At 61.5% G+C, this 109,396-nt stretch carries 110 protein-coding genes, 5 tRNA genes and 1 other RNA gene (2 of these 116 only partly in view); 75 read left to right on the plus strand and 41 right to left on the minus strand.

The window, feature by feature from the left end; translation table 11 throughout:
* Window positions 1-201, minus strand: the 5' portion of a protein-coding gene (locus tag ACX2DJ_RS07050; RefSeq protein ID WP_462571756.1) for an ATP-grasp domain-containing protein. 687 nt of this gene lie to the left of the window's left edge; only the first 201 of its 888 coding nucleotides appear in the window; the start codon lies at window positions 199-201; its stop codon lies off the left edge, out of view.
* A gap of 67 nt (window positions 202-268) precedes the next feature.
* Between ACX2DJ_RS07050 and pyrC the strand changes: the two genes are divergently transcribed.
* Window positions 269-1,306 (plus strand): dihydroorotase, encoded by a 1,038-nt coding sequence (pyrC, locus tag ACX2DJ_RS07055; protein WP_462571757.1) that lies wholly within the window; start codon window positions 269-271, stop codon window positions 1,304-1,306.
* Here the strand turns inward: pyrC and rarD are convergent.
* Window positions 1,303-2,208, minus strand: coding sequence for an EamA family transporter RarD (gene rarD, locus ACX2DJ_RS07060; RefSeq protein WP_462571758.1), 906 nt, complete (start codon window positions 2,206-2,208; stop codon window positions 1,303-1,305). The two genes, pyrC and rarD, sit on opposite strands and share 4 nt — an antisense overlap.
* A gap of 192 nt (window positions 2,209-2,400) precedes the next feature.
* On the opposite strand from rarD, the gene ACX2DJ_RS07065 reads away from it, so the two are divergent.
* Complete coding sequence (locus ACX2DJ_RS07065) at window positions 2,401-2,880, plus strand: glycine zipper 2TM domain-containing protein (protein WP_462571759.1); 480 nt, start codon at window positions 2,401-2,403, stop codon at window positions 2,878-2,880.
* 126 nt (window positions 2,881-3,006) lie between these two features.
* On the opposite strand, the gene astD is transcribed toward ACX2DJ_RS07065, so the two are convergent.
* On the minus strand, window positions 3,007-4,422 hold the full coding sequence (gene astD, locus ACX2DJ_RS07070) for a succinylglutamate-semialdehyde dehydrogenase (RefSeq protein ID WP_462571760.1): 1,416 nt from the start codon (window positions 4,420-4,422) through the stop codon (window positions 3,007-3,009).
* Window positions 4,423-4,529: 107 nt separating this feature from the next.
* Complete coding sequence (locus tag ACX2DJ_RS07075) at window positions 4,530-5,942, minus strand: protein adenylyltransferase SelO family protein (RefSeq protein ID WP_462571761.1); 1,413 nt, start codon at window positions 5,940-5,942, stop codon at window positions 4,530-4,532.
* A 97-nt stretch (window positions 5,943-6,039) separates the two neighbouring features.
* Between ACX2DJ_RS07075 and ACX2DJ_RS07080 the strand changes: the two genes are divergently transcribed.
* From ACX2DJ_RS07080 to ACX2DJ_RS07095, 4 genes are all read left to right on the plus strand, one after another.
* A complete protein-coding gene (locus ACX2DJ_RS07080) occupies window positions 6,040-6,900 on the plus strand; it encodes an alpha/beta fold hydrolase (protein WP_462571763.1) in 861 nt (286 codons plus the stop codon).
* A 17-nt stretch (window positions 6,901-6,917) separates the two neighbouring features.
* Window positions 6,918-8,027, plus strand: a complete 1,110-nt coding sequence (locus tag ACX2DJ_RS07085) for a glycosyltransferase (protein WP_462571764.1) — start codon at window positions 6,918-6,920, stop codon at window positions 8,025-8,027.
* Window positions 8,028-8,161: 134 nt separating this feature from the next.
* On the plus strand, window positions 8,162-8,935 hold the full coding sequence (locus tag ACX2DJ_RS07090) for a tetratricopeptide repeat protein (RefSeq protein WP_462571765.1): 774 nt from the start codon (window positions 8,162-8,164) through the stop codon (window positions 8,933-8,935).
* A 26-nt stretch (window positions 8,936-8,961) separates the two neighbouring features.
* A complete protein-coding gene (locus ACX2DJ_RS07095; RefSeq protein ID WP_462571766.1) occupies window positions 8,962-10,290 on the plus strand; it encodes a PQQ-binding-like beta-propeller repeat protein in 1,329 nt (442 codons plus the stop codon).
* A gap of 20 nt (window positions 10,291-10,310) precedes the next feature.
* Here ACX2DJ_RS07095 and ACX2DJ_RS07100 read toward each other — a convergent pair whose 3' ends face one another.
* From ACX2DJ_RS07100 to ACX2DJ_RS07110, 3 genes are read right to left on the minus strand one after another with little or no spacing between them, the layout of a single operon-like run.
* Entirely contained in the window at window positions 10,311-10,619 is a 309-nt protein-coding gene (locus ACX2DJ_RS07100) for a putative quinol monooxygenase (protein ID WP_462571767.1), read from the minus strand.
* Between the two features lie 22 nt (window positions 10,620-10,641).
* Window positions 10,642-12,012 carry a glutamate--cysteine ligase gene (locus tag ACX2DJ_RS07105; RefSeq protein WP_462571768.1) on the minus strand — a complete coding sequence of 457 codons (1,371 nt, stop codon included), beginning with the start codon at window positions 12,010-12,012 and terminating at the stop codon, window positions 10,642-10,644.
* A 41-nt stretch (window positions 12,013-12,053) separates the two neighbouring features.
* Entirely contained in the window at window positions 12,054-12,839 is a 786-nt protein-coding gene (locus ACX2DJ_RS07110) for a 16S rRNA (uracil(1498)-N(3))-methyltransferase (RefSeq protein ID WP_462571769.1), read from the minus strand.
* Between the two features lie 46 nt (window positions 12,840-12,885).
* On the opposite strand from ACX2DJ_RS07110, the gene ACX2DJ_RS07115 reads away from it, so the two are divergent.
* The 3 genes from ACX2DJ_RS07115 to ACX2DJ_RS07125 are packed head-to-tail and all read left to right on the plus strand — an operon-like array spanning window position 12,886 to window position 14,828.
* Window positions 12,886-13,284, plus strand: coding sequence for a hypothetical protein (locus ACX2DJ_RS07115; protein ID WP_462571770.1), 399 nt, complete (start codon window positions 12,886-12,888; stop codon window positions 13,282-13,284).
* Window positions 13,269-14,171, plus strand: coding sequence for a 4-hydroxybenzoate octaprenyltransferase (gene ubiA, locus ACX2DJ_RS07120; protein ID WP_462571771.1), 903 nt, complete (start codon window positions 13,269-13,271; stop codon window positions 14,169-14,171). Before ACX2DJ_RS07115 ends, ubiA begins: the two co-directional genes overlap by 16 nt.
* A gap of 12 nt (window positions 14,172-14,183) precedes the next feature.
* A complete protein-coding gene (locus ACX2DJ_RS07125) occupies window positions 14,184-14,828 on the plus strand; it encodes an SOS response-associated peptidase (RefSeq protein ID WP_462571772.1) in 645 nt (214 codons plus the stop codon).
* Here ACX2DJ_RS07125 and ACX2DJ_RS07130 read toward each other — a convergent pair.
* A complete protein-coding gene (locus tag ACX2DJ_RS07130) occupies window positions 14,794-16,071 on the minus strand; it encodes a Xaa-Pro dipeptidase (RefSeq protein ID WP_462571773.1) in 1,278 nt (425 codons plus the stop codon). The two genes, ACX2DJ_RS07125 and ACX2DJ_RS07130, sit on opposite strands and share 35 nt — an antisense overlap.
* 97 nt (window positions 16,072-16,168) lie before the next feature.
* Window positions 16,169-16,555 carry a VOC family protein gene (locus tag ACX2DJ_RS07135; protein WP_462571774.1) on the minus strand — a complete coding sequence of 129 codons (387 nt, stop codon included), beginning with the start codon at window positions 16,553-16,555 and terminating at the stop codon, window positions 16,169-16,171.
* A 147-nt stretch (window positions 16,556-16,702) separates the two neighbouring features.
* Here ACX2DJ_RS07135 and soxR point away from each other — a divergent pair, with 147 nt between their 5' ends.
* The gene (gene soxR / locus ACX2DJ_RS07140) at window positions 16,703-17,155 is read left to right on the plus strand and encodes a redox-sensitive transcriptional activator SoxR (RefSeq protein WP_462571775.1); all 453 of its coding nucleotides are present in this window, start codon (window positions 16,703-16,705) and stop codon (window positions 17,153-17,155) included.
* Here soxR and ACX2DJ_RS07145 read toward each other — a convergent pair.
* Genes ACX2DJ_RS07145 through ACX2DJ_RS07160 form a run of 4 tightly spaced genes read right to left on the minus strand, consistent with a single transcriptional unit; the run spans window position 17,152 to window position 21,558 of the window.
* A complete protein-coding gene (locus ACX2DJ_RS07145) occupies window positions 17,152-17,679 on the minus strand; it encodes a SixA phosphatase family protein (protein ID WP_462571776.1) in 528 nt (175 codons plus the stop codon). The genes soxR and ACX2DJ_RS07145 overlap by 4 nt on opposite strands.
* 15 nt (window positions 17,680-17,694) lie before the next feature.
* Window positions 17,695-20,457: an ATP-dependent DNA helicase gene (locus ACX2DJ_RS07150; RefSeq protein ID WP_462571777.1), complete on the minus strand. Its 2,763-nt coding sequence runs from the start codon at window positions 20,455-20,457 to the stop codon at window positions 17,695-17,697.
* 48 nt (window positions 20,458-20,505) lie between these two features.
* A complete protein-coding gene (locus ACX2DJ_RS07155; protein WP_462571778.1) occupies window positions 20,506-21,273 on the minus strand; it encodes a MauE/DoxX family redox-associated membrane protein in 768 nt (255 codons plus the stop codon).
* A 12-nt stretch (window positions 21,274-21,285) separates the two neighbouring features.
* Window positions 21,286-21,558, minus strand: a complete 273-nt coding sequence (locus ACX2DJ_RS07160; RefSeq protein ID WP_462571779.1) for a metal-sensitive transcriptional regulator — start codon at window positions 21,556-21,558, stop codon at window positions 21,286-21,288.
* An 82-nt stretch (window positions 21,559-21,640) separates the two neighbouring features.
* Between ACX2DJ_RS07160 and ACX2DJ_RS07165 the strand changes: the two genes are divergently transcribed.
* The 4 genes from ACX2DJ_RS07165 to ACX2DJ_RS07180 all read left to right on the plus strand — a co-directional run bounded on the left by ACX2DJ_RS07165 (window position 21,641) and on the right by ACX2DJ_RS07180 (window position 26,640).
* Window positions 21,641-23,353, plus strand: coding sequence for a copper resistance system multicopper oxidase (locus tag ACX2DJ_RS07165; RefSeq protein WP_462571780.1), 1,713 nt, complete (start codon window positions 21,641-21,643; stop codon window positions 23,351-23,353).
* Window positions 23,353-24,273 carry a copper resistance protein B gene (locus tag ACX2DJ_RS07170; protein ID WP_462571782.1) on the plus strand — a complete coding sequence of 307 codons (921 nt, stop codon included), beginning with the start codon at window positions 23,353-23,355 and terminating at the stop codon, window positions 24,271-24,273. The genes ACX2DJ_RS07165 and ACX2DJ_RS07170 overlap by 1 nt, the downstream gene beginning before the upstream one ends.
* A gap of 185 nt (window positions 24,274-24,458) precedes the next feature.
* Window positions 24,459-24,902, plus strand: coding sequence for a hypothetical protein (locus ACX2DJ_RS07175; RefSeq protein WP_462571783.1), 444 nt, complete (start codon window positions 24,459-24,461; stop codon window positions 24,900-24,902).
* A 103-nt stretch (window positions 24,903-25,005) separates the two neighbouring features.
* Window positions 25,006-26,640, plus strand: a complete 1,635-nt coding sequence (locus ACX2DJ_RS07180; RefSeq protein ID WP_462571784.1) for a lysine--tRNA ligase — start codon at window positions 25,006-25,008, stop codon at window positions 26,638-26,640.
* A gap of 4 nt (window positions 26,641-26,644) precedes the next feature.
* Here ACX2DJ_RS07180 and ACX2DJ_RS07185 read toward each other — a convergent pair whose 3' ends face one another.
* Window positions 26,645-27,313, minus strand: a complete 669-nt coding sequence (locus ACX2DJ_RS07185; RefSeq protein WP_462571785.1) for a prolyl hydroxylase family protein — start codon at window positions 27,311-27,313, stop codon at window positions 26,645-26,647.
* Window positions 27,314-27,444: 131 nt separating this feature from the next.
* On the opposite strand from ACX2DJ_RS07185, the gene ACX2DJ_RS07190 reads away from it, so the two are divergent.
* Complete coding sequence (locus ACX2DJ_RS07190; protein ID WP_462571786.1) at window positions 27,445-27,993, plus strand: cytochrome b; 549 nt, start codon at window positions 27,445-27,447, stop codon at window positions 27,991-27,993.
* Between the two features lie 104 nt (window positions 27,994-28,097).
* Here the strand turns inward: ACX2DJ_RS07190 and ACX2DJ_RS07195 are convergent, their stop codons facing one another.
* The gene (locus tag ACX2DJ_RS07195) at window positions 28,098-29,165 is read right to left on the minus strand and encodes an RcnB family protein (protein ID WP_462571787.1); all 1,068 of its coding nucleotides are present in this window, start codon (window positions 29,163-29,165) and stop codon (window positions 28,098-28,100) included.
* 540 nt (window positions 29,166-29,705) lie between these two features.
* Here ACX2DJ_RS07195 and ACX2DJ_RS07200 point away from each other — a divergent pair.
* From ACX2DJ_RS07200 to ACX2DJ_RS07215, 4 genes are all read left to right on the plus strand, one after another.
* Window positions 29,706-30,140, plus strand: a complete 435-nt coding sequence (locus tag ACX2DJ_RS07200) for a CBS domain-containing protein (protein ID WP_462571788.1) — start codon at window positions 29,706-29,708, stop codon at window positions 30,138-30,140.
* A gap of 9 nt (window positions 30,141-30,149) precedes the next feature.
* On the plus strand, window positions 30,150-30,575 hold the full coding sequence (locus tag ACX2DJ_RS07205; protein WP_462571789.1) for a PRC-barrel domain-containing protein: 426 nt from the start codon (window positions 30,150-30,152) through the stop codon (window positions 30,573-30,575).
* A 56-nt stretch (window positions 30,576-30,631) separates the two neighbouring features.
* Complete coding sequence (locus ACX2DJ_RS07210; protein WP_462571790.1) at window positions 30,632-30,970, plus strand: antibiotic biosynthesis monooxygenase family protein; 339 nt, start codon at window positions 30,632-30,634, stop codon at window positions 30,968-30,970.
* Window positions 30,971-31,036: 66 nt separating this feature from the next.
* Complete coding sequence (locus tag ACX2DJ_RS07215) at window positions 31,037-31,336, plus strand: GIY-YIG nuclease family protein (RefSeq protein ID WP_462571791.1); 300 nt, start codon at window positions 31,037-31,039, stop codon at window positions 31,334-31,336.
* A gap of 471 nt (window positions 31,337-31,807) precedes the next feature.
* On the opposite strand, the gene ettA is transcribed toward ACX2DJ_RS07215, so the two are convergent.
* Window positions 31,808-33,481 carry an energy-dependent translational throttle protein EttA gene (gene ettA, locus ACX2DJ_RS07220; RefSeq protein ID WP_462571792.1) on the minus strand — a complete coding sequence of 558 codons (1,674 nt, stop codon included), beginning with the start codon at window positions 33,479-33,481 and terminating at the stop codon, window positions 31,808-31,810.
* 275 nt (window positions 33,482-33,756) lie between these two features.
* Here ettA and ACX2DJ_RS07225 point away from each other — a divergent pair, with 275 nt between their 5' ends.
* A complete protein-coding gene (locus ACX2DJ_RS07225; RefSeq protein ID WP_462571794.1) occupies window positions 33,757-36,045 on the plus strand; it encodes a TonB-dependent receptor in 2,289 nt (762 codons plus the stop codon).
* A gap of 55 nt (window positions 36,046-36,100) precedes the next feature.
* Here the strand turns inward: ACX2DJ_RS07225 and ACX2DJ_RS07230 are convergent, their stop codons facing one another.
* The 4 genes from ACX2DJ_RS07230 to ACX2DJ_RS07245 form a co-directional block, all read right to left on the minus strand.
* Complete coding sequence (locus tag ACX2DJ_RS07230; RefSeq protein ID WP_462571795.1) at window positions 36,101-37,450, minus strand: MATE family efflux transporter; 1,350 nt, start codon at window positions 37,448-37,450, stop codon at window positions 36,101-36,103.
* Window positions 37,451-37,480: 30 nt separating this feature from the next.
* Window positions 37,481-37,557, minus strand: a tRNA-Pro gene (locus ACX2DJ_RS07235).
* 42 nt (window positions 37,558-37,599) lie between these two features.
* Window positions 37,600-37,675, minus strand: a tRNA-Ile gene (locus ACX2DJ_RS07240).
* Between the two features lie 108 nt (window positions 37,676-37,783).
* Entirely contained in the window at window positions 37,784-39,610 is a 1,827-nt protein-coding gene (locus ACX2DJ_RS07245) for a histidine kinase dimerization/phospho-acceptor domain-containing protein (RefSeq protein WP_462571796.1), read from the minus strand.
* A 228-nt stretch (window positions 39,611-39,838) separates the two neighbouring features.
* On the opposite strand from ACX2DJ_RS07245, the gene ACX2DJ_RS07250 reads away from it, so the two are divergent.
* Window positions 39,839-40,303, plus strand: coding sequence for an Lrp/AsnC family transcriptional regulator (locus ACX2DJ_RS07250; protein ID WP_462571797.1), 465 nt, complete (start codon window positions 39,839-39,841; stop codon window positions 40,301-40,303).
* A 5-nt stretch (window positions 40,304-40,308) separates the two neighbouring features.
* Window positions 40,309-40,755 carry a GFA family protein gene (locus ACX2DJ_RS07255; protein WP_462571798.1) on the plus strand — a complete coding sequence of 149 codons (447 nt, stop codon included), beginning with the start codon at window positions 40,309-40,311 and terminating at the stop codon, window positions 40,753-40,755.
* Between the two features lie 66 nt (window positions 40,756-40,821).
* Here ACX2DJ_RS07255 and ACX2DJ_RS07260 read toward each other — a convergent pair whose 3' ends face one another.
* The 8 genes from ACX2DJ_RS07260 to ACX2DJ_RS07295 all read right to left on the minus strand — a co-directional run bounded on the left by ACX2DJ_RS07260 (window position 40,822) and on the right by ACX2DJ_RS07295 (window position 46,853).
* Entirely contained in the window at window positions 40,822-41,937 is a 1,116-nt protein-coding gene (locus ACX2DJ_RS07260; protein WP_462571799.1) for a DUF5694 domain-containing protein, read from the minus strand.
* A gap of 171 nt (window positions 41,938-42,108) precedes the next feature.
* Window positions 42,109-43,458, minus strand: coding sequence for an acetyl-CoA carboxylase biotin carboxylase subunit (accC, locus tag ACX2DJ_RS07265; RefSeq protein WP_462571800.1), 1,350 nt, complete (start codon window positions 43,456-43,458; stop codon window positions 42,109-42,111).
* Between the two features lie 3 nt (window positions 43,459-43,461).
* Complete coding sequence (gene accB / locus ACX2DJ_RS07270; protein WP_462571801.1) at window positions 43,462-43,944, minus strand: acetyl-CoA carboxylase biotin carboxyl carrier protein; 483 nt, start codon at window positions 43,942-43,944, stop codon at window positions 43,462-43,464.
* Between the two features lie 93 nt (window positions 43,945-44,037).
* On the minus strand, window positions 44,038-44,478 hold the full coding sequence (locus ACX2DJ_RS07275; protein WP_462571802.1) for a type II 3-dehydroquinate dehydratase: 441 nt from the start codon (window positions 44,476-44,478) through the stop codon (window positions 44,038-44,040).
* Between the two features lie 92 nt (window positions 44,479-44,570).
* Complete coding sequence (locus ACX2DJ_RS07280; protein WP_462571803.1) at window positions 44,571-45,047, minus strand: hypothetical protein; 477 nt, start codon at window positions 45,045-45,047, stop codon at window positions 44,571-44,573.
* A 286-nt stretch (window positions 45,048-45,333) separates the two neighbouring features.
* Entirely contained in the window at window positions 45,334-45,747 is a 414-nt protein-coding gene (locus ACX2DJ_RS07285) for a holin family protein (protein WP_462571804.1), read from the minus strand.
* Window positions 45,748-45,808: 61 nt separating this feature from the next.
* Window positions 45,809-46,699 (minus strand): HpcH/HpaI aldolase/citrate lyase family protein, encoded by an 891-nt coding sequence (locus ACX2DJ_RS07290; RefSeq protein ID WP_462571805.1) that lies wholly within the window; start codon window positions 46,697-46,699, stop codon window positions 45,809-45,811.
* 77 nt (window positions 46,700-46,776) lie between these two features.
* Window positions 46,777-46,853 (minus strand) — tRNA-Pro (locus ACX2DJ_RS07295).
* 234 nt (window positions 46,854-47,087) lie between these two features.
* Here ACX2DJ_RS07295 and yajC point away from each other — a divergent pair.
* The 3 genes from yajC to secF are packed head-to-tail and all read left to right on the plus strand — an operon-like array spanning window position 47,088 to window position 50,033.
* A complete protein-coding gene (gene yajC / locus ACX2DJ_RS07300) occupies window positions 47,088-47,408 on the plus strand; it encodes a preprotein translocase subunit YajC (RefSeq protein ID WP_462571806.1) in 321 nt (106 codons plus the stop codon).
* A 29-nt stretch (window positions 47,409-47,437) separates the two neighbouring features.
* Entirely contained in the window at window positions 47,438-49,042 is a 1,605-nt protein-coding gene (gene secD, locus ACX2DJ_RS07305) for a protein translocase subunit SecD (protein WP_462571807.1), read from the plus strand.
* Between the two features lie 13 nt (window positions 49,043-49,055).
* Window positions 49,056-50,033 (plus strand): protein translocase subunit SecF, encoded by a 978-nt coding sequence (gene secF / locus ACX2DJ_RS07310; RefSeq protein ID WP_462571808.1) that lies wholly within the window; start codon window positions 49,056-49,058, stop codon window positions 50,031-50,033.
* 3 nt (window positions 50,034-50,036) lie between these two features.
* On the opposite strand, the gene ACX2DJ_RS07315 is transcribed toward secF, so the two are convergent.
* Window positions 50,037-50,609, minus strand: a complete 573-nt coding sequence (locus tag ACX2DJ_RS07315; protein ID WP_462571809.1) for a helix-turn-helix domain-containing protein — start codon at window positions 50,607-50,609, stop codon at window positions 50,037-50,039.
* A gap of 103 nt (window positions 50,610-50,712) precedes the next feature.
* On the opposite strand from ACX2DJ_RS07315, the gene ACX2DJ_RS07320 reads away from it, so the two are divergent.
* The gene (locus ACX2DJ_RS07320; RefSeq protein WP_462571810.1) at window positions 50,713-51,186 is read left to right on the plus strand and encodes a DUF6456 domain-containing protein; all 474 of its coding nucleotides are present in this window, start codon (window positions 50,713-50,715) and stop codon (window positions 51,184-51,186) included.
* A 48-nt stretch (window positions 51,187-51,234) separates the two neighbouring features.
* Here ACX2DJ_RS07320 and ACX2DJ_RS07325 read toward each other — a convergent pair whose 3' ends face one another.
* Both ACX2DJ_RS07325 and ACX2DJ_RS07330 read right to left on the minus strand, forming a co-directional pair.
* Window positions 51,235-53,055, minus strand: coding sequence for an ABC-F family ATP-binding cassette domain-containing protein (locus tag ACX2DJ_RS07325; RefSeq protein WP_462571811.1), 1,821 nt, complete (start codon window positions 53,053-53,055; stop codon window positions 51,235-51,237).
* Between the two features lie 48 nt (window positions 53,056-53,103).
* The gene (locus ACX2DJ_RS07330; RefSeq protein ID WP_462571812.1) at window positions 53,104-54,684 is read right to left on the minus strand and encodes an amidohydrolase family protein; all 1,581 of its coding nucleotides are present in this window, start codon (window positions 54,682-54,684) and stop codon (window positions 53,104-53,106) included.
* Window positions 54,685-54,797: 113 nt separating this feature from the next.
* Between ACX2DJ_RS07330 and ACX2DJ_RS07335 the strand changes: the two genes are divergently transcribed.
* From ACX2DJ_RS07335 to ACX2DJ_RS07350, 4 genes are all read left to right on the plus strand, one after another.
* Window positions 54,798-55,529, plus strand: coding sequence for an SIMPL domain-containing protein (locus ACX2DJ_RS07335; protein ID WP_462571813.1), 732 nt, complete (start codon window positions 54,798-54,800; stop codon window positions 55,527-55,529).
* A 69-nt stretch (window positions 55,530-55,598) separates the two neighbouring features.
* The gene (locus tag ACX2DJ_RS07340; RefSeq protein ID WP_462571814.1) at window positions 55,599-55,907 is read left to right on the plus strand and encodes a PepSY domain-containing protein; all 309 of its coding nucleotides are present in this window, start codon (window positions 55,599-55,601) and stop codon (window positions 55,905-55,907) included.
* Between the two features lie 103 nt (window positions 55,908-56,010).
* Window positions 56,011-56,688, plus strand: coding sequence for a response regulator transcription factor (locus tag ACX2DJ_RS07345; protein ID WP_462571815.1), 678 nt, complete (start codon window positions 56,011-56,013; stop codon window positions 56,686-56,688).
* 121 nt (window positions 56,689-56,809) lie between these two features.
* On the plus strand, window positions 56,810-58,135 hold the full coding sequence (locus ACX2DJ_RS07350; protein WP_462572567.1) for a sensor histidine kinase: 1,326 nt from the start codon (window positions 56,810-56,812) through the stop codon (window positions 58,133-58,135).
* 2 nt (window positions 58,136-58,137) lie between these two features.
* Here ACX2DJ_RS07350 and ACX2DJ_RS07355 read toward each other — a convergent pair whose 3' ends face one another.
* Together ACX2DJ_RS07355 and ACX2DJ_RS07360 are read right to left on the minus strand one after the other, a co-directional pair.
* Complete coding sequence (locus tag ACX2DJ_RS07355) at window positions 58,138-58,524, minus strand: PilZ domain-containing protein (RefSeq protein WP_462571816.1); 387 nt, start codon at window positions 58,522-58,524, stop codon at window positions 58,138-58,140.
* 100 nt (window positions 58,525-58,624) lie between these two features.
* The gene (locus tag ACX2DJ_RS07360) at window positions 58,625-58,963 is read right to left on the minus strand and encodes a chorismate mutase (RefSeq protein ID WP_462571817.1); all 339 of its coding nucleotides are present in this window, start codon (window positions 58,961-58,963) and stop codon (window positions 58,625-58,627) included.
* 65 nt (window positions 58,964-59,028) lie between these two features.
* Between ACX2DJ_RS07360 and ACX2DJ_RS07365 the strand changes: the two genes are divergently transcribed.
* The 11 genes from ACX2DJ_RS07365 to ACX2DJ_RS07415 all read left to right on the plus strand — a co-directional run bounded on the left by ACX2DJ_RS07365 (window position 59,029) and on the right by ACX2DJ_RS07415 (window position 71,168).
* The gene (locus ACX2DJ_RS07365) at window positions 59,029-60,039 is read left to right on the plus strand and encodes a polyprenyl synthetase family protein (RefSeq protein WP_462571818.1); all 1,011 of its coding nucleotides are present in this window, start codon (window positions 59,029-59,031) and stop codon (window positions 60,037-60,039) included.
* A 29-nt stretch (window positions 60,040-60,068) separates the two neighbouring features.
* A complete protein-coding gene (locus ACX2DJ_RS07370; RefSeq protein ID WP_462571819.1) occupies window positions 60,069-61,085 on the plus strand; it encodes an aldo/keto reductase in 1,017 nt (338 codons plus the stop codon).
* Window positions 61,086-61,104: 19 nt separating this feature from the next.
* Window positions 61,105-63,534, plus strand: a complete 2,430-nt coding sequence (hrpB, locus tag ACX2DJ_RS07375; protein WP_462571820.1) for an ATP-dependent helicase HrpB — start codon at window positions 61,105-61,107, stop codon at window positions 63,532-63,534.
* A 118-nt stretch (window positions 63,535-63,652) separates the two neighbouring features.
* Window positions 63,653-63,931, plus strand: a complete 279-nt coding sequence (locus ACX2DJ_RS07380) for an ETC complex I subunit (protein WP_462571821.1) — start codon at window positions 63,653-63,655, stop codon at window positions 63,929-63,931.
* 144 nt (window positions 63,932-64,075) lie between these two features.
* Window positions 64,076-64,170: signal recognition particle sRNA small type (gene ffs / locus ACX2DJ_RS07385), an RNA gene on the plus strand.
* Between the two features lie 106 nt (window positions 64,171-64,276).
* Window positions 64,277-66,088: a DNA polymerase III subunit gamma/tau gene (locus tag ACX2DJ_RS07390; RefSeq protein ID WP_462571822.1), complete on the plus strand. Its 1,812-nt coding sequence runs from the start codon at window positions 64,277-64,279 to the stop codon at window positions 66,086-66,088.
* 6 nt (window positions 66,089-66,094) lie between these two features.
* Complete coding sequence (locus ACX2DJ_RS07395; protein ID WP_462571823.1) at window positions 66,095-66,436, plus strand: YbaB/EbfC family nucleoid-associated protein; 342 nt, start codon at window positions 66,095-66,097, stop codon at window positions 66,434-66,436.
* 49 nt (window positions 66,437-66,485) lie between these two features.
* Window positions 66,486-67,280, plus strand: a complete 795-nt coding sequence (locus ACX2DJ_RS07400; protein ID WP_462571824.1) for a class II aldolase/adducin family protein — start codon at window positions 66,486-66,488, stop codon at window positions 67,278-67,280.
* Window positions 67,281-67,343: 63 nt separating this feature from the next.
* On the plus strand, window positions 67,344-68,096 hold the full coding sequence (locus ACX2DJ_RS07405; RefSeq protein ID WP_462571825.1) for a hypothetical protein: 753 nt from the start codon (window positions 67,344-67,346) through the stop codon (window positions 68,094-68,096).
* Window positions 68,097-68,225: 129 nt separating this feature from the next.
* The gene (lon, locus tag ACX2DJ_RS07410; RefSeq protein WP_462571826.1) at window positions 68,226-70,622 is read left to right on the plus strand and encodes an endopeptidase La; all 2,397 of its coding nucleotides are present in this window, start codon (window positions 68,226-68,228) and stop codon (window positions 70,620-70,622) included.
* 273 nt (window positions 70,623-70,895) lie between these two features.
* Window positions 70,896-71,168 carry an HU family DNA-binding protein gene (locus tag ACX2DJ_RS07415; protein ID WP_462571827.1) on the plus strand — a complete coding sequence of 91 codons (273 nt, stop codon included), beginning with the start codon at window positions 70,896-70,898 and terminating at the stop codon, window positions 71,166-71,168.
* A gap of 103 nt (window positions 71,169-71,271) precedes the next feature.
* Here the strand turns inward: ACX2DJ_RS07415 and ACX2DJ_RS07420 are convergent, their stop codons facing one another.
* Together ACX2DJ_RS07420 and rlmB are read right to left on the minus strand one after the other, a co-directional pair.
* Complete coding sequence (locus ACX2DJ_RS07420) at window positions 71,272-72,138, minus strand: hypothetical protein (RefSeq protein WP_462571828.1); 867 nt, start codon at window positions 72,136-72,138, stop codon at window positions 71,272-71,274.
* Between the two features lie 21 nt (window positions 72,139-72,159).
* Entirely contained in the window at window positions 72,160-72,954 is a 795-nt protein-coding gene (gene rlmB / locus ACX2DJ_RS07425; protein ID WP_462571829.1) for a 23S rRNA (guanosine(2251)-2'-O)-methyltransferase RlmB, read from the minus strand.
* A gap of 138 nt (window positions 72,955-73,092) precedes the next feature.
* On the opposite strand from rlmB, the gene ACX2DJ_RS07430 reads away from it, so the two are divergent.
* From ACX2DJ_RS07430 to tsf, 6 genes are all read left to right on the plus strand, one after another.
* Window positions 73,093-73,178 (plus strand) — tRNA-Tyr (locus tag ACX2DJ_RS07430).
* A 95-nt stretch (window positions 73,179-73,273) separates the two neighbouring features.
* Complete coding sequence (locus ACX2DJ_RS07435; RefSeq protein WP_462571830.1) at window positions 73,274-74,404, plus strand: beta-ketoacyl-ACP synthase III; 1,131 nt, start codon at window positions 73,274-73,276, stop codon at window positions 74,402-74,404.
* 55 nt (window positions 74,405-74,459) lie between these two features.
* A complete protein-coding gene (locus ACX2DJ_RS07440) occupies window positions 74,460-75,212 on the plus strand; it encodes a phosphatidylserine decarboxylase (protein WP_462571831.1) in 753 nt (250 codons plus the stop codon).
* Window positions 75,209-76,039 (plus strand): CDP-diacylglycerol--serine O-phosphatidyltransferase, encoded by an 831-nt coding sequence (pssA, locus tag ACX2DJ_RS07445; protein ID WP_462571832.1) that lies wholly within the window; start codon window positions 75,209-75,211, stop codon window positions 76,037-76,039. Before ACX2DJ_RS07440 ends, pssA begins: the two co-directional genes overlap by 4 nt.
* Before the next feature lie 531 nt (window positions 76,040-76,570).
* Complete coding sequence (rpsB, locus tag ACX2DJ_RS07450) at window positions 76,571-77,320, plus strand: 30S ribosomal protein S2 (RefSeq protein ID WP_462571833.1); 750 nt, start codon at window positions 76,571-76,573, stop codon at window positions 77,318-77,320.
* A 101-nt stretch (window positions 77,321-77,421) separates the two neighbouring features.
* The gene (tsf, locus tag ACX2DJ_RS07455) at window positions 77,422-78,348 is read left to right on the plus strand and encodes a translation elongation factor Ts (RefSeq protein WP_462571834.1); all 927 of its coding nucleotides are present in this window, start codon (window positions 77,422-77,424) and stop codon (window positions 78,346-78,348) included.
* Window positions 78,349-78,474: 126 nt separating this feature from the next.
* Here tsf and ACX2DJ_RS07460 read toward each other — a convergent pair whose 3' ends face one another.
* The gene (locus ACX2DJ_RS07460; RefSeq protein ID WP_462571835.1) at window positions 78,475-79,122 is read right to left on the minus strand and encodes a glutathione S-transferase family protein; all 648 of its coding nucleotides are present in this window, start codon (window positions 79,120-79,122) and stop codon (window positions 78,475-78,477) included.
* Window positions 79,123-79,208: 86 nt separating this feature from the next.
* Between ACX2DJ_RS07460 and ACX2DJ_RS07465 the strand changes: the two genes are divergently transcribed.
* The 12 genes from ACX2DJ_RS07465 to rpmE all read left to right on the plus strand — a co-directional run bounded on the left by ACX2DJ_RS07465 (window position 79,209) and on the right by rpmE (window position 90,053).
* Window positions 79,209-79,637, plus strand: a complete 429-nt coding sequence (locus ACX2DJ_RS07465; protein WP_462571836.1) for a MarR family winged helix-turn-helix transcriptional regulator — start codon at window positions 79,209-79,211, stop codon at window positions 79,635-79,637.
* A 77-nt stretch (window positions 79,638-79,714) separates the two neighbouring features.
* The gene (locus ACX2DJ_RS07470) at window positions 79,715-80,656 is read left to right on the plus strand and encodes an alpha/beta hydrolase (RefSeq protein ID WP_462571837.1); all 942 of its coding nucleotides are present in this window, start codon (window positions 79,715-79,717) and stop codon (window positions 80,654-80,656) included.
* An 89-nt stretch (window positions 80,657-80,745) separates the two neighbouring features.
* Window positions 80,746-81,468, plus strand: a complete 723-nt coding sequence (gene pyrH, locus ACX2DJ_RS07475; protein ID WP_462571838.1) for a UMP kinase — start codon at window positions 80,746-80,748, stop codon at window positions 81,466-81,468.
* Window positions 81,469-81,471: 3 nt separating this feature from the next.
* On the plus strand, window positions 81,472-82,029 hold the full coding sequence (frr, locus tag ACX2DJ_RS07480) for a ribosome recycling factor (protein ID WP_462571839.1): 558 nt from the start codon (window positions 81,472-81,474) through the stop codon (window positions 82,027-82,029).
* Between the two features lie 25 nt (window positions 82,030-82,054).
* Entirely contained in the window at window positions 82,055-82,750 is a 696-nt protein-coding gene (gene uppS, locus ACX2DJ_RS07485; protein ID WP_462571840.1) for a polyprenyl diphosphate synthase, read from the plus strand.
* Window positions 82,710-83,417: a phosphatidate cytidylyltransferase gene (locus ACX2DJ_RS07490; protein ID WP_462571841.1), complete on the plus strand. Its 708-nt coding sequence runs from the start codon at window positions 82,710-82,712 to the stop codon at window positions 83,415-83,417. Before uppS ends, ACX2DJ_RS07490 begins: the two co-directional genes overlap by 41 nt.
* The gene (gene dxr / locus ACX2DJ_RS07495) at window positions 83,414-84,568 is read left to right on the plus strand and encodes a 1-deoxy-D-xylulose-5-phosphate reductoisomerase (protein WP_462571842.1); all 1,155 of its coding nucleotides are present in this window, start codon (window positions 83,414-83,416) and stop codon (window positions 84,566-84,568) included. Before ACX2DJ_RS07490 ends, dxr begins: the two co-directional genes overlap by 4 nt.
* Window positions 84,569-84,592: 24 nt before the next feature.
* Window positions 84,593-85,669: an RIP metalloprotease RseP gene (gene rseP, locus ACX2DJ_RS07500; RefSeq protein ID WP_462571843.1), complete on the plus strand. Its 1,077-nt coding sequence runs from the start codon at window positions 84,593-84,595 to the stop codon at window positions 85,667-85,669.
* A 155-nt stretch (window positions 85,670-85,824) separates the two neighbouring features.
* Window positions 85,825-88,527: an outer membrane protein assembly factor BamA gene (bamA, locus tag ACX2DJ_RS07505; RefSeq protein ID WP_462571844.1), complete on the plus strand. Its 2,703-nt coding sequence runs from the start codon at window positions 85,825-85,827 to the stop codon at window positions 88,525-88,527.
* Complete coding sequence (locus tag ACX2DJ_RS07510; RefSeq protein ID WP_462571845.1) at window positions 88,527-89,228, plus strand: OmpH family outer membrane protein; 702 nt, start codon at window positions 88,527-88,529, stop codon at window positions 89,226-89,228. Before bamA ends, ACX2DJ_RS07510 begins: the two co-directional genes overlap by 1 nt.
* Window positions 89,229-89,258: 30 nt before the next feature.
* Window positions 89,259-89,723 carry a 3-hydroxyacyl-ACP dehydratase FabZ gene (gene fabZ / locus ACX2DJ_RS07515; RefSeq protein ID WP_462571846.1) on the plus strand — a complete coding sequence of 155 codons (465 nt, stop codon included), beginning with the start codon at window positions 89,259-89,261 and terminating at the stop codon, window positions 89,721-89,723.
* Between the two features lie 105 nt (window positions 89,724-89,828).
* The gene (rpmE, locus tag ACX2DJ_RS07520) at window positions 89,829-90,053 is read left to right on the plus strand and encodes a 50S ribosomal protein L31 (RefSeq protein WP_462571847.1); all 225 of its coding nucleotides are present in this window, start codon (window positions 89,829-89,831) and stop codon (window positions 90,051-90,053) included.
* 72 nt (window positions 90,054-90,125) lie between these two features.
* Here rpmE and ACX2DJ_RS07525 read toward each other — a convergent pair whose 3' ends face one another.
* Both ACX2DJ_RS07525 and ACX2DJ_RS07530 read right to left on the minus strand, forming a co-directional pair.
* The gene (locus ACX2DJ_RS07525; protein ID WP_462571848.1) at window positions 90,126-90,440 is read right to left on the minus strand and encodes a TraR/DksA family transcriptional regulator; all 315 of its coding nucleotides are present in this window, start codon (window positions 90,438-90,440) and stop codon (window positions 90,126-90,128) included.
* A gap of 2 nt (window positions 90,441-90,442) precedes the next feature.
* Window positions 90,443-91,075 (minus strand): prolyl hydroxylase family protein, encoded by a 633-nt coding sequence (locus ACX2DJ_RS07530; RefSeq protein ID WP_462571850.1) that lies wholly within the window; start codon window positions 91,073-91,075, stop codon window positions 90,443-90,445.
* 204 nt (window positions 91,076-91,279) lie between these two features.
* Between ACX2DJ_RS07530 and ACX2DJ_RS07535 the strand changes: the two genes are divergently transcribed.
* The 10 genes from ACX2DJ_RS07535 (at window position 91,280) to ACX2DJ_RS07580 (ending at window position 99,581) form a co-directional block, all read left to right on the plus strand.
* Window positions 91,280-91,356: transfer RNA gene (locus tag ACX2DJ_RS07535), tRNA-His, on the plus strand.
* Between the two features lie 61 nt (window positions 91,357-91,417).
* A complete protein-coding gene (locus ACX2DJ_RS07540; protein WP_462571851.1) occupies window positions 91,418-92,449 on the plus strand; it encodes a Leu/Phe/Val dehydrogenase in 1,032 nt (343 codons plus the stop codon).
* 96 nt (window positions 92,450-92,545) lie between these two features.
* The gene (gene ccmC, locus ACX2DJ_RS07545) at window positions 92,546-93,268 is read left to right on the plus strand and encodes a heme ABC transporter permease CcmC (protein WP_462571852.1); all 723 of its coding nucleotides are present in this window, start codon (window positions 92,546-92,548) and stop codon (window positions 93,266-93,268) included.
* A complete protein-coding gene (gene ccmD, locus ACX2DJ_RS07550) occupies window positions 93,268-93,408 on the plus strand; it encodes a heme exporter protein CcmD (RefSeq protein WP_462571853.1) in 141 nt (46 codons plus the stop codon). Before ccmC ends, ccmD begins: the two co-directional genes overlap by 1 nt.
* The gene (ccmE, locus tag ACX2DJ_RS07555) at window positions 93,405-93,875 is read left to right on the plus strand and encodes a cytochrome c maturation protein CcmE (protein WP_462571854.1); all 471 of its coding nucleotides are present in this window, start codon (window positions 93,405-93,407) and stop codon (window positions 93,873-93,875) included. Before ccmD ends, ccmE begins: the two co-directional genes overlap by 4 nt.
* Complete coding sequence (locus ACX2DJ_RS07560) at window positions 93,872-95,860, plus strand: heme lyase CcmF/NrfE family subunit (protein WP_462571855.1); 1,989 nt, start codon at window positions 93,872-93,874, stop codon at window positions 95,858-95,860. Before ccmE ends, ACX2DJ_RS07560 begins: the two co-directional genes overlap by 4 nt.
* Window positions 95,860-96,387, plus strand: coding sequence for a DsbE family thiol:disulfide interchange protein (locus tag ACX2DJ_RS07565; RefSeq protein ID WP_462571856.1), 528 nt, complete (start codon window positions 95,860-95,862; stop codon window positions 96,385-96,387). The genes ACX2DJ_RS07560 and ACX2DJ_RS07565 overlap by 1 nt, the downstream gene beginning before the upstream one ends.
* A 26-nt stretch (window positions 96,388-96,413) precedes the next feature.
* Window positions 96,414-96,827, plus strand: coding sequence for a cytochrome c-type biogenesis protein (locus ACX2DJ_RS07570; RefSeq protein ID WP_462572568.1), 414 nt, complete (start codon window positions 96,414-96,416; stop codon window positions 96,825-96,827).
* Window positions 96,827-97,519, plus strand: a complete 693-nt coding sequence (locus tag ACX2DJ_RS07575; RefSeq protein WP_462571857.1) for a tetratricopeptide repeat protein — start codon at window positions 96,827-96,829, stop codon at window positions 97,517-97,519. The genes ACX2DJ_RS07570 and ACX2DJ_RS07575 overlap by 1 nt, the downstream gene beginning before the upstream one ends.
* A 136-nt stretch (window positions 97,520-97,655) precedes the next feature.
* The gene (locus tag ACX2DJ_RS07580) at window positions 97,656-99,581 is read left to right on the plus strand and encodes a potassium transporter Kup (RefSeq protein ID WP_462571858.1); all 1,926 of its coding nucleotides are present in this window, start codon (window positions 97,656-97,658) and stop codon (window positions 99,579-99,581) included.
* Between the two features lie 90 nt (window positions 99,582-99,671).
* Here ACX2DJ_RS07580 and ACX2DJ_RS07585 read toward each other — a convergent pair whose 3' ends face one another.
* Together ACX2DJ_RS07585 and ACX2DJ_RS07590 are read right to left on the minus strand one after the other, a co-directional pair.
* Window positions 99,672-100,304 (minus strand): glutathione S-transferase family protein, encoded by a 633-nt coding sequence (locus ACX2DJ_RS07585; RefSeq protein WP_462571859.1) that lies wholly within the window; start codon window positions 100,302-100,304, stop codon window positions 99,672-99,674.
* Between the two features lie 52 nt (window positions 100,305-100,356).
* Window positions 100,357-102,522 carry a primosomal protein N' gene (locus ACX2DJ_RS07590; protein WP_462571860.1) on the minus strand — a complete coding sequence of 722 codons (2,166 nt, stop codon included), beginning with the start codon at window positions 102,520-102,522 and terminating at the stop codon, window positions 100,357-100,359.
* Window positions 102,523-102,581: 59 nt separating this feature from the next.
* On the opposite strand from ACX2DJ_RS07590, the gene ACX2DJ_RS07595 reads away from it, so the two are divergent.
* The 6 genes from ACX2DJ_RS07595 (at window position 102,582) to ACX2DJ_RS07620 (ending at window position 109,326) form a co-directional block, all read left to right on the plus strand.
* Window positions 102,582-103,277, plus strand: coding sequence for a DUF4197 domain-containing protein (locus ACX2DJ_RS07595; RefSeq protein ID WP_462571861.1), 696 nt, complete (start codon window positions 102,582-102,584; stop codon window positions 103,275-103,277).
* Between the two features lie 84 nt (window positions 103,278-103,361).
* Window positions 103,362-104,015: a fructose-6-phosphate aldolase gene (gene fsa, locus ACX2DJ_RS07600; RefSeq protein WP_462571862.1), complete on the plus strand. Its 654-nt coding sequence runs from the start codon at window positions 103,362-103,364 to the stop codon at window positions 104,013-104,015.
* A 103-nt stretch (window positions 104,016-104,118) separates the two neighbouring features.
* Window positions 104,119-105,948 carry a cobaltochelatase subunit CobT gene (gene cobT, locus ACX2DJ_RS07605; RefSeq protein WP_462571863.1) on the plus strand — a complete coding sequence of 610 codons (1,830 nt, stop codon included), beginning with the start codon at window positions 104,119-104,121 and terminating at the stop codon, window positions 105,946-105,948.
* Window positions 105,945-106,619: a nitroreductase gene (locus tag ACX2DJ_RS07610; RefSeq protein ID WP_462571864.1), complete on the plus strand. Its 675-nt coding sequence runs from the start codon at window positions 105,945-105,947 to the stop codon at window positions 106,617-106,619. The genes cobT and ACX2DJ_RS07610 overlap by 4 nt, the downstream gene beginning before the upstream one ends.
* 155 nt (window positions 106,620-106,774) lie before the next feature.
* Complete coding sequence (cysS, locus tag ACX2DJ_RS07615) at window positions 106,775-108,244, plus strand: cysteine--tRNA ligase (RefSeq protein WP_462571865.1); 1,470 nt, start codon at window positions 106,775-106,777, stop codon at window positions 108,242-108,244.
* 143 nt (window positions 108,245-108,387) lie between these two features.
* Window positions 108,388-109,326 carry a D-2-hydroxyacid dehydrogenase gene (locus ACX2DJ_RS07620; protein ID WP_462571866.1) on the plus strand — a complete coding sequence of 313 codons (939 nt, stop codon included), beginning with the start codon at window positions 108,388-108,390 and terminating at the stop codon, window positions 109,324-109,326.
* A gap of 4 nt (window positions 109,327-109,330) precedes the next feature.
* Here ACX2DJ_RS07620 and ACX2DJ_RS07625 read toward each other — a convergent pair whose 3' ends face one another.
* Window positions 109,331-109,396, minus strand: the 3' portion of a protein-coding gene (locus tag ACX2DJ_RS07625) for a hypothetical protein (RefSeq protein WP_462571867.1). The gene runs 309 nt beyond the window's last position; the window shows 66 of its 375 coding nt (coding positions 310-375); its start codon lies off the right edge, out of view — the gene reads right to left on this strand; the stop codon is at window positions 109,331-109,333.

A 109,396-nucleotide genomic window follows, 5' to 3' on the forward strand; every position in this document is an offset into this window, starting at 1 on the left:
CCACGGCGTGCCAATCAGGACCAGATTACATCCGGCAAATGCCTCGACCGGCGCACGCCAGTCTATCTCACTCAGCGTACCGCCGCGCGCTTCGAGCGCCGGACGAATCGCATTGATCTGAACATCATGTTCGAAGGCATCCGCTCGCCGGGTGGGCGAGCCGGGCATGGTACCGGGGCAGGTGAGGAATCCGATTTGCATGGCGCGGCCTCTAGGGCCTGCGATCGGCACTGGAAAGAGGGCGCATGCGGGACTAGAGCGAGCCGTGATGACCGACAAGCTGACGATCCGCCGCCCTGATGACTGGCACCTGCATTTTCGCGACGGCGATATGATGCGCGACGTGGTGCCCTATACCGCGCGGCAGTTTGCCCGCGCGATCGTGATGCCTAACCTCACCCCGCCGATAACCGATACTGCCAGCGCCGCAGCCTACCGCGAGCGGATCATCAGCGCAGTGCCCGAAGGTGTGCAGTTCACGCCGCTGATGACCTGCTATCTCACCGACAATACCGATGCGGACGATCTGGCGCGCGGCGCAGCGCAGGGCGTATTCACTGCGGCAAAGCTCTATCCGGCTGGCGCCACGACCAATTCGGACAACGGCGTGACCGATGTCGGCAAGCTCGATCCGGTACTTGCGCGGATGGAAGCCGAGGGGATCGTGCTTTGCGTCCACGGTGAAGTGACCGATGACTTAATCGACGTGTTCGACCGTGAGGCTGTGTTCATCGAGCGGCATTTGCGCCGTATCACGCGTGATTTTCCGGGGCTGAAACTGGTGTTCGAGCACATCACCACCAGCGATGCGGTGGAATTCGTGCTCGCCGCCGGGGAAAATGTGGGCGCCACCATCACCCCGCAGCATTTGCACATTAACCGCAATGCCATGCTTGTTGGCGGAATCCAGCCGCACAATTACTGTCTGCCGGTGGCAAAGCGCGAAGTGCACAGGCTGGCGTTGCGAAAGGCGGCTACCAGCGGCAATCCGAAATTCTTCCTTGGCACGGACAGCGCCCCGCATGCCCGCCACGCCAAGGAAGCCGCCTGCGGATGCGCGGGAATATTCAACGCGCCCTATGCACTCGAAAGCTATCTGGCGGTGTTTGACGAAGAGGGCGCGCTGGAGCGGTTTGAAGGCTTCGCCTCCTTGCATGGCCCAGCGTTCTACGGACTGCCGGTGAACGAGGATTCAATCACGCTCGAACGCGCCGAGGCGACCGTCCCTGAGACACTGCAGGCCGCCGGGCACGAAATAGTGCCTTTCCACGCCGGGCAGACACTCGGCTGGCGGATCGCTGGCTAAATCGCGACCGGCTTTCGTCCGCGCCGCTGCACCATGTCCCACACGAAGATCGCGATCGCGCTCCAGATCAGCGCGAAGCTGGCCATTTGTGCGGGCAGCAATGGCTTGTCGAACACGGTCAAGCCCAGGATGAAGACGATCGACGGGGCCAGGAACTGGATGAAGCCAAGGGTGGAATAATCCATCCGCCTTGCGGCCACTGCGAACAGCAGCAAGGGAACTGCCGTCACCACGCCGCCAAGCATGATCGCCAGGCTAAGCCACAATTCGCCGCCGAAGGAGGAGCCTGAGGGGCCTTGCGCAAACCACAAGGCGATCCCGCCTGCCAGGGGCAGCAGGATCGCGCTTTCGATCGTCAAGCCCGGCAGCGATCCGACCTCCACCTGCTTGCGCAAGAGTCCGTAGGTGCCAAAACTGAGGGCCAGGGTCAGGCTGATCCACAGCGTGGTGAGTGCGCCCGCCAGCAGCACGGCTACACCCGCTCCTGCCAGGGAGACAGCAATCCATTGCCGCCGCGATAGCCGCTCTTTCAGAAGAAGCGTGCCCAACAGCACATTGACCAGCGGGTTGATGTAATACCCCAGGCTGGCGGCATAGATCTCGCCAGACTGGATGGCCCAGACATAAACGAACCAGTTCACCGCGATAAGGATCGAACTGGCCGCCAGCACCAGCATGGCACGCCGGTTGGAAATTGCGGCCCTGAGATCGGGGATCTGCCTGCGCACCAGCACGATCACCAGGCAGATCGGCAAGGTCCAGATGATTCGCCATCCGACAAACTCGGCCGGGGGCACTGTGCTCACCAAAACAAGATACAGCGGCAGGAAGCCCCAGATCGTATAAGCGGCAATAGCTGCAGGCAGCCCCGATGGCTGGCTTGGCTGGTCTGGATTGGTCATTCTCAAGCGCCCTAGGGGCCGCCTGTGTTCCGGGCAAGCCACCTTTCGTCCGTCAGATTGCAACGCTTCGTCGCATGAACGATTTCCTGCAGATCGAGTTGCGAGCCGTTCATGTTGGTAGCCTTAAACCTGAACAAACCGAATCGAGCGGTGCCCGCAAAAGGGTTTAAGGATGAGCGAAGGAGCAGGAAGATGAGTGTCGCATTCACCAAACACACTGTAATTGCGGCCGCTGGCGCCGCGCTGTTTTTGTCCACGCCAGCGTCTGCGGCTGAACTGCCGCGCGAAGCAAGCATGCAGCATCACGAATTTGCTGCCGAGCTTCCGTTGGGCGACCTCACTGCGAAGCATGACCGCAAATACAAACGCCGCGATCGCCATGATTACGATGACGACCGCTATTACGGCGATCGCTATCGCGGTGACCAGAGCTACAGCCGCTATGGCGAGCCGGTCCATCGCAACACGCGGGTCTGGCGCGGAGGCGATGGGCGCTATTACTGCCGCAAGGAAAATGGCACCACCGGCCTGCTGATCGGTGCCGGAGTTGGCGGCCTGATCGGCAATGAAGTGGCTGGGCGCGGAGACAAGGGAGTTGGCATACTGCTGGGCGCGGTCGGCGGGGCAATCCTGGGCCGCGAGATTGACCGCAGCAATTCGCGCTGCCGCTGATTAACAACGATAATCAATAACTTAGACTTCTTTCAAAGGCAGTCTGGGCACGGCTCCCACCAAGCCGTGGAAAGCGCTCCTGTGCCAGTTGGTGCAGGGGCGCTTTCTTCCGTGCGCCCTTGATCATCAGCGGTTTCTCAGCCCCACACCGATATTCGCGCGCGGTTGCTCCACCTCTGTGCTGGCGACGGGATAGGCGCAGTAATCCGCCGCATAATAGGCCGCCGGGCGATGGTTGCCCGACAGGCCCACACCGCCAAATGGCGCGGCTGATGAGGCGCCGTTTGTGGGGCGGTTCCAGTTGATGATCCCAGCGCGAACATTGGCCCAGAAGCGATCGAAATCATGCGGCGTTCCACCGATCAACGATGCCGAGAGGCCAAAACGCGTATTGTTCGCTTCGGCGATTGCGGCGTCGAAATCCTTCACCCGGATCACTTGCAGCAATGGCCCGAACAGTTCGACATCGGGCCGTTCGGCCATGTCGGTGGTGTCAATGATACCGGGTGTGAGGAACGGCAGATTCTCGTCGGTCCGGCGCATGTTGAGGAGCGTTTTGCCGCCATGACTGATCAGGTGAACAAAGCTGTTCAGCAATGCTTCGGCGGTGGGATTGTCGATCACCGGGCCCATGAATGGGGCGGGTTCGGCAAAGGGTTCGCCGATGATCAACCGCCGGGTGAGCATGAGCAATTCCTGCATCAGCGGTTCGAACAGGTGATCGAGCACGATCAGCCGCCGCGCAGCGGTGCAACGCTGGCCAGCAGTGGTGAAGGCAGATTGGACGATCAATACCGCAGCATCGCTCAGCAGAGGCGTATCGATCACTACAATCGGGTTGTTTCCGCCCATTTCAAGCGCCACGATCTTGGCTGGATTGGTCGCCAGCGTGCGATTGATCGCAACGCCGGCCTGCACCGACCCGGTGAACAGCACGCCGTCGATACCCTTATGCGCGACCAGCGCCTTGCCTTCTTCGATCCCGCCGATGGCCAGTTGCACCGCACCTTCCGGGATGCCCGCGAGGTGAAAACACTTGACCAGGAATTCGCCCACCGCCGGGGTTTTCTCGCTGGGCTTGAACACGATCGTATTGCCCGCGATCAAGGCTGGAACGATATGGCCGTTGGGCAGGTGGGCAGGGAAGTTATACGGCCCCAGAACCACCATCACGCCGTGCGGCTTGTGGCGCACCGCAGCCGTGCCCTGCAGCGCACTGTCGAGCTTTTTCTTTCCGGTACGTTCAGCATAGGCGTTGACGGAAATCTCCACCTTGTTGACGACTGCATCTACTTCGGTGCGCGCTTCCCATAAGGGCTTGCCGGCTTCGCGGGCGATCAACTCGGCAAACTCGTCACCCGCCTTGCGGACTTCGTTTGCAAATCGGCGCAGCAGTTCGATCCTGTTGGCAAGCGGGCGCGATGCCCATTCGGGCCAGGCGTGCCGTGCTGCCTGCACACAGGCGTCAATATCGCTCGCCTCGGCCCGCCACAATTCTTTGCCGGTTGCCGGTTCGCAGGAGATGTAGGTCTGCACGTTCACGATTGTACCTGATCGCCCCTTTCGCGCATGGCGGTTAGTCTGGTAAGCTCAAAATGGGAAGCAAATTGCGGCAATTGTTCACTGAACCTTGCGTGACTGCTGCGCATCTATCGCCCTCCCGAGCCGAGATGGCCTGCCGGCCGGGGCGCGGTGCCGTGCGCTTCGCCCATGCGGCGGATCGCGGCGATCTTGTCATTCAAGGGAGCCCAATCGTCGCGCTCGTCGATAGCTGACCACAGTGCTTCGACTTCGTCGATCAGCAGGGTTTGCGGGCCATCTTCATGCCAATAGCCATGCTCGCTCGCGACCGGCTGATAGGTTTGGAAAATCTCGCCCAGTTCGCCCTCTGCGCCGCGTCCACCGCGATGCGCGTGGAAGAACACATCGGGTTGCACCTTGCTTTCGCGCAGTGCCTTTTCGCAAGCGGCCACCATGGCGGTATCGTGGTCTGCGCCGCGCGGCTTAATCCCCAGCCGCCAGCACCATCGCCGTGCGACGGCCTCCATATAGAGCGGCCCAAAGCGGTTGAGTGCCGCAATCAATGGCTCGCTTTCTGCCAGCAGCCGCAGTGCTACTGCCAATTGGCCGCAATTCCAGTGCAGCGCTTCGGGCTGCCGGCCAAAGGCATAGAGCCCCTGTTGGTCGAAATAGGCAGCGGTAAAGCCCGGATCCCAGCCGGGCAGCCAGCGCCACGGCCCATAGTCGAAGCTTTCGCCCGAAATGTTCATATTGTCAGTGTTGAGCACACCGTGGACGAAGCCTGCCACCATCCAGCTGGCGGCAAGATCGGCCAGGCGCTCGACCACCTGATGCAGCAGTATCACTGCCGGTTCGCTGCGCCCCGGCGCATCTTCAGGCGGCTGCGGCCCGGGAAATTTCGCCAGACAATACTCGACCAACGCTTCCATATGCGCACGCTCTTCCAATGCCAGCAGCCGCTGGAATGTCCCGATACGGATATGGCCGTGGCTGAGCCGCACCATGACTGCCGAACGGGTGGGCGAGGGCTCGTCATTGCGCCACAATTCCTCGCCAGTCTCGATGATCGAGAAGGTTTTCGACGTGTCTACGCCCAGCGCCTCGAGCATTTCCGTGGCAAGAATCTCGCGCATGCCGCCCTTGAGCGTCAGCCGCCCGTCTCCAGCGCGGCTATAGGGCGTCTGCCCTGAGCCCTTGGTGCCAAGGTCGAGCAGGCGGCCTGCACCATCAATGAGCTGCGCGAACAGGAAGCCGCGTCCATCGCCAATCTCCGGGTTGTACACGCGAAACTGGTGGCCATGATATTTGAGTGCGAGTGGCTGCTGCAGATTGCCGGGCAATGGCTCGAAACGAGCGAAATGCTGCACCCACTCTGCATCACTTAGAGTGCCAAGCCCCACGCCCTCGGCCCAGCGTTGATTGCGGAATCGCACCCGGCAATCCGGGAAATCAGCCGGTGCTACCGGCGCGCCAAGCCAGTCGGAAACTGCCTCGATTGCGGGTTCGGGGCGATAGGGGGCAGCAGATGGCGCACTGGGCATAGGGCCTTTGTGGAGGCTATGTGCGTCAGCCGCAAGTGTGGCTTCCGCGCGATGGCGCTTGATTTCCGGCGCAAATTGCCCAAGGCCTCGCACAATCATGACGGCATCTTTTTCTCACGAATACTGGACCAGCCCGGACGGGCTCAAACTGCATTATCGCGATTATGCCGGTCCGGCTGACAAACCCCCGGTGCTGTGCCTGCACGGGCTGACCCGCAACGCGCGCGACTTTGCCCCGTTGGCCAACCACCTTGCCGGCAAATGGCGCTTGATCGTGCCTGAAATGCGCGGGCGCGGGATGAGCGAATATGCCAAGGACGTGTCGACCTATTCGCCGATCACCTATGTCGCCGATGTCGAAGCCTTGCTGAGCGGATTGGGCATCCGGCGTTTCGTGTCGATTGGTACATCGATGGGCGGGCTGATGACCATGCTGATGGCAGCAGGCGACGCGAGTCGTTTCGCAGGCGTGGTATTGAACGATATCGGGCCTGAGCTTGGCCCTGCAGGTTTGGAGCGGATCGCAGGCTATGTCGGCCATGGCCGCAGCTTTCCTACCTGGATGCATGCCGCGCGGGCATTGCAGGAAATGCAAGGCGAATGGTTTCCTGACTACGCGATTGAGACGTGGCTCGAAATGGCAAAGCGCACCATGGTGCTGGGCCAGAATGGCCGCATAGCCTTTGACTATGACATGGCGATCGCCGAGCCGTTCAACGAGCCCGGAGGTGCCGCGCCGCCTGATTTGTGGCCCGCGTTCGAAGCGCTTTCGGATGTGCCGGTGCTGGTCCTGCGAGGGGAATTGTCGGACTTGCTTTCAGACGATACGGTTGCGGCGATGAAGGCGCGCCACCCCTTGATGCGCTCGGTTACCGTGCCGCGTGTCGGCCACGCGCCGATGCTGGACGAGCCTGTTTCGCTTGCGGCGATCGACGAGCTTCTGGCTCAGGTCGAATGAGTTCAGGAACGGGCGGCTTGCCGCGTATTCTGCATATCCATCCGGATTCTCCGAATGGTTCCTTGGCACGGATATGCCTGGAAACAGTGGCCGGTCTGGGCGGTGCGTTTGCACATGATTTTGCTGGAGGACGGATCGGTTCCGGTGCGCTCGCAACGCTAGGTGTCGGCGGAAACAGCCGCAGGTTGGGCGGGGTTTCTGCCATCAGCGGATATATCGGCCCGGGCGGCATGGTCCGCCTGGCGCGCGCTATGGCCGGATATGATTTGGTGCTCACTTATGGTTGGGGCGCAATCAATGCGGCGATGGCGCATAAAGTGTTCGGACGAAGTTTTTCGCTGCCGCCATTGATCCATCACGAAACGGGATTGGGCGAAGCAGGCGATGACGAATTCTCGCCATGGAGAAACCTTTACCGGCGCGTTGCGCTGGGCAGCGCGCAAGGCGTGGTGGTCGAGACCAGCGAAATGGCACGCCTTGCGGCACAGGCCTGGCAGGTGCCGCAGTCGCGGCTGCACATCATCCCGCGCGCGGTTGAAATATCCGCTGATGGCAGGAAGCCCGCACCGGACGCCTTGCCCGGCCTGATCAAGCGCAAGGGCGAGTGCTGGGCAGGAACGATCATCGCAGACGACGAGATTCGAGGGGCAATTCCCCTGATCGAACAAATCGTCGACCTGCCTGCCAATTGGCACCTGATTGTTTTTGGCGAGCGATCCGCCCTCACTGGAATCAAGGAGAGTGCCGATCGGCTGGAGCTGAGCCACCGCGTGCATCTTCCCGGCATGGCAGGCGACCGCACCACAGCGCTGGCTTTGCTCGACATATATGTAGATTGCAGCGCCAACTATGCATTTCCCGCGGCAGCAATTGAAGCGATGGCAGCGGGATTGCCGGTGGTATCGCGCCTCGGGAGCCCTGCTGCAGGTATGGTCTCGCAACCGAATCGAAACCTTATCGAAGGTTCGGACGATGCCGCTGCATTTCTCGTCCTGGCGGAAGAGGCACAGGTACGTCAGGAGATCGGCAAGGCCAACCAGCTTGAAGTGGCGGCAAATTTTGGCGCTGCCAATGCATTGACTCAGTATCATGCGCTCTATTCCGGCGCGCTCACAGGCGATAGTTGAGCCATGCAAGGCTGTGCATTGCTTCACCCGGGGTTCAACTGGCGAAGAACACAGACTATGCGGCATTGCGGATGGCGCGCCGCGTCCCTACAAGCGCGCCGAAACGAGCAAACAGTCGAGGAAAGAGCCAGCCAGTGGCGCTGATACCAGGTAGCAAAAAGAACCCCGAAGAGAAAAAGGCGGCTGAGGACGATGTCCTGCTGCGCGAGATCGATGATGCCGTGCGCGAGGACCAGTATCTTGAGTTCGCGCGCAAATACGGCCGTCCGCTGCTTGGGGTGGTGATCGCGGCCCTGTTGGCCTTTGGCGGTTATCTGTTCTGGGATTCGCGCCAGGAAGCGGCACTGGAAGCGCAGTCGGAGCGGCTGGTCGCGGCGCTCGACCAGGCTGATGCAGGCAATTTTGACAGCGCCGATAAAACTGCGGCGACGCTTGCGGATGAAAGCACGGGCGGTGCGCGGGCGGCGGCGCTGCTGCTGCGCGCGGGGATCGCAATGGATCAGGGGCGCACCGACGATGCGGCTGCGCTCTATGCCCAGGTCGTTGCCAATAAAGACACTCCACCGGCGCTGCGCGATCTGGCCTCGATCCGCGAAATGGCGGCGAGTTTCGACACGCGCGATCCGGCAGAGGTGATAGGGCGGCTCGAACCCTTGGCTGTGCCCGGCAATCCCTGGTTCGGAAGCGCAGGCGAGCTGGTGGCCATGGCTTATCTCGAACAGGGCAAAAACGAACGCGCTGGACTGCTCTTTGGCGAAATTGCGCGATCCAAGGATGTGCCTGACACCTTGCGTTCGCGCGCACGGCAAATGGCGGGCCTGCTGGGGGTCGACGCGATCGAGGATGCCGACACCTATATGGAAGAACAACGGCTGACCGATGGCGGCGCAAACGCCGCTGTCAGGTGAACCTTGTTACTGGGATCAATGGAATAATGATGACACGTAATTTGATACGCTCGATCTTCGCGGTGGCGCTGGCAGGCACGGCCGTGGCGGGATGTTCCGGCGGAGACAAGAAGACCACGCCGACTCTGGGTGAGCGCATTCCGGTGCTGTCGCGGATCGAAAGCGGCGCCAGCGTTGATCCGTCTCTCGCCGGTGTCAGCGTGGTGCTGCCCCCGGAGCAGGTCAATCCCGACTGGGCGCAGGTTGGTGGATCAGCGAGCAAATCCTACGGGCATCTGTCTCTGGCTGAAAACCCTGCACGGGTGTGGACCGCATCAATCGCCGGATCCAGCACGAGTCGCCGGTTGGCGGCCGCTCCGGTGGTGGGCGGCGGCAAGCTGGTAGCGGTCGGCACCGATGGCATGGTGCATGCATTTGATGCCAAGACCGGCCGCCAGCTGTGGCGTTACCGGATGGAAGTGGCAAACAACCTTGCAGCCATGGCATTCGGCGGCGGTGCCAGCATCGACAGCGGACGCGTCTATGCCACTAATGGTGTGGGCGAAGTGGTTGCGCTGGATGCTGAAACCGGCAGCCAGATCTGGAAGGTCCAGCCTGCCGGTCCGCTACGCGGATCGCCCACGATCGCTTTTGGCCAGGTGTTCGTGATGACGCAGGATAACCAGATATTCTCGCTCGACGCGGCCAATGGTGATCTGGTGTGGCAGGAAGGCGGTTCAGCGACGCAGGCAGGTGTGTTTGGCGTGGCAGCACCGGCAGCCGGTCAGGGCTCGATTATTGCGGGCTATTCATCGGGCGAATTGAGCGCTTACCGTTATGAAAACGGCCGCACGCTGTGGGCAGATGCGCTGGCGCGCACTTCGATTTCTACCGAGGTTGGCGCATTGAGCGACATCGATGCCGACCCGATCATTGATGATGGCCGCGTTTATGCACTTGGGCAGGGTGGGCGAATGGCAGCCTATGAACTGCTTACCGGTCAGCGTATCTGGGAACTCAACCTTTCGGGCATTTCCACGCCTGCGATTGCCGGTGAGTGGATCTTCACGCTAACCGATGACGCACGCCTGCTGGCGATTGCGCGCTCAACAGGGCGGGTCCGCTGGATGACGCAGCTTCAACGCTATCGCAACGAAAAGAACCGCAAGGATCCGATCTACTGGACCGGCCCGGTTCTGGCTAGCAACCAGCTGTGGGTCGCGAGTTCGCGCGGTATGCTCTACAGAGTAAGCACCGCCGAAGGTTCGGCGTTTCAATATGCCGATCTCAAGCAGCCGGTCAGCCTGCCGCCGATTGTGGCAGACAACATGCTCTATATTCTGGATGATAGCGGCCGGATCACCGCTTATCGTTGATCAGGCGCGGGGCGGCACGTTCAAAGTGGCTGCCCTTCGTCGGTTTCATAACGTCGCAGGGAGCGCGAAACCGGCGGGTTGGCGGCCATTACCTGCTGGAATGCCGCCATATGCGGCGAATCGAAGTGCGCCATCAACGCTTGCTGATCACGCCACCGCTCAAACACTATCAGTGTATCCGGATCGGCCAGATCCTGCGCAAAAGTGTAATCGAGGCAGCCATCCTCCGCGCGCGAAGCTTGCACCATCTGCACAATAGCAGCGATCACATCAGGTGAGCTGGCAACCGCGCCGGGTGCCAATTGGATTGTGCCGTTAATCTGGATCATGCCGCTTTTCCGCTCAACTTCCCTAGAAACTGTATTTGTAAACCTGCGAGATGTCCTCGCCCCATTCGCCATGATACATGTCAAGCAGGCGTTGCGCCGGCACCTTGCCGCTGTCCACGATCTCATCAAGCGGCTCAAGAAAGCCGGTTTCATTGTCGCCGCTGGAATTGAGCCGCGCACGCGCGTTCAGCCCCTGGCGCGAAATGGCTAGCACCTCTTTGGCAAGATCACGCAGCTTGCCGCCGCCCGGAAGGTTTGCGTCAAGCGCCAGGCGCGGTACCTCACTGCGAAGTTGCTCGCGTTCTTCCATCGACCAGCGCTTGACCAGGTCCCACGCGGCATCGAGCGCACCCTCATCGTAAAGCAGGCCAACCCAGAACGCGGGCAGCGCGCAAATCCGGTTCCACGGACCGCCATCCGCCCCGCGCATCTCGAGGAAGCTTTTGAGGCGGACTTCCGGAAATGCAGTGGAAAGATGGTCGATCCAGTCGCTCTGGCGCGGCAACTCGCCCGGCAGCACCGACAGCTCCCCCTTCAGGAAATCACGGAAGCTCAGCCCGGCTGCGTCGATATATTTGCCGTCGCGGAAGACGAAATACATCGGCACGTCGAGCATGTAGTCGACATATCTTTCATATCCGAAGCTGTCTTCGAACACGAAGGGCAGCATTCCGGTGCGATGCGGATCGGTGTCTGACCAGATATGGCTGCGATAAGACAAAAAGCCGTTGGGTTTGCCTTCGGTGAAGGGTGAATTGGCGAACAGCGCGGTCGCCAGGGGCTGCAGTGCCAGACCCGTGCGGAATTTCTTCACCATGTCGGCTTCGCTCGAATAGTCGAGATTGACCTGTATCGTGCAGGTGCGCAGCATCATGTCGAGGCCGAGATTGCCGACGCGCGGCATGTGCCGCAGCATGATTTCATAACGCCCCTTGGGCATTATGGGCAGTTCTTCCCGCGTCTTGTCGGGCCACATGCCCAGGCCCAGAAAGCCGACCCCGCAGGCTTCGCCGATCTCCTTGACCTGAGCCAGATGACGGCCGGTTTCGGCACAGGTCTGGTGCAGATTTTCGAGCGGCGCACCAGAAAGTTCGAGCTGGCCTGCAGGCTCGAGGCTGACGTTGCCATCATCGCCCTTCATCGCGATGACCTTACCGTTCTCTTCGATCGGCTCCCAACCGAAGCGCTCCAAATTCAGCAGCATGTCGCGGATGCCGCAGGGCTCATCATATGACGGGGCATGGAAATCGCTGCGCTTGTAGACCAGCTTTTCGTGCTCGGTGCCGATGCGCCAGGCAGATTTCGGCTTTTCGCCCAATTGCATCGGCTCGACCAACTGATCGCGCGACTCGATGATGGGCTCTTCTGCCCCGGATGCTTCCCGTGTGCTCATTTCGGTTGCTCTAGAAAACGGACTGGCACTGCGCCAGCAAATTATTCGCGACCAGTCATCGCATTTTCGCGCCAGTCCCCGACGGTCCCCATCCACAGCGCGGTGCCCGCGATAGCGGCGGTTTCGCCGCGCAGGATACGCGGGCCCAGCGTAATCGCGCGCGCCTGATGCAAGCTGCGGATCGCCTCACGTTCTGCCTGATCAAAACCGCCTTCCGGGCCGATCAGCAGCGCTGCGGGGCCGGAATGTGCGGCGAAGCCTGCAATGGCCGGCTCGCCGCCAAGCTCGTCGGCGAAGAACAATGCGCGATCTTGGGGCCATGCTGCCGGCAGCGCGTCAAGTTTCACTGGTTCGAAAATCTCTGGCAGGGCCGTGCGCGCGCATTGCTCGGCAGCCTCGGTCACAATACTGCGCGCGCGGTCGAGGTTGAGCTTGTCCGCCACGCAGCGCCGCGTGATCACCGGCTGGATTCGCGCCACGCCCAGCTCTGTTGCCTTTTCCAGCACCATGTCGAAGCGGTCTTTCTTCAGCAGTGCAGCGCAAAGCCAGAAATCCGGCACTTCCTCGCGCGGGTGGAGCCGCTCGATCACTTCCAGCGCAACGGAGCGTTTCGCTACTTCGTGTGCACGGGCGGCCCATTCGCCGGTCACATTGTCGCACAGGATCACCGTGTCGCCGGTCCCGATCCGCATGACCTTGCCAAGATAATGCGCCTGATTTCCCTCGATCGAAAGGTGCCGTCCTTGGCCCAGTTCCGTGTCGACGAACAGGCGCGGCGCACTGCGCGGGGGCCATTCCGGTTTCCTTGGGCGAGGAGTTGCAGGCATATCTGCGCGTTAGACGAGCGCGCGCGAGGCCGCTAGAGCTAGCGTGATGTCGGCTCGAACTGCTCAATATCTGATTGCGTCCGTATTCCTCTTGCTGGGGGCATGGGCGCTTTTGTTTCCGCGTTCAGTAATCGAACTGGCGGTGACGCCAGAATATCGCGACACTTCCTTTCTCGCACTGTTTGCCCTGGCATGTTTCGGCGCGCAGGCTTGCATCTTCGGACTCATGTCGCTCGTGGTGCGCTATACCAGCCGCGGGTTCCTTACCTTCGCGATCATCCTCGTTCCGTTCTTCGTGTTCGACTGGTATTTTCACAGCGTTGTGCCGGTGCTCAATTCGATCGGCATGCTCGACCTCGTTGGCAATGTGGTGATGTTCGGACTAGCGATTTATGGCTGGAAACAGGCAAAGGCTGAAGAAGCAGGTGCATGGACGAACAGATAGTCCCGGATAGCGAACATCGCGGAATCATTGCGCGCCTGCCGCAAATGCCCAGGGATCTTGCGCAACTGGCACGGTTCGACCGGCCGATCGGCTGGTGGCTGCTGTTCTGGCCGTGCCTGTGGGGCGTGTGGCTGGCCGGTGCAGGGCTGCAATGGCAGCTCGCGGCTTGGCTATTGCTGGGCAGCATTGCCATGCGGGGGGCAGGCTGCGTCTACAACGACATCGTAGATGCCGATCTTGATCGCAAGGTGGCCCGCACCGCGCTGCGTCCGGTTGCGAGTGGGCGGGTCAGCCGGAAACTGGCGTGGGGCTGGTTGCTCGCGCTGTGCCTGATCGGTCTCCTCGTGCTCCTGCAATTGCGGCTCGAAGCGCAAGCAGTGGCGCTTTCCAGCCTGGCGCTGGTCGCGGCCTATCCGTTCATGAAGCGAATTACCTGGTGGCCGCAGGCGTGGCTGGGGCTGGTGTTCAGCTGGGGGCTGCCAGTGGGCTGGGTGGCGCTGCGCGGTGACAATTGGGATGCACTCGCGGCGGTTTATGCCGGAACAATATTTTGGATCATCGGCTATGACACGATCTACGCCCTGCAAGACCGCGAGGATGACGCGCTGGTCGGGATCCGCTCATCCGCCTTGCGCCTGGGCGACCGGGTACGCAGCGGGACAACCATGTTCTACGTGCTCGCCGTGGCGCTTTGGGGGCTGGGCTTCTGGCTCTACCGGCCTGACTGGATAGCGCTGCTGACCTTGCTGCCGGTGGCGGTCCATCTGGCTTGGCAGGTGGCGACGCTTGACAGCGGGGATGGCGGCAATGCGCTCGAGCGTTTCCGCTCGAACCGGCTGGCGGGCGCGCTGATGGCGGCGGCGTGTTTCGTGGTCGGCAATGCCTGAGGGCTGGGCCAGATGTGCAATCTCTATCGTATGACCAAGGCTCCGAGCGAAGTGGCGCACTGGTTCGATGCGGCGGAAATGCCCAGCGGCGCGAATTTTGGAGCGGAAGTCTATCCCGGCTATCCTGGACTGGTCGTGGCCGATGGGCAGCTAAGGCAGATGAGCTGGGGCTTCCCGCTGCAGATGAAAGGCAAGAGCGGCCAGCCGCTGAAGCCCAAGCCGGTCAACAATACCCGCACCGACAAGCTCGACAGCTTCTTCTGGCGCCATTCGTTTGAGCAGCGCCGCTGCCTCATCCCGATCACCGCCTGGGCCGAGGCCGAAGGCCCCAAGGGGGGCAAGACGCGCAGCTGGCTCTCGCTGCCGGGCGATGAATTGTTCGCCTGTGCGGGCATCTGGCGGAATAGCGACGAATGGGGCGATTGCTACTCGATGGTGATGACCGACGCGGCTGGCATGGCGGCTGAAGTGCACACCCGCATGCCGGTGATCGTTTCGTGCGAGGATTATGGTGTGTGGGTGGGTAGCGATATTGAGGCGGCACGCGCGCTCTGCCGCCCGTGGCAGGGCGGCCTTGCGCTGGAACGTACCGCCCAGCCCTGGGCGGGCGGCGCGGCGGCGGTTAGTCCGCCTTCACCAACCGACCGCCCTTCATAACGACATCGATATCGGCCAGCTCGCCGACATCGGCCAGCGGATCTCCATCAACCGCGATAAAATCGGCCCAGGCACCTGGCTTGACCACACCCACTTGGCCCACCTGGCCAAGCGCTTCGGCGGCATTCACAGTTGCCGCGCGGATCGCCTCGATCGGTGTCATCCCGTATTCCACCATCACGCGGAACTGCCCCCCGATCAGTTCATGCGGCATCACGCCTGCGTCACTGGCGAAGACCATCTTCACCCCGGCCTTGTGCGCCTTGCGGAAATTGTCACGCTGGATCTGCGCGATCTCGCGGTCCTTGCGCAGATTCTCCTCAAGCACGCCGTTCGCCTCACCGGCAGCCTGGGTGTAATCGGTATTGAAGATGTCCATACTGAAATAGGTGCCGCGCTGCGCCGCCAGCTTGATCCCTTCATCATCGACCAGGCTGGCATGTTCGATCGTGTCGATCCCGGCGCGTATCGCGTGCTTGATACCTTCAGCCCCATGCGCATGGGCGGCAGTCTTGAGACCCCAGAAATGCGCCTCTTCAGCGATGGCGCGAAGCTCTTCTTCATGCAGCTGTGCCTGCCCCGGCTCGGTATTGCGCGAGAATACCCCGCCGGTTGCGCAGACCTTGATCACTTCGGCGCCATATTTGCGTTGTTCGCGCACGCGCACGCGAAATTCTTGCGGGCTGTCTGCCACGCCGGGGCTCCTGGCTCCGAAGCTGGGTGGGAGGAAAGTTTCGTCGCAATGCCCGCCGGTGGCGCCGAGCGCATAGTTCCCATTGACAATGCGCGGTCCGGGAATCCAGCCTTCCTCGATTGCCTGGTCAATGCCGGCGACATTGTAATCGTCGTCGCCAAGGTTGCGAACCGTGGTGAAGCCGGCATGAAGCATCCGGCGTGCATTCTCCACGCCCAGAACCGCGGCAAAGCGGTCAGTGAATTGCAGGCTCGAATAGCCGCCATATTCCGGCCTGCCGTCCAGATGCACATGCATGTCGATCAGGCCGGGCAGGATCGTGTGACCGGAAAGGGCGATCACCTCTGAGCCTTCTGGAGCAGTCCCGCCCGATTGGACACTTACGACCTTTCCATCTTCGACCGCGATCAATGGCGCTTCGATATAGCGCCCGCTTTCCACATCCAGCAGGCGATCGCCCGTGACATAGGTGGTTTCAGCTACGGCAGGTGTCGCGGCCAGGCTCAACAGCGAGACGGCGACGGCGGTCGAAAACTTGAATGCGTACAAGGCTTGGATACTCCCGTTGGTTCCTTTGCGCCCTGTTTGGCAGCAAGTTGGCGATTTGCAAATGGCCGGAACATCGGTTGGCGCAGGATCGGCTCGTTCATGGGGTTTGGTCTGCATAGCTGACCACTTCGAATTCAATACCGTCCCAGTCGATGAAATAGAAAGTCGACGGGCCGGGATTATAGGCCCCGTGATTGAACGGCTCGAGGCCAGCTTCCAAAACGGTCTTCTCTGCGGCGGCCAAGTCATCAACCTGTAGCCCGACATGGCTGAGCGGCTGGCCCTTGGCAAATTCGCCGGTGACCTGGTCATTGGTGTAAAGCGCCAGATAGGCGGTGTCGCTGCCGACATGGATGGTGCGGCCATTGTTCATTGATGGCCCCTCCCACCGAATGTGCCAGCCGCACAGGTCCATCAGCAAAGCGGCCGAGCGGGCAGGGTTGGTGACGGTCACATTGACGTGTTCAAGTTTGGCTATGGACATTGAATTCTCCTGAATTTGCTAAGCTGGCAATGCCCGTTTCCACCAGGCGCGAAAGGAGCGCTGGCGGGTACGAATCATCGCATTTGCCGATCGTGCAATCTCAAGCTAAGTTGAGGTCAAGTTATTTTCTCACGAGGGGTTCGGGCCATGCCGCGCAAGCTGAGCAAGAATGATTTTCTTCCCATTGGCGATCTTGCGCGCCGCACCGGCCTGTCGGTTTCCGCAATTCGCTTCTATGAGGAAAAGGGCCTGGTTGAGCCGATCCGCACTAGCGGCAACCAGCGGCGCTTCCTGCGCAGCGACATCCGCCGGTTGAGCTTCATCCTGATTGCGCAGCAACTGGGGCTGGCGCTATCGGAGATCGAAACAGAGCTGGCAAAGCTGCCGCATGGCCGCACGCCAACCGCAGGCGACTGGCAAGCCATCAGCCATTCGATCCGCGGGCAACTCGACCGCAAGATTGCGCAGCTCGAGCGGACCCGCGCCAAGCTAGACGGTTGCATCGGCTGCGGGTGCCTAAGCCTCAGCCATTGCCAGCTCTACAACAAGGACGACCACCTGAGTGCTGAAGGGCCGGGCCCAAGGCATGTGCTGGATTAGACCTCAGGCCCGAGCTCCGGATCAAGATCGCGTGGCCGGGCGAAATAGACCAGCTTACCGCAGCCCGGCTTGAGCTGTGACCAGTCATCGATATCGAGTTCGAACACGGCATAGGATGCGGTCGGAAACTTGCGCGCGGCTTCGAAAAACAGCTCGTTTTCATTGGCGTGAGTGACGAGCTCGAACAGAACCTCCTGCAAGCCGGGATTGTGGCCGGAAACCAGCACTGTGCCCGCATCGCCAGCATGGTCGGCGATCGTTTCCAGGATCGTGTCGGAGCTCGCAAGATAAAGCCGCTGATCATATTCCACCTCAGCGCCCGGCATGGCGGATACAAGTGTCTCCTTGTTTCGCACCGCAGGGCTGGCGACGATTACGTCCCATTTGATGCCGTGCTTGCGAATGTGATCGCCCATCAGCGCGGCTCCCCTGCGCCCGCGATCATTGAGCCCGCGATCGAAATCGCGCTTTGCCATGTCATCCCAGTCGGATTTGGCGTGCCGGAAAAGACCAAGGATCTTCATGACAGCAATCTCACGTCAGGATGCGTCCTTTCCAGCCGGTTCGGCGATTCCGGCTTGTGCAGTGTGATAGCCCGAAACACCAGCTTCAACTCGTTGTAAAGCTTCCTCAAGCGTCAAGCGGATGACAGGCGTTCCTTCCGGGAAAGCGGTCAGCAGGCGGCTGGGGAAGGCGGGTGAGAGCACAATGAAATGCCCTGCATCTCCCTTGCTGCGGATCAGCCTGCCGAACGCCTGCGCCAGCCGCGCACGGATGATCCGGTCATCATAGGCGCTGCCGCCGCCCGCCAACCGCCGCGCCTTGTGCAATATGTCAGGGCGGGGCCAGGGCACTTGCTCCATTACCACGCAGCGCAGCGAATGGCCGGGCACATCCACCCCGTCACGCAAGGCATCGGTGCCCAGCAGTGAGGCGCGCGGATCATCGCGGAAAATATCCACCAGCGTGCCGGTGTCGATCGGGTCGACATGCTGCGCGTATAGGGGCAGCCCGCCGCGAGCGAGACGATCGGCAATGCGGCCATGCACCGCACGCATCCGGCGGATCGCAGTGAACAGGCCCAGCACGCCGCCCTGAGAGGCTTCGATCAATCGGGCATATGCACCGGCAAGCGCGGGCAGATCGCCCTTCTTGATGTCAGTAATGATAAGCACTTCGGACCGGCTGGCATAATCGAACGGGCTTTCGGCAGCCGTTGTGAGAGGCGGCGCATCGAGATAGGCCGCACCTGACCGTGCCATTGCGCTATCCCACTCGGGCCCGGTCGCACCGCGGTCAGTCAACGTGGCGCTGGTCAGCATCACACCATGAGACGGTTCCAGCACAGCCTTGGCAAAGGGCTTCATCGGATCGAGCCAATGGCGGTGGATCCCGACATCGAATTCGCGCGCATCCGAGCGTTCAACTGCAAGCCAATCGACGTATTCAGGATCTGCTGGCCCCGCCAGGCGATCAAGCAGTGCCTCCCAAGCTGCCAGCGTATCGATCCGCCAGGCGAGCGAATGGCGCGCGCCCTCGATCCGTGCTCGCCCCTGGGTGTCGAGCCAATCGGGAGCATCCTCCAGCACTGCCTCCAGCCTGGTCGTGAGTTTAATCAGCGGGCCCCTGATTGCTGCGAGGGCTTCCTCTGCCTTGCCAGCGGCCTCGATAAGATCGCCGGGGAGCGAGGCGGCTTCCGTTTCGATGCCATAGCCTGCTTCCTGCCCGCCGGATTCGTCGCGCGCGTAGGTGGCAGCACGCACCGCCGCGAGCAGCGCCTCGATCGGTCCTGAGGGCGCGCCTTCATTGAGCCGCTGCAGCCAGCCATCGCCCGGCAGGGCATGTGCGGCCTCGACAGCGGCTTCCACCGCTCTGCCGCCTGCTTCGTCATAGCTGGCAACATCGGCGAGGCGGGCGGCCAGCCCCCGCCGCCGACCCCGGTTCTTGCGTTCAGGGCCGATAATCCATCGCCTCAGCTCGATCGTTTCCTGCCCGGTCAGCGCGGCGGCAAAAGTCGAATCCGCCGCTTCGAACACGTGGTGCCCCTCATCGAAGATAATGCGTGTCGGGCGCTGGGCATGATCCCGACCCCCTCCGAATCCGGCGCGCGCAGCATTGACCATCACCAGTGCATGGTTGGCGATGACAAGATCTGCCTGCGCAGAGCTGCGCGCGGCGCGCTCAATGAAGCATTTGCGGTAATGCGGGCAGCCGGCATAGACGCACTCGCCGCGCTGGTCAGTCAGCGCAGCGATCCCGCGCTTGCGGAACAGTGTGCCAAGCCAGCCGGGCAGATCGCCGCCGACCATGTCCCCATCCTGGCTGAACGCGGCCCAGCGTGCCACCAACTGGGCCAGGATCGCCGCGCGCCCGCTAAAGCCACCTTGCAGGGCATCTTCCAGATTGAGCAGGCACAGGTAATTCTCGCGCCCCTTGCGCACTACCACCGGCTTTGACCCGTCGGCACGCTGCGCGGGCCAGGCGCGGCGGCTTTCCTGCCGCAGCTGGCGTTGAAGGTTCTTGGTGTAGGTTGAAACCCACACCGTGCCGCCCGAACCCTCTGCCCACAGCGATGCCGGGGCAAGATAGCCGAGCGTCTTGCCGATTCCCGTGCCTGCCTGCGCCAGCAAAAGATGCGGACTGCCGCGCCTGTCACGCGGAGCAAAAACCTGTGCCACATCACGGGCGTAGGCTTGTTGGCCCGCGCGCTTCTCGGCCGCTTCGCCGGTCAGAGTATCAAGTCTTGCGCTCACGGCATCGCTGGCCAGTTCGATCTGGCGCGGGGCAGGGCGTTCGGGCGCGTCCTCCCATTCGGGGCGCCTGGAGAACAGCCATTTCTCGGCGCGCTCTGGCCGCGCGATATGCGCGGCCAATACCTGCGCCCATGGCCAGCGCAGTTTGACCAGGTTTTGCAGCGCGCTCCACGCGCCCTCGCGCTCAGGCCAGTGCTCGCTTGCGCAAGCTGCGATCAACGCGCCCGCCGCCAGCTGAAGGAAGGCCGGGACATGCTCGTCGCCATCCGGCTCGCCCAGATCCAGTGCCTCGGCCAGCCCGCGCGGGGTTGGCACACAGAACCGCGCTGGATGGACGAAGGCGAAAAGTTCAAGCAGGTCGAGCCCGGAAAGGTCGGGATATCCCAGCCGATTGGCAACCAGCGGCGCATTGAGCAGCAGCAGCGGGGTATCCGCCGCCGCCATGATGGCATCGCCCTTGGATACGGTTTGCGTCGCACCGCTGGCCGTCTTCAGCCATGTGCCGGAATGGCTCGCGTGCAGCGCGGGTAGGGGGAGCGGAGAAGACACCGCGCCAACGATAGAACGCGGGGCGAATGGCTGGCAAGGTGGCTGAGGCTACATTGCCCCCATCGGCGCGCCTTCTATCCACTTTGTCAGCATCCACACCGCCATGCCGATCATGAACAGGTTCTCGGTCAGCGAGACGAAGCCCAGCGGCACGTTGGAATCCCCGCCGACACAGGCGCATTTCAGCTCGCGCTTGTCGATATAGACCTCCTTGAACACGCTCACCGCGCCAATCGTGCCGATGAACAGCGCCACCGGGATCGAAAGCCAATCGAGCGCCTGTGCGGTCATCAACACGCCCGCCAACCCTTCGGCGAACGGGTAGATATAGGCATAGGGCACCCAGCGCCGCGCGAGCAGATCGTAATTGAGGAACATGGTCGAAAAACTCTCGACATCGCGCAGCTTGAGATAGGCCAGCCCGCACATCGAGAAGCTGACGAACCATTCAGCCGCCAGGATGGAGAGCGGGCGGCCCGTGGTGACATAGGCTGCCGCCAGCGCCATCGCCGCCATCATCGCAAACAGCACGATCACCGGGCGATAGGTCGTCTCGCCCTTTTTGAGCACATGGCGACCAAAATGCTCGCGCAGGTCGGTATATCCGCCGATCCGCTCACCCGCGATCCACGCCTGCGGGGTGGTCGAAACACCGTGCTCGTCCTTGAATGCATCGGTTTCAGGGCGAGTGGTCAGGTGGTGGTCGTCCACCTGATAGCCTTGGTTTTCGAGCAGCCACTTGGCCTTGAGCCCAGAGGGGCACAGGTGATCGGGCATCACCATGCGATAGAGTGTAGCGGTCTTGGCAGAGGTCATCGGTTTGTCGCCTTATTTGCGCGATCGGTTCATCAGGTCGACCAGCTCTTCGAACTTCTGGCGCTGTTCGGCTTCGTCGCCGCTGGCAATTGCCTCAGCGACGCAGCACGCGGCGTGATCCTTGAGGATCTGGCTTTCGACCTGCACCAGCGCAGACTTGATCGCCTGGATCTGATGCAGGATGTCGATGCAATATCGATCATTCTCGATCATGTTGGCGACGCCGCGCACCTGTCCGGCGATGCGGTTCAGCCGGTTGATCTTTGCACTGTTTGCATTGGCCATTACACAAGCACCTATTGAAATACCCTATGGGGGTATATATGTGGGCTGGAACTAAACGGTTCAAGGCAGCGTATAAGATTTTATGGCAATCCATCTAAACCGCCGGAATTTCATTGGATCAACCGCCGCGCTGGCCGCCGCGGCGGGTTTGCCCATGCCCGCCTGGGCAAAAGGCGTGTCGTTGTCGCATGCAAGGCGCGGCTTTGGCGAAGTTTCGGGCGAGGATATCCGCCTGACTATTGCCGAACATCACTTTACGACCGGTCGCCGCGCGGGGCATGCAATTGCCGTTAACGGCAGTGTGCCGGGGCCGCTGATCCGCCTTCGCGAAGGCCAGGACGTGCGGCTTCATGTGACCAATAGTCTTGAGGAAGACAGCTCGATCCACTGGCACGGGCTGCTCTTGCCGTTCCAGTTTGACGGGGTGCCGGGGGTGAGCTTTCCGGGCATCGCGCCGGGTGAGACCTTCACCTATGAATTCCCGATCCGCCAACATGGCACCTACTGGTGGCACAGCCATTCAGGGCTGCAGGAGCAAGCGGGGCATTACGGTCCGCTGGTGATCGAAAGCGGGGAGCCCGATCCGCGTTATGACCGCGATTATGTGGTGTTGCTGAGCGAGTTCACCCCGATCCATCCTCATGAAATCATGCGCAAACTGAAGGTTGGCGAGCACTATTTCAACCGCCAGATGCTGACCGCGACAGAAGGGAACCTAAGCGGGGCAGAACGCCGCATGTGGGGCCAGATGCGGATGAACCCGCGCGACATCGCCGATGTTTCGGGCAGCACCTACACTTATCTTATCAACGGGCATGGGCCAGCTGACAATCTGGCACTTGAATTCAGGCCGGGCGAACGGGTGCGGCTGCGGATCATCAATGGCAGTGCGATGACCTTCTTCAATGTCCGCATTCCAGGCGTGCCGATGACGGTGATCGCGGCTGACGGGGTGGACGTGGCCGAAGTGGAGGTGGACGAATTCCAGATCGGAACCGCTGAAACCTACGATGTCATTGTCAGCCCGCCCGATGGCAGCCATGCATTGGTGGCCGAAGCGATGGACCGCAGCGGCATGGGCGTTGCCAGCCTGACCTCGCGCGCTCCCGGTTCTGGGGCCAATATCGCCACCCCGCCGCCGCTGCGCGAGGTTCCCACCTTGACCATGGTCGATATGGGCATGGGTAGCATGGATCATTCCGCGCATGGTGGCGGGCATACGATGGACAACTCCATGCGCGATACCTCGCTGCTGCCCGATGACGTGAAGGTCGGCCCCGGTATCGACATGGTTGCGCCGATGCCGGCCGACCGAATGGACTTTCCCGGCCTGGGCCTCGACACAGTAAAGCACCGTGTGCTGCGTTACACCGATCTCAAGGCCGCGCGGATGAACCCGCATCGCGAGATCGAGCGCGAGCTGGAAATCCACCTCACCGGCAATATGGAACGGTATATGTGGTCGTTCGACGGCAAGAGCTTTTCCGCCGTCACCGACGATCCGATCCGCTTCGGCTATGACGAGCGGGTGCGGGTGAAGCTGGTCAACAACACGATGATGGCGCACCCGATCCATTTGCACGGCCATTTCTTCGAACTGGTCAACGGCGCGGACCATATGCACCAGCCGCTCAAGCACACTGTGGTGGTGCAACCGGGCGGCAGTGCCACTTTTGACCTTACCGCCAACGAACCGGGCGACTGGGCCTTCCACTGCCATCTGCTCTATCACATGCATGCAGGCATGATGCAGGTGGTGACGGTGCGGCCCTTTCCGCACGGGGAGCACCATTGATGCGCGCGCTCCTGCTTGCCGGTGCGGCGCTGGTCGCCTCCCCTGCCGCCGCGCAGGACCATTCCGCGCATGATCACTCCGCCACCCCAGCGGCGCAGGAAGCCGCCCCGCCGGAAGACCATTCGCAGCACACCATGCCGATGGACGACAAGTCAGCCCCCGGCGCTGCGCCCGAAAACGCCGTGCCGCCGCGCGCGCTCGAAGGACCGCTTCATGCCGCCGACTCGATCTGGGGTGAGGGTGCCATGGCCGCCGCACGCGATGCCGAACGCCGCATGCATGGCGCGATGAGTACCGGCACGCTGCTGGTTGAACGGCTCGAGGCGCGCCTTCCTGTCGAAGGTGGCGAAGAAGGCTATCTGTGGGACGCGCAGGGCTGGTACGGCAACGATATAGACAAGTTCGTGCTCAAGTCAGAGGGAGAGGGAGCATTCGGTGGCTCGGTGGAAGATGCCGAAATACAGGCGTTGTGGGGCCATGCGATCGGCCCTTACTTCGACCTGCAAGCGGGTGTGCGGCTTGATCTGGAACCGGAAACCCGCAGCCATCTGGCGCTGGGAGTGCAGGGCCTTGCCCCCTACATGTTTCATGTCGATCTGGCGGCCTTCCTGTCCGATCGCGGCGATGTGACCGCGCGGCTGGAAGGCGAATATGACCAGAAAATCACCCAGCGGCTGATCCTGCAACCGCGCGTTGAGCTGGAACTGGCCGCACAGGATATTCCCGAACGCGGGATCGGTGCGGGAATCACCAAGATCGAGCCGGGGCTGCGCCTGCGTTATGAGATCGTGCGCGAGTTCGCCCCCTACGTTGGCGTGGAATACGAGGCAAAGCTGGGTGAGACGGCGGACATTGCCCGCGCCGAAGGCGAGGATCCCAGCGGCTTCAAGTTCCTGATCGGGGTGCGCGCCTGGTTTTAGGGTCAGAACCCCGGGCGCTGGGCGCCGAGTAGCGCGCTTGACTCATTATTGTTAACGTGGAATCTCCCGCAGATTGTAACAGGGTTGCCAAGCATAAGCTTGTTCACACGCGTTCAAGGCGCGTGCGGGTGGGGGCAATATGCAATGTCTGCTTCGGGCCGCATAACCGACAGGAGACAATGATAATGAGTAATATCCTACGTATCGGCGCGCTCGCAATCTGCCTTGCCATTCCGGGCATCGCCCATGCCGGCACCGCAACCTACACCACTACAGGCGGTCCTGAAAAAACGGTCGGGACAGACCAGTACCAGGGCAGCTATCAGGACGGCACCTCAGTGGTGACCTTTTCCGATGGCTCCAAGGTCAGCGAGAAGTGGACCTGCATCGGCGTGTCGCAGCCGCCCAATGCCAAGGTGTTCGACTTTCACTTCGCCTGCAATTCCAGCTCGGATGCAGGCAGCTATTCGATGATCTTTGGCTGCAACAATGTTCCCGGCGGAAATGGAATGCAGGGCTGCGTCGGTGGCCTCAACGGCAAGACCGGCCGCTATGCCGGAAAGAACGGCGCGACCACCTGGTCGGGCACCGGCGGCACCGGAACCGGCACAATGCAATGGACCGATTGAGCTGAACAGCGCATGGAGGGGTCGGTCTGCCGACCGACCCCTTCCTTCGCGCCTGCAACATGGCGCTTGCAACGCGGCGCGGCATGCGCAAGAGGCAGCGCGCATGAGCATGAACGATCTGATCGCCGCCGCACGCGTAAACAAGGCCTGGCCGTTTCAAGAGGCCCAGCGGCTGCTCAAACGCTATCCCGATGGCACCAGACCTGATGGCTCGCCGGTGCTGTTCGAAACCGGTTATGGCCCGTCAGGCCTGCCGCATATCGGCACCTTTCAGGAAGTGCTGCGCACCACGCTGGTGCGCCGCGCATTCGAAGCGATGATCGGTGCAAAGCCCGAGGACGGCAAGACGCGGCTGGTGGCCTTCAGCGACGACATGGATGGGCTGCGCAAAGTGCCCGACAATATCCCGCAACAGAAGATGGTGGCCGCGCATCTCGGCATGCCCTTGAGCCGCATCCCCGATCCGTTCGAGAAGGGGCACGAGAGCTTTGCCGCGCACAACAACGCCATGCTGCGCGCCTTCCTTGACCGGTTCGGCTTCGAATATGAATTCGTCGCATCGAACGACATGTATAATTCGGGCCGTTTCGATCCAGCGCTGAAGCAGGTGCTGCGCTGCAATCAGGCGATTCTCGACATCATGCTGCCAACCCTGCGTGAGGAACGGCGGCAAAGCTATTCGCCGGTGCTGCCAATTTCACCCAGCACGGGCCGTGTATTGCAGGTGCCGGTTGAAGTGGTCGATCCTGAAGCCGGGCTGATCCGTTTTGCCGATGAAGATGGCAGCATGGTCGAACAGAGCGCGCTGGGCGGCATGTCCAAGCTGCAATGGAAGGTCGACTGGGCGATGCGCTGGTATGCGCTGGGCGTCGATTACGAGATGTATGGCAAGGACCTGACCGATAGCGGCGTTCAATCGGGCCGCATCGTCAATGTGCTGGGCGGCCGCAAACCAGAAGGCCTGATCTACGAGCTGTTTCTTGACGAAAAGGGCGAGAAGATATCCAAGTCGAAGGGCAATGGCCTGACGATCGAACAATGGCTGACCTATGGCAGCGAAGAAAGCCTGGGTTTCTATATCTTTCCCAATCCCAAGAGTGCCAAGAGCTTGCACCCCGGCGTGATTCCGCGCGCGGTTGACGATTACTGGCAGTTCCGCGCTGCGCTGGGCGAGCAGGAGCTCGACAAGCAACTTGGCAACCCGGTGTGGCACCTGCTGCGCGCCAATGGCGGGTTTGAAGCTGACGAAGCGCCGGGCGCAGGCGATACCTTGCCGGTTACCTATGGCTTGCTGCTCAATCTGGTTGGCGTGCTGGGAGCCGAAGCCGATCGCGATTCCGTGTGGTCATATCTTGCCAATTACGTCGAAGATGCAGATCCGGCCAGGCACCCGGAGCTGGATGTTCTGGTAGGCACGGCGCTTGCCTATAATCGCGATTTCGTCGCGCCAACGCTCATCAAGCGTGCTCCGACCGAGAATGAACGCGACGCCCTGAAAGCGCTCGATTGCGCACTGCAGGTGATGGCGTCCGACATGCCCGCTGAAGAGATCCAGACCATCATCTATGAAATCGGCAAGCGTGAGGAGTTTGGCTTCGGGAATCTGCGCGAATGGTTCAAGTGCCTGTATGAGATCCTGCTCGGCAGCGAACAGGGCCCGCGCATGGGCAGCTTCATCGCGCTCTACGGGATCGAGAATTCGCGCAAGCTGATCGCTGAGGCGCTGGAGCGCAGCTAACGCCTCACGTCCATTTGCGCGTGCGATACCACTTGGTGATCACGTATTTGCTGCCTTTGATCACCGGCGTGCCGGCATGCATCGTATCTTCATTGGGCGTGCCGTCGGGCAGGGCGTTGTTCCATACCAGCAGCACACCCGGCTTGGGCTCGAACTTGATACCGACATGGGTGAAATGCGTTTCGCCGCCTTCTTCCACCTCGTTGAGGAACGCCATCGCGGTCCAGCAGCGCTGCCCGCCGCGCTTGCGCTCGTACTGCCAGTACTTCTCGCTGGTGTAGAACCAGTCATTATGCGGCTGGAACTGTTGGCCAACCAGATAGCGCTGGCCCTGGATTGCCTCGCCGCATTCGGGGTTCATGCCCAGGAGATCGTCGATCCGGCGTGAGATACCCATCACGAAGGGGTCATACGGGTCGAGGTCGCCCGAATATGAGGTGCGAAAGCCGCTGGCATAGTCCTGCTCGTGCAGCGTGGAAGGCTTGGCGGTGAGATCGATCATCAGGCACAACCGCTCGCATTCTGCCGCGGTGAGGAAATCGCCGAATGCGAAAATCTCCGCCAGCTCGGTATCGATCCTGTAGGCGCGCGGATCGGCTTCGATACGTTTGCGCACCTGCTCGCCGACCCGCCGCAGTGCGTCTTTATCCGGTATGACCTCAGCTTTTGCCATGGTCAGCCTGTTAGCAAAGGCGGCTGGCGGTGCAAGCCATACAGGGCCACTCGCGACCGGCTTGTCGGTTATGGCGAACACGCTACTATGCGGCTTTTCCTTGGAACCGAGAGGTGCGCTCAATGACGGACATGACTTCAAGACGTTACAGCCCAATGGCGATGACGCTGCACTGGCTGGTGTTTCTCGCGGTGATTGCCAATTGGCGGATCGCGGAAGCAGCCGAACACGCCGCAACCGACGAAGCCAGAAGCGCGATCATGGGCAATCATTTTGCCATTGGCGTGCTCATCCTGCTGATGATCCTGCTGCGCTTTGCCTGGCGATTTGTACAAAAGCCGCCCGAACTTTCGAGCGCGCTGGCCGGATGGGAACGCATTCTCGCCAAGGTGACGCATGGGCTGTTCTATGTCCTGCTGATCGTGATGCCCCTGGCGGGCTGGCTGGCGATGTCGAAATATGGCGTGCCGATCAACGTCTTCGGCATCTTCTCGGTGCCGCCGCTGCCGGTTGCGCCCGATCCCGACGGTGCCAAGGCGATTTTCGAATTGCATGCCACTGCGGGTATTTCGCTGTTAATCCTGGTGGCGCTCCACATCATCGGAACGCTCAAGCACACGCTGGTGGACAAGGACGGGAACATCTTTCGCATGCTGCCGTTCGGCGAGCCCAAGGCCTGACCCATTCTGCTTTGTAGAATCAAAACCCCGCCAGTCGCGCTGACTGGCGGGGTTTTTGCTGGCCGGACCAATGAGGGGGAGATCCGGCCAGCGTGACGGTGGGTTTACCAGAAGAAATCGTGGATCACGTCGACCACTTCGCCGCTGTAGATATCGACCAGCAGGGCGTCATCGTAATAGCGCACCCAGCGATAGGGGCCGTAGGCTTCCGGCAGGCGATATTGCCAGGGATCATTGATCCAGTACCTTGAGCCGAAGAACAGGTGGTCGAGGTAGAAGCCGATGCTCACACGGCTGTAATAATGGCTGCGATAGGGCGCGTAATAGCGGCCCAGCCGGTATATGCTGCGGTGCGAGTGGCGATAATTGTACCAGTTGTAGCGGTGGTTGCTGCGCCAGCGCTTGCGATCCCAGCGGTGATAGTCGCCGCGGTATTTGCCGCGATCGTAATAACGCCGCTCGTGATAGACGTGGCGGCTTCCGTCGCGATATCCGTCGCGGTCGCGATAGCGATCACGGTCACCGTCGCGATAGCCGTCCCGTTGGCGATAGGTCGAGTTGCGGCTGCCGTCACGAACGCCTTCGCGGCGCACGTCACGATAGCTGCGGTTGCGGTTCGCGTCCGAATAGCTCTGGTTGCGGCGGGTATCGGCCCCGCGCTGCTCAGACCGGTCGCTGCGGTTCCATTCACGGGTCGAGCGAGTTTCGGCAACGTCCGCGCGCCGGTCGCTGCGGTTCCATTCACGGGTCGAGCGAGTGTCGGCTATTTCCGCACGGCGGTCGCTGCGGTTCCATTCGCGCCCGCGGCGCTCGTCACCGCGCTGCCCGGTCCGCTGTTCGACTCGTTGTTCGGGGCGCCGTTCGATCCGGCGATCCTGCCCCGGGTCGCGGGCGACCTCGCGAGCAATACGCGGTTCGGCGCGATCGCTGCGGCTGATGCGGGCGTCACGCTGTTCGCTGCGCCGCTCGACGCGCTGCGGGCGCTGCTGCTGGCGTGTATCCTTGCGGGCTTCGCCGCGCGAATCGCGGCGGTTCTCGCGCGCTTGCGAACGTTCGGGGCGGTTATCGACCCCCCCGGCCTGCGCTTGGGCAGCGCTGGGCATGGCCGCAAAGGCAAGCACGGCTGCAAGGGCGGTGAAGGCGCTTCCCTTCAAAAGTCTGGCATTGGTCATGGTCGGTTCCTGTACACGCCGCTCCACCACTAACGGCCATGAGTAATGGGTTGGTGGTAGACCCCCGTCACTGACTTCAAACTGAACCGGTTGCGTAGCCTTCTGTTAATGTTTGTTAGCATTTGAATGAACAAGACCGCTCGGCTCATCGCGCGTGGGGCACGCTTGGAACGCATGGAACAGGGTTGAAAAGATAAATTCCGCATCGCAGTGAGCGTGGCTCCGCTGTGTTACAGCGCAGGTTCCCTGCGGGCTTGAGGGCGAAGTTTCGGCGGGCCATCCATCAGTAATAGATCAGCGCCGCATGGTAGGAAATGCCGGCCTGTCTCGATCGCCCTCGCAGCGGGGCCTGGAAGCCTGAAACTGCCGATCCGGCATCGCAACAAAGTTGCAGCCTCACGCATGAGAATCGGGCTTCACCCGCATGTTCCAACCCGCATGTTGGTGCGATCTTTCGAATCGAGGCCGCTGCGGCAAATGCTGGAACAACCAACTCTCCCTTTCCGTTGTGCCACTGTTAAAGAACCAGAGGAGAGTAAGATGCAGATTCACACATGTATGAGTTCGGACGTGCAAACCGTTTCGACCGATACACCGCTACAGGCCGTTGCTCAAAGCATGGCGGCCCATGACCTTGGTTCTATTCCGGTGGCCGAGAATGACAGATTGATCGGCATGATTACTGACCGGGATATCGCCGTGCGAGGAATCGGCGGGGGTCTAGGACCAGATGCGAATGCTTCCGAGGTGATGACCCGCGAGGTCCTCTATTGCCGGGCGCAAGACGACGTTGACCAGGTTTTACAGAACATGGGCGAGAACCAGGTTCGCCGTCTGCCGGTGGTAGATGACGACAAGCGATTGGTGGGCATCGTTTCCATTGGCGATCTTGTGAAGGCCCGCCCGGCACAAGGCGGTCAATCATTCGCCAAGGTCACGCAGCCGTCCGAACTTCATTCGCAGGTTTTGGCCTAGGAGCGGACAATGAACAGCATGTCGGAAAAATACGAGTTCGGCGAAGGATCAATTGCGGAAATTCCGCGTGAAAGTGAGCCCGTTGATGCCGGGCAGAGCGACCATGGACTGATCGCTTCCAATCGGGTCGAAGGGACGAAAGTCTTTCGCCCGAATGGAGATCGCATTGGCGAGGTCGACCATTTCATGGTCAACAAGCGGAGTGGAAGAGTTGAATACGCCGTGATGAGTTTTGGCGGCTTTCTGGGGCTGGGCGAAGAACTGCGCCCACTTCCCTGGAAAGCCCTTGAATACAATCAGGATTTCGGTGGGTATGTGGTATCTGCCGAAGATGACAAGTTCAAGAACAGTCCTTTCATCAAGGGCGGCACGGCCCCGGAATGGGATAGCGCCTATGCCAGCGCGCTCTACCGTTATTGGGGTGTGCCTTTTTGAGGGTGATGCAGGCCAATGCACAGTAGCCTTGCCGGTTTTGTGCCACGAAGCCGCCGATGACTTTTGTCGCGGCATATTGGTGGAAAGTCCGGCCCGGATGCGAACAGCAATTTCGCGAGGCATGGCGGCGCGGAACCGAATTGATCCAGCAGAAATACGGATCAAAGGGTTCGCGATTGCACCTTGATGACCAGGGGCGCTTTATCGGCGTGGCTGACTGGCCTGACAGAGCCACCTGGCAAAAGGCCTATGATGCCAAGATGGTCTATGATGACGCCGAAGTGCGCGCTGCCTTCGTCGACGCCCTTGCGGATTGGGGCGAAGAGCCATTGCTGCTGATGGAGGTCACCGATGACATGCTTGATTCCACCAGCCTTGCATCAAGGGGCTCCTGACAAGGGGAGCGCAGCGCGGAAGGCTTCGGCTTGACCCCGTATCCAGCTTTCCTCCATCCCGTCGATATGGACAGGGAAGCGCACGGCGGTTGGGTTTACATAATGGCAGACCGCTTTCGCGGCGCGATGTATGTGGGTGTGACGGCGGATTTGCCATTGCGCATTTCGCAGCACCGTGAGGGAACGGGTTCGGATTTCTGCGCGCGTTATGGCCTTGGCCGTCTTGTCTGGGCCGACCGGCTGGACACCATCTACGATGCGCTTGCCTTCGAGAAACGGCTCAAGCGTTGGCGGCGCGAATGTAAATTTGAACTGGTCGAGAAAGCCAATCCAGACTGGGACGATCTGTTCGATCACCTGGTTTGAGGTTTAGTTCCGACGTCATGCCGGACTTGATCCGGCATCCCGCTTTTCTTTTACCTGTCGCTATCCATCAAGAAGCGGGACCCCGGATCATCCTGAGCTTGTCGAAGGGCCGGGGTGACGGTGCTATTTGGTGCGATGTTATGCCGGCCTTCGAGTTGGGTTCTCCTGCTTTTCAACGTCATTCTGTCCCCCGAGCCGGGATCACACTTACTTCTTACGACGTACTGTTCCTCAAGAAGCGGGACCCCGGATCAAGTCCGGGGTGACGGATTGGGGGGTGGAGTCGACTACCAACTTCGTCATGCCGGGCTTGAACCGGCATCCCGCTTCACTTCTTTCCGACTGAAAAGGCATCGGGACCCTGGACATCCAGAGCATGTCGAAGGAGCAGAGTGACATTGGAGCTCATTGCCAGACTGGCTACCCGCCTGCACGGGAATGACGACGTGTAAAGCCGTACCCCGGTTCACCTCACCGCGTTAGCTTCTTGTACGCCAGCCTGGTCGGCCGGTCCGCCGCGTCGCCCAGCCTGCGCCGCTTGTCTTCCTCATAAGCCGCGAAGTTGCCTTCGAACCATTCGACATGGCTGTTGCCCTCGAACGCCAGGATATGCGTGGCGAGGCGATCGAGGAAGAAGCGGTCGTGGCTGATCACCACTGCACAGCCGGCGAAATTCTCGATCGCGTCTTCCAGCGCGGCGAGGGTTTCAACGTCAAGGTCGTTGGTCGGCTCGTCGAGCAGCAGCACATTGCCGCCTTCTTTCAGCATCTTGGCCATGTGCACGCGGTTGCGCTCACCGCCTGACAGCTTGCCGACATTCTTCTGCTGGTCGGCGCCCTTGAAGTTGAACGCACCGACATAGGCGCGGGTCGACATCTCCTGCTTGTTGACGGTCATGTAATCGTGCCCGCCGGAGATTTCCTGCCAGACATTATTGGCGGAGTTCAGATGGTCGCGGCTCTGATCGACATAGCCCAGATGCACCGTCTGGCCGATCTCGACCGTGCCGCTATCGGGCTGTTCCTTGCCGGTGATGATCTTGAACAGGGTTGATTTACCCGCGCCGTTCGGCCCGATCACGCCCACGATGCCGCCCGGCGGCAGGGTGAAGCTGAGGTCTTCGAACAGCAGCTTGTCGCCATAGGCCTTGGAGATGTTCTTCACCTCGATAACCTTGCCGCCCAGCCGCTCGGGCACCTGGATCACGATCTGGGCCTTGCCGAGTGCGCGGTTATCCTGCGCGTTCTGCAGTTCCTCGAACTTGCGGATACGCGCCTTGCTTTTGGTCTGGCGCGCGGCGGGGGTCTGCCGGATCCACTCAAGCTCGCGTTGCAGCGCCTTCTGCTTGCCCGATTCCTCGCGGCTTTCCTGCTCCAGCCGCTTGGCCTTCTTTTCCAGATAGGTCGAGTAATTGCCTTCGTAGGGGTAGTAGCTGCCGCGGTCCAATTCGAGGATCCAGCCCACCACATTATCGAGGAAATAGCGGTCGTGGGTGATCATCAGCACGGCGCCGGCATATTCCTTCAGGTGGTTTTCGAGCCACTGTACGCTTTCGGCGTCGAGGTGGTTGGTCGGCTCGTCCAGCAGCAGGATCGAAGGCTTCTGGATCAGCAGGCGGGTGAGCGCCACGCGGCGCTTTTCACCGCCGGAAAGGCTTTCCACGCCCATGTCGCCGGGCGGGCAGCGCAGCGCCTCCATCGCGATTTCGAGCTGGTTGTCGAGCGTCCAGCCATCGACCGCGTCAATCTTGGCCTGCAGCTCGCTCATTTCTTCGCCCAGCTTTTCGAAATCGGCATCGGGATCGGCCATTTCGGCGCTGATCGCATTGAAGCGTTCAACCAGATCGGCGGTTTCGCGCGCACCGTCCCTCACGTTTTCGAGCACGGTCTTGGCCGGATCGAGCTCCGGCTCCTGCTCGAGATAGCCCACGGTAATGTTCTCGCCCGGCCACGCTTCGCCGGTGAAATCCTTGTCGATCCCGGCCATGATCTTGATCAGGGTGGATTTGCCCGCGCCGTTTGGCCCGACGATGCCGATCTTCGCACCCTGATAGAACTGCAAGTTGATATTGCTGAGCACCGGTTTCGGGGCACCGGGGAAGGTTTTGGTCATGTTCTTCATGACATAGGCGTATTGCGCGGCCATCTGGGTCGTCCTTCAAGGAAATTCGCGTGAACGGGATTTGACCGCGCAGATAGGGATTGCGCGGAACAAGGGCAAGCTGGACTTGGCAGTGCCCAATATCGTAGCAATTTTGCCACGATTCCCGCCGCATTTGCGCCCGAGGCGGAGATCAAATTGACCTTGCGCATATATCACGCAAGAGGGCGTTCATCGTTAGATTGGGTCTCAACACCCGGATTGGTCGCGCGCTTTTTCCCAGGCAGCAGGCCGATCCCGCAAGACAGGGCACACACCACATGCGTTCTTCCCGCCTTCTCGGCACCGCCGCAAGCGCCGCGATTGCCACCACTCTGTTCACCGCCGCCCCCGTGGCCGCGCAGGATGCCGAAACCGCAAGCCAGGCCGACAATGGCGTTGGCGTGATTATCGTGACCGCGCAGCGGCGCGAGGAAAACCTGCAGGAAATTCCTGTTTCGGTTGGCACGCTGGGCGGTGAAGCGCTGCAGGTCGCGACCAGCGCCGGCGCCGATATTCGCGCGCTGTCAGGCCGCGTGCCCAGCCTCAACATCGAAAGCTCGTTCGGGCGCACCTTCCCGCGTTTCTACATTCGCGGCCTGGGCAATACCGATTTTGACCTCAACGCCTCGCAGCCGGTCAGCCTGGTCTATGATGACGTGGTGCTGGAAAACCCGGTGCTGAAAGGCTTCCCGGTGTTCGATCTTGACCGGGTCGAGGTGCTGCGCGGCCCGCAGGGCACGCTGTTCGGCCGCAATACGCCGGCCGGGATCGTCAAGTTCGATACGGTCAAGCCGGGGCAGGGCGATAATTATCTGCGCGGCAGCTATGGCAGCTTGGATACGATCAACCTTGAAGGTGCGGCTGGCGGCCAGCTGAGCGACACCGTGGCGGTGCGCGTTTCGGGCCTCTACCAGGGCCGCAGCGACTGGGTCGACAATCTCGACGAGCCGGGCAAGAACAACCTTGAGGGGTTTGACGAGTTTGCCTTGCGTGCGCAGGTGCAGTTTGAGCCGACCGAAGATTTCTCGCTGCGCCTGATCGGCCAGTATCGCGATCTGGACGGCACCGCGCGCGTGTTCCGCGCCAATGCCTTTGCCCCCGGCAGCAACAAGCTGATCGGGCTTGATGGGCCGGGCAGCAAGTTTGATCGCAAGGAAGTGCGTGCCGATGGCCTCAACTTCCAGGATCTGAAGAGCTACAATCTGGGCGCCGTGCTGGATTATGATCTGGGCCCGGTCACGATCACTTCGGTCACCAGCTACTGGAATGCAGAACTGTTCAGCCGCGGCGATATCGACGGCGGCTTCGGTTGCAGCTTCTGTGGGGCTGGCTTCACCGACAACAGCAACCCGGGATTCATCCCCTTTGCTGCGCAAAGCCAGGACAATGTGCCCAGCCTTGACCAGTTCACGCAGGAACTGCGCTTCGCCTCGAACGATGGCGGCCCGCTGGGCTACCAGGCAGGCGTGTTCTACTTCAACGAGAAGCTGGACATCGAAAGCTTCGATTTCGGCACGCCAACCGACACCACGCCGGCTGCAGTCGCGCTGCAGCGCCAGGTGAGCGAGGCCTGGGCGGTGTTCGGATCGGTATTCTACGAATTCGACAACGGCCTGCGCCTGCAGGGCGGCATCCGCTATAATGACGACCAGCGCGATTTCGCCGCCAGCCGCCCGATCGATACGCGGCCCGGCTTCCTGGGCTTTGGCGGTCCGGTGCCGGAGCAGACCGCGAATGTCGATGACGAAGTCCTTACCTGGGATATTGCCGCCAGCATGCCCGCATCCGAGGACGTCAATCTCTATGCCCGCGTCGCGCGTGGCTATCGCGCGCCTTCGGTGCAAGGTCGCCTCGTCTTCGGCCGGGAACTTTCAGTTGCCGATAGCGAAACCACGATGAGCTATGAAGCGGGCGTGAAGACCATCCTTGCCGGTGGCAAGATCCGCTTCAACCTGGGCGGTTATTACTTCAACACCGAAGATCTGCAGCTCACCGCCGTGGGCGGGGCCAACAATTTCACCACGCTGCTCAATGCCGATGAGGTGGAAGGATATGGCTTCGAGGCCGAGCTGCAGGCACGCCCGACCGATGGTATCGAATTCGCTGCGGGGCTTTCCTATAACGACACGCAGATCAACGATCCCGATGCCTTCGTGGCGGGCTGCGGTGCGCCTTGCACCGTGCTCGATCCGGAACGCACGCCGGGCAGCAACATTTTCTCGATCGATGGCAACCGGTTGCCGCAGGCTCCGCGCTGGACCGCGAACTGGTCGCTTGGCCTGACCGAGGAAATCCCCGGCACCAGCGGAGAGATTTACCTCTTCACTGACTGGGCATACCGCTCGAAGGTGCAGTTCTTCCTTTATGAATCGGTCGAGTTCAGCGACGATTCGATGCTCGAAGGGGGCTTGCGCATCGGCTATCGCACCGATCGCTATGATATTGCCCTGTTCGGCCGCAACATCACCAATGATGTTTCGGCGGTATCGGGGATCGACTTCAACAACCTCACTGCGATGGTCAATGAACCGCGCATCTGGGGTGTCGAGGCCGGCATCACCTTCTGATCCGGCTTTGATCGGAGATATGGGGCCGCGCGCTTTCGAGTGTGCGGCCCTTTCTCTATCCGGTGAAGCTGCGGCGCATCAGCCCCGGCATTAGCGCCGCCTGCAGCCCGGCGCGCAGCAGCAGGAACAGCACGAAACTGCCCCATAGCGCGTGATTGCCGAGCGGCCAGCTGAACCACAGCGTCAGCGCGAATACCGCCGCCGCACCCGCCATCGATAGCAGCATGGCGCGGGTCCAGCTGGCGCCCACGAACACCCCGTCGAACACGAAGCTGGCAACGCCTGCAAAGGGGATCACCGCCAGCCAGATTGCCTGCGACTGTGCAATGCGCTCCACCCCCGGCGTTGCCGCAAAACTGGCCAGAATCGGATCCGCGAAGAGTGCGAAGAAAATGGCGACCAGCGCCGCCGCGCCGAGCCCGCGCCATAATATCGCACTGACATAGCTCGCAAACCCCGCGCGATCATTCGCGCCCGCACGTTCGCCATTGAGCACCTGTGCGGCATTCTCAAACCCGTCGAGCAGCAGCGCGGTCAAGATGAACAGCTGGTAGATGATGCCGTTCGCGGCCAGCACTTCGGGGCCGCGCTCGGCGGAAAGGCGCGTGATTGCCGCCAGCGCCACGGTGAGCACCAAAGTGCGCAGGAACAGGTCGCGATTGACCGACAGGAACGGGCGCAGCGCCTGCCAGCGCAGCACCGCGCGGTCCGTCAGCGCGGCGAGCAGCGCGCCGCCTGCCGTGCCGCGCCACACCAGCACGGCAAGAATCGCCAGCTTGGCATATTCGGCGATAAAGCTTGACCACCCGATCCCCGCAATGCCCCAGTCGAGCCGCAGCGCAAGAAACAAGCCGAGCGCGACATTGAGCGCGTTGTAAATTACCTCGATCGCCAGCACCATGCCCATCTGGCGGCGCCCGACGAGGAAGCCGATCAGTGCAAGGTTGAGCATTACGCCGGGCGCGGTCCAGTAACGGATTTCCGCATAGACCTGCGCCGCTGCAAGCACGCGGCCATCGGCCCCCAGCGCGCCAAGCATCAAGGGCATCAGCAGCGGCTTGAGCAAGAGCAGCGCCAGCGCGATTGCCAGCCCGATCGCTATACCGCGCGCCAGCAATTGCGCCTGCGCCGCCTCGCCGCCCTGTTCGCCAGCGCGGGTGCCGGCCTGCGCCACCATCCCGGTGGTGCCGGTCTTGAGAAAGTTCATCACCGTGAACAGCACGGCGAAAAGCCGGGCGCCAACATCGACCGCACCCTGCGTCGCGGCATCTTCCAGCCGCCCGACAATCCACATGTCACCGATCCCGATCAGCGCGGTGGCGACATTGGTGAGCATGGCAGGAATCGCGATCACCCAGATCGCACGAGTATCGAGAGGGAATGCTTTGGCGCGGGCTTGCGTCACGCGATTGCTGTTCCCCTCGCTAATCGAAACTGGTCGGGGAGACTGGATTCGAACCAGCGACCCCCTGTACCCAAAACAGGTGCGCTACCAGGCTGCGCCACTCCCCGACCGATTTCAACGCATCACTGCGGGCTTTACCCCGCCGCCGCTGGTGGGCCCGGCAGGATTCGAACCCGCGACCTAGCCGTTATGAGCGGCCAGCTCTAACCACTGAGCTACAGGCCCGTACAGCGGAGCGCGATGCGCGATGGCCCCTACAATGCAACATCGCGCGAAACAAGCGCGCTTATGCGCTTGTGCGCAAATCGGCCTTGCGCAAGGCGAAAGGCGGCGTCAGCCCGCCTCGCTGTGCGGCGGGCAGGGCTCTTCTTCATCGCCGCCATTTTCACCGATATCTTCGCCGCCCAGCGTAACCCCTGCCAGCGGCAGCGACAGGCACACCCGGTCTTCCACCTGCACCAGATTGCCGCCCGCTCCGCGCGCCTCGGCCCGCGCCAGCCGCATGCTGAAACCGGCGCCGAACAGCCCCGCGCTGAGCCCGCTGGCGTTGGGGCGGATTTCGGCAGTGAAAATATCGTCTTCGGCGATCAATTGTGCCGGAATCTGGCACCACAGCCGGGCTTCGTCATCGTCGGTTTCAAGCTCGGCGGCCAGCTCTTCGCCTGCGGTAACCGCGCCTGCCAGCGTGGCCAGTATGCGCCAGGCCAGCGCCTCGGCTTCCTCAGGGTCGATTTCAACCCAGATGCCGCGCGCGCCGCCCTGGGCCAGATCGATCCCGGCCATGCGCGGGGCAAGCACCTGGGACAGCTGATCGCTCATGCGCCGCGCCAGGGCACTGAAATCGGTCTTGCCGCCGGCAATCGAAGTGATGCCGCTCTCGAGTTTGGCCAGCCGGTCGAGCTCGTCGAAACCCGCCAGGATATTTGCTGCATCGCCTGCGATCGTTGCCGCGAGCGCGCGATAGGCATTGGGCACCGGGCCATAAAGCTGCTGGTGAATCAACTCGGCGAAACCTTGCACCGCGTTTACCGGCGTGCGCAATTCGTGCAGCAGCTGGCGCAAGCGGTCTGCCTCGCTTGATGCGCCTGCACCGTGCCCGCCCGGTGAGAACGGGCGGCGGAAGCGCCCGACATAGCCGTGGAAGCGGCCGCCGGTGCGCGAGAAGCGCGGGTGCGCATCGACCACCCATTCGCCGCGGATCGCCTGCGCGCCTTCCAGCGTGCGCAGCTGCGCCTCGATCGGTTGTTGCTGGGCAAAAGCGCTGGCGATCGGGTTGCGCGCGCCGCCGTTTTCGTTGGCGCTGCGTTCGAACAGCCGCTGGCCGACCACCATTGGCGCGGCCACCGGATCGGCCCATTCGATCCGCCCCTCCGCATCGCAGGCAAAACCGAAGCCGCCGATCGCGTGTTCAGCCCGCGATGATTGCTCGCCCAGCGGCAGGCGCGGGGAAAGGTCGCTGGCGGGCGGTTCGGCGCTGCGGTCACGACGGAACTGGGCAATGCGTTCGACCAGCGCGGCAATTTCGTTCTTCTCGCCCGCGCTGCCGGGGATTGGCGCTGCGGGGCGCATACGGCGGACCGCCGGTTCATCGCGCTTGCCAGCACTTTGTACCGGCTCGGGCTCTTCGCGTTCGGGGATTGGCGGGGCTTCGAAGTCGTCCGCGATCTGCTGTGCATCCGTCAACTCAAGTGCATCGCCAACTGCGGGCACATCGTCTTGCGGCTGGGGCAGGCCGCGATCGTGGATGCCCAGTTGATCGAGCAACTGCTCGGCGCGCGGCGGCAGGTCGCGCCGCAGCCGAAGGAAGCCGCGCGCGCGGATTGGCAGGCGCGGGATCAGCGCGGTCCAGTCATCTTCGGTCAGCTCTGCCCGCGCCAATGCTGCGGAGATCACTTCGGGCTCATCCTCGGCCAGATGCGCGGCAAGCTGCGGATTGCGAAAGCGCCAGCCTGGCTCGCGGATCATCCGTGCGCGTTCACCCGCCGGGATCTGTTCACCCAGCGCGCCCAGCCGCAACCACGCCGCCGCAATCAGGCTGTCGTCGCGGCCATATTTGCGATTGCCCAGCAGATCGAGCAGCTGCCTGAACTGTGTGCGCGCGCCCCGCTCGCTGGTGGCGCGATGGCGCAACACAGTGGCAAGGCGGTCATCGAAAAACATCACTTCTCCAGGCAGGCGCGAATCGCGCAGGCAAAGCAGGTGCGCACAATGCACGCCGAACTTGTCCTATCAGCAAGAACACTGGTTTGGGCAAAGCCATTCTCGATGCGTTGCAAAGCGGGACAATTGCTGGCAGGAACAATAATATTATCCCAGAACGCCCGAAAAGGGCGCAAGTGTTGCATTCCGGCCCAAATCAGGGCGGATTTCGAGTCAAGGACGCAAGAAATGGCCAATCTGGATGAGATCGATCGTCGATTGCTGTCGGAATTGCAGCGCGAAGGGCGCGTGACCAATGTCGAACTGGCGCAGCGCGTGGGGTTGACCGCGCCGCCTTGCCTGCGCCGCGTTCGCGGGCTTGAGGAAGATGGGGTGATCAAGGGCTATCACGCCGATCTCGATGCCTCGAAGCTGGGCTTTGCGATCACCGTTTTCGCCATGGTCAGCCTCAAGAGCCAGGCCGAAAGCGCGCTGCGCGAATTTGAAGAGCATATGAAAGAGCTGCCCGAAGTGCGCGAATGCCATATGCTCAATGGCGAGATCGATTTCATCCTCAAGGTCGTGAGCAAGGACTTGCAGAGCTTCCAGGAGTTCCTCACCAGCAAGCTTACGCCTGCGCCCAATGTGGAAAGCGTGAAGACTTCGCTGACGATCCGCACCGCCAAGCATGAGCCGGGCGTGCCGCTGGAGTAAGGGAGATGGCTGAAGCTGCGTCCGAGCCAGGCGAAATCAACGGGCATTGCCTGTGCGGGGCAGTGCAGATCACGCTCAGAAATCCGAAGCCGCAGGTTGAAGTTTGCCAATGCGCCATGTGTCGGCGCTGGGGCGGGGCGTTCTATTCGGCACTGAGCGGCGAGAGCTTTGCCATTACCGGCGATGACAGCATCGGCACCTACCGTTCGAGCGATTGGGCCGAGCGGGCCTTCTGCAAGCATTGCGGCAGCAGCCTGTGGTACAAGTTCCTGCCGACCGGCAACCGCAGCTTCCTGGCGGGGCTGTTCTCAGCGGCTGACAACTATCCCGTCGAGCGCGAGATCTTCGCCGACGAGGCCGCGGCATGGACCGAGCTGCCGGGCGAGCACGCCCGGTTGAGCAGTGCGGAGACCATCGCCGAAGCGAAGGATGCGGGCTACGATCTGGGATGAAGTGGTGAAGCGGATCTAGATTCCCGCCTTCGCGGGAATGACGGGCATTGGCCCGCTAGCTGACGCTCACTCTTCCCGCTTCGCCAGCACCTCCGCCGTGTCCACCACTTGCACGTCGGTCATCATCCGCAGGTAGGCGTCAAACCAGGGCTTGTGCGCCGATCCCACAATCACCAGCACGCGCCCGCCAGGGTGGCGGGCAGCGACTTCGCGGATGTTGGCAACCATGCGAAGGTTGCGCACTTCCCACAGAGCGACGCGATGGCGGCCAACCTGGTCGGGGCTGGGGCGGTTCAGCATGTTCAGCCATTGCCCATCGGCATCCAGCTGACCAGAGGCCGGGCTGTTCAGTAAGCGATAAGTGGCCAGGGTTTCGGCGGGTGTGTTGAGGTGGTCGGAAGCTTCGGCCAACGCCTTGAAGCGCGGATCGGCCAGCAACTCCGCCAGCCAGGGTTCGGCCATGAAGGCTTCCATTGGCTTGTTTATCGCCGGATCCTGCTCATCGCTCTGATCATCGGTGGGGTTCACGCGTTCCAGGCCCAACCGCACTGCCAATCGGACGGCGATCAGATGATTTTCATTGCGGCGGGCGGCATAGGTGTCGAGCTCGCGGCCCAGAAGCGACGAGATACTGGCATCGGCAATGCGATCGGCCGGTGCCAGTCGCCACCATTGCACCAGCGCCGAATTCGGATCGCCGGCTGCAACGAACAGTGCTGCCAGCCGCCGCCGCTGTGCCGGTGTAGGCGCGTCCGGCCAGGCAGCTAACGTGCGCCGCACCTCGGCCTCGGCCTGCGGCATGTCCATTGCCAGCGTGGTGCGGCTGATACCGGCTAATATCATAGCTCTGCCACCATAGGTTCGCGCCACGTCGGGGTAAGATTCCCGATATGCCCACATGGAGTGGATGCCGACCCCGGTCAGCGCCTCGATGGCAATGGCATCAGGTTCGAAACCAGCCAGGCGATCGAGCAGCGGTTCCAGCACCGACGGGTCCCAGCCATCGGGCGTTCCGCTGAGATGCGGGGTGCCCAGCACCATGATCTGTGTTGGCTCACCCACATGGGCCTGCTGGTAGGTGCGCGGATCGAAAGGGGCCGCGGGGTCTTGCGAAGCGGCCAGCGGAGCTGCCGCCAGACCGGCAATGAGCAGGATCAAGGTCGAGATTGGAGCTTTTGACATGTTTCCCTTTCGCACCGGGCGCGGCGATTCACTGTATTACTGTTGTATAACAGCAACCTTCAGCTAGTCAATCGCGGGCGCGATGCCACCAGGGACCGTCGCCTTGAATGTCTGCTATGCGCAATGCCAAACGTGCTGGCGAGCGTCTGCAAGTGGGTCGTCAGCTGACGCTCACCCCTCCCGCTTCGCCAGCCATTCCTCCAGCCACTTGATGCTGTAATCGCCGTTAAGCACATCGTCCTGCCGGACCAGCTCCTGGTGCAGCGGGATATTGGTCTTGACCCCTTCGATCACCATTTCTTCGAGCGCGCGGCGTAGGCGCATGATGCAGCCTTCGCGGGTGCGGCCATAGACGATCAGCTTGGCGATCATGCTGTCGTAATAGGGCGGCACCGAATAGCCCGCATAGAGCCCCGAATCGACCCGCACATGCAGCCCGCCCGCGGCATGGTAGTAATTCACCCTGCCCGGCGAGGGGGCGAAGGTGAACGGGTCTTCCGCATTGATGCGGCATTCGATCGCATGGCCGCGAAACTCGAGATCTTCCTGCTTGACCGACAGCGGGCGCCCTTCGGCGATGCGGATCTGTTCGCGCACCAGATCCACTCCGGTGATCGCTTCGGTAACGGGATGTTCAACCTGCAGGCGGGTGTTCATCTCGATGAAGTAGAACTCGCCATTTTCCCACAGGAACTCGATCGTGCCCGCGCCGCGATAGCTCATATCGCGCATTGCCTGCGCGCAGATTTCGCCCATGCGGTGGCGATCTTCTGAAGTGATGACGGGCGAGGGCGCTTCCTCCAGCACCTTTTGATGGCGCCGCTGGAGCGAGCAGTCGCGCTCGCCCAGATGGATCGCATTGCCCTTGCCGTCGCCGAACACCTGGAATTCGATATGGCGCGGATTGCCGAGATATTTCTCGATATAGACGGTGGCATCGCCAAAGGCCGCCTTGGCCTCGCTCCCCGCCTGCTGCATCAGCGTTTCAAGCTGGTCTTCCGCCTGGCACACCTTCATCCCGCGCCCGCCGCCGCCCGAAGCGGCCTTGATGATGACGGGATAACCGATGTCCCTGGCGATCTTGCGCGCCTCGTCATAGTCCGACACCGCGCCTTCCGATCCCGGCACCAGCGGCAGGCCGAGCGCGCCAGCGGTTTGCTTGGCGGCAACCTTGTCACCCATGGTGCGGATATGTTCGGGTTTGGGGCCGATCCAGGCGATATCGTGCGCCTCGACGATCTCGGCGAACTTGGCATTTTCGGACAGGAATCCATAGCCGGGATGGATCGCGTCGCAATGTGCGCATTCTGCCGCCGAAATGATGTTGGCGATGTTGAGATAGCTGTCGGCTGCCGCTGGCGGGCCGATGCACACCGCCTGATCCGCCAGCCGCACATGCATGGCATCGGCATCGGCGGTGGAATGCACCGCCACCGTCTCGATCCCCATTTCATGCGCCGCCCGATGGATCCGCAGCGCGATTTCGCCGCGATTGGCGATAAGAATGCGTGAAATACCCATGCGTTAGCCGATGATGACGAGCGGCTGGCCAAACTCGACCGGCTGCGCGTTCTCGATCAGGATCGCATTGATCGTGCCCGATGCGTCAGCGGTGATCGGGTTCATCACCTTCATCGCCTCGACGATCAGCAAGGTGTCACCCTGCTTCACGCTGTCGCCAACTTTCACGAAATTGTCCGCGCCTGGTTCGGGCGAGAGATAGGCGGTGCCCACCATCGGTGACTTGACCGCGCCGGCATGATCGGCAGCCGGTGCTTCCTCGGCTGCGGGTGCTGCGCCAGAAGGAGCAGGGGCGAGGGCAGCAGCCGCTACCGGAGCCGCTGTTACCATTGTACCGCCGCGTGCGACGCGGATCTTGCGGTCATTATCCTCGACCTCGATCTCGGTAAGTCCCGTTTCATTGAGCAGTTCCGCCAGTTCGCGAACCAGCTTGGTATCGACATTCATGCCGGAATTGCGCCCGGCATCGGTCTTGCGTTCGGCCATTGTTGCCCCTCAAACTTCAGTTGCTGGCGTGACTATTCGCGCGAATTGTGGCTGGCAAGAGGCGCCGTGGCAATTTTCGCATATGTCGGCGCCTCAGATTTCGCCGCTGGCGACCGCTTCAAGCGCGATCAGATAGCTTTTTGCCCCGTGGCCTTGCACGCATTTGGCGGCGGCCATGCCGACATAGGAGATGTGGCGAAACGGCTCGCGCGTCATCGGATCGGACAGGTGCACTTCCACCACCGGCGTGCGGATCGCCTTGATCGCATCCAGCAGGGCGATCGAAGTGTGGGTGTAGGCCGCCGCATTGAGCAGCACCGCGCGCGCGCCCTCCGCCTGCGCTTCGTGCAGCCAATCGACCAGCATGCCTTCGTGATTGGTCTGGCGCATGTCGATGGCAAGCCCGAGCTCGCGGGCGCGATCTTCCAGCATGCCGGCAATATCGTCGAGCGTGTCACTGCCGTAAATCTCCGGCTCGCGCGTACCGAGCAGGTTGAGATTGGGGCCGTTGAGGACGTAGATGAGGTTGGTCATGAGCGTTGCTTAGCGGGAAGGGCTAAGGCGGGGAAGAGGGTGGCTAGTATCGACCCGATGCGGTCTTTAGGCCGTGCAAGAACAGACAGAGCCTACAGGTCGAAAATCACAACCCATCTGCCTTTCCCACTCCGGAATCCATTATCACTCAAGTAGCGAATGATCGCCCTCATGTGTCGAGCACCATAGATAACACCAATGCTCTTGCCTGTAGCGCCTGACAAGGCGATCTCTTCTTCAATTACTGAAATCAGGCGCTCATCGCGAGCGTCACCTATACTCTTGCTAAATGCTTCAAAGTCCGGGCTCCATCTTAAGATCTCATCAGAACTTGGCAGGTCGTCAAAAGCTCGACCTCTTGCCAAGCTCTTACGCGAAGCGAATAGCCGCTGCCAAATTCCATAAAGGGGAGCCAACACAAAGAATGCAGCCCTCAAATACAGTTTCACATTCTTCCATTCGCGATGAAATTCTTCAGGTTGCAAGTCAGCATGAACCAGTCGCGCGTCTTTCACCAATTCTGGGGTCAGTCGCGGCTGCTCGACCAAACCAAGTTTGTCTAAGCTCATCCATCTATAGGATCGCGTTAGATTTCGCCCCACCGACGACCTGATCCCTTCAAATAGGATCACATCGCAGCACGACGCTTCAGTAAAGGTCTCATCGTAAAAGCGCTGCTCACCCACATGGACCATTGGGAAGAGCTCGATTGTGATCTCTGGATTTTGCCTTTTGAAACTCAGCCTAGCACTTCGCAAACCAAACATAGAGGAATCAAGTATCTGCACCGGATTCTTATAACGTTCAGATCAAGTTAGACAACAACCGCTCTTCACCCATTTGTAGGCATCGCGATTACCGGTCCACCCCTTTCACCTTCCCCCATTGGCGCGCGGCGGTGTAGCCGAGGTAGCCGGTGCCGAACAGCGCGAACAGCGGCTCGGGCAAACCGCCCAGATAGGCGTTCATGCCGCTGGCGATATCGCGCGCGGCAGCGGGATTGAAGGCCGCGAGCACGCCCATCGGCAGCGCCCACAATATCATCGCATACATCACGTAGAGGAAGCTGGGGCGGGCGCGGCTGGTCCAGGGGTCGGCGGAATTGGCCTCGGCCACGATCGCCTGCAGCCGCGCCTCGATCAGTTGCATTTCCTGCGTGCCTTCCAGCCGCAGCAGCTCAAGCTTGGCCTTGGCGCGGGCTTCCTTGTCGGGAATGATCTTGTCGATGATCGAGGCGAGCGGGCCGATCAGCGAATCGAGTAAGGCCATTTCATTTGCTCCTGTGATGTGATTTGCAGGAGAAATAACCAAATCGGTTCGTGTAGGAAAATCAGGCGCTTTCGCCTGCCTCCGCCAGCAGCCTTTGCGCCAGCGCCAGGTGCGGCCGATCGAGCATCTGCCCGTTCAGCCCCACCGTGCCCGCGCCGGGATTGTCGGCAAAGGCCTGCACTATGGCCCGGGCATGCGCGATCTCATCCGCACTGGGGGTGAAGGCTTCGTTTATCACATCGACCTGCGCGGGGTGGATCGCCAGCATCCCGCGATAGCCCTGGCTGCGCACCATCAGCGCGCGCTCGCGCAAGGCCTCCAGGTCGCGAAACTCGGGCATCACCGTTTCGATCGGCGCCACGCCTGCCGCCACCGCGCCCAGCAGGCACAGGCTGCGCGCCAATTCGAACACCGGCATATAGGAACCGTCGGGCCGGTGCTGGACCCGCGCGCCGAGCGCAGAGGAGAGGTCTTCCGCGCCCCAGCTCATCGCCACCAGCCGCGGTGCGCCGCCGTAGCTGCCGCAATGGAACATTGCCCTGGGTGTTTCTGTGACCAGCGCCGCAACATGGGTTGAGCCTATCGCCACACCATGCGCATCCTCATGCTCGCTGAGCCGCATGTCTAGCATTTCGATATCGCCGCGCCCTTCGGCCTTGGGCAGGAACAGCCCGCCGGGTGCCGCACCCATGATCGCTTCGAGATCATGCGTGGTTTCCCCGCTCGGAAGCGGATTGATCCGCACCCAGATGCGGTGCCTGTCATCGCGGCCCTTGAGAAATTCCGCCACTGCCTTGCGTGCGGCGGGCTTGTTTTCAGGCGTGACCGAATCCTCAAGGTCAAGCAGCACGATATCGGCGGCGCTGTCGCTCGCCTTGGCCATCTTGCGCTCGGAATCGCCCGGCGCGAACAGCCAGCTGCGCATGCGTGGAAGGGGTGGGCGCTCGCTCATGCACATATCTCCTCGGCCACGCGGGTTAGGGCGCGGGCAAGCGAGGTGCAACAGCAAGTTGTAAGGGGGTATTCCACTGGTCGGGATGACTGGATTCGAACCAGCGACCCCCACACCCCCAGTGTGGTGCGCTACCAGGCTGCGCTACATCCCGTAACCAGTGGAGGGCGGGCCTATAGGGCGGTGCATCATGGCTGGCAAGCCGGGAACGGCGGTGTAGACGCACTGACACAGTTTATTTCCTGAGATGGCCCAAAAAATTGCGGCGCGCTTGCAATGCTGCTAACCGCGCCCACTTAGCGAAGCGGAAAGGCATGGGGGCACAGGGAAACCAGTGCCGGATGCTGCCCCGCAATGGTTCAATTCTCAGTCTGACAGGCTTCACACAATGCTTGAACTCCTTGCCGCCGCAGCCGGCGCCGATGCACCGCCCGGATGGATCCAGTGGTTGCCGATCGTGGGCATGATCGCGATCTTCTGGTTCCTCATTATCCGCCCGCAAATGAAGCGGCAAAAGGAACACCAACAGAAGATCTCACGACTCAAGAAGGGTGACCAGGTTGTCACCGCTGGCGGCCTGGTAGGCAAAGTGGCCAAGGTGGATGACACCTATGCCGAGATCGACCTGGCGCAGGGCGTGCGGGTGAAGGCGGTCAAGAGCACGATCGGCGATATCATCCCGCCCGGCGGCAGCGCCGCAAACGACTAACGCGAACAGACGGACGGATTCAAAAGCCGATGCTCGATTTCCCGACCTGGAAGAAGGCCTGGCTGTGGGGGCTGACACTGCTTGCGGCCGCCGCCGCATTGCCTTCGCTGGTTTCGACAGCCAATCTCGATTGGCCGGACTTCCTGCCCGATCCCGAGATCAATCTCGGCCTCGATCTTGCCGGGGGCAGCCACATCTTGCTGGAAGCCAAACCCGAGCAGGTCGCAGCGCAGCGGCTCGAAAACATGGAAGAATCGGTCCGCAGTCTTATGCGCGGAACGACTCCGGAGCAGCGCATTCGCATCGGCGATGTCTCGACCGCCGATGGCCGCCTCAGCTTTATCCTGGACGATCCCGCCGATCTTGATCGGGCGCGTGAGATCATGCTGCCGGTGATGAGCGGCAGCGGGCTGGTGCGCGAATGGAACCTGTCGGTGGTCGATGGCCAGCGCATGATTCTGACGCCGACCGAGGACGGGCTTGAAACCGCAGTAACCCAGGCGATGGACAGCGCCACCGAAGTTGTGCGCAAGCGTATCGATGCGCTGGGCACGCGCGAGCCGACTATCATCCGTCAGGGCGATACCCGCATCGTGGTGCAGGTGCCCGGCCTACAGGATCCTGACCAGCTCAAGGAGCTGCTGGGCCAGACTGCCAAGCTGGAGTTCAAGCTGGTCGACCAGAGCGCCTTGCCCAGCGATGTCGCGCAAGGGATTGCCCCGCTCGGTTCGGAAATCTTCCCTTATGCCGAAGGCACGCCGTTCGAGGGTACCTCGCTGGCTGTGCGCCGATTGGGCGGCATTCGCGGAGACAGCTTGACCAACGCGCAGCAAGGCTTCGATCCGCAAACTAACGAGGCGGTGGTCAACATCCAGTTCAACCAGCAGGGCGGTGCGCGATTTGCACGGCTGACAAACGAAAATGTCAATCGTCCCTTCGCCATCATTCTGGATGGCAAGGTCCTTTCGGCCCCCAATATCAACGAACCGATTCTGGGTGGCAGCGCGCAGATTTCAGGCAGTTTCACGGTTGAAAGCGCGAACAATTTGGCGATCTCGCTGCGATCGGGTGCGCTGCCAGTTGACCTGACGGTTATTGAAGAGCGCACCGTAGGGCCTGACCTCGGGGCGGATTCGATCAAGCGCGGCCTGCTCGCGATGATGATCGGCTCGGCCGCAGTGATCGCGTTGATGATCTTGAGCTATGGCCGTTTCGGCATCTACGCCACGATCGCGCTGGTCTTCAACGTGCTGATGATCCTGGGCATCATGGCCGGGCTCAACACCACACTGACCTTGCCCGGCATCGCCGGCTTCGTGCTAACCATCGGTGCGGCGGTGGATGCCAACGTGCTTATCAACGAACGTATCCGCGAAGAGCGAAAACGCGGGCGGCGCGTGGTGGCGGCTGTCGAAAACGGCTACAAGGAAGCAAGCCGCGCGATCTATGATGCCAATGTGACCAACTTCATCGCCGGTATATTGTTGTTCCTGTTCGGCTCTGGCCCGGTGCGCGGTTTTGCCGTGGTGCTGGTGATCGGGCTGTTCACCAGCGTGTTTACCGCCGTGACGCTGACCCGCATGTGGGTTGCCGGATGGCTGCGCAAGGCGCGGCCCAGCGATATCAATCTGTAAGGGGATCGGACCGATGCGACTTCTCAAGCTCGTCCCCGACGACACCAATATCAAGTTCCTCAAATGGCGCGTTCCGTTCTTCGTCGTTAGCCTGCTGCTGATCGCGGCAAGCTGGGCCCTGGTGGTGACCAAGGGCATCAATTACGGGGTTGATTTCGCTGGCGGCCAGGAGGTGCGGCTGACCTTCGTGGAGCGCGAAGAAGCGCCGATCCCGCAATTGCGCGTGCTTGTGGAGGAGCTTGGCTATGGCTCGCCAGTGGTGCAGGAATTCGGCGCGCCGAACCAGGTTTCGATCCGGGTGCGACTGCCCGCAGAGGCGGAGAACACGCCGGGGGCGGCTACCGAGATAGGCAACAGGGTAATCTCCACCATCGAGGCCGAATATCCCAATGTGCGGCGCGACGGGAACGATACCGTTTCGGGCAAGGTCGCAGGCGAATTCCGCAATGACGCCGTGCTTGCACTGGTGGCGGCGATGCTGGCGGTGGCGCTTTACATCTGGCTGAGGTTCGAATGGCAGTTCGGCGTGGGCGGATTGTTCGCCCTGTTCCATGATGTTTCGCTGGCGTTGGGCATGTTCGCGCTGTTCCAGCTCGAATTCAGCTTGCAGATCGTTGCCGCGATCCTGGCGATCATTGGCTACTCGCTCAATGACACGATCGTGGTTTACGACCGCATCCGCGAGAATCTGAAGAAATATCGCAAGATGGAGCTGCCGGAACTGCTCGACCTGTCGGTTAATGAAACGCTGGCGCGTACGGTGATGACCAGCCTGACCCTGCTGGTCGCGCTGGTGCCGTTGTTGTTGTTTGGCCCGGCCAGCCTGTTCGGTCTGACCGCTGCGATTACACTGGGCATCTTCGTCGGCACCTACAGCTCTGTCTACATGGCGGCGCCGCTGCTGGTGTGGCTGGGCGTGACTTCGGACAGCTTCGTGCCGCAGGAAAGCGCAGCTGACCGGCAGGAAAGGAAAGCGCGCGGCGAAGTCTAGCCGTTACAGTTTGCGCACCAGCATTTCTGCAACGGCAATCCAGGCCGGATTGTCGACCACTTGCTGCTTCTGGCCGCTTCCGGGCGGCAGAATGCCAACCAGTTCGCCCTGCCGGTCAATCAGGCGCCCGAAGGCAAAGCGCCCGCCGGGGCGGGGCACCAGCACGTCGCGATTGATCGCGTGCGCCGCGTCCTGAGGCGCTAGCTGGCGCAACCATAGCAGGTCGCCCGGCCTGAACTCGCCGACACTTTCCGCCACGCTCAATACGGTGAGCGCACCTTCGCCGGCAATGTCGCTGGGCAGCAAGGCTTCGCGCGGCTTGGTCAATGCTTCCGGGCCGGCCGCGCGCAAGCTGGCCACCACCATTGGTGCGGGTGTTTCTTCTGAGCGCACCAGCATTTCAGGATCGATGTCGAGCGCTGCCGCAATCCGGTCCATCCATTTGAGCGACAGGCTGCGCATGCCGGTCTCAAGCCGACCGATGGTTTGCGGCGTTGTTGGCGGGGTGCAGGCTTCGGCCAGCTCGGCCAGGGTAAGCCCCTTGCTCTTGCGGATGTCGCGGATGCGATTGATCACCGGAACTCTCTTTCGGTAGCTAACCTTATTGGTGATTTATCTTTCCTACATGAACCGCCGCGTTGCAAGCCCCGCGCCCGAAACATCAACAGGAGACAAGGCAATGCGGCGGCAATTGGTGGAACGCGAGCTGACTGAAGAAGGGCCTGTCCGTGGTTCGCGCGCGCGCGGAAAGCGCCGCACGGTTACGGTAAATTTGGCCGAGTCACCCTTGAGCTGGCTGCATGCGCGCGGGCATCTGGATGATCGGCTGTTCGACGCGGGCGAGCGGCTGCGCGCCGATTACGAGCGCGCCCAATTGGGTGCCAGCATCACCATGCGCTGGGACCCGGTGCGAGTGAAGTCGACCGGCGATCAGGGCCTCAATGCAAGCGAGCGGCAAATTGCGGCCAAGCAGCGTTTCGACGCGGCGCTCAGGGAAGCGGGCGCTGGCCTTCAGGACATTCTCTGGCGCGTGGTCTGCGCGGGTGAGGGCCTGCCCGATGCCGAAAGGCAGCTCGGCTGGCCCGCGCGCAGCGGCAAACTGGTGCTAAAACTGGCGCTCGATCGGGTGGCGGATTTCTACCGGATCGGATGAGGAGAAAATAATGTCAGGACGGTGTTCCATGTGTTCCATCCTGCAGGATCATCCCTCGACCATCTCCGCCAGTTCAAGCCAGCGTTCTTCCGCCGCATCCTTTTCGGCGCGGGCATTCTCGATGCCCTGGCTGATGGTGGCGAATTTCTGCGGGTCGGCGGCGTAAAGGTCTGGATCGGACAGGATTGCTTCGCCCTTGGCGATGGCGGCTTCCAGCTCTTCGATCCGTGCGGGCAGCAATTGGTAATCGCGCTGATCCTTATAGGAAAGCTTGCCCGATTTCGTTGGGGGTGGAGGTGTCGTTGGCGCAGGTTTGCTGCCGTTTGCAGCGGGCTTGGGGCTGGCGGCATTTGGTTCGCGCCGCTTTTTCTCCCAATCTTCATATCCGCCCGCGACCACATCGACCTTGCCCGAACCATCAAGGCCGAGCGTGATGGTGACGGTGCGATCAAGGAAATCGCGGTCATGGCTCACGATCAGCACCGTGCCGTCGAAATCGGCGATCACTTCCTGCAACAGGTCGAGCGTTTCGAGGTCGAGATCGTTGGTCGGCTCGTCAAGCACCAGCAAATTGGCCGTGCGGGCAAATTCGCGTGCCAGCAGCAGGCGCGATCGCTCGCCGCCAGACAATATGCCAACCTTGGTGTCGACGATCTTGGGATCGAACAGGAAGTCCTTGAGGTATGCCTGCACGTGCTTGCGATTGCCGCGCACATCGATCCAGTCGCCGCCCTCGGCCAGCACCTGGCGCACGGTGCGGTCAGGCTCCATCAGGCTGCGCTGCTGGTCGATCATCACGCCGGACAACTTCTTCGATATCTCAATAGTGCCGCTGTCAGGCTGCATTTCGCCGGTAAGCAGTTTGAGCAGCGTGGTCTTGCCCGCCCCATTCGCGCCGACGATGCCGATCCGGTCGCCGCGCTGGATGCGCAGCGAAAAGTCGCGGATCACGCGGTTCTCGCCGAAGGACTTGCTGACCCTGTCGACCACGATCACCGATTTGGACTTGAACTCCTCGTCGCTCGCCAGCTTGAGTTTTGCGGTGCCGGCGCTGCTGATCATTGCGGCACGGGCGGCGCGCATTTGCCACAGCTTTTCCAGTCGCCCCTGGTTGCGCTTGCGCCGTGCAGTTACGCCGCGCTCAAGCCAATGCGCCTCGATCTTCAGCTTTGCGTCGAGCTTCTCCGCCGCGCGCGCTTCTTCGGCATAGACCTGTTCTTCCCACGCCTCATAGCCGCCAAAGCCCACTTCCTTGCGCCGGATAATCCCGCGATCGAGCCACAGCGTGGCGCGGGTCAGCCGCTTGAGGAAGGTGCGATCATGGCTGATGACAACGAAAGCGCCCTTGTAGCGGGTGAGCCAGTCTTCCAGCCAGTCGATCGCGCTGAGATCGAGATGGTTGGTTGGCTCGTCCATCAGCAGCAGGTCAGGATCCTGCGCCAGCGCACGGGCAATCGCCGCCCGGCGCCGTTCGCCTCCGCTGGCAGTGGCGGCAGGGGTGGCCATATCGATGCCAAGCTGGCCGGCAATCGATTCCACTTCATGTGTCTCGGGCGGATGATCGCCGCCCAGCGCAAAGTCCATCAACGTAGTGTATTCGGAAAAGTCTGGCTCTTGCTCGAGGAATACGATCCGCAGGCCCGGCTTGACCTTGCGCTGCCCCCGGTCGGCCTCGATCCGGTTGTCGATGAGACGGAACAGCGTGGTCTTGCCCGCTCCGTTGCGCCCGATCAGCGCCAGCCGGTCGCGCGGGCCGATATGGAGATCGATCGGATCGCGCCCGGTTTCATTGGCCGGCCCGCCCAGCAGCCAGCGGCCGCCTTGCTGCAGGCCAAGGCCTTCCCAGGAAAGGATCGGTGGTTGCGCCATAGAGCGCGCCCGTTAGGCGAGGGCGCGCCGCGCGGCAAGCCGAACCCGCTACTTCGCAGCGATAGCGTTGTGCTTCAGCTTTTCCGCCTCAACCATTCTTGCCACGCTTTCGAGCAGGGCCGGTGCATCGAACACGATGCCGTCCTTGATCGTCCAGCGCACCCCGCCCACGGTTTCAAGCCGGTTGGTCACGCGGTTGAGGCGGGTATGCCCGGTGCCGTAAAGCACTTTGAGGTTCGCCAGCGGGTTTTCCGGCACGATCACCAGGTCAGCCAGTTTGCCTTCCTTGATCGATCCGAAGGGTGGCTCGCTGCCCAGAGGATCGTAGATCTCGCGGGCGCCATTGATGGTAGCCGCCTGAATCACCTCAAGCGGGGTAAGGCCAGCTTCGCGCAGCATTTCCAGCTCACCGATATAGGCAAAGCCCCAGGTCTGGTAGATATAGCCGGGATCGGAACCCGCGGTGATCCGCCCGCCGCGATCCTTGAACTCGCGCGTCAGATCGAACCACTTGCGATAAAATTCCCGCCAGGCCGCTTCGTCTTCGCTGGTCCAGTCATGGTAATAGCTGCCGTGATTGGTGAGGCTGGGCGCATAGAACTGCATCAGCGATGGAAGAGTATATTTTTCGTGCCATTCAAGGTTGCGCGCCCGCATCACGTCGCGGCTGGCGGAGTATATGTTGAACGTGGGGCTCAGCGTTACACCGCTGTCGATCATGAACTGGATGTATTCGTTCCATTCTTCGCTGCCCGGTTCGCCCGCCTGATCGGCCAGTTTCGCCACCCAGGCAAACCGCGATTGTTCGTCCAGGTAATTGTAATCGGAGGGGTATTGCGGGATTGCACTGCCATCGAGCAGGCTTTCGAAATGGCCGTAGAAATGGGTTACCCCGTCAAGCCCAAGTTCAATCGCCTTGCGTGCATTGACTTCGGCAACGCCCCGTTGGCCCAGGTGGGCAACCGTGCCCAGCTGCTGCTTTTCCGCCTCATCAAGGATCGCGCCCAGGATGTACGGCGGTTCATTGTTGAAGAACTTGACCCCGTCATACCCGCGCGCCTTGATCCAGCGCACCCATTCACGCCCCTTCTGCGGGCTGTCGATCGCGCCATTGGGCCAGACATCACCCGGCACGGCATAGGCAAACAGCCGCGGCGCGGTGATGGTGTTGGCGGCACTGCGCCGTTTCTGGTCAATCGAGGGATCGTTCGCGCCCCAACCGAAGCCCACCCCGCGCACGCTGGTGACGCCGTGCGCCAGCCACAGCTTGAAGCCATAGGAGGGCTGCGGAGCCTTGGAGGGATCGCCATTGTGGCCGTGCACATCCACAAAGCCGGGCATCACATACATGCCGCTGGCATCAATTACCCGGTCGGCTGCCACGCGCGCGCCGCCACCGCGCACGATCTGCGCGATGCGATTGCCCGTGACCACGATGTCGACCGGCCCCTCAGGCGGCGCACCGGTGCCGTCAATCATGGTTGCGCCCTGGATCAGCAAGGTCTGATAGGGCCCTTCACCCTCGCTGGCCGGGCGATCGGGCACGCGTTCCATCTGTCCCTGCGCACTCAGCGGCTGGGCCGCGCCGAACAATATCGCGGCCAGCCCGATCGTGAAATTCTTCAGCATCTTGCGCTCTCCCTGTGAGATTGCACCTAGCGCGCGCTTTGTCGCTTGCAAACAGGGGTATTCAGCGCATGGTAACATCATTTCCTACAGCAGGGGCTTCAGGAGGTATCCGAATGAAATATCCATTTATGGCCGCAGCCTTGGCGATCTCGGCCGTCGCAGTCCAACCGGTGGCCCATGCGGGCGAAGTGCAGATGACAGCCACCGGCCCGGTAATCGAGCTGAGCATCTATGAGTCGGTCGAGCTTGAACCCGATATCGCCACCATCAGCGCGGGCGTAACCAGCGAGGCTTTGACTGCTGTCGAGGCCTTGCGCGCCAATTCTGCCGAGATGCGGCGCGTGGTTGAGCGGATCAAGTCGCTCGGCATTGAGGCAAAGGACATCCAGACCAGCGGGATCAGTCTCAGTCCGCGCTACGACTATGACCGGGAAGGCCAAAAGCAGATCTTTCGCGGCTATCAGGTTTCGAACCGCGTTTCAGTGAAATTGCGAAAGATCGAACAGACAGGTGAGGTGCTCGATGCGCTGGTGGTAGCCGGTGCCACCGACATCGGCGGGCCGAGCTTCTCGGTCGATGATGACAGCGCCGCGCAGGAAACTGCCCGCAAGCGGGCGATGGAGCGGGCGCGCCAGCGTGCTGAGGCCTATGCTGCCATGGCTGGCTATGACGGTCTTCGCTTGCTCGAGATAAACGAAGCGCTGATGGGCAGTGGGCCGGTACCCATGGCCGACAAGCGGGTGATGGTGGCCCAAGAGAGCGCGGCCCCGCCGGTCGAGCCGGGGATGATCACCACCGGAGTGTCGCTATTGGTGAAATACGAAATGGTCAGGAACGGCCAGTGATTTCTGAACGCCGGGCGCGCGGCATATTCACACCTTGTTCAATGCTGCGCGCCTAGGCACGGTGCCATTATGAAGCGGATTGCCCTCATTCTTGCGCCTCTCGCATTGGCACTCACCGGCACCACCGGTGCGCTTGCGAACGAAGGCCAGGCTCGCAGCGATCAGGGCGAGGCGCGCAAGGAAATGCGGGCCGGCAATGTCCTGTCGCTGCGCGAGATCGAGCGCCGCGTGCTGCCCCAGATGCGCGGCAGCGAGTATCTCGGGCCATCCTATGATTCGACCGCGCTCGCCTATCGCCTCAAATTCATCAAGGACGGGCGCGTGACCTTTGTTGATGTCGATGCGCGCACCGGGCGCATCATCAATCGATCGCGCTGATCGGCCAAATTTGCGCGGGAGGAGAACCCCCTCAGCCGCTTGACGCCATTGGCACAAAGGCCCAACAGATTGCGCCATTGGATACAGGAACAGCAGGGAATTTATGCGCATCCTCATCGTCGAAGACGAACCGACCCTGGGCCAGCAGCTCAAGTCGACGCTTGAGCAGACCGGCTATGCGGTGGACCTTTCCACCGATGGCGAGGACGGCCATTTTATGGGCAGCACCGAAGATTATGACGCTGTCATTCTTGACCTGGGCCTGCCTGAAATTGACGGGCTGACGGTGCTGGGCATGTGGCGCAAGGAAGGGCGCGGCTTTCCCGTTCTGGTGCTGACTGCGCGCGACAGCTGGTCAGACAAGGTGGCCGGGCTTGACGCAGGGGCGGATGATTATCTCGCCAAGCCGTTCCAGACGGAAGAGTTGATCGCGCGGCTGCGCGCGCTCATCCGCCGTGCTTCAGGCAATACCTCTGCCGAACTGACTGCGGGTGACGTGCGGCTCGACACGCGTTCGGGCCGCGTCACGTTAAATGGCGAACCGGTCAAGCTGACGGCGCAGGAATACAAGCTGCTGTCCTATCTCATGCACCACAAGGGCAAGGTGGTGAGCCGCACCGAATTGATCGAGCATATTTATGACCAGGATTTCGATCGCGATTCGAACACTATTGAAGTGTTCGTGACGCGCATCCGCAAGAAACTCGGCGCAGAAGTGATTACGACGATACGTGGCCTCGGATACAGCCTCGACGACCCCGCTGACCAGCCACGGGGCTGATCCGGATGTAGCGCAGGAGGGAACAGTGCCCCCCGCGCCGCAGCCGGTTATCCGGCCAGCTCCGGCTGACATTCCGCAAGCAGTGCCGCTTGTCGCGGGCCAAGGCAGCCTGGCCAGGCGCATGGCGCTGATCGCGGCGGGGTGGATTGCGGTTTTGTTGCTGCTTGGCGGCGTTGCGCTCGATCGCACGCTCACCAGCCTCGTCTCGCGCAATTTTGACGAACAGCTCGAATACATGCTGACCGCGATGATCGCCTCGGCGGAAATCGGGCCTGATGGCGAGGTGTTCTTCTACCGCACGCTGGGCGACCAGCGCTTCCTTGAACCCAACAGCGGGCTTTACTGGCAGATCACCGGCGACGGGTTCGAGCCATGGCCCTCGCGCAGCCTGTGGGATCGCACGCTCAGCCTGCGCGGCGACCACATCGACAACGAAGCGCACTTTTACGATTCAAACCAGTTTGCGGGTGAACCGCTGCGAATGGCTGAGCGTACTGTGATCCTGCCAGGCAGCGAAACACGCTGGTCCTTCGCGGTGGCTTCCGCGACGGAAGATCTGGACGATCAGATCGCCAGAATCCGTGCAATACTGGCATGGAGTTTCGCGGTGCTCGGACTCGGCCTTTTCCTGATGGCACTGTTCCAGATACGCTATGGCCTGTCGCCCTTGCGGCGCGTGCGCGCGGCGATTCAGAAATTGCGAACCACCGGGGCGAACCGGATTTCCGAACCACTTCCCGAGGAGGTGCAACCACTGGTGCAGGAATTGAACGAGTTGCTCGAACATTCCGAGCGCCAGGCCGAGGAAGCGCGCACCCATGCCGGCAATCTTGCGCATGCACTCAAGACCCCGCTGACCGTAGTCAACAATGCCGCGACCGCACATGCGCCCGACCTCGCCGAAACGGTGATCCGCGAAGCGCGCACCATGCGCCGCCATGTTGATCACCATCTGGCGCGGGCGAGGGCAGTGGGGCGACGCGCGATCGGGCGTGCGCGCACGCCGGTATGCGAAAGCGCCGAGGCGGTTCGCCGCGCGGTCGAGCGGCTCTACCCGGAAGTTCGCGTCGACATTGCCGGCAATCGCCAGGCGCTGGTGGCAATCGAGCGACAGGACCTTGACGAAATTCTGGGCAATCTGATCGAGAATGCGGCCAAGTATGGCGGCGGCAGCGTGTTCGTGACGGTCGATGAAGATCCTGACGCGCCTGTATGCTCGATCTGGGTGGAAGATGATGGCAAGGGCATTCCACCGGAAAAGCGCGAGGAAATCTTTGTGCGCGGTGCCCGGCTTGACACCGGCAAACCCGGCACAGGGCTGGGGCTTGCGATCGTGCGCGACGTGGCAGAGATCTATGGCGGTTCGGTTGAGCTTGACGATAGCGAGGATCTGGGCGGTTTGCTGGTGAAGCTGTCATTGCCGCGGGCAGCAGGCGCCGGGGGATGATGCTAACTCAAATCTCCGCGAACCCACGCGCGTGCCGTGCGCAGCATTTCCTGTTGTGACATTGAATCGTAATTATCATGCAATTGGCGCAGTGCATGCAAGGTTTCAGCCGGGACGGGTTCTTCGAAAGTAACGCCGATCCTGACGCCATGTGCCCATACGCGATCGAAAAAGGCGTCAAGCGGCGGGCATTGCAGAATGCCGCTCTGGCTGATCGGTCGTGTTTTCTGAATGACTATCCTGGCGCCGGTCTGCGATATATTTTCCAGGATACAAGGAAGCGCCCCGTCGACAAGGACCAGGCGAGCCGGCATGTAAAGCCTTAGGCGCGCAGCAGCACGTCTTCCCGTATGCGTGTGCGCCGCCAAATCTGGCAGCTTCTTTTCCACGCTCAGCGCATTAAAGGAAAACGACCGCAAAAGACAGAAGGCAGTGCCCGGGCAATCCCTTATACCCGATCCGCAACCGATTCAGTTCGGCCGGTTGGCATCAATTCTGCCGGGATTGCGCCTTTTCGTGGTGGCGGATCACCTCATCAATGATGAAACGCAGGAATTTCTCGCTGAACTCTGGATCGAGATTGGCCTCTTCGGATAGCTTGCGCAGCCGCGCGATCTGCCTTTCCTCGCGCGCCGGGTCTGCCGGGGGCAGGGTCACCTTCGCCTTGTATTCACCCACTGCCTGGGTGATGCGGAATCGTTCAGCCAGCATATGGATCAGCGCGGCATCGATATTGTCGATGCTCTTGCGGAAACTGGCAAGAACCGGATCGGGGGCGCTGCCGGAAGCGGCATCGCCATCACTGGAGTAGGGTGGCTGGCTCGACATAGGTCGCCATTGCTAGCAGCAAATCCACGCTTGCCAAGCAGGCTTGCGAGCGCCATGGCCGCAGCATGAGTGCCGAGGTCGTCCCTCTCCCCCGCAAGCAGCCTTCGCTGGAACCGATGCTGTCGCTGACGGCAGGCGGCATGAACGCGGTCAATTCCGTGATCCTTGAGAGGATGCAGAGCGAGATTCCATTGATACCGGCGCTGGCAGGACATCTGATTTCCGGCGGCGGCAAACGGTTGAGGCCGATGCTGACGCTCGCGGGTGCGGCGCTGGTTGGCTACGAGGGCACGCGTCACCACAAGCTCGCCGCCGCGGTCGAGTTCATCCATACAGCAACGCTGCTGCATGACGATGTGGTGGACGGCAGCGAGCTCAGGCGGGGCAAGGCGGCAGCCAATATCATTTTCGGCAATCCGGCCACGGTGCTGGTGGGCGATTTCCTGTTCAGCCGCGCTTTCGAACTGATGACCGAGGACGGATCGCTGCGCGTGCTCAAGATTCTGAGCCATGCCAGCGCCGTGATCGCCGAGGGCGAAGTGTCGCAATTGTCTGCGCAACGGCAGATTGAAACCAGCGAAGAGCGCTATCTCCAGATCATCGGCGCCAAGACCGCCGCGCTGTTCGCGGCTGCCAGCCAGATCAGTGCGGTAGTGGCCGAATGCGGTCACGAGCAGGAGCGCGCGCTCGAGGATTACGGCCGCAATCTGGGCGTGGCATTCCAGCTGGTCGACGATGCACTCGATTATGATGCGGACGCGGCACAAATGGGCAAGGACCAGGGTGACGATTTCCGTGAAGGCAAGATGACGCTGCCGGTTATCCTGGCCTATGCTCGCGGAGGCGAGCCGGAGCGCAAGTTCTGGAAAGACGCGATCCTGGGCCACCGCTCATCCGATGCGGACCTGGGCCATGCCATCGAGCTGATGGCACGGCACAATGCAGTTGCAGATACGCGCGAACGTGCCCGCCATTTTGCCCAGCGCGCCATAGACGCGATTTCGATTTTCCCGGACAGCAAGGCGCGTCAGGCGTTGGCCGAAGCGGCACAGTTCGCGGTCGCGCGGGGTTATTAGGGCCCGCCACTTTTCCCTGGAGATTGAATATGCAGCATCGCCGCTTGGGCTCATCAGCAATCGTCGTGTCGGACATCTGCATGGGCACCATGACCTTTGGCAGCCAGACCGACGAGGCCGAGGCGCTGCGGATTCTCGACGCCTGTTTCGATGCCGGGATCGATTTCTACGATACAGCAGAAGGTTATCCGGTGCCGCCTGACACCAAATGGGTGGGGCGGACAGAAGACATCGTCGGCAAATGGCTCAAGACCAAGCCGCGCGATGCCATCATCCTGGCGACCAAGGTTTCCGGCCCCAGCCATGTTTGGTTTCGCAGCCCCAAACGTGCGGGAATGACCGCGCTCGACCGGCGCAATATCATGGTCGCGGTGGAGGAGAGCCTGAAGCGGCTCGGCACGGACTATATTGACCTCTACCAGACCCACTGGCCCGATCACGACACACCTTATGACGAGACGATGGAAGTGCTCGACGAGCTTGTGCGTGCGGGCAAGGTCCGTATCACCGGCTGCTCGAACGAGACAAGCTGGGGCCTGATGAAGTCCATTGCCGCGGCCGAGCGGTTGGGAACTGCGCGTTACCAGACGATCCAGAACAATTTCAGCCTCAACAACCGGCGGTTCGAAGACGAGCTGAAGCAGGTCTGCCGCAAGGAAGGGGTCAGCCTGATACCCTATTCGCCAATCGCCGGCGGGGTGCTCTCGGGCAAGTACAATGGCGGCGCGCGGCCCGAGGGTGCGCGGTTCAGCCGCTATCTTGGCATGGAAGGGCGGCAGGCGGAAATGGGCCGGCGCTTCGTCAACGAACGTTCGCTCGAATCGACGGCGCGCTATGCGCAAATCGCCGAGGAGGCCGGGCTCGATCCGGTGACCATGGCGGTTGCATGGTCGAAGCAACACGATTTTGTCGCTTCCACGATTGTCGGCGTGTCTTGTTTCGACCAGCTCGATCCGATCCTGGCCGCCGCCGATATCGTGCTGGGTGAGGATACGCTCAAGGCGATCAACAAGGTCTCGCGAGAAATCCCTTACCCGATGGGATAGGATGCGGCATGGCAAGGCCATGAGCGAGCTTCCGATCAACGCCGTGATGCCGCAGGTGCTCGGCGCGCTGGCCGATGGCGGCGCAGCGGTGCTGGTTGCGCCGCCCGGTGCGGGCAAGACCACGGCGGTGGCCCCCGCATTGCTCGATCAGCCGTGGCGCAGCGGCCAGATCATCCTCACCAGCCCGCGCAGGGTTGCCGCGCGTGCCGCAGCCGAACGCATGGCAGAAATGCTGGGCGAAAAGCCCGGAGAGACCGTAGGCTACTTGACCCGGCTCGACAGCAAGACTTCTGCCAGAACCCGCATTCTCGTGGTGACCGAAGCGATCTTCGTTAATCGGATCGTCGAGGACCCGGAATTGTCCGGCATCAGCGCAGTGCTGTTCGACGAGGCGCATGAACGCCACCTCGACAGCGATCTGGGGCTTGCGCTTGCACTCGAGAGCCGGGCGGTTCTGCGTGAAGACCTGCGCGTGCTGGTGATGAGCGCAACGATTGACGGGGCGCGCTTCGCGCAGCTGCTGGGCGAGGACACGCAGGTGGTCGAAAGCGAGGGCCGGGCCTATCCGCTCGAAATTCGCTGGCTCGGCGCATCGCCCGATGCGCGGATTGAAGATGCGATGGCCCGTGCGGTGATGCAGGCCTGGCGCGAGGAAGAAGGCGACATCCTGGCCTTCCTGCCCGGCGTGGGCGAGATCGAGCGCACCCGCGAACGACTGGAGGCGAAGCTGCCCGGCGTCCCGGTGCTGCCACTGCATGGACAGGTCGAGCCCGCAGCGCAGCGTGCGGCGATCCGGCGCGATCCTGAAGGCCGCCGCCGGATCGTGCTGGCGACGGCGATTGCGGAAACCTCGCTCACGCTCGACGGTGTATCGGTGGTGGTTGATAGCGGACTCGCGCGCCACGCGGAATATGACAAGGCGGCGGGAACCACGCATCTGGTGACCTATCGCGCCAGCCAGGCGGCGGCGGCGCAAAGGGCCGGGCGCGCGGCGCGGCAGGGGCCGGGGGTCGCCTATCGCCTGTGGGATGAGCACGGCCACGCCGGACGGCCTGCATTCGACCTTCCTGAAATCGAGACCGCTGATCTGGCTCCGCTGGTGCTGACGCTGGCGAAATGGGGCACCGCCGTTCCAGCCTCGCTGCCCTGGATTGACCCGCCGCCCGAGGCTGCGGTGTCGGCGGGGCGCGCGCAGTTGATGCAGCTTGGTGCGCTTGATAGCGATGGCCGGATCACGCCGCAGGGGGAGCGGATTGCGTCCTTGCCGATGGACCCTGTGTCTGCCGCTGCGGTGCTGCTGGGGGCGGAGGCTGGCCAGGCCGGGCAGGTGGCGAAACTGGTGCTGTTGCTCCAGGAGCGCGGGCTGGGTGGACGCGAAGAGGACTTGCTGCGGCGGATGCAGCGCAGGAATGGCGAGCGTGGAAGCCGCACTGGCCCATCGCGCAAGCTGGCGGCGCGATGGGCCAGTGCGGCGGAAAAACTAGTCCCTGCGAAGGATCGTACAGCCGCCAATCCCGCGATCTTCTTCGCCTTGGCTCGGCCCGACTTCGTGGCCAAACGCCGTGACGCATCGGGCGAGCAATGGCTTTCGGCAGGGGGCAGGGGGTTCCAGCTTGACGCGGCATCTCCGCTGGCACGCGCCGAATGGCTGGTGATTGGCGACGCGCAGGGCCAGGCCAAGGGCGCGCGGATCACCGCCGCCGCCGAATTGAGCGCGCAGGAGATCGAGCAACACCTTGCTGGCAGGATCGAGAGACGCTCGATAATCCGCTGGAACAAGGACGAAAATCGGATCGAGGCACGGCTCGAAAGGCGGCTCGGCGCGATCACGCTGGCAAGCGGCCCGGACCCCGATCCCGATCCGGAAGCGATTGTGGATAAGCTTGTGGACATAGCGGTGGAGAAGCTGGGGGAACTGCTCCCGGCGGGCCTGCTGGCGCGCGGTGATTTTGCAGGCATCCGGGCGCTTGATCTCGAAATTCTGCGACCCAATGCCCCGGTCTGGCTGCGCCCCTTGCTGGACGGGCGGCGCGACCTCGACCTGCCGCGCGGCAGGATCATTGACGCCGTTCTGGGCCAGCTCGACTGGGATGACCGCCAGCGGCTCGATCGTGCGGCGCCGCGCGAATTTAGGTCGCCAGCCGGTACGCACCATCCAATCGACTATGCGGGCGAGGATGCGCCCAGTGCAGAGGTGCGAGTGCAGGCGCTGTTCGGGCTAGACCGGCACCCGATGGTGGGGGATATGCCGCTGTTGCTCAAGCTTACCAGCCCGGCAGGCCGCCCGATCCAGTCGACCCGCGATCTGCCGGGTTTCTGGCGCGGCAGCTGGGCAGATGTGAAAAAGGACATGAAGGGTCGCTATCCCAAACATCGCTGGCCGGATGAGCCATGGGCGGAAAAACCCAGCCTCAAGACCAAAAACGCCTTCAATCGCAGCGAGAGTTGAATTAGGGGGTCTCGGGTACGACGTAGTCGGACCGCAAGCGCGACTGCGCGTCGGCCGGTTAGGCCGGAGCCAAGGCGGACGGATGTCCGCCGCCCGGCGATTGAGGGACACGACAGAAATGAGCGCGAGAATCTATCAGAGACCGAAGAACGCCATGCAGTCAGGCAAGGCGCGCACGCAGGAATGGGTGCTCGAATTCGAGCAATCCGAAGCGCGGCGCCCCGATCCGCTGATGGGCTGGACCGGCAGCGGCGATACGCAGGCGCAGGTTTCGCTGACCTTTCCGAGCAAGGATGCGGCCAGGGCTTATGCCGAGAAATACGGCATCGCGGCGCGTGTCCATGCGACGCCGCCCAAGGCGCTGAAACTGCAAGCCTACGCTGATAATTTCCGGTAAAGGCCCGTCATTGCGAGGAGCCCGATAGGGCGACGCGGCAATCCATTACGGGCCATGGATTGGTTGGCCTTTGGCCGACTTCGTCTCGCTGCGCTCGCAATGACGAGTGACTTGAAATCCGCCTCACATCCGGCCATATGCGCCCTGGGAGTCGGTCGGACGTTCGCGTCCGCTCACCGGGTCAGGTCCGGAAGGAAGCAGCCCAGGTGGATGGCAGCGGGTCGGCCGGCTCCTTTAGCTTTTTGCGCCGGTGCCGTTCTTCAGCAAGAACGTCCGGCTCCTTTTCCATGCATTTATGCAGTCCGATGGCATGACAATGCTGCGCCAAGCGCGTAGCAAGCAGGCATGGGTGATTCACCGGATAATTCGGATACCCCGCCCTGGGATCAGGAGCAGGAGGACGAGAAGGCGAGCGCCGCCGAACTCGAGGCAGCTGGCCAGTCGGCCATGTTTGGCGATCCCGCTCCGGCTTCGGCGCCAGAGCCGGGTGTAGTAACTGCGGCAGAATCCGAGCCGGCCGCACCTTCCGTGAGCCAGCCCTATCGTGTGCTGGCGCGCAAATACCGCCCGCAGACATTCAGCGAGCTGATCGGGCAGGATGCGATGGTGCGCACGCTGGCCAATGCGATCGAGCGTGACCGGCTGGCACATGCCTTCCTGATGACCGGCGTGCGCGGGGTGGGCAAGACCTCGACCGCGCGGCTGATTGCCAAGGCATTGAACTGCGTCGGGCCAGACGGGCAGGGCGGACCCACGATCGATCCTTGTGGCAAGTGCGAGCCGTGCATCGCCATTGCTGAAGGGCGCCATATCGATGTGATCGAGATGGATGCTGCCAGCCACACCGGCGTGGACGATGTGCGCGAGATCATCGAGGCGGTGCGCTATTCGGCGGTTTCGGCGCGTTACAAGATTTACATCATCGACGAAGTCCACATGCTCAGCCGCAATGCCTTCAACGCCTTGCTCAAGACGCTGGAAGAGCCGCCCGCGCATGTGAAATTCCTTTTTGCCACCACAGAGGTGGAGAAGCTGCCGGTCACGGTGCTGAGCCGCACCCAGCGTTTCGACCTGCGCCGGATCCCGTCCGAACTGCTGCAACAGCATTTCGCCCTGATTTGCGACAAGGAAGGGGTCGAAGCAGAGGCAGAGGCGTTACACATCATCGCCAATGCTGCCGAAGGATCGGTGCGTGACGGCCTTTCGATCCTCGACCAAGCGATAGCCCATGCCGATATGGGGGACGGGGGCAAGGTTACTGCGGCGCGGGTGCGCGACATGCTTGGCCTGGCCGACAAGAGCGCTCAGCGGCGCTTGCTTGGGCACCTGCTCGGCGGCGATGCCAAGGCGCTGCTCGATGCGGTGGAGGAACAATATGCGCTGGGGGTTGAGCCCATCGCCCTCATGCGCGGTTTGATGGATCTGATCCACCGCATCACCTTGGCGCAGGTCTCGGGGGCGGAACCCGATGCCCCGTCATCCGAGGAGCGGGCGGCGCTGGGTGAATTTGCGCAGCGCCTGTCAGCACCGCAGCTTCACCGCCTGTGGCAATTGCTGCTGAAGGGTCATGAGGAAGTGCGCCAGGCGCCCGATCCGCTGGTTTCGGCGCAAATGGCGCTGCTGCGGGTGATGCACGCAGCCGACATGCCCGATCCGGGCAAATTGGCGAAGCAGATCGAAGCATTGGTCGAACGCGGCGTTGCCCCCGCTGCAAGCATTTCGGAATCGCAACCGGCCGGCTCTGCTCCCGGTGAGGGGGCGCATTCGGAGGCGGCGGATTGGGCCGGGCTTGTGCAGCAGGTTGAAGACAGCGGGCAATTGCGTTTGGCGCAGCTCATGCGTGACTGGATGCGCGTGGTCGAGCTTGGGGCAGGGCGGCTTGTTTACCAGATCGCCGAGGGACTGGCCGAAGATCCCGGCCCCGAACTGCGCGATTGCCTGTTCCGGCTGACCGGCCAGCGCTGGCAGGTTGAGCGCGGCGAAGGCGAGGCATCCCCCACCTTGCGCGAGCAGGAACAGGCCGCAAAACTTGCCCGTGAAGAACAAATTCGGGAACATCCGCTGGTCAAGGCCGCTTTTGAAGCGTTCCCCGATGCGGAACTGCTGAGTGAGGGCGAGAATATCGCCCGGGCCGGTGGAAGCAAATGGAGTAGGTAACCCCCAATGAAATCGATGGAAGAGATGATCCAGGCCGCGCAAAAGGCAGCCGAAACGATCCAGACCCAGATGAACGAAATGCAGGCCAAGCTCGATTCGATTGAGGTCGAAGGGCAGGCTGGCGGCGGGCTGGCGAAAGTAAGGGCCAGCGCCAAGGGCCGTATTCTGGGCGTGACGATCGACGAAAGCCTGATGAAGCCGGAAGAGAAGCAAATGGTCGAGGATCTGGTCACCGCAGCCTTCAACGATGCGCGCGACAAGGCGGATCGCGTATCGAACGAGGAAATGCAGAAGATTCAGGGCGGGATGGGCCTGCCGCCGGGATTCAATTTGCCAGGCATGGGCTGAGCGCGACTGTGCTATAAACCTGGCGAACAGAGATCGGGGAGTTGATACGATGGCAACTTTGATGAATGACAATGGTTCTGGTTCGGATGCGGATATCCGCGCGCAGGTCAGCGACGAGGAATGGCAGGTTCGGGTTGATCTTGCCGCTGCCTATCGCCTGGTTGCGCTGTATGGCTGGGATGATCTGATCTTCACCCATCTTTCGGCCCGTGTGCCGGGGCCGGAACACCACTTCCTGATCAATCCCTATGACATGATGTTTGAGGAAATCACCGCGTCCTCGCTAGTCAAGATCGATGTCGAGGGGCAGCCGGTTATCCCCACCTCGCATCCGGTCAATCCGGCCGGTTTTACGATCCATTCCGCCCTGCACATGAATTGTGAGGATGCGCATGCGGTGATGCATCTTCATACTCCCGCCGGGCAGGCAGTCAGCGCCATGGCCGACGGGCTGATGGAGCATACGCAGACCAGCATGATCGCGCGCTCCGACATCGCCTATCACGAGTATGAAGGCATCGCGACCGATCTTGAAGAACGCGAACGACTGGTTGAGGACATGGGGGACAAGCACGTCATGATCCTGCGTAACCATGGCACGCTGGCAATCGGCAAGACCGTGGGCGAATGTTTCTTGCGGCTCTATTTCCTTGAGCGGGCCTGTGATGCGCAGGTCAAGATGCTCGCTGCCGGGCGTGACGGGCTGCACAATCCGCCGCAGGGAACGCCGGAAAAGGTCAAGGCGCAGACGCCGCCTGCCGGAATTGGAATGGTTGCCAATGCGCTTGCCTGGCCAGCGCTGCTCCGCAAGCTGGATCGGGTGGATCCCGGCTTCCGCGACTAGGGCTTGGGCGGGCAAGCGAATCCTGGTCCGGCCTTTGTCATAAGGGCCGAAGAACTGACCGCCGTGAACTATATCGCGGCCAGCCACCCACGGCCGCAATCGGTGGAATGGATCAACCGCGGCACCAACCAGCTCCTGCGGCCGACCACCACCGACATGCTGCTGCGGACGTTGTTCCAGCCTACGGATTCGCCCAGTGTTCAGCGGCTGCATGAAACGGCGGGATTGCGGATCGTGTTCCGTTCCGAGAGCGACCGGGTGCGGTTCGCCAGCGAATTCGAGGCTGCGCTGCGACGCGAACAGGCGGCGCGCGAACATGTTGTCACCGCCATTTTCGACGACCGCGAACGGGCCGAGGCAGCGATTGCCGATTTGTGTGCGGGCGGGTTTCCGCGGCAGTCGATCTCGCTGCTGTGCCGGGCGAGCCACTTCAGCGACCCTGAAGCCAAGTGGCCCGAAGGGCACCGCACACTGGACATTACCGGGGTTATCGCTGGCAGCGGTGTCGCAGGCGCGCTGCTGGGGCTGGCTGTCCTGCTCGTGCCAGGCGTGGGAGCAGTGGCGGCGGCCGGTGCGATCACGGGCTCTGCGATCAGCTCGATCGCTTCGATCAGCGGCATAATCGGCGCGACCGGAGGGGCAATCGCCAAGATGCTGACCGATCATGATGTCGACGGGGTGTCCGCCGCCTTCTATGACCGCCAGATCCAGCGCGGGAAAGTGTTCGTTTCGGTCGATGTCATGCACCCGGATGCCGACAGGGCGCGCGCGCGCGAAATCCTCGATGCACACGGTGGGCGCACTCCGCCCGGCTGACCGGGCAGCGGCAGGAATTGCGCCGGGTACGCCCCATCCACAGTTGCAGTGCTGCGCCCCATTGCGAGCCGCGACCCGGCTACCCATATTCACGGCAAAGGCAGGCCCCAATGGCTGCCACGGACATATATGACTCAAGAATACCCTCTTCTTCCGCTGCGCGACATCGTTGTGTTTCCCGGCATGGTCGTGCCGCTGTTTGTCGGACGGGACAAATCGGTCGCCGCCCTCGAAGCCGCAATGGAGGCCAGCAAGGACATCTTCCTGCTTGCCCAGCTTGATCCGGGATGCGACGATCCCGAAACCGATGATCTGTATGACATTGGTGTTGTTGCGCAGGTGCTCCAGCTGCTGAAGCTGCCTGATGGAACGGTTCGTGTGCTGGTCGAAGGCACGGCCCGTGCCCGCGTCCACGCTCTGCGTGCCGGGCAGGACCATGTAGTGGCAGACGTCTCGATGCTTGAGAGCGAGACGGTTTCAGGCAGCGAAGTTACCGCCCTGATGCGCCAGGTGGCAGAACAATTCGGCGAATATGCCAAACTCAACAAGAATCTGGGTGACGATGTCGCAAGCGATATTGGCGATATCGACGATGCAGGTGAACTGGCCGATACCATTTCTGCCGGGATCAGCGCCAAGGTGTCAGACAAGCAGGCGCTGCTGACGGAAACGAACCCGCTCAAGCGGCTCGAAATGGTCATGTCCTTCATGGAGGGCGAACTTTCGGTGCTGCAGGTCGAACGCAAGATCCGCGGCCGGGTGAAGCGCCAGATGGAGAAAACCCAGCGCGAATATTACCTCAACGAACAGCTCAAGGCGATTCAGAACGAACTGGGCGGGGGTAATGGCGAGGACGTTGATGAGCTGAGCGAACTCACCGAAAAGATCGAAAAGGCCAAGCTTTCAAAGGAAGCGCGGACGAAAGCCAAGGCCGAACTCAAGAAGCTCAAAAGCATGCAGCCGATGAGCGCCGAAGCAACCGTGATCCGCAATTATCTAGATGTGCTGCTTGGCTTGCCGTGGGGCAAGAAAAGCCGCCTGAAGAAAGATATCGGCAAGGCGCAGGAAATTCTCGATGCCGATCACTATGGCCTGGAAAAGGTCAAGGAACGGATCATCGAATATCTTGCGGTGCAGGCGCGCACCAACAGGCTCAAAGGCCCCATCCTGTGCCTGGTGGGCCCACCGGGCGTAGGCAAAACCTCGCTTGGCCAGTCGATCGCCCGCGCAACGGGGCGCAAGTTCGTGCGCCAGTCATTGGGCGGGGTGCGCGACGAAGCCGAAATTCGCGGCCATCGCCGCACCTATATTGGATCGATGCCGGGCAAGATCGTGAGCAACCTCAAGAAGGTTGGCACCTCGAACCCGCTGTTTCTGCTCGATGAAATCGACAAGCTGGGGCAGGATTTCCGCGGCGATCCCGCTTCGGCGCTGCTTGAAGTGCTCGATCCAGAACAGAACAGCGCGTTCCAGGACCATTATCTCGAGCTTGATCTTGACCTGTCCGACGTGATGTTCGTCACTACGGCGAACAGCCTCAACCTGCCGCAGCCGCTGCTTGACCGGATGGAGATCATCCGGCTCGAAGGCTATACCGAAGACGAGAAGGTCGAAATCGCCAAGCGTCACCTGATCGCCAAGCAGATCGAAGCCCACGGGCTCAAGAAGGGCGAATTCGAGCTGACCGAGGAAGGCCTGCGGGATCTGATCCGCTATTACACGCGCGAGGCCGGGGTGCGCACGCTGGAACGCGAGATTGCGCGGCTGGCGCGCAAGAGCCTGCGAAAGATCCTGGAGAAGGAAGCGACCAGCGTCACCATCACGCCGGAAAACCTTGGCGACTTTGCCGGGGTGCGCAAGTTCAAGCACGGCGTTTCCGAAGAGGAGGCGCAAGTTGGCGCGGTAACCGGGCTGGCCTGGACTTCGGTGGGCGGCGAGTTGCTGACCATCGAAAGTGTGACCACGCCGGGCAAGGGTGAGATCAAGTCAACCGGCAAGCTGGGCGAGGTCATGAGCGAAAGCATCGCGGCTGCATTCAGCTTCGTAAAGGCGCGCGCTCCTGCCTATGGCATTAAGCCCTCGCTGTTCCAGCGCCGAAACATCCACATCCACCTGCCTGAAGGCGCGGTGCCCAAGGATGGGCCGAGCGCGGGCATCGGCATGGTGACATCGATAGTGTCTGCTCTCACCGGCATCGCCGTGCGCCCCGACATTGCGATGACCGGCGAGGTAACATTGCGCGGAAGGGTGCTGGCGATTGGCGGGCTCAAGGAAAAGCTGCTCGCGGCATTGCGCGGCGGAATCAAGACGGTGCTCATCCCGGAAGAGAATGTGAAGGATCTGGCCGAGATTCCCGACAATGTGAAGGAAGGGCTGGAGATTATTCCGGTCAGCCATGTCGATGCAGTGCTGGAACTGGCGCTGACCGAGCCGCTCGAAGCGATCGAATGGAGCGAGGCTGACGATCTTGCCAGCCAGCCCGCGCCAAGCGGTATCAGCGGCGAAGGACACCCCACAGCGCATTGATCAGGGGCTGGATGCCAGACGGCATTCGATGGTGCGGTGCAGCGACTCGGCGTCGCCTGCACTCGCATCGCCGCGATCTGACAAGGTTAATTTGCAGGTGTTCGCGAGCCGTTCCCAACGGTTCATCGAAATTGGCCGTGAATTCTCCAGAAACGACGCATTTCTGCGCGATTTGCCTTTGACAGCCCCGCCAAAAACGTCTCAATTTGTGCGCTTTCGAAGTGGCCTTGAGCCTGTCAAAAATCCACAGTCGAGTTCCGGGGGATTTCCATAATGAATAAGAATGATCTGATCAGCGCGGTTGCCGATGCCAGCGGCCTGTCCAAGAGCGATGCTTCGAGCGCGATAGAGGGCGTGTTCGATACCATTACTTCGGCCCTGTCTGGCGGTGATGAAGTCCGGCTGGTCGGCTTTGGCACTTTTTCTGTCGCGAAGCGCAAGGCTTCGACCGGGCGCAACCCGCGCACCGGCGAGCCGATGACGATCAAGGCATCCAATCAGCCAAAGTTCAAGGCTGGCAAGGGCCTGAAGGACGCGGTCAATTGATCTGGCGGCGCAGCTTGCGGTAAAGGCCGCTGCGCCGATTTTTGAAGAATGCCCCGCAGGTTAGCCTGGCGGGGTTTTCTTTTGCCTGCCCGGCGCGCGGCGCTCAGTTGCCGAGCTTGATCAATGCGGTTGGAGCGGCCAGGCTGCGCTGGTCGACTTTCCATACCAATCGCGAAGCGTCCACGCCGCGGGCTGGGCCCTCATCGGTATTATTGGCCAGGATCTGGCCGTTGGTGACGATGGTGAAGGTACCATCCATAGTCGGCAGATTGGGCAGCTCGTCGGTCTTTCCCTTCGATCCGCCCATGGCCACCAGCCCGGCCATGCCGCCCATCATCGAACTCATCGGGTTGGCTTCGCCCTGTGCCGAAAATGCCGGGGCGATCACTCGCACCACATTGTCATCGCGCAGGACCACCTCGACGAACAGATTGGCCGGGGGGAATCCCTCTATCACCGGGAACATCATGTCGTGAGTCAGCTGGCCCGATACCGAATAGCTGACGTCGAACACTCCGTCGCCCTTGTGCTCGACCCGGCTCCAGCCCCTGTGGCGTAACAGCAGCGTGCGCAGTTCCTCAGCCGCTTCGGGATCGGTCGGATCGATCCCGCCCATCAGCTGCGCCATCTGCTGCGCCTCCTTTTGTGCCTTGGCCGCACGCTCCCCGGCTTGCGCTTCCCATTCCGCGCGCTGTTCCTCGATTTCGCTGAGTGTGCATTCGCGCTGTTCGAATTCGTCATCGAAGCAAGCATCTGCTTCAAACTCTTTGTTGACCGCATCCATCTGCGCCAGCTTGCTGAGGCCAAGAAAAAATATCTCGCCTTCATAGCTGAAACTGAACGAGCCATTCCGATCAAGCGCCAGTTCGGACGTGAACTTGCCGGGAGTGACGAAGCATCCCGTGAGCATCAGCGCAAACGCCGCCAGTATTGCGGCGGCAGCTGAGCACATTGGGCTGGGGACATTCATGGGCGGTTCCTTTCGGGCGTGTCAGCTTGATCGCGTTGCCACTGCATAAAGCGCAATTGCGGCGGCATTGGAAACATTGAGGCTTTCGACAGCGCGAGTGATCGGCAGCCTGGCGAGCGCATCGCAATGCGCCTCGATATTTTGCCTCATGCCGGCACCCTCCGCGCCCAGCACCAGCGCCACCGGGCCGGCAGGCAGCGCTTCTGCAAGTGTTGCCTCGGCATGTCCCGTCAGGCCGATGCGCCAGTATCCGGCTTCGGCAATTTCCTCCAGTGCGCGGGCCAGGTTCACCACGCGCACCCAGGGAACCACTTCCAGCGCACCCGAAGCCGATTTGGCAACCACGCCCGATTCGGGCGGTGCATGCCGGTCCTGCGTCACGATCGCCGCCGCGCCGAAGGCCGCGGCAGAACGCAGGATGGCGCCGACATTGTGCGGATCGGTAACCTGGTCAAGGATCACCAGAGGACGCGCGGCCTCGCGGTCCATTACTTCATCCAGGAAGACATCCTCCAGCGGCCCGCATTCGAGCACCAGGCCTTGATGTGGGGCGTCCTTCGCCACCAACCGGGCAAGGTCATGCACATCGGCATATTCAATCGGGAAATCGGGCGGCAGCTCGCCGTCGAGAGTGTCGATCCCCTCGCGCGTTGCCCAGAGCTTGCGATGCTGGCGCTCAGGATTCTTGAGCGCGGCTTCGACCGCGTGGCGTCCCCACAGGCGTACATTCCCGGTGCTGGCGCGGCCCGAACCGCGCCCGCCCTTCATTCTTCCCGCCCGTCCTCTGAGCGCGCGTTTGCGCTCGCCCTTGGCCATTGCCGATCTCCATAAAGTGCTGCCTATCCGCTCCCCTGCCAGCAGCACCATTGACAGGCAAGCGCCGCTTCGCCAAAGGGGCGCCTCTCGGCAAGCGGGGCCACACATCTGGCCCTTATTTTTCCGCAAGAATGGTGTGGACAGGTGGCCGAGTGGTTAAAGGCAGCAGACTGTAAATCTGCCCGCGCAAGCGTACGCTGGTTCGAATCCAGCCCTGTCCACCACTCTTCGCGAATGTGAGATACACGCCGCTGCCATGGCGGTGGCTCGAGCATTCGCGGCTTGCCGATTGGACCGCGCAGGATTAACCATCCACGCCATGCAGATGTCGTACCGCCCCGTCATTTCCTCGACTGGCCTGTTCACGCCAGAGGATGTCATCACCAATGAAGAGCTGGTTGCCAGCTTCAATGCCTATGTCGATCGTTTTAACGCCAAACACGCAGATGCGATCGCGGCGGGCGAGATAGAGGCTCTGGCGCCCAGTTCGGTTGAATTCATCGAAAAGGCCAGCGGAATCAAGGCGCGCCATGTGGTCGCGAAAGAACCGGTGCTCGATCCGAAAATCATGGCGCCGCGCTGGAGAGAACGCGGCAATGATGAGCTATCGATCATGGCCGAGATCGGCGTGAATGCTGCACGGCAGGCGCTTGAACGGGCGGGGCGGGATGCGAAAGATGTCGATGCCGTGCTGTGCGCAGCCTCGAATATGCAGCGGCCATATCCGGCAATGGCGATAGAGATTCAAGACGCGCTGGGAATCGATGGCTTCGGTTTCGACATGAATGTGGCCTGCTCCTCGGCGACCTTCGGGATCCAGACAGCGGCGGACTATATTCGCGCAGGCAATGCGAAAAGCGTGCTGGTGGTGAGCCCGGAAATCACCTCTGGCCATCTCAACTGGCGTGATCGCGACAGCCATTTTATCTTCGGTGACGTGGCAACGGCTGTGCTGGTTGAAGATGCTGCGATCGCGCCGGCACAACATTGGGACATTCTTGGCACAAGGCTGAAAACCGTATTCTCCAACAACATCCGCAACAATTTCGGCTTCCTCAACCGGGCGCACCCTGAAAGCGAAGGCGCGCCAGACAAGCTCTTCGTTCAGGAAGGGCGCAAGGTGTTCAAGGAAGTGGTGCCGATGGTGGCGCAGATGATTGTCGAAGAGGCGCAGCGGCTCGAAATCGATCTGCATGCGCTGCGGAGGTTGTGGCTGCACCAGGCCAATGCCGGGATGAACCGGCTGATTTCACACCGGGTTCTGGGGCATGAGGCGAGCGAAGATGAAAGCCCCACCGTGCTTGATACCTATGGCAATACCTCCAGCGCTGGCTCGATCATCGCTTTCCACAAGCATAGCGATGACATGAGGCCGGGCGACACGGGGCTGATCTGCAGCTTTGGCGCAGGCTATTCTGCGGGGACGGTATTCGTGCGCAAGGCGGCCTGAGCGGGAGGCAAAGGCTTCGCTTGCAGCGTCAGGCAGCAGGCCCTAGATGCGGGGCATGGCTGGAGAAATTCTAGATAACAAGGGTCGCGGCGATGTCAGCTGGAGCTGGCCGGCGATCCACCCTGAAGGGCGCAAGTTCGGATTGATCGCGGTGGGGTTGAGCCTCATCCCGCTGATTCTGCTCGATTGGGAAATCATCGGTTGGCCAATGCTGCTGCTTTCTGCGGGGGTGTTCGCTTTCTTCCGCGATCCCGAACGGGTGGTGCCGCAGGGCGACAATGTGATTGTCGCGCCAGCGGACGGGCTCGTTTCGATGATCACTGAAGTCGAGCCGCCGGCAGAGCTGCGGGTAGAGGATGGCTCGGGCGCGCCGGGCCTGCCGGATGGGCCGGTGACGCGCATTTCCATCTTCATGAGCGTGTTTGATGTGCACATCAACCGCGCCCCGATTGGCGGAACGGTCGAGCGGCTTGTCTATATACCCGGCAAATTCATGAATGCCGATCTCGACAAGGCGAGTGAAGAGAACGAACGGCAGCACTTGCTTATCCAGCGGCAAGACGGATTGAAAATCGGCTTCACGCAGATCGCCGGGCTGGTGGCGCGGCGGATAGTGCCCTTCGTGAAGCCTGGCGACATCGTGGCGAGCGGCCAGCGCGTCGGGCTGATCCGTTTTGGTAGCCGGGTTGACGTCTATCTGCCGCTGGGCACCTCACCGAAGGTGCTGATGGGGCAGAAGGTAATTGCGGGCGAGACCGTCCTGGCCGAACTCGGTACTCAGAAGCTGCTTGAAGGTATTTCGCAGTGATTGACGAGCCGCGCGAAGACAGCGTGGCTGCTGGATCGGCGCGCGTTGGCCCCAAGGCCACCGAAGATGAAGTTCCCGTCGGCACGACCAGAGGCGGACTTTCGCTGCGCGCGCTGCTGCCCAATGCGATCACTGCTGCCGCGCTGGCTGCAGGGCTTACCGGAATCCGCTTCGCAATGGCGGGCCAATGGAACATGGCGGTTTATGCCATAATCCTGGCAGGGTTGCTTGACGGGATCGACGGGCGCATTGCGCGGCTTCTCAAGGCGCAATCGCGTTTCGGGGCCGAACTCGACAGCCTGGCTGACTCGCTCTCTTTCGGTGTCGCGCCCGCGTTGATCCTTTACCTCTGGTCGATTCAGGATCTGCCGCGTCTTGGCTGGTTTGCTTCGCTCGCCTTCGCGATTTGCGCGGCGCTGCGGCTGGCGCGTTTCAACGCCCAGATCGATACTGATGACCAGCCGCACAAATCTGCCGGTTTCCTTACCGGGGTGCCTGCCCCGGTCGGGGCCGGGCTGGCTTTCCTGCCGTTCTATCTCTGGAGCGCGACCGACATAGTCGAATTTCGCAACCCGGTGTTCGTATCGATCTGGCTGGCGGCGGTCGGGGTGATGATGATTTCGAACGTTGCCACATTCAGCTGGAAATCGATCCGTCCGCGGCGCAGCATCCGGCTGGAAGTCATTGCCGTTTTTGCCCTGGCATTCGGTGCCTTGTTGCAAGAACCGTGGTGGACACTGGCGGGGATCTGCGTGATCTATCTTGCGCTGATGCCGTGGGCCCTGATCAAATACGCCAGAGTCAGACGGCAACGGCAAGCGCGTTAGCGCGCGCCGGGCGGCCCCGGGCGCATGGTGCAACACCACCACGGCAGAATCGTTGAGCGGGGTGGGCGCCGTTTGCTCGCGGGCGAGTTCGCGCCTGATTGCTGCCCAGGCATGGCGCAGCTTGACCGCGCTATCGGCGAGCGATGTCAGCGCGGCAATCCCGCATGTCGCAAAAAGGGCGGTTAACGCAAAGCTCAGCATGGTCGTGTCTCCTCGGTGTCCTGCCTTCACCTGACCTCAAAGTGGAGCTGTGACTGCAGCGGTGTACCATGTTTGTTCTCTGCGTGAAGTTCTCTATTTGTTCCGACGTGTCAAGCCTGAAAATCGGGCGAAGTACGAATTTTGGCGAATCAGGCTGGATTTTTGGCGATAGGGCGGCTAGGGCGCGCGACGTTCGCTAGGAGAAAGGCAATGGGCCTTCCTGCAGGCGGGCAAATCCACATGGTGAGCACACATACCGGTGCCTGACGCGGGAAACGCCGCAAAACAGGTTCCAGCTCTCCAGAGGCATAACCGGAAAGGAATTTGATTATGGCGGCTCCTACCGTCACCATGCAGCAATTGATCGAGGCCGGGGCGCACTTCGGCCATCAGACCCACCGCTGGAACCCGCGGATGAAGCCGTATATCTTCGGCGCCCGCAACGGTGTTCACATCATCGACCTGTCGCAGACCGTGCCGCTGTTCGCGCGCGCGCTGGACTTCGTTGAGCAAACCGTCCGTGCGGGCGGCAAGGTGCTGTTCGTGGGCACCAAGCGCCAGGCGCAAGAGGCGATCGCGCAGGCTGCGCGTACTTCAGGCCAGCACTTCGTCAACCACCGCTGGCTGGGCGGCATGCTCACCAACTGGAAGACGATTTCCGGATCGATCAAGCGTTTGAAGACGCTGGAAGAGCAGCTTTCGGGCGACACCAGCGGCTTTACCAAGAAGGAAGTCCTCCAGCTTACCCGCGAACGTGACAAGCTTGAGCTGTCGCTCGGCGGCATCCGCGACATGGGCGGCATTCCCGACGTGATGTTCGTGATCGATGCCAACAAGGAAGATCTTGCGATCAAGGAAGCCGCTGTGCTCGGCATTCCGGTGATCGCAGTGCTCGATACCAATGTCGACCCCAACGGCATCGCATTCCCGATCCCCGGCAATGACGATGCTGCCCGCGCTGTGCGCCTCTATTGCGATGCCGTTGCCGGTGCCGCGATCGCGGGCCGTGGCGGTGCCGTGGCGGATTCGGGTGCCGATTTCGGCGCCATGGAACAGCCGCCGGTTGAAGCCGACGCCTGATTTGCGGCGATGGGCCGCAATCGGCCTGTCACAATCCAGACCTAGCGCACCGGTCCAACTCCCCCCGGGCCGGTGCCCAAACATTTGAGAAGGAAATCACCATGGCTGCATTCACTGCCGCTGATGTGAAGGCCCTGCGCGAGAAGACCGGCGCGGGCATGATGGACGCCAAGAAGGCGCTTGAGGAAGCAAACGGCGATATCGAGGCCGCGATTGATGGCTTGCGCGCCAAGGGGCTTGCCACTGCGCAGAAGAAATCGAGCCGCACCGCCGCCGAAGGGCTGGTTGGCGTGGCCGTTGCGGGCACCAGGGGCGTGGCTGTCGAAGTCAATTCTGAAACCGATTTCGTCGCCAAGAACGAACAGTTCCAGGATTTCGTGCGCAAGACCACTGCAGTCGCGCTTGCGCTTGATGCGGACGATGCCGAAGCACTCAAGGCATCAGCCTATCCCGATGGCGGCACCGTTGGCGAGAAGCTGACCGGTAATATCGCCACCATTGGCGAGAACCAGCAGGTCCGGCGCATGAAGAGCGTGGCCGTGTTGCAGGGCGTGGTCGTGCCTTACATGCACAATGCCGCTGGCGAAGGCCTGGGCAAGATCGGCGTGCTGGTTGCGCTCGAAAGCGCGGCTTCGGCCGATGTGCTCGAACCGCTGGGCAAGCAGCTGGCTATGCACATCGCAGCCGCATTCCCGATGGCGCTTGATGCAGATAGCCTTGACGCGGAGGTGATCGAGCGTGAGCGCAAGATCGCGGCGGAAAAGGCAGCCGAAAGCGGCAAGCCTGCCGAAGTTCAGGAAAAGATGGTTGAAGGTGCGGTGAAGAAGTTCGCCAAGGAAAACGCGCTGCTCAGCCAGGTTTTCGTAATGGACAACAAGACCCTGATTGCGGATGTGGTTGCCAAGGCCGGCAAGGACGCTGGCACGGAGATCGTGCTCAAGGATTACGTCCGCTTCCAGCTTGGCGAAGGCATCGAGAAGGAAGAAAGCGATTTCGCCGCCGAAGTGGCTGCTGCCGTCGCTGGCTAACTACCACTTTCCATTGCCGACAATTTAGCAGCCGCTTGTACCAGGGTGCAGGCGGCTGCTCTGTTTTTGCATCCTCAACGAATAGTCTGGTCCAAGTTACGGCCATGGGCTTGATGAGTCCTGACCCTAGGCAAAGAATTGTGAAATGTATGAGCCGCGGCGGTGCAAGAACGACCGTAACATTTCGGGATATTGATCTGAGACGGCAGCCCGCACAGACGGCCGCAGCATGATAAGCTTTCGCCACGCAGCGAAACGCGGAAGTCCGTCTGCAAGTTCAAGCGGCAGACTTTGTTCCATTACATCGAAATATCGTATCACTGTGGCCCACACGCCGTCGATGAGCCGGAAGCTTTCGCCTTCGAAATATGGTCCCTCGATTTCGACCTCAAGCCGCTCAAGTTTGGTGCTGATTTCCCGTCGCTTCGCCTCGAATGCGACTTCGTCTGCCGCATTGTAGAGACCTGCGATCGCATTCAATGTGCTTGATCCGAACTCGATCCAGCTGCGTTGGCGGGCCCTTTCCTGCGGATCGGTCGGGTGAATGTGGCGCGCTCTGGTTTCATAGAGATATTCGGCAATCACCTGACTCTCGAACAGAACTGTTCCGCCCAAGTCGAGCACGGGTGTCTTGCCAAGCGGTGAGATTTCCTGAAACCATTCCGGCTTGTTGGATAAGTCGATGTCCACGCGTTCAAACGGCACACCTGCTTCCAGCATCACAATAACCGCACGCTGGACATAAGGACATAGATTGTGGCTGATCAGGCGCATGTTGTGACCTCATTGTATTTACATGCAGATGCATATAAATACAATCCTTGGGGGAACAAGGGGCCGGGCACTGGCAGAGGGCAGGCATGAACAATTTCGATGCTGTTTCAGTTTGGCCAGCAATCGTGCGGGCCTATCAGGGCATTCGCGCCGAAGCGGAGCGGGCACTGAAGCCGCACGGGATTGCCTCACTTGAGGAATATGACGTTCTGCTCGAACTTAGGCGTGCAGCGCGGCCATTGACCCACTGGGAAATCGAGGAGCGCACCTTGCTCAGGCAATACCAGCTTTCCCGGCTAGTCGATCGGCTCGTACGCAAGGGGTTGGCCGAGCGTACCGTGTCCAACGATGATGGCAGGGCCAGGCTGATTACGCTGACCGCCAAGGGCCGCAAGGTTCAGAAATCTGCCGGCGACGCTTACATCGCAGTCCTGGAGCGAAAGATTGCCCAGCGGATCGGGCAAGATCAAGCCAACGCAGTCAAGTCACTGCTGGTCAGGATTACTGCCGATTGAGCCCCTGTCATCACTTGTTTGCCCTGCAACTGGCGGCTAAGCGGCGCCACAACAGATCACATCCGGATCGGGGATTCATGCCTTTTTACAAAATGATATTGGTTGGGGCGGCGATGCTTGCGGCCTGTTCCGCGGCCCCGGCATCGCAGGCGGATGGCGGCTCTCTCGCCAGCGTGCCTAGCCAGCGCGGCGATGGGCAAGCCTACGAAATTCTCGGAACACAGGTATTCGACGTTCCCGATCCGGCCAGCGGCATTCCTTACCAGGTGTTTGTCAGCCTGCCGGCCAGTTATGGTGAGGATTCTTCGCGGACCTATCCCACAGTCTACGTCACCGATGCCGATTACGGCTTCCCCATGCTGCGCCTGATCGGACGAAGGATGAACGGCGAAGGCCCGCGGGTGGAGGAATTCATCCTGGTCGGCCTGTCCTATGGCAAAGGTCAGGGCGGCATGGAGAGCCGCCGCCGCGACTATACTCCAACGCCCAACGGACCGGTCGGTGCCCCGGCTGATGCCCGGCATGGCGAGTCGCTGCGCTATCGCGACTATCTGCGCGATACAGTGCTGCCCTTCATTGACGGGAAATTGCGGACGCGCCCGGATCGCAGGATATATGTCGGGCATTCCTATGGCGGTTTGCTGGGCGCACAGATCCTGATGACGGATCCTGCCATGTTCAGCGGATACGTTCTGGGAAGTCCTTCATTCTGGTATGACAAGCGACACCTGTTGCGGGAGACGCCGCAGCTTCTCGCGCAGCGCGACAATCTGTCCGCGGCAGTCTATCTTTACGTCGGAGAGTTTGAGGCGGTGCGCGCGGGCGACCGCCGCTATAATCGGGAGGCCGACATGGTGGCCGACAATCGCCGCTTCGCAGAACTGCTTGAGGCCAAGGCTTACCCCGGGCTCAAACTGAAGTCTGAAGTGCTGGCGGGCGAGGATCATCTTTCGGTGGCGCCGCGCGGCTTTACGCAGGGGCTGCTCCACTTGCTTCCGGCAGCTAATCCCGCAGACTAGCGCCGCCTTTCTCTTTGCGCCAGAGGGTGCTTGCCGCTAAGGAACCTCGCAGTTCCCAACCACAACCAGCCGACGGATTCTCATCGCTCATGCCGATACAGCAATACAAGCGCATCCTTCTGAAGCTTTCGGGCGAAGTACTGATGGGCGAGCAGGAGTACGGCATCGATCCCGCCTATGTCGCCCGGCTCGCCGAAGAGGTGAAGGCGGCGAAGGAAACAGGCCTTGAAGTTTGCCTGGTGATCGGCGGCGGTAATATCTTCCGCGGAATCAGTGCTGCAGCCAAGGGGCTCGATCGTACAACCGGCGATTACATGGGCATGCTGGCCACGGTCATGAACGCGCTGGCGATGCAGAACGCGCTTGAGCAGCTGGGCGTGCAGACGCGGGTTCAATCCGCGATCCCGATGTCGAGCGTGTGCGAGCCCTATATCCGCCGCCGCGCGGAGCGGCATTTGCAAAAGGGCCGCATCGTGATTTTTGCTGCGGGCACCGGCAATCCCTTCTTCACCACAGATACCGGCGCTGCGCTGCGAGCGGCGGAAATGAACTGCGATGCCTTGCTCAAGGGCACCAGCGTTGACGGGGTTTATGACAGCGATCCCAAGCACAACCCCGGTGCGAAGCGGTTCGACACCATCAGCTATGATCAGGTGCTGTCCGACAATCTCAAGGTGATGGACGCCACCGCCGTTGCGCTGTGCCGCGAAAATTCCATTCCGATCGTCGTCTTCTCGATCCGCGAAAAGGGCAATGTCGCCCGCGTGCTGAGCGGAAGCGGCGTACAGACAATTGTGCAAGAGGAAGCCTAAGCCATGCCGCAATATGACAAGCCCGATATCGAACGCCGGATGAAAGGTGCCGTGGAATCGCTCAAGAGCGACCTTGGTGGCCTGCGCACCGGCCGCGCCAACACCACCCTGCTCGATCCGGTGGTGTGCGAAGTTTATGGCGCGATGATGCCGCTGGGCCAGGTGGCGACCGTCTCCGCCCCCGAACCGCGCATGCTGAGCGTGCAGGTGTGGGACAAGTCGAACGTGATCGCGGTGGAGAAAGGCATTGCCCATGCCAACCTTGGTCTCAACCCGATCATCGACGGGCAGACGATCCGCCTCCCCATTCCCGATCTTACCGAGGAGCGCCGCAAGGAATTGGCCAAGCTGGCCGGGCAATATGCCGAAAAGGCCAAGATCGCGATCCGCAACGTGCGGCGCGATGCCAATGAAGCGCTCAAGACGGATGAGAAGAAGAAGGAAATCTCCGAAGACGATCGCAAACGCAGCGAGGATGACGTCCAGAAACTGACCGATAAATATGTTGCGGAGACGGATGAGGCCGCGGCCAAGAAGGAACAGGAAATCCTGACCCAGTGAGCGGCAGGATGTCCGGAGGGAATTAATGGGCGAGAAGCCCTCACACGAAATCGGGCGTGCGCGTCACGTCGCCATCATCATGGATGGCAATGGCCGCTGGGCGAAAAGGCGCGGCCTGCCGCGTTCGATCGGGCACCAACGCGGCGTGGAGGCCGTGCGCGAACTGGTGCGCAGCCTGGCCAATACCGGGCTCGACTGCCTGACCCTTTATGCCTTCAGCAGCGAAAACTGGAAGCGGTCAGACGACGAGGTCGGCGATCTGATGAATTTGATGCGCAAGTTCATCAAATCTGACCTGCCCGAATTCATTGCCAATGATGTCCGCTTGAAGATTATCGGCGATTGGCAGGCACTTGCGCCGGATATTGTGGAAATGCTCGAGGATGCGCTGGACAAGACCAGCAAGGGCTCGCGGGTGCTGGCGGTGGCGCTGAACTATGGCTCGCAACAGGAAATTGCGCGCGCTGCGGCCAAGGCGGCAGCGATCGGCGAGGTGAACGAACGGTCCATTGCCGCGCATCTCGATACCGCCGATTTGCCGCCGCTCGACCTGCTGATCCGCACCAGCGGCGAGATCCGCCTGTCGAATTTCCTGCTGTGGCAATCGGCCTATGCCGAGATGCTTTTTATCGATACGCTGTGGCCCGATTTCACGCCTGAAATGTTGAGCCACGCGCTTGATGATTTCGCGCAGCGGGAGCGACGTTTTGGCGGGCGCTGAGGCCACGAAAAAGAGCTCCGACCTCCCGGTGCGGGTTGCTTCTGCGGCGGTCATGCTTGCGGTGGCGGGCACGGCGCTGTGGCTGGGCGGGCTGTGGTTCGATCTCTTTGCGCTGGTTGTGGCGCTGCTGTGCGTCAGCGAATTTGGCAGACTGGCCTTGCAGGCATTCGTGGGGCGCATGGCAAAGATCGCCGCATTGCTGCTGGGCGGGGCCTATATCGCGGCTGCGGCCTATTCGCTTATCATCCTGCCGGTGGAAGTGGTTCTGGGTGTGATCGCGGTGGTGGTGGCAACCGACACCGGCGCCTATTTCAGCGGTCGCACAATCGGCGGCCCGAAGATCGCCCCGAAAATCAGCCCGTCCAAGACATGGGCGGGGCTGGGCGGCGGCATGCTGGCTGCAGGGCTGGTTTCGCTCGCCTTTTTCTATTCCAATGTGGGTGAGCGTGCTTTTTCGCCCATGGGTCTGGTTGCGCTTTGCATCGGGGCGGGTTTGGCGGTTGTCGCGCAATCGGGCGACTTCTTCGAGAGTTGGCTAAAGCGCAAGGCAGGGGTGAAGGACTCCTCGAACCTCATTCCCGGCCACGGCGGCGTTTTTGACCGGGTGGACGGGCTGCTTCCGGTGGCCATCGTCACCTTGTTTCTGTGGTTTGGCGCGCACCCATGACCCGCACTCTCACCATCCTCGGCGCAACCGGCTCTGTGGGCGAGCAGACGCTTGATCTTGTCCGCCGCAATCGCGAGGCGTGGCGTGTGGAGGCACTGACCGCCAACGGAAATGTCACCGACCTTGCAAGGCTGGCCCGCGAATTCGGTGCGAAACTGGCCATTTGCGGCGATGAGGGCTGTTTGCCCGAACTGCGCGAGGCATTGGCCGGGAGCGGTATCGAAACCGCTGGCGGAGCGCAGGCTCTGTGCGAAGCGGCGGCACGACCCGTCGATATCACCGTGGCGGCGATCATGGGATGTGCCGGGCTTGCCCCGGTGATGGCCGCGATCGAGCAGGGCGGCACCTTGGCGCTCGCCAACAAGGAAGCGCTGGTTTCCGCCGGAGACGTCATGACGGCTGCGCTCGCGCGGCACGGGGCAACGCTGCTGCCGGTCGATAGCGAGCACAATGCGATATTCCAGTGCCTGGCGGGCAACCGGATCGAAGATGTTGCGCGCATCACGCTAACGGCGAGCGGTGGGCCATTTCGCACCTGGTCGTTCGAACAGCTCGAAGCGGCAACGCCCAAGCAGGCGGTGGCTCACCCCAATTGGGACATGGGCGCCAAGATCAGCGTCGATTCGGCAACGATGATGAACAAGGGGCTCGAATTCATCGAGGCGCATCATCTGTTCCCTGTCGGGCTGGACCGTTTGCGGATCGTGGTTCACCCGCAGAGCGTTATCCATTCGATGGTCGAATATCGCGATGGCTCGACACTGGCGCAGCTCGGCCCGTCCGACATGCGCGTGCCGATCGCCTCATGCCTTGCCTGGCCGCAGCGGATGGATACGCCGCTGGCCCCGCTCGATTTGCCGACGATTGGCGAGCTGAGCTTTTTCGTACCCGATGAAGCGCGCTTTCCCGCCACGCGGCTGGCCCGCGAAGCGATCGAAGCGGGGGGAGGGGCGCCTGCAACGCTCAATGCAGCCAACGAAGTGGCGGTGGCGGCCTTCCTTGCCGGTCAGATTGGGTTCACCCGCATTACTGCAGTGGTGGAAGACACACTTCACCGCTATAGCGCTCCGGCGCCGCAATGCCTTGATGACGTTCTTGGTGTCGATCGCGAGGCAAGGGTGCGTGCGAGTGAACTGCTGGAGATAGCCTAATTGCTTGAATCACCACCTTTCTGGATGTGGGTCCTGGGTTTCCTGCTGGTGCTGGGCCCGCTGGTAACTGTTCATGAACTGGGGCATTACCTCGTCGGCCGCTGGTTCGGTGTGAAGGCCGATGCCTTTTCAATCGGCTTCGGCAGGGAATTGACGGGCTGGACCGACAGGCGCGGCACGCGCTGGCGATTGGCACTGATTCCGCTGGGCGGATATGTCCAGTTCAAAGGCGATATGAATCCGGCCAGCGTGCCCGATCCGCGTGCGCCCACAGATAGCGATACTTTTCAGTGCAAGCCGCTTTGGCAGCGTGCGCTGATCGTGTTTGCCGGCCCGGCAACCAATCTGCTGCTGGCGGTGGCAATCTTCGCGTCCTTCAATCTGGCGTATGGCAAGATTGAAACCCACAGCGAGATAGGTGGCTTTGCAGAGATTTCCGCTGCGCGTGACGCGGGGCTCCGCCAAGGCGATCTGATAACCCGGATCGATGGCAAGGCGATCAGCGATTTTTCCGATATCGGCGCGCTGGTGATGATGTATCCCGGGCGCGAAGTGCAACTCACCTATCGGCGCGACGGGGCGGAAAATACTGTGCCCGTGGTGATTGACGAAAGCGTGGAAAGCGATCGGTTCGGTAATGAATCGCGCATCGGGCGGCTGGGTGTCTATTCACAGCAGCCCGATATTATTCCGGTGGGGCCGGTGGAATCGGTTGCACTTGCTTTCGAGCAGAGCTTCGGACTGATGGAAATGATGGTCACCGGCGTCAAGCAGATCGTGCTTGGCGATCGTTCGATCAAGGAATTGGGCGGCCCGATCAAGATCGCCAAATATTCTGGCGAACAGATGAGCCTGGGGCCGCTGGCCATGGTCAGCTTTGCTGCGCTGATTTCGCTTAATTTGGCATTCATTAACCTGCTGCCAATCCCTGCGCTCGACGGTGGGCACCTGGCTTTCTATGCGGCAGAAGCTGTCCGCCGGAAGCCGGTGGGTCCACGCGGCCAGGAATGGGCATACCGTACCGGCATGGCTCTTGTGCTTGTGTTGATGGTGGTGGTTACGGTGAACGACATCGTCTCGCTCCCGTTTTTCGGGAGTTAGTCGGGGAAAGGGCACCGCACGTCGGCAATTGGCGGGACGCCCCGCTTGATTGCCAACCCCGCATCGGGCAGAGGCGGCGGGGATTGCGCCGTCCGTGTCTGTGGCCGGGTGGCGGGGTTTGGAAGAGTTGAGAATTTGACGGGAAACTTGCGAATATGAGTGGACGTATCAAGGCTGATGCCGGCGCAAGTATCCTCGCCGGGCGATGGGCCGCAGCACTGCTGGGCACGACAATGCTTGCAGGGCTGCCCTTGTCAGCGTTGGCGCAGGAAGCGCCGCAGGACGAGGCTGAGGAAACGCAGCCTGTCGAAGCGCCGGACCAGGCGCAAGCCGGCAACACGATCCGATCGATTACCGTAGTCGGGTCTGAGCGTCTCGAACCGCAGACGATCCTTAGCTATGTGCGTCTGCGCGTGGGGCAGGAATATACCTCCGTGGCTGCCGACGCTGCGCTGAAGGATCTCGGCGCGACCGAACTGTTTTCGAACTTCTCGATCCGCAATGATGGCGGCAATGTCGTGATTGAGGTGACGGAAAACCCGGTCATCAACCGCATCATCCTCGAAGGCAACAAGCGGATCAAGAACGACAAGATCCTGCCGGAGATCAAGCTTTCGCCGCGGCAGATCTTCACTCGTTCCAAAGTTCGCGCAGACGTGTCGCGTATTGTGGAGTTGTACAAGCGCCAGGGCCGGTTCGCCGCGACGGTTGAGCCGAAGATGGTGCAATTGCCGCAAAACCGCGTCGATATCGTTTTCGAGATCAGCGAAGGCCCCAAGTCCAAGGTTCGCCAGATCAACATTATCGGCAACGAGAAGTTTTCTGACGGTGCGTTGCGCAGCGAGATGGTGACCAAGCAGTCTCGCTGGCACCGCTTCTTCAGCTCGAACACCAGCTATGACCCGGATCGTTTGGCGTTCGACCAGCAGAAGCTGCGCCAGTTCTACCTTACCGAAGGCTATGCCGACTTCCGCGTGGTTTCGGCTGTGGCCGAGCTAACGCCGGACAAGGAAGATTTCATCATCACTTACGTGGTGGAAGAGGGTGACCGGTACAAATTCGGTGATGTCAAGGTGGAGAGCCAGCTGCGCGACTTCGATGGCGATCTGATGACCCAGCGGCTGCCAATGGCCAAAGGCGACTGGTACGACGCGAAGCTGGTTGAAGATACTGTCGAGCAGATCACCGAATTGGCGGGGACCTTCGGCTATGCCTTTGCCGATGCCCAACCGCGGTTTGATCGCAGCCGTGAAGACCTGACCATGGATGTCAACTTCGTGATCCGGGAGGCGCCGCGCGTTTATGTCGAGCGTGTGGACGTCAACGGCAACACGCTGACGCAGGACAAGGTCGTGCGGCGTGAATTCCGCATTGCGGAAGGCGATGCGTTCAACTCGCTGCAGGTCAAGCGCACCACAGCCCGCATCAACTCGCTGGGATTTTTCCAGGAGAATTTCGAGGTCAGCCAGGTTCAGGGCAGCCAGCCTGACCGGATCGTGCTCGAAGCAAACGTTCAAGAGCAGCCGACCGGCGAATTGCAGCTTTCGGCAGGTTTCTCTTCGCTTGAACAGTTCATTCTTGCCGCGTCGATTCGCCAGCGCAATTTCCGTGGGCGCGGCCAGACTGTCGGTCTCAGCGTGAATTGGTCGCGTTTCAGCCGGTCAGCTTCGGTCAGCTTCACCGAACCCTATCTGTTCGATCGCAATATCTCGACCGGCGTGGATATTTTCCGGCAGGATTTCAACAGCTTCAACTTTGCCAGCCGGGATCGCAACCGGACTTTCGAGCAATCGACCACCGGCTTTACCGTGCGTGCGGGCGTTCCGATGACGGAATTCGTGTCTTTCATCGCCAGCTACACGCTCAAGGTTGACGACATCACCCTTGATCCGAACGTGTTCTTCGCCGATTTCGACGGGGATGGCATCCGCACCTGCGAGCCTTTGCTGGCGGGCCGTTTCCTGTGCGATGCGATCGGTAATCGGACCAGTTCGATCCTGGGTGCAACGGTTGTCCACAATTCGCTCGACAGCCGCCTGCGGCCAACCCGCGGGAGCAATGTTTCGTTCACTACCGAATTGGCCGGGCTTGGCGGCGATGTAAAATACGTCCGTGTGCGCGGCAAGGCATCCCAATTCTGGCCAGTCATGGGCGGTTTCATTTTTTCGCTTTCGGCCGAGGGCGGCGCGATCAATGCCCTGAGCGGTTCGCGCGGGCCAGGGGTCGACAAGGTCTTGCTGACCGATCGTTTCCAGCTTGGCGAACCGCAGATCCGCGGGTTTGATATTCGCGGCGTTGGGCCACGCGTGCTGCGCCAGCAGTATGTTGACGATGCTGACGGAAATCCGGTGCTGATCACTGACCGGGACCGGGTTGTGGATGATGCGCTGGGTGGCCGCGCCTATTATCTGGGCCGCGCCGAGCTTGAAATTCCGCTGGGTTCGGGCGCACGCGAGCTGGGGCTGCGCCCATCGATCTTCCTTGATGCCGGCGCTCTGTTTGGGGTGACGCGGCCGATCCTGCAGGATAATCCCAACGGCGTTCAGTTTCGCGATGCAGATGGCAATTTGCTGTACCTCGAACTGACCACCGGGTCTGATGGAGTCCAGAGGGTCATCACCACCACCAACCCCATTGCGGCTGACGGCGTGACGGCCAATGCACCGTCGATCATCCAGGGCAGCCGCTTTCGCGAAATCTTTCTTGGTGATAGCGCCCAGCCGCGCATTTCGGTTGGCATAGGGGTCAACTGGAATTCACCCTTCGGTCCATTCCGGATCGATCTCGCCAGAGTGCTGAAGCAACAGCCGGGCGATGACACCAAAAGCTTCACATTTAACGTAGGAACTCAATTCTGATGAAATCTCTCAAAAACCTGCTCGCCACTGCGAGCATCGCCATCGCGGCTGTCGCCGCGACCCCTGCCGCCGCTCAGGTTCAGGGCAAAATTGCTACGGTTGATATCCCGGCAGTGGTTATCAGCACCAATGCTTTTGGCACGGCGTATCAGCAGGTCGGCACCACCTACAAGGCGCAGATTGATACGATTCAGGCGCGCCAGCAGGAAAGCCAGACCTTGCTCAAGCAGCTCGATACCAACAGTGACAACCAGCTCGATGAAGCGGAGCAGGAAGCTGCCCAGAACACCCCTCAGGCTAAGCGGCTGCAGGCGATAGAGCAGGAAGTCGGCCAGCTGAGCAACCAGGTTGAAGCAGCGCGCGTCTATGCCGTCGAGCAGATTCTCGCTCAGTATGGCCCGGCGTTGCAACAGGTAGTCCAGCAGCAGCAGCTGCAGCTCGTGCTTACACCCGAAGCGGTGATTTACGCGCCGCCGCAAGCCAGCATCACCCAGCAGGTGAGCACTGCACTCAACACTCTGGTGCCGTCGGTTGCAATCGTGCCGCCGCAGGGCTGGCAGCCCAACCGCAATGCCGTTGGCCTGTATCAGCAGATCCAGCAGCGATTGGTCGCTGCACAGGCGATGCAGGCGCAGCAGCAAGCCGCCCAGCAGCGGGCCGGACAGCAACCCCCGGCAACACAGGCGCCCAGCGGGCGCTAAGCGGTCAGCGATGAAGAGGCGGGCAGGGCAATGAGCGATGGCGACGGCGCAAGCGCGTATGACATTCACAAAATCCTCAAGGCCCTGCCGCATCGCTACCCCTTGCTGCTGGTTGACCGGGTGCGCTCCCTCGAACTGGGTGAGCGTATCCATGCGGTGAAGGCGGTTTCCTTCAACGAGGAATTCTTCCAGGGGCATTTTCCCGGCGCCCCGATCATGCCGGGCGTTTTGCAGATCGAGGCGCTGGCGCAGGCCGCGGCGATTCTGGGCATTGAAACGCTCGAACTTGCGGGAACCGGCAAGCTGGTGTTCTTCATGGGGATCGAGGGGGCCAAATTCCGTTCGCCGGTGACGCCGGGCTGCCTGCTCGATCTTGAGGTGGAATTCATCCAGAAGCGCAGCCGGGTCTACAAGTTCAAGGGGCGGGCGAGCGTGGAAGGCAAGACCACTACGGAATGCGAATTCACCGCGATGATCGCCGATCCGCCAGCCTAGCGTTCAAAAAACTTGCAATCGCGCAGCCTGCCCGCTAACCGCGCGCCTTTCCGAGAACACAGCACCGCCGGTCGGAACCGGCGCAAGCTATAAAGGATATTCGAGATGAAAGCCGAAGGGCACCCCGATTACCACACGATCACGGTCAAGATGACCGATGGCACAGAGTTCCAGACCCGCTCCACCTGGGGCAGCGAAGGTGACACTTTGACGCTCGAGATCGATCCCACCAGCCATCCGGCATGGACCGGCGGGCGTCAGCAGCTGCAGGAAGGTGGCCGTGTGGCGGCGTTCAACAAGCGCTTTGGCGGGCTTTCGCTCAAGAAATAGACGTCACTTTCGACGTCGGCAGAAGAAAGGGCGGTCCGATTGGGCCGCCTTTTTCGTGTCAGGATTGCCGGGTCACGCGCAGCTGATGCAGCGCGTTGCAATAGGGCGTGCTTCGAGCCGCTCGCGGCTGATCTCCTCGCCGCAGATCGCGCAGGTTCCATAGGTTCCGTTCTCGATCCGCAGCAGCGCCAGGCGAATCTGGTGGATTTCATCACGCAACACCGTGTCCACGCCTTCGAGTGCCTCGTCATCGGCCAGATCGACCGCCTGCTCTTCCCAGTCGGCATCAAGCGGATGACGCAGATCGTCCTCGATCACTTCGGCGCGCTGAAGCAGATCGTCCAGCCGGGCGCGAAGCTTCTCGGCGATGTCCTTGTAGTCACTCATTATCAAGCCCACTCCTTTTCACGGTACCACTTGGTTATCACATATTTCAGGCCATGGCGCACTTTCATCCCGTGATGAAGCGTATTCGGATTGACGCTGCCGTCCAGGCGGCGGTTATTCCAGCACAACAGCTTGCCGGCTTCGGGCTGAATAGTTTTGCCAATGGCCTTGAACCTTGTCGCGCCGCCAGATTCCACGTCATTGAGATAGATCATGAAAGTCCAGGTGCGTTGGCCCGCGATCGCGCAGAATTTCCGGAAGTCGGCCCCGTCGGGGGCAAAATAATCGGTGTGCGGCTTGAATTCCTGCCCCACCGCATAACGTTGCCCCTGGACCGGTTCGCCATAGGCCGGATCGATCCCCGACAGTTCGGCCAGAAGAACTTCAAGCCGCTGGACCACGGCCTCGCGGGCTTCGAGATCGCAGGTTTCGCTGGTGCGAAAATAATGGTCGCCATTGTCGTCCGCGATAGTGCTGGGGCGGCGGTTGGTTTCGATCAGATCGATCAGTTCGCGGCGCATATCTGCTGGCAGAAATTCGCGGCACTGAAACAGCTCAAGTTTGGCGCTGGGCACGCGCTGCATTTTTTCCCGCATCAGCAATCGCTCAGCGGAAGAATCGCCCGGGCTTGTCATTGCACTAGAATAGGCGGCCAGCGTGTGCGCGCAATGCACGAAATAATCTTGCGCGATCAGCCCCTGAGCGAAGTTTTCACTTCCCAAACCGGCCCGGCTATGCAACAGGCTCGCGCCCGTTGCAGCTGGCCTTGACCATGCTGCGGCAAAGCGTATCAGCCCCGCTTGCGCGGCTCGACTTGCAAAAGCGGGACGGGGCATGTGGCGATCGTAGCTCAGATGGTTAGAGCGCCGGTTTGTGGTACCGGAGGTCGGGGGTTCGAGACCCCTCGATCGCCCCATCTTCCCCCGTCAGCACAGTCAGACGACCGCCGAATCAGGCATGGTCAAAGGACATGTGGCATGACGGTATTCTGGAACGAACCCGATTTTGACGATCACGAGCAGGTGCTGTTCGTGCGCGACGCGGCATCCGGCCTTACCGCGATCATTGCTATCCACTCTTCACACCTCGGCCCGGCCGCGGGCGGCACACGCTTTTGGCACTATGCCGATCGGGCCGACGCGATTCGTGATGCCCTGCGCCTTAGCCGCGGGATGAGCTACAAGAACGCCATGGCGGGCCTGCCGGCCGGAGGCGGCAAGGCTGTGATCCTTGCTGACGAGAATCGCACCAAGACACCCGAAATACTCGCTGCTTTTGCGCGTGCGGTCGAAGGATTGGGCGGCCAGTATGTTACCGCGCAGGACGTCAATATCACCCAGGACGACATGCTCGAGATTGCGAAGCATACTTCGCATGTTGGCGGCATGCCGGACCAGGGGGGCGATCCCGGGCCCTATACTGCGCGAGGCATCTATCTGGGCGTCAAGGCAGCGGCCAGGCGGACGCTGGGCGCTGGCGATCTCAAGGGCGTGCGCATTGCCGTGCAGGGTGTGGGCAGCGTGGGCGGCGGGTTGGCCCGTCATCTCGCCAAAGCAGGTGCAGACCTGATTCTGGGCGACATGAATGCCGATAAAGCAGCAGCCCTTGCCGACGAACTGGGCGCACAGGCTGTCAGCGCTGAAGAAATCCTGACCGTTGAAGCAGACATCGTCAGCCCCAATGCACTTGGTGCGGTTCTGACCGAGGAATCGATCGCCAGACTGAGAACCAAAGTGGTTGCCGGCGGCGCCAACAATCAGCTTGCGACCGGCAGTGAAGGCAAATTCCTGCGCGATCGCGGCATTCTTTACGCGCCGGACTATGTCATCAATGCCGGGGGCATCATTACTGTATTGCGGCATATTGACGGGGCAGACGAGGATACCATCAATGCGCGGATCGACCGCATTCCAGACCGGCTCGAAGCGATCTGGCAGGAAAGCGAAAACACCGGCGAAACTCCCGATGTGGTCGCAGACAAGATGGCGCAGCGCCTGATCGGACGCTAGGGTCCTGACCCTGGGCGCAAAGCGAGTTGCGTATAATGCAGTCTTGCGGGCGATGGAGAGCGCTGCGATAGGCCCCGCAAGAGGTTTTGATAATCTATGCATGGCTTTGCCAATCCCACGCGTTTCCTCAAGCTTGCACGATGGCTGACCCCGCTGCTGCTGGTGTCAGGACTTGTGCTGGTTGCCGGCAGTTTGTGGTGGGGGCTGTTCAAGGTCCCGCCAGACCGGCTGATGGGCGACACCGTGCGCATCCTGTTCATCCACGTGCCCACCGCATGGCTGGGGATGGGCGGTTGGAGCGCGATAGCAATTGCCAGTCTCGTTTACCTGGTCTGGAAGCATCCACTGGCGGCGATTGCCGCGCGCGCGGCGGCGGTGCCGGGCATGGTCTTTACCGCCATCTGCCTGGCGACGGGGTCGATCTGGGGGCGCCCCACCTGGGGCACCTGGTGGGAATGGGACGGGCGGCTCACCAGCATGCTGGTGCTGCTGTTCCTCTATTTCGGCTATATCGCTTTGTCGCAGGCAGTTGAGCGGGAAGGTGTTTCACCGCGTATCGCCGCAATCTTCGGGCTTGTCGGCGCGGTCAATATCCCGATCATCAACCGTTCGGTGGTGTGGTGGAACTCGCTCCACCAGCCGCCCAGCATCACCATGGGCAAGAGCGCAATCGACCCTGCTTTCCTCAATCCGCTGCTGGTCGCGGTGTTGGGCTTTTCGCTGCTGTTCGGCGGGGTAGTGCTGGCGCGGATGCGGGCCTTGCTCGCCGACGTGCAGGCCGAGGCGCGCCTGCGCCGCATGGCACTGGAGGCGGCGTGATGCGCGAAGGACTGGACCAGTGGGATTTCGTGGTGGCGGCATATGCCGTGGGCCTGATCGGTTTGGCAGTGCTGGTTGCTTGGGCATGGTGGGATATGCGACGCGCCGAAGCGCGCCGTGATGAGGTGAAACGAAAATGAATGCGTTCAAGCCCAAGCATCAGCGACTGGTTCTGGTCAGCCTGGCGCTGGTGGCCATCATCGCGGCGGGCCTGCTGGCGGCGTGGGCGCTGCGGACTCAGGCGGACTATTTTTACCTGCCAAACGAAATGGTGGAGGAACCACCCGAAGTTGGCCGGGCGGTGCGGCTCGGCGGCATGGTGGCCAAAGGATCGGTTCAAACCATGGCCGATGGCGTGACCGTGGCTTTCATGGTGACCGACCAGACCGAGGTGCGCATGCCGGTGCGCTATAGCGGCATCTTGCCTGACTTGTTCGTAGAGGGTTCGGGCGTGGTTGCCGAAGGCAGCCTGGGCGCAGATGGGGTGTTTGTGGCGGACAATTTGCTCGCCAAACATGACGAAAATTACGTACCGCGCGAATTGCAGGAAATGGATCAGCACCGGGCCGCGAAGATGGCCGAGGAAACGACGATTGGACTCGAATGAGCGCTGAACTCGGCCTTGCCGCGCTGTGGATGGCCGCTGCGCTTGCATTCCTTCAGCTGGCCGGAGGCGCGCTGGCGCAGCGTGACCCTGAAGCGCCGCTTGCCGCGCTGGTGCGCCCGGCTGCGATGCTGCAGGGCCTGCTCGCCCTGTTCAGTTTTGCGATGCTGCTGTGGGTGTTTGCGACAACCGACCTTTCGGTGAAGCTCGTGGCGTCGAATTCGCATTCGATGAAGCCGATGATCTTCAAGCTTTCGGGTGCCTGGGGCAATCACGAAGGCTCGATGCTGCTGTGGGTCACGGTGATGGCGCTGGCCGGGGCGTTGATCGGCTGGCTTGAGAAACGCTTGCCGGAAAAAACCATGCAGGCAACACTCGCTGCACAAGGCTTTGTGGCAATCGGATTTTATGCCTTTCTGCTGCTCAGCTCCAACCCGTTTGAACGGCTACCCATGCCGGTGGCCGAAGGAAACGGACTCAACCCGCTGTTGCAGGACATCGGCTTGGCCTTCCACCCGCCTACGCTGTACATGGGCTATGTCGGCCTGTCGGTTGCCTTCAGTTTTGCTGTCGGCGCGCTGCTGACACGGCAGGTGACGCCTGAATTTGCCCGTGTCATGCGCCCCTGGGTGCTGGGGGCCTGGGTGTTCCTGACGCTGGGCATTACTGCCGGATCCTATTGGGCCTATTACGAGCTGGGCTGGGGCGGCTGGTGGTTCTGGGACCCGGTCGAAAATGCATCGCTGATGCCGTGGCTGGCGGCGACAGCCTTGCTTCATTCGGCCAGCGTTCTTGCAGCGCGCGACGCACTGCGCGCATGGACCATCATGCTGGGCGTTGTGGCCTTTTCGATGAGCATGGTCGGCACATTCCTTGTCCGCTCGGGAATCCTCACCAGCGTCCACGCCTTTGCAGTCGATCCCGAACGCGGCACATTTATTCTTGCGCTGCTGGCGGTGTATATCGGCGGCGCGCTGCTGCTGTTCGCCCTGCGCGCAGGCTCGGTCTCTGAAGGGCGGCGCTTTGCGGCAATGAGCCGTGAAGGCGCGCTGGTATTCAACAACGTCATGCTTTCGGCCATCCTTGGGATCGTGCTGCTGGGCACGCTCTATCCGCTGTTGACCGAGGCGTTTGGCGTGCGGGTTTCAGTTGGCCCGCCCTATTTCAACCCGGTGGGCGCGATCTTCACCATCCCGATGCTGCTGGTGATGACAGTCGGCCCCCTGTTGCGCTGGCGCGAAGACAATGCAGAGCGCGTGCGCGTGCCGGTTGCCATCACGACCGCGCTGATTGTGACGACCGCGCTGTTCGTAATGCTTGCGGCAGGCAATATTTCACTATTGCCATTGCTTGGCCTGGCGATTGCAGTGGGGCTGGCAGTGGCCAGTTTGATGCCGCTGCGCGGGCGCAATCTGCTGCGCACACCGCTTTCGACCTGGGGTATGGTTGTGGCCCACTTCGGTATCGCTGTGTCGCTTTTGGGCATGGCGAGCGAGAGCGCCTTTACCGAGGAAAAGCTGGTGGCTGTTGCGCCGGGAGACACCACTGAAGTTGCCGGTTGGCAAATCGAGCTGGAAGGCATTGACCCGGTTGCAGGCCCCAACTGGACTGCAATGGAGGCGCGCCTGCTGGCGCGGCGCGGCGCGGGTGAGCCGCACGAATTGCGCCCCGAGGCACGCAGTTTTTGGGCTCCCGTTCAGCAAACCACGGAAAGCGCGCTGCTAACCCGCTGGGACGGTCAGCTTTATGCCGTTATCGGTGACCAGGCGCCTGATGGTAGATGGCAATTGCGCCTGTGGTGGAAGCCACTGGTAACGCTGATCTGGCTGGGGGGCTTGCTGATCGCACTGGGCGGAGTGCTGTCGATCATCGGGCGGCTTGCAAGCGATATACGTCGCCGCTCGGCTGACCGGCGCGAGGCTGACGAACATGACGATCTGGCGCAGATCAGGGCCGGACAATCAGTCCCTGCCGGGGAGCCGGTGTAATGCGCTGGACATTATGGGCACCTTTGTTGCTGTTTGCCTTTTTCCTGGGCCTGGCCGGTTATCAGTTGAGCCAGCCGAAAGAGCAGTTCATTCATTCCACCATGATCGGCAAACCATTGCCCGGGTTTAACCTTGAGCCAGCGAGCAGCACCCGGCCCGGGGTGTCCCTGGCAGATTTCAAGGACGGCAAGCCCAAGCTGCTCAACATCTGGGCGAGCTGGTGCCTGCCCTGCATCGCCGAAGCACCGCAGCTTGAGGCGTTGAAGGAAGCTGGAGTCGAAATCATCGGCGTCGCGATCCGTGACCGCCCCGAAGATGTTGACCGCTTCCTGGAAATGCACGGCAATCCTTACACCAGGATCGGTGCCGACGATATTTCGGCGATCCAGCTTGAAATCGGATCTTCGGGCGTGCCGGAGACTTTCGTGATCGACGGGCAAGGCATCATCCGCCACCAGCATATCGGGGATGTGCGCGCCGGGGACGTGCCCGAACTGCTGGCCAGGCTGCAAGAGGCCGCGCGGTGAGGCATTTCATCATCCTGCTAACGGCGATGTTCGCCGCCACTGCGGCGGCACAGGATGCGCTCCCGCCCGCGCCCTATGCCTATCGCCAGCTCAATGATCCCGCGCAGGAAGCCAAGGCGCAGGAACTGATGGAAACGCTGCGCTGTCTCAAATGCCAAAGCCAGTCGATTGCCGATAGCGATGCACCGATGGCTGGTGACATGCGCCACCAGGTCCGCACCCGCATCGCGGCCGGCGAGGATCCCGAGGCGATCCGGCAATGGCTGGTCGAGCGGTATGGCGACTATGTCAGCTATGCGCCCCGTGTAACGGCATCGACCTGGCCATTGTTTGCGATCCCCTTGTTGCTGTTGCTTGCCGCGGCGATAGTCCTGTGGCGGCGCATCGGCGGAAAAGCCGAACACCGCCCGGACGAATATTCTGACGGGGAAGAACTTTGATGGTGTGGCTGCCGATCCTGCTGCTGGGCGCATTCGCCATGCTCACTGCCATGCTGGTTCTGCGCGTACCAAGGCAGAACTGGATGCTGCTCGGCGCTGTGCTGATGTTCGGCCTCGCCGGTTATGGCTTGCAAGGCTCACCGGGGCTTCCCGCAGCGCCCAAGCAAGCTTTGACACAGGCTCCGCAATCGGGCGAAGCGCTGGTGGCGGCACGGCGTGCCTTGTTTGATACCGGGCAGCAGCCCCCGAATTACCTTGTGACCTCGGATGCCTTTGCGAGGCAGGGCCAATATAGCCACGCAGCGGGCCTGCTCCGCCGCGCAGTACAGGATCATCCCGGCGATGCGGAGGCGTGGCTGGCGCTGGCCAATGCGCTGGTCGAACATGCTGAAGGACAGATCACGCCGCCCGCACTTTATGCTTTCGAGCGGGCGCAGAAAGCTTTCCCGGGGCATCCCGGCGCGGGCTATTTCCTGGGCATGGCGTATCTGCGTTCCGGCGATCCCGTGCGGGCGCGGCAGGTGTGGGCAGAATTGCTCGATCGGTCGCCGGACGATGCCCCCTGGCGCGAAGACCTGGAATTCCGCATTGCCAGCCTCGACCAGCTGATCGCGCAAATGGAGGGCTTGCGCCGGATAACGGATACTGGCCCGAGCGAGGTAGCACCGCCGGAACAGGGGCGCGAGCCATAAGCCGCCGCTTGCAGCGGGCATATGGTGGTGCTAAGCGCGCCAGCGTTTTGCGGTCCGCAAACGAACAGCGACCGTTGGATTCGGCGCTGGCGAGGCACACGGGCAGTACCGGAGCCAATCGGGAAATCCTTTCATTATGAGCCAATCTTCAGCGCCATCAGATCAGCCCAGGAGCACCGCTGCAAACGGGCATGGTGCTTCAAAGGCGGCACTTGCATTTGGCGCGATCGGGGTGGTTTTCGGCGATATCGGCACCAGTCCGATTTACGCTTTTCGCGAAACCTTTGCCGGCCACAATCCGCTGGCGATCGATCAGTTGCACGTATTCGGCGTCGTCAGCCTGATTTTCTGGTCGATGACGCTGATCGTTTCGATTCAGTACGTCACCATCCTGATGCGCGCCGATAACAAGGGGCAGGGCGGCTCGCTCGCCCTGGTGGCACTGATTTCGCGAAGCATCGGCAAATCGAAACACAGTTGGATCGCGGTTTTGCTGGGCGTTTTTGCCACATCGCTGTTTTATGGCGACAGCATGATCACGCCTGCGATTTCCGTTCTTTCGGCAGTTGAGGGCCTGACTGTGGTAAACGAAGATCTCGGGCGCTTCGTGATACCGATCGCCTTGGCCCTTCTGGTTGCCCTGTTCATCCTGCAGAAGCGCGGAACGGCCAAGGTCGCGGCCCTTTTTGCACCCGTAATGGTGGTCTATTTCAGCGTACTGGCCACGCTCGGTGTTTCGCACATAGTGCAAAATCCGGAAATCCTGTGGGCGCTTAATCCGTGGTATGCTGTCCAGTTTTTCCTGACCGACAAATGGATCGCCTTCCTCGCATTGGGCGCCGTGGTGCTTGCCGTGACCGGCTCCGAGGCACTTTATTCGGATATGGGGCATTTCGGACGCGGGCCGATGCGGCTTTCCTGGTTCGGTTTCGTGATGCCGTGCTTGCTGCTCAATTATTTCGGGCAGGGCGCGATGATCATAGGCCTTGATCCTGTTGCGGCCAAGGAAGCGATCAAGAGCCCGTTCTTCATCATGGCTCCGGAATACTTGCGCCTTCCGCTCGTATTCCTGGCCACCATCGCAACTTTCATCGCCAGTCAGGCCGTTATCACCGGCGCATTCTCGATCACGCGTCAGGCGATCCAACTTGGCTTTGTGCCACGGCTTTCGATTCGCCATACCAGTGAAACGGAGGCAGGCCAGATCTACATTCCTGCGATCAACTGGGCACTGATGGTTGCGGTGATCCTGTTGGTGCTCACCTTCCAGAATTCATCGAACCTCGCGGCTGCCTATGGCATTGCCGTTACGGGTGCCGTAACTATCGACACCTTGCTGATGGCGGTGCTCATGTTGAGCGTGTGGAAATGGAAATGGTGGTATGCCGTTCCGATCGTGGTGCTGTTCCTGGTCGTGGATGGTGCATACTTCCTCGCCAATATGACCAAGGTGACCGACGGAGGATGGTTCCCGCTTGCAGTGGGCCTGTTCGCTTTCACGTTGCTCACCACCTGGGCGCGGGGGCGCAAGCTGATGCGCGACCGAATGAGCGAGGTTGCGCTGCCGATAGAGATCTTTGCCAAGTCGGCGAAGAATTCGGCGCTGCGTGTGCCCGGAACCGCGATCTTCATGGCTTCGAGCACAGCGGGCGTACCCTCGGCATTGCTGCATAATATCAAACACAACAAGGTGCTGCACGAACGAGTGGTGATCCTCACCGTCAATATCGAGGAAGTGCCTTACGTCGATCCGGTCGACCGCTGCGAATATCATGAGCTGGGTGACGGTTTCTTTCGTGCAGTGCTGCATTACGGTTTCATGGAAGAGACGGACGTCCCCGCCGGGCTGAAGCAGATGCGGCAATGCGGCGGCGAGTTTGACATGATGCAGACCAGCTTCTTCCTCTCGCGGCAAACGCTGCTGCCTTCAAAGAAGCCTGGCATGCCGATCTGGCGCGAAAAGATATTCGCCTGGATGCTGCGCAACTCGGCAACCGCGATGGACTTCTTCAAGCTGCCGACCAACCGTGTGGTCGAACTGGGAAGCCAGGTGGAAATCTAGAGGGTCAAGAGACCAGGCGCAATCCGGCTGTCTCCAACTGGTCATCAAAACCCGGATTCACCGCATTTCGCCCGATTGCGGCCAGCCTATTCAATCCAGCTTGGGCGGCATCCCCGGCTCGGCCTTGGCCATGGCGCGTTGATAGGCCTCGCGCTCGCCGATGCGTTTGAGATAGGCCTTGAGGTTGGGCATATGATCGATGCTCATACCGCTCATCACGCGGCTGGTGGTGAGCTGGAAGCCCATCATGATGTCCGCCGTGGTCAGCTGCCCGCCGCCGAAATAATCGGCTTCTCCGAGCCGCTTTTCAACGATCGCCCAGCCTCTCTGTACCCGGTCGGCAACAAAGGGCGACAATTCTTTCGCCCCCATGAACTGGGCAACCAGCGCCATCATGCCATTGGTCATGAAAGTGGCGTTGGCCCAGTGGTAGTAGAACAGGTGATCGGCGAAATCGGGATGATCCTTGGCCGGGACCATGCCGCGATCGCCATATTTGGCGATGATCCAGTCAATGATCGCACCGCTTTCGCCCAATACGAAGCCGTCATCGGTGATGACAGGGGCGATTCCCATCGGGTGGAGCGCCTTGTATTCGTCAGGTGCCAGCCGGTTATCTTCGCGCCGATTGTAGAGCTTCAGCTCGTAATCGATGCCCAGTTCCTCGGCCAGCCAGACGATGCGTTCGGATTGCGACAGGCGCAGATGGTGTACGGTTAGCATGGCAATTTCCTTATCCCCTTGGTTACACCCCTCGCAATGGCGTGCCCTTGTGTCAAACGAAGCTGTAAGGATCGATATCTACGCTCACGCGAACGCCGGGGGCGAATTCATGTGCGGCCAGCCAATCGCCCAGCACCTTTTGCAGGTTCGCCGTGCGCCGTGCGTTGACGAGGAAGCGATAGCGATAGCGCCCGCGCAGCAAGGCCAGCGGGGCAGGGGCTGGGCCAAGCACCATCAGACCGTCGATCTGCGGGCGCGTGTCACCCAGCCGGTTGGCGGCCTGGCGGGCCTCGGCATCTTCCTCGCTTGAGATGATGATTGCGGCCCAGCGGCCAAATGGCGGGGCGCCGGCATCTCTGCGCGCTTCGGTTTCCGCTTCGTAGAACGCATCACGGTTGCCGCCCGCGAGGGCTGCGATCACCGGGGTATCGGGGTGGCGAGTCTGGATCAGCACTTCGCCCGGTTTCGCCCCGCGCCCGGCGCGCCCGGCAACCTGCGCCACCTGTTGATAGGTGCGCTCAGCCGCGCGCAAATCCCCGCCTTCAAGCCCCAGATCGGCATCGATCACGCCCACCAGGGTCAGCTCGGGGAAATGGAAACCCTTGGTGACGAGCTGCGTGCCGATGATAATGTCCACCGCGCCGCTTTCCGCTGCGGCGATGAATTCCGCGGCGCGTTCGGGCGAATTGAGCGTATCCGAGGTTGCGAGCGCCACTCGCGCTTCGGGGAACAGCTGGGCCACTTCGTCGGCGATCCGCTCCACCCCCGGCCCGCAGGCGACCAGGCAATCGGGCTCGCCGCATTCGGGGCAGGTGGCGGGCGGCGCTTCTTCGTGCCCGCAATGGTGGCAGGCGAGCCGGGCGGAGAGCCGGTGTTCGACCAGCCAGGCGCTGCAATTGGGGCATTTGAAGCGAAAGCCGCAATTACGGCACAGCGTGAGCGGGGCATAGCCGCGGCGGTTGAGGAACAGCAGCGATTGTTCGTGCCTGGCGAGGCGGTCTTCGATCGCCGCGATCAGGCGCGGGGCGAGCCAGTGCCCGCGTTCGGGCGGTTCTTCGCCAAGGTCGATGGTGTCGATATGCGGCAGCTGCGCGCCGCCGAAACGGCCCGGCAATTCCAACCGTTTGTAAGTGCCGCTTTCCGCCATGTGCAGGCTTTCAAGCGCAGGGGTGGCGCTGGCGAGCACCACCGGGAAACCTTCGAACTGCGCGCGCATCACGGCCACGTCGCGGGCATTGTAGCGCACCCCGTCATCCTGCTTGAAGCTCACCTCATGTGCTTCATCGACCACGATAAGGCCCAGATTGCGATAGGGCAGGAACAGTGCCGAGCGCGCGCCCACGATCACCTGCGCAGAACCTTCGCTTATGGCGCGCCAGGCGCGGCGCCGCTCGGTCGATTTGAGCGATGAGTGCCACAGCACCGGCTCGGCGCCGAAGCGGGCTTCGAAGCGCTTGAGGAAATTTTCCGTCAGCGCGATTTCGGGCAGCATCACCAGAACCTGGCGGCCCATGCGGATCGCCTCTGCAATCGGCTCGAAATAGGTTTCGGTCTTGCCCGAGCCGGTCACTCCGTCGAGCAGGAAGGGTGCAAAGGCGCGCGCGCGCACCGCAGCTACGAGTTCGTCCGCCACCTCGCGCTGGTCGGGCGATAGCTCGGGCTGGTCGAAATCGGGACTGGCGGGTGTGAAGGGGCGGTCGATCGCGACTGTTACCGGCTCGATCAACCCAGCGCCCGCCATGCCGCGCAGAACGCCTTCGGATACGCCCGCGATGGAAGACAGCTCGCGGATCGTGCCCTGTTCGCCCTCCAACCGCTCTAGCGCCTGCTTGCGCTGCGGGGTCATCCTTTCCGGTAGCTCGCCGGTCAGCCGGTATTCGGTCATCGTCGCGGGGCCTTTGAGCGCGCCGCCCGATGAAATCACCATTCGCGCCACCGCGCTCATCGGTGCGCAGTAATAATCCGCGGTCCATTCGATCAGCCGCCGCAAAGGCGCGCTGAGCGGCGGGACCGGCAAAACTTCCAGGATCGGGCGCAGCTTTTCCGCCGGCACCTCCTGCGCCGGGAGGCGTTCGGGCTCCCACACGATGCCGGTAATCTGGCGCGGGCCGAGCGGTGCGAGCACGACCGCGCCCGGTTCGGCGACCACGCCGTCAGGCACGCGATAGTCGAGCACCTCAAGTGCACGGTTGAATACAAGGAGTCGGATACGGTTCATGTTACAAGCGGCAATATGGGACTTGCATCGCACCCGCCACAAGCATGAAGGATCAGGATATGAACGCTTCAATTGACCTTAGGTTGGGCCGGCGTGGCTTTCTGGGCGGGGCCGCGGCAGGCGCGACCGTGCTGGTATTGCCAGGCTGCGCCACTACGCCCCGCTTCAGCCTGACCGAGGCGATCCGCCGAATGCTGCTGCTGTCGAGCGAACGCGCCTTCGCCCGGATGACGGAACCCGGTGGATACTGGGACGCACAGGTGGCACGGGTGGGTTTGGGCAATCTACTGGGCACACGCGGTGACGTGCTAAGCGACATTCTCACCTCGGCGCTGTTCAAGCGCCGGCTGGAACATGCCTTTGCCGATGTCGCGATCGAAGGCTCCTACCGGGCTGCACCGCTGGTGGCGGATGCCGTGCGGGTGATCGGGATTGAGAATGCGGTGGCGTTGGTGCGCGGGGGGCCGCGCGCGGCCACGCAATATCTCCAGGGCGAGATGGGCGGTCGGCTGATCGAGGCAATGGTGCCTGAGCTCGGCCGCGCAATCGAGATCGCTTCCGACCCGCTGGTAGGCCGGTTGATCGACGCGCTTAGCGGCACCAATGCCAGCGGCGTGGCAAGTCGCCTGGCAGGCCGGGTCAATGATGCGATCTGGGACGAGATCGGCAATGAGGAGGCGGCGATCCGCGCCGATCCGCGTAGCACGAACGACCCGATGATTATCGGCGTGTTCGGGGCCGGGAACTTACCCTAGCGCCGGCATCCAAAGAGGAAGGGTGGCGGCAGCGGCACAGGCTCGCTAAAGCTTTTCGGGAATCGCACATCCCGGAGCCAACCCATGAAATTCTTTGCCGACACAGCCGAAATCGACGACATCAAGGAATTGGCCGCTACCGGCCTGCTCGATGGCGTTACCACCAATCCCAGCCTGATCGCCAAATCAGGGCGCGACTTCATGGAAGTCACCCGCGAGATCTGCGCAATTGTCGATGGCCCGGTGAGCGCCGAAGTGGTCGCGCTCGATCATGCGACGATGATGAAAGAGGCGGAAGTGCTGCGCAAGATTGCAGACAATGTCTGCATCAAGGTGCCGCTGACGATTGACGGGCTGAAGACCTGCAAGGCGCTGACCGGCGAGGGCACGATGGTCAACGTCACGCTATGCTTCAGCGCGAACCAGGCGCTGCTGGCGGCGAAGGCGGGGGCGACTTTCGTTTCGCCCTTCGTCGGGCGGCATGACGACAATGGCGTTGATGGGATGGAACTGATCAGCGACATTCGCCTGATCTATGACAATTACGCATTTGAAACCGAAATCCTCGTCGCCAGTGTGCGCCACGTCACCCATGTGCTCGAGGCTGCAAAGATTGGCGCGGACGTGATGACCGCGCCGCCCGCGGTGATCAAGGCACTGTTCAAGCATGTCCTGACAGATAAGGGGATTGAAGGCTTCCTGAAGGACTGGCAGGCGACCGGGCAGAGCATAATCTGATGTCGTGTGATCTCCGTCGGAAGCCGGAGTCCAGTTGATTGGCGGACGCTTTCAATGGGTTCCTGTTTTCGCAGGAACTCACACAGGGTGAGCTTTGGATTGAATGGCGGAAGAAACACCTCTCGATAAGTTCAAGGCGGCGTTGACTGGTGCCGCCCGTGCGATTGCGCGCGAGGCGGAGGTCGAAGTTGCGTGGAGCGCGGATGCGCCCTCTTCGAGCGGGAAGAACTTCCGCGTGCCTTTGCCCGGGCGCAATCTGCCGCCTGACCAAGTGGCCGAGGCGCGCGGTTTTGCTGACAGTTTCGCGCTCAGGCTGCGCCATCACAACGCAGACATGCATGGCCGCAAGGCCCCGCCAGAGGCAACGGCGCGCGCCTGCTATGATGCGATTGAACGGGTGCGTTACGAGGCACTGGGCGCCAGCCGCTTCGGCGGGGTGAAGGCCAATCTCGATCATGCCACCGAGATGCGCGTTGCCTCTGACCCGATTTCGCGTGCGCAAAGTGCTGATGACGTGCCGCTGCAAACCGCGCTGTCGCTGATGCTGCGCGAACGGTTGACCGGCGAGCCGGTGCCCGAACGCGCCCGCGCCGGGGTAGAGCTGGTGCGCGGTTTCATCGAGGATCGCATCGGGGACGATTTCGATGCGCTGGCGCAGTCGCTCACCGATCAGAAGGCGTTTCAGGCGTTGAGCCTCGACATGCTCGAACATCTCGACCTCACGCATCCCTCCGATGTGCCCGACGCAGCCGATAATGACGAGGGTGACGACGAGGACGGCCAGGACGAAGACCAGGAGGACGGCGAACAGGACCAGGGCGAGGGCGATCCGCAGGCCGCCGAAATGGCCGGCGAAATGACCGACGGCGATTCAGACGGCGAAGGCGAAACCGAAATGTCGTCCGAGCAGGAGATGCAGGACGGTGAGGCAGGCGAGGAGGGTGACGAAGGCATGATGCCGGTGCGCCCCAACCGGCCGCATGGCGAGATTCCCGATGGCTTCGATTACCACGCCTATACCACTCAGTTTGACGAAGAAGTGCCCGCCGCCGAACTGTGCGACAATGAAGAACTTGACCGGCTGCGCGCCTATCTCGACAGCCAGCTCACCGGCCTTCAGGGTGTCGTCACAAGGCTCGCCAACCGGCTCCAGCGGCGGTTGATGGCACAGCAGAACCGCAGCTGGGATTTCGATCAGGATGACGGGGTGATCGATGCCGCGCGCCTTTCGCGGGTTATCATCACGCCCGGCACCGCGCTCGCCTACAAGGTCGAACGCGATGTCGAGTTCAAGGACACTATCGTCACACTGCTGATCGACAATTCGGGCAGTATGCGCGGGCGCCCGATCAGCATTGCCGCGATCAGCGCCGATATCCTGGCTCGCACGCTCGAACGCTGCGGGGTCAAGACCGAGATCCTCGGCTTTACTACGCGTGCGTGGAAGGGCGGGCAAAGCCGCGAGAAATGGCTGGCCGATGGCAAGCCGCCGCAGCCGGGCAGGCTCAATGATCTCAGGCATATCATCTACAAGAAGGCTGACGAGCCATGGCGCCGCGCGCGCCGTAATCTCGGCCTGATGATGCGCGAGGGGTTGCTCAAGGAAAACATCGACGGCGAAGCGCTGTTGTGGGCGCATAACCGGCTGGTCGCGCGGCGCGAGGAACGCCGCATCCTGATGGTGATTTCGGATGGCGCCCCGGTGGATGATAGCACTCTGTCGGTCAATTCGGCCGGCTATCTCGAAAGCCATCTGCGCAAGGTGATCGAGTGGATCGAGAAGGCCTCGCCGGTGCAGCTGGTGGCGATCGGTATCGGGCATGATGTGACGCGCTATTATCGCCGCGCGGTGACGATCATGGATGTCGAGCAGCTCGGCGGCACGATCATCGAGCAGCTGGCCGAATTGTTCGAGGATGAGAGAAGCAGATGAACGTAACCGAAGCCGTCCAGTCGCGCCGATCCGTTCGCAAGTTTCTGGACAAGCCGGTCGATCGTGCCACGCTCTCCCGCGTGCTCGAACAGGCGCAGCGCGCCCCGTCGGGCGGCAATACCCAGCCGTGGAACGCCGCAGTGCTGACCGGCGAACCGATGCAGCGGCTCTTCGCCCGGATCGCGCAGGAATTTCCCAAGGGGCGTGAGGCGCACAGGCCCGAATACCATATCTACCCGCCCGAGCTTGACGGCACCTATGAAGAGCGCCGCTTCGGCGTAGGCGAAGCGCTCTATGCCGCGCTCGATATCCCGCGCGAGGACAAGGGCAGGCGGCTGATGTGGTTTGCCGAGAATTTCCGTGCCTTCGGCGCGCCTGTGCTGATGCTGGTGCACACGCCGAAATACATGGGCCCGCCGCAATGGAGCGACATCGGCATGTGGCTCCAGACCATTGGCCTGCTGTGCCGCGAGGAAGGGCTGGACACCTGCTTCCAGGAGGCATGGGCGGTTTATTCGCCGCAGATTCGCGAAGTCGTGACCATCCCTGAAGATCACACCTTTTTCTGCGGTGTGGCTATCGGCTATCGTGACCCCGATGCGCCAGTGAACACGTTCACCGTGCCGCGTGCTCCGCTGGAAGAAAGCATACGCTGGGAAGGTTGGGAGTAACTTCACCTGCGTCATCGCGAGGAGCCGCAGGCGACGTGGCGATCCATTTTCTAACGCCTGGATTTGTTGCGACAGCAGAATCTGGATTGCTTCGCCTTCGGCTCGCAATGACGAGGAATTGACCGCAAGGCATTGTCGCGCCAAAGCCCGCCAACATGTCTGAACTGAAGCTCTTCAACAGCCTGACCCGCAAGCTGGAAACTTTCCAGCCCGTCCATTCGGGTGAGGCGCGCGTCTATACCTGCGGCCCCACGGTCTACAACTATCCGCACATCGGCAATATGCGCGCCTATGTGTTCGCCGATGTGCTGGGGCGCACGCTCAGCTGGAAGGGCTACAAGCTCACCCATGTGATCAACATCACCGATGTCGGCCACCTGACCGACGATGCGGATAGCGGCGAGGACAAGCTGGAGAAGGCGGCGGCGGAGAAGGCGCAGTCAATCTGGGACATCGCCCGCCACTATACCGAGGCCTATTGGGCCGACGTAAAGGCGCTCAATATCCGCGAGCCGGCCAAATGGTCAGTGGCGACCGATTACATTGACGAGATGCTCGAATTCGCGAAGCAGATTGCACCCAAGCACTGCTACGAACTCGATAGCGGGCTCTATTTCGACGTTTCGACCGTCGATGATTATGGGCGGCTGGCGCGCGCGCATACCGAGGAGGGTGAGGGCCGGATCGACGCTGTCGAGGGCAAGCGCAACGCCGCCGATTTCGCCATCTGGCGCAAGACTCCGCCGGGCGAGAAGCGCCAGATGGAGTGGGACAGCCCGTGGGGCCGCGGCGCGCCGGGCTGGCATCTGGAATGCTCGGTGATGGGCGGCAAGCTGCTCGGCTTTCCGTTCGATATCCACACCGGCGGGATCGACCACCGCGAAATCCATCACCCGAACGAGATCGCGCAGAACCAGGCGTACTGCTGCACCAATGGCTTGGACGTGGCGGAGAATTCCGGTGCGCGCATCTGGATGCACAACAACTTCCTGGTCGAGCGGTCCGGGAAAATGTCGAAATCCAGCGGCGAATTCCTGCGGCTGCAATTGCTGATCGACAAGGGCTATCACCCGCTCGCCTACCGGATGATGTGCCTGCAGGCGCATTACCGCAGCGAGCTGGAGTTTTCGTGGGAAGGGCTTGGCGCGGCGCTGACGCGGCTAAAGCGGATGGTGATGGCGGTCAGGAAGTGGTGGGCCATCCACGAGGAAACGGGCGGTCCGGTATATGGCGATGCGTGGGAACGCAACGGCGAAACAGTCGCTCTTCTCGAGCGATTCGATGCTGCCCTTGCCAATGATTTGAATACTGCGGACGCCCTGACCGCCCTTGATGAATGTCTCGCGCTCAAGCGGGGGGATAGCAATTGTATCTTGTCAGCGGTTGCCCGGATGGACTTCGTCCTTGGTCTGAACCTGATCGACCTCACCCGCACCGATCTTCGCATCCGCCCCAAGTCCACTCAGATCACCGAGGACGAAATCGAAACCGCGCTCGCCAAGCGCAAGGAGGCCCGCGCGGCCAAGGATTTTGCCACCAGCGATGCTATCCGCGACGACCTTGCCGCCAAGGGCGTCGAGGTGATGGACGGCGATCCGCTCGGCTGGGAGTGGAAACTTGCATGAACCTCAATTTTCGTCATTGCGAGCCGCAGGCGAAGCAATCCATCGGCTGACCTTGCACTTGGGCGCTCGCTTGAGTCATGGATTGCCGCGTCGCCCTTTCACTGCGTTCATGGGCTCCTCGCAATGACGACGAAGGACAACAGATGACCACACTCGCGCTTTCCGGCCTTATCCGCCCACTGCTCGAACCGCGACTGCCCGAAGGGCTCGACGTGCGCTGGTTCATGACCAAGGAAGAGGCGCTCGAGGCTGTGCCCGATGCCGAAATCGGCTGGTTCGACATGTATGAGCAGGAGGCGATGGCGGAAACGCTGCGCGCGGCGACCAAGCTCAAATGGCTCAATTCTATCTACGCCGGGCTCGATTTCCTGCCGATGGATGTGCTGATCGAACGCGGCATTACCGTGACCAACGGGGCGGGGATCAACGCGCTGACCATCGCCGAATACGTCGTGATGGGCATGCTCAACATCGCCAAGGGTTACCGCGATGTCGTGCGCGCGCAGGATCGCCATGAATGGCTGCTCGACAGCCCCGGCAAACGCGAGCTGGCGGGCAGCAAGGCGCTGCTGCTGGGCTATGGCGCGATCGGCAAGCTGATCAAGCCGCGGCTCGAAGCCTTCGATGTCGAAGTGAGCGTGGTGCGCCGCAGCGGCGGTGAAGGCGTGCTGACGCCGGATGAATGGCGCAGCAAACTGAGCGAATTCGACTGGGTGATCCTGGCGGTTCCCGCCACGCTGGAGACCGACGGCATGATCGGCGCGGATGAGCTTGCCGCAATGAAAAGCGATGCGGTGATCGTCAACATCGCACGCGGTGCGGTGATCGATCAGGCTGCACTGGTCGAGGCGCTGGAGCAAAAGCGCATCGGCGGGGCGTTCCTCGATGTCACCACACCCGAGCCGCTGCCGCCTGAGCATCCGCTGTGGTCGCTCGATAACGCGCATGTGACCATGCACCTTTCGGGCCGCGCGCAAGACAAGATGTTCCTGTGCTCCGCCGATCGCTTCCTCGTCAATCTCGAGCGATGGCTCAAGGGCGAGCCGGTGGAACCGCGCTTCGATCCCAAGCTGGGGTATTAGGCACCTAGGCCTCTTCCAGCAGCAGCAAGACCGTCGTCACCACTATGCGCGGGCCGGGAATCAGCTGATG

The organism is Altererythrobacter chaiwopuensis, from assembly GCF_054957755.1.

Excerpts from the sequence above, each read along its gene's own strand:
- pyrC (WP_462571757.1), top strand. The coding sequence starts at position 269 with ATGACCGACAAGCTGACGATCCGCCGCCCTGATGACTGGCACCTGCAT.
- rarD (WP_462571758.1), bottom strand. The coding sequence starts at position 2,208 with ATGACCAATCCAGACCAGCCAAGCCAGCCATCGGGGCTGCCTGCAGCT.
- ACX2DJ_RS07065 (WP_462571759.1), top strand. The coding sequence starts at position 2,401 with ATGAGTGTCGCATTCACCAAACACACTGTAATTGCGGCCGCTGGCGCC.
- ACX2DJ_RS07075 (WP_462571761.1), bottom strand. The coding sequence starts at position 5,942 with ATGCCCAGTGCGCCATCTGCTGCCCCCTATCGCCCCGAACCCGCAATC.
- ACX2DJ_RS07080 (WP_462571763.1), top strand. The coding sequence starts at position 6,040 with ATGACGGCATCTTTTTCTCACGAATACTGGACCAGCCCGGACGGGCTC.
- ACX2DJ_RS07095 (WP_462571766.1), top strand. The coding sequence starts at position 8,962 with ATGATGACACGTAATTTGATACGCTCGATCTTCGCGGTGGCGCTGGCA.
- ACX2DJ_RS07100 (WP_462571767.1), bottom strand. The coding sequence starts at position 10,619 with ATGATCCAGATTAACGGCACAATCCAATTGGCACCCGGCGCGGTTGCC.
- ACX2DJ_RS07105 (WP_462571768.1), bottom strand. The coding sequence starts at position 12,012 with ATGAGCACACGGGAAGCATCCGGGGCAGAAGAGCCCATCATCGAGTCG.
- ACX2DJ_RS07110 (WP_462571769.1), bottom strand. The coding sequence starts at position 12,839 with ATGCCTGCAACTCCTCGCCCAAGGAAACCGGAATGGCCCCCGCGCAGT.
- ACX2DJ_RS07115 (WP_462571770.1), top strand. The coding sequence starts at position 12,886 with ATGTCGGCTCGAACTGCTCAATATCTGATTGCGTCCGTATTCCTCTTG.
- ubiA (WP_462571771.1), top strand. The coding sequence starts at position 13,269 with ATGGACGAACAGATAGTCCCGGATAGCGAACATCGCGGAATCATTGCG.
- ACX2DJ_RS07125 (WP_462571772.1), top strand. The coding sequence starts at position 14,184 with ATGTGCAATCTCTATCGTATGACCAAGGCTCCGAGCGAAGTGGCGCAC.
- ACX2DJ_RS07135 (WP_462571774.1), bottom strand. The coding sequence starts at position 16,555 with ATGTCCATAGCCAAACTTGAACACGTCAATGTGACCGTCACCAACCCT.
- soxR (WP_462571775.1), top strand. The coding sequence starts at position 16,703 with ATGCCGCGCAAGCTGAGCAAGAATGATTTTCTTCCCATTGGCGATCTT.
- ACX2DJ_RS07145 (WP_462571776.1), bottom strand. The coding sequence starts at position 17,679 with ATGAAGATCCTTGGTCTTTTCCGGCACGCCAAATCCGACTGGGATGAC.
- ACX2DJ_RS07155 (WP_462571778.1), bottom strand. The coding sequence starts at position 21,273 with ATGACCTCTGCCAAGACCGCTACACTCTATCGCATGGTGATGCCCGAT.
- ACX2DJ_RS07160 (WP_462571779.1), bottom strand. The coding sequence starts at position 21,558 with ATGGCCAATGCAAACAGTGCAAAGATCAACCGGCTGAACCGCATCGCC.
- ACX2DJ_RS07165 (WP_462571780.1), top strand. The coding sequence starts at position 21,641 with ATGGCAATCCATCTAAACCGCCGGAATTTCATTGGATCAACCGCCGCG.
- ACX2DJ_RS07170 (WP_462571782.1), top strand. The coding sequence starts at position 23,353 with ATGCGCGCGCTCCTGCTTGCCGGTGCGGCGCTGGTCGCCTCCCCTGCC.
- ACX2DJ_RS07175 (WP_462571783.1), top strand. The coding sequence starts at position 24,459 with ATGAGTAATATCCTACGTATCGGCGCGCTCGCAATCTGCCTTGCCATT.
- ACX2DJ_RS07180 (WP_462571784.1), top strand. The coding sequence starts at position 25,006 with ATGAGCATGAACGATCTGATCGCCGCCGCACGCGTAAACAAGGCCTGG.
- ACX2DJ_RS07185 (WP_462571785.1), bottom strand. The coding sequence starts at position 27,313 with ATGGCAAAAGCTGAGGTCATACCGGATAAAGACGCACTGCGGCGGGTC.
- ACX2DJ_RS07190 (WP_462571786.1), top strand. The coding sequence starts at position 27,445 with ATGACTTCAAGACGTTACAGCCCAATGGCGATGACGCTGCACTGGCTG.
- ACX2DJ_RS07195 (WP_462571787.1), bottom strand. The coding sequence starts at position 29,165 with ATGACCAATGCCAGACTTTTGAAGGGAAGCGCCTTCACCGCCCTTGCA.
- ACX2DJ_RS07200 (WP_462571788.1), top strand. The coding sequence starts at position 29,706 with ATGCAGATTCACACATGTATGAGTTCGGACGTGCAAACCGTTTCGACC.
- ACX2DJ_RS07205 (WP_462571789.1), top strand. The coding sequence starts at position 30,150 with ATGAACAGCATGTCGGAAAAATACGAGTTCGGCGAAGGATCAATTGCG.
- ACX2DJ_RS07210 (WP_462571790.1), top strand. The coding sequence starts at position 30,632 with ATGACTTTTGTCGCGGCATATTGGTGGAAAGTCCGGCCCGGATGCGAA.
- ACX2DJ_RS07215 (WP_462571791.1), top strand. The coding sequence starts at position 31,037 with ATGGACAGGGAAGCGCACGGCGGTTGGGTTTACATAATGGCAGACCGC.
- ettA (WP_462571792.1), bottom strand. The coding sequence starts at position 33,481 with ATGGCCGCGCAATACGCCTATGTCATGAAGAACATGACCAAAACCTTC.
- ACX2DJ_RS07225 (WP_462571794.1), top strand. The coding sequence starts at position 33,757 with ATGCGTTCTTCCCGCCTTCTCGGCACCGCCGCAAGCGCCGCGATTGCC.
- ACX2DJ_RS07245 (WP_462571796.1), bottom strand. The coding sequence starts at position 39,610 with ATGTTTTTCGATGACCGCCTTGCCACTGTGTTGCGCCATCGCGCCACC.
- ACX2DJ_RS07250 (WP_462571797.1), top strand. The coding sequence starts at position 39,839 with ATGGCCAATCTGGATGAGATCGATCGTCGATTGCTGTCGGAATTGCAG.
- ACX2DJ_RS07255 (WP_462571798.1), top strand. The coding sequence starts at position 40,309 with ATGGCTGAAGCTGCGTCCGAGCCAGGCGAAATCAACGGGCATTGCCTG.
- ACX2DJ_RS07260 (WP_462571799.1), bottom strand. The coding sequence starts at position 41,937 with ATGTCAAAAGCTCCAATCTCGACCTTGATCCTGCTCATTGCCGGTCTG.
- accC (WP_462571800.1), bottom strand. The coding sequence starts at position 43,458 with ATGGGTATTTCACGCATTCTTATCGCCAATCGCGGCGAAATCGCGCTG.
- accB (WP_462571801.1), bottom strand. The coding sequence starts at position 43,944 with ATGGCCGAACGCAAGACCGATGCCGGGCGCAATTCCGGCATGAATGTC.
- ACX2DJ_RS07275 (WP_462571802.1), bottom strand. The coding sequence starts at position 44,478 with ATGACCAACCTCATCTACGTCCTCAACGGCCCCAATCTCAACCTGCTC.
- ACX2DJ_RS07280 (WP_462571803.1), bottom strand. The coding sequence starts at position 45,047 with ATGAGCTTAGACAAACTTGGTTTGGTCGAGCAGCCGCGACTGACCCCA.
- ACX2DJ_RS07285 (WP_462571804.1), bottom strand. The coding sequence starts at position 45,747 with ATGGCCTTACTCGATTCGCTGATCGGCCCGCTCGCCTCGATCATCGAC.
- ACX2DJ_RS07290 (WP_462571805.1), bottom strand. The coding sequence starts at position 46,699 with ATGAGCGAGCGCCCACCCCTTCCACGCATGCGCAGCTGGCTGTTCGCG.
- yajC (WP_462571806.1), top strand. The coding sequence starts at position 47,088 with ATGCTTGAACTCCTTGCCGCCGCAGCCGGCGCCGATGCACCGCCCGGA.
- secD (WP_462571807.1), top strand. The coding sequence starts at position 47,438 with ATGCTCGATTTCCCGACCTGGAAGAAGGCCTGGCTGTGGGGGCTGACA.
- secF (WP_462571808.1), top strand. The coding sequence starts at position 49,056 with ATGCGACTTCTCAAGCTCGTCCCCGACGACACCAATATCAAGTTCCTC.
- ACX2DJ_RS07320 (WP_462571810.1), top strand. The coding sequence starts at position 50,713 with ATGCGGCGGCAATTGGTGGAACGCGAGCTGACTGAAGAAGGGCCTGTC.
- ACX2DJ_RS07325 (WP_462571811.1), bottom strand. The coding sequence starts at position 53,055 with ATGGCGCAACCACCGATCCTTTCCTGGGAAGGCCTTGGCCTGCAGCAA.
- ACX2DJ_RS07330 (WP_462571812.1), bottom strand. The coding sequence starts at position 54,684 with ATGCTGAAGAATTTCACGATCGGGCTGGCCGCGATATTGTTCGGCGCG.
- ACX2DJ_RS07335 (WP_462571813.1), top strand. The coding sequence starts at position 54,798 with ATGAAATATCCATTTATGGCCGCAGCCTTGGCGATCTCGGCCGTCGCA.
- ACX2DJ_RS07340 (WP_462571814.1), top strand. The coding sequence starts at position 55,599 with ATGAAGCGGATTGCCCTCATTCTTGCGCCTCTCGCATTGGCACTCACC.
- ACX2DJ_RS07345 (WP_462571815.1), top strand. The coding sequence starts at position 56,011 with ATGCGCATCCTCATCGTCGAAGACGAACCGACCCTGGGCCAGCAGCTC.
- ACX2DJ_RS07350 (WP_462572567.1), top strand. The coding sequence starts at position 56,810 with ATGGCGCTGATCGCGGCGGGGTGGATTGCGGTTTTGTTGCTGCTTGGC.
- ACX2DJ_RS07360 (WP_462571817.1), bottom strand. The coding sequence starts at position 58,963 with ATGTCGAGCCAGCCACCCTACTCCAGTGATGGCGATGCCGCTTCCGGC.
- ACX2DJ_RS07365 (WP_462571818.1), top strand. The coding sequence starts at position 59,029 with ATGAGTGCCGAGGTCGTCCCTCTCCCCCGCAAGCAGCCTTCGCTGGAA.
- ACX2DJ_RS07370 (WP_462571819.1), top strand. The coding sequence starts at position 60,069 with ATGCAGCATCGCCGCTTGGGCTCATCAGCAATCGTCGTGTCGGACATC.
- hrpB (WP_462571820.1), top strand. The coding sequence starts at position 61,105 with ATGAGCGAGCTTCCGATCAACGCCGTGATGCCGCAGGTGCTCGGCGCG.
- ACX2DJ_RS07380 (WP_462571821.1), top strand. The coding sequence starts at position 63,653 with ATGAGCGCGAGAATCTATCAGAGACCGAAGAACGCCATGCAGTCAGGC.
- ACX2DJ_RS07390 (WP_462571822.1), top strand. The coding sequence starts at position 64,277 with ATGGGTGATTCACCGGATAATTCGGATACCCCGCCCTGGGATCAGGAG.
- ACX2DJ_RS07395 (WP_462571823.1), top strand. The coding sequence starts at position 66,095 with ATGAAATCGATGGAAGAGATGATCCAGGCCGCGCAAAAGGCAGCCGAA.
- ACX2DJ_RS07400 (WP_462571824.1), top strand. The coding sequence starts at position 66,486 with ATGGCAACTTTGATGAATGACAATGGTTCTGGTTCGGATGCGGATATC.
- lon (WP_462571826.1), top strand. The coding sequence starts at position 68,226 with ATGACTCAAGAATACCCTCTTCTTCCGCTGCGCGACATCGTTGTGTTT.
- ACX2DJ_RS07415 (WP_462571827.1), top strand. The coding sequence starts at position 70,896 with ATGAATAAGAATGATCTGATCAGCGCGGTTGCCGATGCCAGCGGCCTG.
- ACX2DJ_RS07420 (WP_462571828.1), bottom strand. The coding sequence starts at position 72,138 with ATGAATGTCCCCAGCCCAATGTGCTCAGCTGCCGCCGCAATACTGGCG.
- rlmB (WP_462571829.1), bottom strand. The coding sequence starts at position 72,954 with ATGGCCAAGGGCGAGCGCAAACGCGCGCTCAGAGGACGGGCGGGAAGA.
- ACX2DJ_RS07435 (WP_462571830.1), top strand. The coding sequence starts at position 73,274 with ATGCAGATGTCGTACCGCCCCGTCATTTCCTCGACTGGCCTGTTCACG.
- ACX2DJ_RS07440 (WP_462571831.1), top strand. The coding sequence starts at position 74,460 with ATGGCTGGAGAAATTCTAGATAACAAGGGTCGCGGCGATGTCAGCTGG.
- rpsB (WP_462571833.1), top strand. The coding sequence starts at position 76,571 with ATGGCGGCTCCTACCGTCACCATGCAGCAATTGATCGAGGCCGGGGCG.
- tsf (WP_462571834.1), top strand. The coding sequence starts at position 77,422 with ATGGCTGCATTCACTGCCGCTGATGTGAAGGCCCTGCGCGAGAAGACC.
- ACX2DJ_RS07460 (WP_462571835.1), bottom strand. The coding sequence starts at position 79,122 with ATGCGCCTGATCAGCCACAATCTATGTCCTTATGTCCAGCGTGCGGTT.
- ACX2DJ_RS07465 (WP_462571836.1), top strand. The coding sequence starts at position 79,209 with ATGAACAATTTCGATGCTGTTTCAGTTTGGCCAGCAATCGTGCGGGCC.
- ACX2DJ_RS07470 (WP_462571837.1), top strand. The coding sequence starts at position 79,715 with ATGCCTTTTTACAAAATGATATTGGTTGGGGCGGCGATGCTTGCGGCC.
- pyrH (WP_462571838.1), top strand. The coding sequence starts at position 80,746 with ATGCCGATACAGCAATACAAGCGCATCCTTCTGAAGCTTTCGGGCGAA.
- frr (WP_462571839.1), top strand. The coding sequence starts at position 81,472 with ATGCCGCAATATGACAAGCCCGATATCGAACGCCGGATGAAAGGTGCC.
- uppS (WP_462571840.1), top strand. The coding sequence starts at position 82,055 with ATGGGCGAGAAGCCCTCACACGAAATCGGGCGTGCGCGTCACGTCGCC.
- ACX2DJ_RS07490 (WP_462571841.1), top strand. The coding sequence starts at position 82,710 with ATGATTTCGCGCAGCGGGAGCGACGTTTTGGCGGGCGCTGAGGCCACG.
- dxr (WP_462571842.1), top strand. The coding sequence starts at position 83,414 with ATGACCCGCACTCTCACCATCCTCGGCGCAACCGGCTCTGTGGGCGAG.
- rseP (WP_462571843.1), top strand. The coding sequence starts at position 84,593 with ATGTGGGTCCTGGGTTTCCTGCTGGTGCTGGGCCCGCTGGTAACTGTT.
- bamA (WP_462571844.1), top strand. The coding sequence starts at position 85,825 with ATGAGTGGACGTATCAAGGCTGATGCCGGCGCAAGTATCCTCGCCGGG.
- ACX2DJ_RS07510 (WP_462571845.1), top strand. The coding sequence starts at position 88,527 with ATGAAATCTCTCAAAAACCTGCTCGCCACTGCGAGCATCGCCATCGCG.
- fabZ (WP_462571846.1), top strand. The coding sequence starts at position 89,259 with ATGAGCGATGGCGACGGCGCAAGCGCGTATGACATTCACAAAATCCTC.
- rpmE (WP_462571847.1), top strand. The coding sequence starts at position 89,829 with ATGAAAGCCGAAGGGCACCCCGATTACCACACGATCACGGTCAAGATG.
- ACX2DJ_RS07525 (WP_462571848.1), bottom strand. The coding sequence starts at position 90,440 with ATGAGTGACTACAAGGACATCGCCGAGAAGCTTCGCGCCCGGCTGGAC.
- ACX2DJ_RS07530 (WP_462571850.1), bottom strand. The coding sequence starts at position 91,075 with ATGACAAGCCCGGGCGATTCTTCCGCTGAGCGATTGCTGATGCGGGAA.
- ACX2DJ_RS07540 (WP_462571851.1), top strand. The coding sequence starts at position 91,418 with ATGACGGTATTCTGGAACGAACCCGATTTTGACGATCACGAGCAGGTG.
- ccmC (WP_462571852.1), top strand. The coding sequence starts at position 92,546 with ATGCATGGCTTTGCCAATCCCACGCGTTTCCTCAAGCTTGCACGATGG.
- ccmD (WP_462571853.1), top strand. The coding sequence starts at position 93,268 with ATGCGCGAAGGACTGGACCAGTGGGATTTCGTGGTGGCGGCATATGCC.
- ccmE (WP_462571854.1), top strand. The coding sequence starts at position 93,405 with ATGAATGCGTTCAAGCCCAAGCATCAGCGACTGGTTCTGGTCAGCCTG.
- ACX2DJ_RS07560 (WP_462571855.1), top strand. The coding sequence starts at position 93,872 with ATGAGCGCTGAACTCGGCCTTGCCGCGCTGTGGATGGCCGCTGCGCTT.
- ACX2DJ_RS07565 (WP_462571856.1), top strand. The coding sequence starts at position 95,860 with ATGCGCTGGACATTATGGGCACCTTTGTTGCTGTTTGCCTTTTTCCTG.
- ACX2DJ_RS07570 (WP_462572568.1), top strand. The coding sequence starts at position 96,414 with ATGTTCGCCGCCACTGCGGCGGCACAGGATGCGCTCCCGCCCGCGCCC.
- ACX2DJ_RS07575 (WP_462571857.1), top strand. The coding sequence starts at position 96,827 with ATGGTGTGGCTGCCGATCCTGCTGCTGGGCGCATTCGCCATGCTCACT.
- ACX2DJ_RS07580 (WP_462571858.1), top strand. The coding sequence starts at position 97,656 with ATGAGCCAATCTTCAGCGCCATCAGATCAGCCCAGGAGCACCGCTGCA.
- ACX2DJ_RS07585 (WP_462571859.1), bottom strand. The coding sequence starts at position 100,304 with ATGCTAACCGTACACCATCTGCGCCTGTCGCAATCCGAACGCATCGTC.
- ACX2DJ_RS07590 (WP_462571860.1), bottom strand. The coding sequence starts at position 102,522 with ATGAACCGTATCCGACTCCTTGTATTCAACCGTGCACTTGAGGTGCTC.
- ACX2DJ_RS07595 (WP_462571861.1), top strand. The coding sequence starts at position 102,582 with ATGAACGCTTCAATTGACCTTAGGTTGGGCCGGCGTGGCTTTCTGGGC.
- fsa (WP_462571862.1), top strand. The coding sequence starts at position 103,362 with ATGAAATTCTTTGCCGACACAGCCGAAATCGACGACATCAAGGAATTG.
- cobT (WP_462571863.1), top strand. The coding sequence starts at position 104,119 with ATGGCGGAAGAAACACCTCTCGATAAGTTCAAGGCGGCGTTGACTGGT.
- ACX2DJ_RS07610 (WP_462571864.1), top strand. The coding sequence starts at position 105,945 with ATGAACGTAACCGAAGCCGTCCAGTCGCGCCGATCCGTTCGCAAGTTT.
- cysS (WP_462571865.1), top strand. The coding sequence starts at position 106,775 with ATGTCTGAACTGAAGCTCTTCAACAGCCTGACCCGCAAGCTGGAAACT.
- ACX2DJ_RS07620 (WP_462571866.1), top strand. The coding sequence starts at position 108,388 with ATGACCACACTCGCGCTTTCCGGCCTTATCCGCCCACTGCTCGAACCG.